Origin of the sequence: Streptomyces sp. NPDC058758, from assembly GCF_042746075.1 — a bacterium.
Taxonomy (GTDB): domain Bacteria; phylum Actinomycetota; class Actinomycetes; order Streptomycetales; family Streptomycetaceae; genus Streptomyces.
Genome location: NZ_JBHYPS010000001.1, coordinates 485,536 through 594,592, shown reverse-complemented (window position 1 = coordinate 594,592; position 109,057 = coordinate 485,536). Strand labels below are relative to the sequence as shown.

The 109,057-nt window shown below is 74.5% G+C and carries 112 protein-coding genes, 1 other RNA gene and 1 riboswitch (2 of these 114 running past the window's edge); of the genes, 54 read left to right on the top strand and 59 right to left on the bottom strand.

Going from position 1 to position 109,057, the window contains the following annotated elements; genetic code table 11:
* The 5 genes from ACFW6A_RS02710 to ACFW6A_RS02690 form a co-directional block, all read right to left on the bottom strand.
* A protein-coding gene (locus ACFW6A_RS02710; RefSeq protein WP_386638296.1) for an ATP-binding cassette domain-containing protein crosses the window boundary here: on the bottom strand, positions 1-1,580 show its 5' portion. It extends 277 nt beyond the left edge of the window; only the first 1,580 of its 1,857 coding nucleotides appear in the window; it begins with the start codon at positions 1,578-1,580; its stop codon lies beyond the left edge, outside the window.
* Entirely contained in the window at positions 1,577-2,875 is a 1,299-nt protein-coding gene (locus tag ACFW6A_RS02705) for an energy-coupling factor transporter transmembrane protein EcfT (protein ID WP_386638293.1), read from the bottom strand. Before ACFW6A_RS02705 ends, ACFW6A_RS02710 begins: the two co-directional genes overlap by 4 nt.
* A complete protein-coding gene (locus tag ACFW6A_RS02700; protein ID WP_386481170.1) occupies positions 2,872-3,534 on the bottom strand; it encodes an SCO2322 family protein in 663 nt (220 codons plus the stop codon). Before ACFW6A_RS02700 ends, ACFW6A_RS02705 begins: the two co-directional genes overlap by 4 nt.
* A complete protein-coding gene (locus ACFW6A_RS02695; RefSeq protein ID WP_351853287.1) occupies positions 3,531-4,790 on the bottom strand; it encodes a prenyltransferase/squalene oxidase repeat-containing protein in 1,260 nt (419 codons plus the stop codon). The genes ACFW6A_RS02700 and ACFW6A_RS02695 overlap by 4 nt, the downstream gene beginning before the upstream one ends.
* A gap of 98 nt (positions 4,791-4,888) precedes the next feature.
* A riboswitch (cobalamin riboswitch) is annotated at positions 4,889-4,959 on the bottom strand.
* A 140-nt stretch (positions 4,960-5,099) separates the two neighbouring features.
* The gene (locus ACFW6A_RS02690; RefSeq protein WP_351853284.1) at positions 5,100-6,137 is read right to left on the bottom strand and encodes an MBL fold metallo-hydrolase; all 1,038 of its coding nucleotides are present in this window, start codon (positions 6,135-6,137) and stop codon (positions 5,100-5,102) included.
* A 101-nt stretch (positions 6,138-6,238) separates the two neighbouring features.
* Here ACFW6A_RS02690 and ACFW6A_RS02685 point away from each other — a divergent pair, with 101 nt between their 5' ends.
* The 4 genes from ACFW6A_RS02685 (at position 6,239) to ACFW6A_RS02670 (ending at position 9,134) form a co-directional block, all read left to right on the top strand.
* Positions 6,239-7,699 carry an aldehyde dehydrogenase gene (locus ACFW6A_RS02685; protein WP_351853281.1) on the top strand — a complete coding sequence of 487 codons (1,461 nt, stop codon included), beginning with the start codon at positions 6,239-6,241 and terminating at the stop codon, positions 7,697-7,699.
* The gene (locus tag ACFW6A_RS02680) at positions 7,699-7,932 is read left to right on the top strand and encodes a ferredoxin (RefSeq protein WP_351853279.1); all 234 of its coding nucleotides are present in this window, start codon (positions 7,699-7,701) and stop codon (positions 7,930-7,932) included. The genes ACFW6A_RS02685 and ACFW6A_RS02680 overlap by 1 nt, the downstream gene beginning before the upstream one ends.
* A 72-nt stretch (positions 7,933-8,004) precedes the next feature.
* Positions 8,005-8,556 (top strand): hypothetical protein, encoded by a 552-nt coding sequence (locus ACFW6A_RS02675; protein ID WP_351853277.1) that lies wholly within the window; start codon positions 8,005-8,007, stop codon positions 8,554-8,556.
* A gap of 2 nt (positions 8,557-8,558) precedes the next feature.
* The gene (locus ACFW6A_RS02670) at positions 8,559-9,134 is read left to right on the top strand and encodes a hypothetical protein (RefSeq protein WP_351853275.1); all 576 of its coding nucleotides are present in this window, start codon (positions 8,559-8,561) and stop codon (positions 9,132-9,134) included.
* Here ACFW6A_RS02670 and ACFW6A_RS02665 read toward each other — a convergent pair.
* A complete protein-coding gene (locus tag ACFW6A_RS02665) occupies positions 9,128-9,763 on the bottom strand; it encodes a TetR family transcriptional regulator (RefSeq protein WP_351853273.1) in 636 nt (211 codons plus the stop codon). The two genes, ACFW6A_RS02670 and ACFW6A_RS02665, sit on opposite strands and share 7 nt — an antisense overlap.
* Positions 9,764-10,014: 251 nt before the next feature.
* Between ACFW6A_RS02665 and ACFW6A_RS02660 the strand changes: the two genes are divergently transcribed.
* The 4 genes from ACFW6A_RS02660 to ACFW6A_RS02645 all read left to right on the top strand — a co-directional run bounded on the left by ACFW6A_RS02660 (position 10,015) and on the right by ACFW6A_RS02645 (position 13,919).
* Complete coding sequence (locus ACFW6A_RS02660; RefSeq protein WP_386638288.1) at positions 10,015-11,331, top strand: glycosyltransferase family 4 protein; 1,317 nt, start codon at positions 10,015-10,017, stop codon at positions 11,329-11,331.
* A 67-nt stretch (positions 11,332-11,398) separates the two neighbouring features.
* Positions 11,399-12,190 (top strand): class I SAM-dependent methyltransferase, encoded by a 792-nt coding sequence (locus ACFW6A_RS02655; RefSeq protein WP_386638285.1) that lies wholly within the window; start codon positions 11,399-11,401, stop codon positions 12,188-12,190.
* Positions 12,187-13,278 carry a prenyltransferase gene (locus ACFW6A_RS02650; protein WP_386638282.1) on the top strand — a complete coding sequence of 364 codons (1,092 nt, stop codon included), beginning with the start codon at positions 12,187-12,189 and terminating at the stop codon, positions 13,276-13,278. The genes ACFW6A_RS02655 and ACFW6A_RS02650 overlap by 4 nt, the downstream gene beginning before the upstream one ends.
* Before the next feature lie 89 nt (positions 13,279-13,367).
* Positions 13,368-13,919, top strand: coding sequence for a hypothetical protein (locus tag ACFW6A_RS02645; RefSeq protein ID WP_351853263.1), 552 nt, complete (start codon positions 13,368-13,370; stop codon positions 13,917-13,919).
* A gap of 51 nt (positions 13,920-13,970) precedes the next feature.
* Here ACFW6A_RS02645 and ACFW6A_RS02640 read toward each other — a convergent pair whose 3' ends face one another.
* Complete coding sequence (locus ACFW6A_RS02640; RefSeq protein WP_386638279.1) at positions 13,971-15,095, bottom strand: alkene reductase; 1,125 nt, start codon at positions 15,093-15,095, stop codon at positions 13,971-13,973.
* Between the two features lie 66 nt (positions 15,096-15,161).
* Here ACFW6A_RS02640 and ACFW6A_RS02635 point away from each other — a divergent pair, with 66 nt between their 5' ends.
* Positions 15,162-15,545: a MerR family transcriptional regulator gene (locus ACFW6A_RS02635; RefSeq protein WP_351853258.1), complete on the top strand. Its 384-nt coding sequence runs from the start codon at positions 15,162-15,164 to the stop codon at positions 15,543-15,545.
* Here the strand turns inward: ACFW6A_RS02635 and ACFW6A_RS02630 are convergent.
* The 3 genes from ACFW6A_RS02630 to ACFW6A_RS02620 form a co-directional block, all read right to left on the bottom strand.
* Complete coding sequence (locus ACFW6A_RS02630) at positions 15,542-16,552, bottom strand: LLM class F420-dependent oxidoreductase (protein WP_351853255.1); 1,011 nt, start codon at positions 16,550-16,552, stop codon at positions 15,542-15,544. The genes ACFW6A_RS02635 and ACFW6A_RS02630 overlap by 4 nt on opposite strands.
* Positions 16,553-16,663: 111 nt before the next feature.
* Positions 16,664-17,494 (bottom strand): hypothetical protein, encoded by an 831-nt coding sequence (locus ACFW6A_RS02625; RefSeq protein ID WP_351853252.1) that lies wholly within the window; start codon positions 17,492-17,494, stop codon positions 16,664-16,666.
* 100 nt (positions 17,495-17,594) lie between these two features.
* Complete coding sequence (locus tag ACFW6A_RS02620) at positions 17,595-18,494, bottom strand: N-acetylmuramoyl-L-alanine amidase (protein ID WP_351853250.1); 900 nt, start codon at positions 18,492-18,494, stop codon at positions 17,595-17,597.
* Positions 18,495-18,655: 161 nt separating this feature from the next.
* On the opposite strand from ACFW6A_RS02620, the gene ACFW6A_RS02615 reads away from it, so the two are divergent.
* The gene (locus ACFW6A_RS02615; protein WP_386638274.1) at positions 18,656-20,866 is read left to right on the top strand and encodes a hypothetical protein; all 2,211 of its coding nucleotides are present in this window, start codon (positions 18,656-18,658) and stop codon (positions 20,864-20,866) included.
* Positions 20,867-20,875: 9 nt separating this feature from the next.
* Here the strand turns inward: ACFW6A_RS02615 and ACFW6A_RS02610 are convergent, their stop codons facing one another.
* Positions 20,876-21,454 (bottom strand): TetR family transcriptional regulator, encoded by a 579-nt coding sequence (locus ACFW6A_RS02610; RefSeq protein WP_351853244.1) that lies wholly within the window; start codon positions 21,452-21,454, stop codon positions 20,876-20,878.
* A gap of 139 nt (positions 21,455-21,593) precedes the next feature.
* Between ACFW6A_RS02610 and ACFW6A_RS02605 the strand changes: the two genes are divergently transcribed.
* On the top strand, positions 21,594-22,259 hold the full coding sequence (locus tag ACFW6A_RS02605) for a dihydrofolate reductase family protein (RefSeq protein WP_386638271.1): 666 nt from the start codon (positions 21,594-21,596) through the stop codon (positions 22,257-22,259).
* Positions 22,260-22,274: 15 nt separating this feature from the next.
* On the opposite strand, the gene ACFW6A_RS02600 is transcribed toward ACFW6A_RS02605, so the two are convergent.
* Positions 22,275-22,907 carry a class I SAM-dependent methyltransferase gene (locus ACFW6A_RS02600; RefSeq protein ID WP_351853238.1) on the bottom strand — a complete coding sequence of 211 codons (633 nt, stop codon included), beginning with the start codon at positions 22,905-22,907 and terminating at the stop codon, positions 22,275-22,277.
* Positions 22,908-22,957: 50 nt separating this feature from the next.
* On the bottom strand, positions 22,958-23,365 hold the full coding sequence (locus ACFW6A_RS02595; protein WP_351853236.1) for an ATP-binding protein: 408 nt from the start codon (positions 23,363-23,365) through the stop codon (positions 22,958-22,960).
* 86 nt (positions 23,366-23,451) lie between these two features.
* On the opposite strand from ACFW6A_RS02595, the gene ACFW6A_RS02590 reads away from it, so the two are divergent.
* The 3 genes from ACFW6A_RS02590 to ACFW6A_RS02580 are packed head-to-tail and all read left to right on the top strand — an operon-like array spanning position 23,452 to position 24,973.
* Positions 23,452-24,300 carry a helix-turn-helix transcriptional regulator gene (locus ACFW6A_RS02590; RefSeq protein WP_351853234.1) on the top strand — a complete coding sequence of 283 codons (849 nt, stop codon included), beginning with the start codon at positions 23,452-23,454 and terminating at the stop codon, positions 24,298-24,300.
* A complete protein-coding gene (locus ACFW6A_RS02585) occupies positions 24,260-24,541 on the top strand; it encodes a DUF397 domain-containing protein (protein WP_351853232.1) in 282 nt (93 codons plus the stop codon). Before ACFW6A_RS02590 ends, ACFW6A_RS02585 begins: the two co-directional genes overlap by 41 nt.
* Before the next feature lie 21 nt (positions 24,542-24,562).
* Positions 24,563-24,973 (top strand): hypothetical protein, encoded by a 411-nt coding sequence (locus ACFW6A_RS02580; protein ID WP_351853229.1) that lies wholly within the window; start codon positions 24,563-24,565, stop codon positions 24,971-24,973.
* On the opposite strand, the gene ACFW6A_RS02575 is transcribed toward ACFW6A_RS02580, so the two are convergent.
* From ACFW6A_RS02575 to ACFW6A_RS02565, 3 genes are all read right to left on the bottom strand, one after another.
* Positions 24,948-25,784, bottom strand: coding sequence for a hypothetical protein (locus tag ACFW6A_RS02575; RefSeq protein WP_351853227.1), 837 nt, complete (start codon positions 25,782-25,784; stop codon positions 24,948-24,950). The two genes, ACFW6A_RS02580 and ACFW6A_RS02575, sit on opposite strands and share 26 nt — an antisense overlap.
* Before the next feature lie 26 nt (positions 25,785-25,810).
* Entirely contained in the window at positions 25,811-26,422 is a 612-nt protein-coding gene (locus tag ACFW6A_RS02570) for a DUF1349 domain-containing protein (protein ID WP_351853225.1), read from the bottom strand.
* A 203-nt stretch (positions 26,423-26,625) separates the two neighbouring features.
* On the bottom strand, positions 26,626-27,030 hold the full coding sequence (locus ACFW6A_RS02565) for a DUF4259 domain-containing protein (RefSeq protein ID WP_351853222.1): 405 nt from the start codon (positions 27,028-27,030) through the stop codon (positions 26,626-26,628).
* Positions 27,031-27,109: 79 nt separating this feature from the next.
* Here ACFW6A_RS02565 and ACFW6A_RS02560 point away from each other — a divergent pair, with 79 nt between their 5' ends.
* A complete protein-coding gene (locus tag ACFW6A_RS02560) occupies positions 27,110-27,301 on the top strand; it encodes a hypothetical protein (RefSeq protein ID WP_351853221.1) in 192 nt (63 codons plus the stop codon).
* Between the two features lie 35 nt (positions 27,302-27,336).
* On the opposite strand, the gene ACFW6A_RS02555 is transcribed toward ACFW6A_RS02560, so the two are convergent.
* On the bottom strand, positions 27,337-27,753 hold the full coding sequence (locus ACFW6A_RS02555; protein WP_386485064.1) for a cupin domain-containing protein: 417 nt from the start codon (positions 27,751-27,753) through the stop codon (positions 27,337-27,339).
* A gap of 52 nt (positions 27,754-27,805) precedes the next feature.
* Between ACFW6A_RS02555 and ACFW6A_RS02550 the strand changes: the two genes are divergently transcribed.
* Entirely contained in the window at positions 27,806-28,810 is a 1,005-nt protein-coding gene (locus ACFW6A_RS02550; RefSeq protein WP_351853219.1) for a helix-turn-helix domain-containing protein, read from the top strand.
* Positions 28,811-28,873: 63 nt separating this feature from the next.
* On the opposite strand, the gene ACFW6A_RS02545 is transcribed toward ACFW6A_RS02550, so the two are convergent.
* Positions 28,874-29,545 (bottom strand): DUF4097 family beta strand repeat-containing protein, encoded by a 672-nt coding sequence (locus ACFW6A_RS02545; RefSeq protein WP_386485160.1) that lies wholly within the window; start codon positions 29,543-29,545, stop codon positions 28,874-28,876.
* 244 nt (positions 29,546-29,789) lie between these two features.
* Here ACFW6A_RS02545 and ACFW6A_RS02540 point away from each other — a divergent pair, with 244 nt between their 5' ends.
* From ACFW6A_RS02540 to ACFW6A_RS02525, 4 genes are all read left to right on the top strand, one after another.
* Entirely contained in the window at positions 29,790-30,533 is a 744-nt protein-coding gene (locus tag ACFW6A_RS02540) for a MarR family transcriptional regulator (RefSeq protein WP_351856431.1), read from the top strand.
* A gap of 106 nt (positions 30,534-30,639) precedes the next feature.
* Positions 30,640-32,826, top strand: a complete 2,187-nt coding sequence (locus tag ACFW6A_RS02535; protein ID WP_386485158.1) for an acyl-CoA dehydrogenase — start codon at positions 30,640-30,642, stop codon at positions 32,824-32,826.
* 11 nt (positions 32,827-32,837) lie between these two features.
* Positions 32,838-34,031 carry a lipid-transfer protein gene (locus ACFW6A_RS02530; RefSeq protein WP_351856435.1) on the top strand — a complete coding sequence of 398 codons (1,194 nt, stop codon included), beginning with the start codon at positions 32,838-32,840 and terminating at the stop codon, positions 34,029-34,031.
* Positions 34,032-34,091: 60 nt separating this feature from the next.
* Entirely contained in the window at positions 34,092-35,573 is a 1,482-nt protein-coding gene (locus ACFW6A_RS02525; RefSeq protein ID WP_351856436.1) for an MFS transporter, read from the top strand.
* Between the two features lie 22 nt (positions 35,574-35,595).
* On the opposite strand, the gene ACFW6A_RS02520 is transcribed toward ACFW6A_RS02525, so the two are convergent.
* From ACFW6A_RS02520 to ACFW6A_RS02505, 4 genes are read right to left on the bottom strand one after another with little or no spacing between them, the layout of a single operon-like run.
* Positions 35,596-36,228, bottom strand: coding sequence for a response regulator transcription factor (locus ACFW6A_RS02520; RefSeq protein ID WP_351856458.1), 633 nt, complete (start codon positions 36,226-36,228; stop codon positions 35,596-35,598).
* A gap of 18 nt (positions 36,229-36,246) precedes the next feature.
* The gene (locus ACFW6A_RS02515; RefSeq protein WP_351856437.1) at positions 36,247-37,455 is read right to left on the bottom strand and encodes a histidine kinase; all 1,209 of its coding nucleotides are present in this window, start codon (positions 37,453-37,455) and stop codon (positions 36,247-36,249) included.
* A 13-nt stretch (positions 37,456-37,468) separates the two neighbouring features.
* The gene (locus tag ACFW6A_RS02510) at positions 37,469-38,254 is read right to left on the bottom strand and encodes an ABC transporter permease (protein ID WP_386638266.1); all 786 of its coding nucleotides are present in this window, start codon (positions 38,252-38,254) and stop codon (positions 37,469-37,471) included.
* A complete protein-coding gene (locus tag ACFW6A_RS02505) occupies positions 38,251-39,171 on the bottom strand; it encodes an ATP-binding cassette domain-containing protein (RefSeq protein ID WP_386638263.1) in 921 nt (306 codons plus the stop codon). The genes ACFW6A_RS02510 and ACFW6A_RS02505 overlap by 4 nt, the downstream gene beginning before the upstream one ends.
* Before the next feature lie 292 nt (positions 39,172-39,463).
* Here ACFW6A_RS02505 and ACFW6A_RS02500 point away from each other — a divergent pair, with 292 nt between their 5' ends.
* The 3 genes from ACFW6A_RS02500 to ACFW6A_RS02490 are packed head-to-tail and all read left to right on the top strand — an operon-like array spanning position 39,464 to position 42,379.
* Positions 39,464-40,318, top strand: coding sequence for a MaoC/PaaZ C-terminal domain-containing protein (locus ACFW6A_RS02500; RefSeq protein ID WP_351856441.1), 855 nt, complete (start codon positions 39,464-39,466; stop codon positions 40,316-40,318).
* A 25-nt stretch (positions 40,319-40,343) separates the two neighbouring features.
* Positions 40,344-41,420, top strand: a complete 1,077-nt coding sequence (locus ACFW6A_RS02495; protein WP_351856443.1) for a Zn-dependent alcohol dehydrogenase — start codon at positions 40,344-40,346, stop codon at positions 41,418-41,420.
* A gap of 14 nt (positions 41,421-41,434) precedes the next feature.
* On the top strand, positions 41,435-42,379 hold the full coding sequence (locus tag ACFW6A_RS02490) for a 3-oxoacyl-ACP reductase (protein ID WP_351856446.1): 945 nt from the start codon (positions 41,435-41,437) through the stop codon (positions 42,377-42,379).
* 90 nt (positions 42,380-42,469) lie between these two features.
* Here the strand turns inward: ACFW6A_RS02490 and ACFW6A_RS02485 are convergent, their stop codons facing one another.
* Together ACFW6A_RS02485 and ACFW6A_RS02480 are read right to left on the bottom strand one after the other, a co-directional pair.
* Positions 42,470-42,604, bottom strand: coding sequence for a hypothetical protein (locus ACFW6A_RS02485; RefSeq protein WP_351856448.1), 135 nt, complete (start codon positions 42,602-42,604; stop codon positions 42,470-42,472).
* A 55-nt stretch (positions 42,605-42,659) separates the two neighbouring features.
* Positions 42,660-43,832 carry a hypothetical protein gene (locus ACFW6A_RS02480; protein ID WP_351856450.1) on the bottom strand — a complete coding sequence of 391 codons (1,173 nt, stop codon included), beginning with the start codon at positions 43,830-43,832 and terminating at the stop codon, positions 42,660-42,662.
* 240 nt (positions 43,833-44,072) lie between these two features.
* On the opposite strand from ACFW6A_RS02480, the gene ACFW6A_RS02475 reads away from it, so the two are divergent.
* The 5 genes from ACFW6A_RS02475 to ACFW6A_RS02455 all read left to right on the top strand — a co-directional run bounded on the left by ACFW6A_RS02475 (position 44,073) and on the right by ACFW6A_RS02455 (position 48,999).
* Positions 44,073-45,110 (top strand): ABC transporter substrate-binding protein, encoded by a 1,038-nt coding sequence (locus ACFW6A_RS02475; RefSeq protein ID WP_386638257.1) that lies wholly within the window; start codon positions 44,073-44,075, stop codon positions 45,108-45,110.
* Positions 45,111-45,177: 67 nt separating this feature from the next.
* Positions 45,178-45,996, top strand: coding sequence for a Nif3-like dinuclear metal center hexameric protein (locus ACFW6A_RS02470; protein ID WP_351856454.1), 819 nt, complete (start codon positions 45,178-45,180; stop codon positions 45,994-45,996).
* The gene (locus ACFW6A_RS02465; protein ID WP_386483622.1) at positions 45,993-46,736 is read left to right on the top strand and encodes a zinc ribbon domain-containing protein; all 744 of its coding nucleotides are present in this window, start codon (positions 45,993-45,995) and stop codon (positions 46,734-46,736) included. Before ACFW6A_RS02470 ends, ACFW6A_RS02465 begins: the two co-directional genes overlap by 4 nt.
* Positions 46,736-48,142, top strand: a complete 1,407-nt coding sequence (locus ACFW6A_RS02460) for a bifunctional RNase H/acid phosphatase (RefSeq protein WP_386638254.1) — start codon at positions 46,736-46,738, stop codon at positions 48,140-48,142. Before ACFW6A_RS02465 ends, ACFW6A_RS02460 begins: the two co-directional genes overlap by 1 nt.
* 53 nt (positions 48,143-48,195) lie before the next feature.
* Positions 48,196-48,999, top strand: coding sequence for a GNAT family N-acetyltransferase (locus ACFW6A_RS02455; RefSeq protein WP_351852122.1), 804 nt, complete (start codon positions 48,196-48,198; stop codon positions 48,997-48,999).
* Here the strand turns inward: ACFW6A_RS02455 and eda are convergent.
* Both eda and yaaA read right to left on the bottom strand, forming a co-directional pair.
* Positions 48,983-49,633 (bottom strand): bifunctional 4-hydroxy-2-oxoglutarate aldolase/2-dehydro-3-deoxy-phosphogluconate aldolase, encoded by a 651-nt coding sequence (gene eda, locus ACFW6A_RS02450; protein ID WP_351852119.1) that lies wholly within the window; start codon positions 49,631-49,633, stop codon positions 48,983-48,985. The genes ACFW6A_RS02455 and eda overlap by 17 nt on opposite strands.
* Positions 49,634-49,707: 74 nt before the next feature.
* Positions 49,708-50,475, bottom strand: coding sequence for a peroxide stress protein YaaA (yaaA, locus tag ACFW6A_RS02445; protein WP_351852116.1), 768 nt, complete (start codon positions 50,473-50,475; stop codon positions 49,708-49,710).
* 347 nt (positions 50,476-50,822) lie between these two features.
* On the opposite strand from yaaA, the gene ACFW6A_RS02440 reads away from it, so the two are divergent.
* On the top strand, positions 50,823-52,271 hold the full coding sequence (locus ACFW6A_RS02440) for an RNB domain-containing ribonuclease (protein ID WP_386638250.1): 1,449 nt from the start codon (positions 50,823-50,825) through the stop codon (positions 52,269-52,271).
* On the opposite strand, the gene ACFW6A_RS02435 is transcribed toward ACFW6A_RS02440, so the two are convergent.
* Both ACFW6A_RS02435 and ACFW6A_RS02430 read right to left on the bottom strand, forming a co-directional pair.
* Positions 52,216-53,079 carry a hypothetical protein gene (locus tag ACFW6A_RS02435; RefSeq protein WP_386638247.1) on the bottom strand — a complete coding sequence of 288 codons (864 nt, stop codon included), beginning with the start codon at positions 53,077-53,079 and terminating at the stop codon, positions 52,216-52,218. The two genes, ACFW6A_RS02440 and ACFW6A_RS02435, sit on opposite strands and share 56 nt — an antisense overlap.
* Positions 53,066-53,866 carry a MerR family transcriptional regulator gene (locus ACFW6A_RS02430; protein WP_351852107.1) on the bottom strand — a complete coding sequence of 267 codons (801 nt, stop codon included), beginning with the start codon at positions 53,864-53,866 and terminating at the stop codon, positions 53,066-53,068. The genes ACFW6A_RS02435 and ACFW6A_RS02430 overlap by 14 nt, the downstream gene beginning before the upstream one ends.
* An 87-nt stretch (positions 53,867-53,953) precedes the next feature.
* On the opposite strand from ACFW6A_RS02430, the gene rnpB reads away from it, so the two are divergent.
* An RNA gene (rnpB, locus tag ACFW6A_RS02425) (RNase P RNA component class A) lies at positions 53,954-54,352 on the top strand.
* A 188-nt stretch (positions 54,353-54,540) separates the two neighbouring features.
* Here the strand turns inward: rnpB and ACFW6A_RS02420 are convergent.
* The 7 genes from ACFW6A_RS02420 to ACFW6A_RS02390 all read right to left on the bottom strand — a co-directional run bounded on the left by ACFW6A_RS02420 (position 54,541) and on the right by ACFW6A_RS02390 (position 58,485).
* A complete protein-coding gene (locus ACFW6A_RS02420; RefSeq protein WP_351852104.1) occupies positions 54,541-54,975 on the bottom strand; it encodes a hypothetical protein in 435 nt (144 codons plus the stop codon).
* Between the two features lie 363 nt (positions 54,976-55,338).
* Entirely contained in the window at positions 55,339-55,632 is a 294-nt protein-coding gene (locus tag ACFW6A_RS02415) for a DUF6087 family protein (RefSeq protein ID WP_015033191.1), read from the bottom strand.
* 17 nt (positions 55,633-55,649) lie between these two features.
* Positions 55,650-56,813, bottom strand: a complete 1,164-nt coding sequence (tgmC, locus tag ACFW6A_RS02410) for an ATP-grasp peptide maturase system methyltransferase (protein WP_351852101.1) — start codon at positions 56,811-56,813, stop codon at positions 55,650-55,652.
* Positions 56,810-57,769: an ATP-grasp ribosomal peptide maturase gene (gene tgmB / locus ACFW6A_RS02405; RefSeq protein ID WP_351852131.1), complete on the bottom strand. Its 960-nt coding sequence runs from the start codon at positions 57,767-57,769 to the stop codon at positions 56,810-56,812. The genes tgmC and tgmB overlap by 4 nt, the downstream gene beginning before the upstream one ends.
* Positions 57,770-57,774: 5 nt before the next feature.
* Entirely contained in the window at positions 57,775-58,035 is a 261-nt protein-coding gene (gene tgmA, locus ACFW6A_RS02400) for a putative ATP-grasp-modified RiPP (protein ID WP_351852098.1), read from the bottom strand.
* 79 nt (positions 58,036-58,114) lie between these two features.
* Positions 58,115-58,321 carry a hypothetical protein gene (locus ACFW6A_RS02395; RefSeq protein WP_386638243.1) on the bottom strand — a complete coding sequence of 69 codons (207 nt, stop codon included), beginning with the start codon at positions 58,319-58,321 and terminating at the stop codon, positions 58,115-58,117.
* The gene (locus ACFW6A_RS02390) at positions 58,318-58,485 is read right to left on the bottom strand and encodes a hypothetical protein (RefSeq protein WP_351852092.1); all 168 of its coding nucleotides are present in this window, start codon (positions 58,483-58,485) and stop codon (positions 58,318-58,320) included. The genes ACFW6A_RS02395 and ACFW6A_RS02390 overlap by 4 nt, the downstream gene beginning before the upstream one ends.
* Positions 58,486-58,668: 183 nt before the next feature.
* Here ACFW6A_RS02390 and ACFW6A_RS02385 point away from each other — a divergent pair, with 183 nt between their 5' ends.
* The 3 genes from ACFW6A_RS02385 to ACFW6A_RS02375 all read left to right on the top strand — a co-directional run bounded on the left by ACFW6A_RS02385 (position 58,669) and on the right by ACFW6A_RS02375 (position 62,132).
* Positions 58,669-59,925: a helix-turn-helix transcriptional regulator gene (locus tag ACFW6A_RS02385; RefSeq protein WP_351852089.1), complete on the top strand. Its 1,257-nt coding sequence runs from the start codon at positions 58,669-58,671 to the stop codon at positions 59,923-59,925.
* 16 nt (positions 59,926-59,941) lie between these two features.
* Positions 59,942-60,295 carry a hypothetical protein gene (locus tag ACFW6A_RS02380; protein ID WP_351852087.1) on the top strand — a complete coding sequence of 118 codons (354 nt, stop codon included), beginning with the start codon at positions 59,942-59,944 and terminating at the stop codon, positions 60,293-60,295.
* A gap of 289 nt (positions 60,296-60,584) precedes the next feature.
* Complete coding sequence (locus ACFW6A_RS02375; protein ID WP_386638240.1) at positions 60,585-62,132, top strand: serine/threonine-protein kinase; 1,548 nt, start codon at positions 60,585-60,587, stop codon at positions 62,130-62,132.
* A gap of 12 nt (positions 62,133-62,144) precedes the next feature.
* On the opposite strand, the gene ACFW6A_RS02370 is transcribed toward ACFW6A_RS02375, so the two are convergent.
* On the bottom strand, positions 62,145-62,579 hold the full coding sequence (locus ACFW6A_RS02370) for a hypothetical protein (protein ID WP_351852083.1): 435 nt from the start codon (positions 62,577-62,579) through the stop codon (positions 62,145-62,147).
* A 161-nt stretch (positions 62,580-62,740) separates the two neighbouring features.
* Between ACFW6A_RS02370 and ACFW6A_RS02365 the strand changes: the two genes are divergently transcribed.
* On the top strand, positions 62,741-63,073 hold the full coding sequence (locus ACFW6A_RS02365) for a nuclear transport factor 2 family protein (RefSeq protein ID WP_351852080.1): 333 nt from the start codon (positions 62,741-62,743) through the stop codon (positions 63,071-63,073).
* Between the two features lie 86 nt (positions 63,074-63,159).
* On the opposite strand, the gene ACFW6A_RS02360 is transcribed toward ACFW6A_RS02365, so the two are convergent.
* Entirely contained in the window at positions 63,160-63,903 is a 744-nt protein-coding gene (locus ACFW6A_RS02360; protein ID WP_351852078.1) for an SDR family oxidoreductase, read from the bottom strand.
* Positions 63,904-64,070: 167 nt separating this feature from the next.
* Here ACFW6A_RS02360 and ACFW6A_RS02355 point away from each other — a divergent pair, with 167 nt between their 5' ends.
* Positions 64,071-65,702 carry an alkaline phosphatase D family protein gene (locus ACFW6A_RS02355; protein ID WP_386638237.1) on the top strand — a complete coding sequence of 544 codons (1,632 nt, stop codon included), beginning with the start codon at positions 64,071-64,073 and terminating at the stop codon, positions 65,700-65,702.
* Here ACFW6A_RS02355 and ACFW6A_RS02350 read toward each other — a convergent pair.
* Entirely contained in the window at positions 65,689-66,726 is a 1,038-nt protein-coding gene (locus ACFW6A_RS02350; protein ID WP_351852073.1) for a Gfo/Idh/MocA family oxidoreductase, read from the bottom strand. The two genes, ACFW6A_RS02355 and ACFW6A_RS02350, sit on opposite strands and share 14 nt — an antisense overlap.
* Positions 66,727-66,804: 78 nt before the next feature.
* Here ACFW6A_RS02350 and ACFW6A_RS02345 point away from each other — a divergent pair, with 78 nt between their 5' ends.
* Both ACFW6A_RS02345 and ACFW6A_RS02340 read left to right on the top strand, forming a co-directional pair.
* A complete protein-coding gene (locus ACFW6A_RS02345) occupies positions 66,805-68,130 on the top strand; it encodes a Bcr/CflA family multidrug efflux MFS transporter (RefSeq protein ID WP_351852071.1) in 1,326 nt (441 codons plus the stop codon).
* 9 nt (positions 68,131-68,139) lie between these two features.
* Positions 68,140-69,126: a small ribosomal subunit Rsm22 family protein gene (locus ACFW6A_RS02340; protein ID WP_351852070.1), complete on the top strand. Its 987-nt coding sequence runs from the start codon at positions 68,140-68,142 to the stop codon at positions 69,124-69,126.
* Here ACFW6A_RS02340 and ddaH read toward each other — a convergent pair.
* Positions 69,123-69,956, bottom strand: a complete 834-nt coding sequence (gene ddaH, locus ACFW6A_RS02335) for a dimethylargininase (protein WP_351852068.1) — start codon at positions 69,954-69,956, stop codon at positions 69,123-69,125. The genes ACFW6A_RS02340 and ddaH overlap by 4 nt on opposite strands.
* Before the next feature lie 181 nt (positions 69,957-70,137).
* On the opposite strand from ddaH, the gene ACFW6A_RS02330 reads away from it, so the two are divergent.
* Positions 70,138-70,761, top strand: coding sequence for a TetR/AcrR family transcriptional regulator (locus ACFW6A_RS02330; RefSeq protein WP_351852067.1), 624 nt, complete (start codon positions 70,138-70,140; stop codon positions 70,759-70,761).
* A gap of 111 nt (positions 70,762-70,872) precedes the next feature.
* Complete coding sequence (locus tag ACFW6A_RS02325; RefSeq protein WP_351852065.1) at positions 70,873-71,649, top strand: bifunctional DNA primase/polymerase; 777 nt, start codon at positions 70,873-70,875, stop codon at positions 71,647-71,649.
* A 48-nt stretch (positions 71,650-71,697) separates the two neighbouring features.
* Here ACFW6A_RS02325 and ACFW6A_RS02320 read toward each other — a convergent pair whose 3' ends face one another.
* The 7 genes from ACFW6A_RS02320 to ACFW6A_RS02290 form a co-directional block, all read right to left on the bottom strand.
* On the bottom strand, positions 71,698-72,726 hold the full coding sequence (locus ACFW6A_RS02320; RefSeq protein WP_351852063.1) for a hypothetical protein: 1,029 nt from the start codon (positions 72,724-72,726) through the stop codon (positions 71,698-71,700).
* On the bottom strand, positions 72,686-73,564 hold the full coding sequence (gene efeU, locus ACFW6A_RS02315; protein WP_351852062.1) for an iron uptake transporter permease EfeU: 879 nt from the start codon (positions 73,562-73,564) through the stop codon (positions 72,686-72,688). The genes ACFW6A_RS02320 and efeU overlap by 41 nt, the downstream gene beginning before the upstream one ends.
* A gap of 27 nt (positions 73,565-73,591) precedes the next feature.
* Positions 73,592-74,848: an iron uptake transporter deferrochelatase/peroxidase subunit gene (gene efeB, locus ACFW6A_RS02310; RefSeq protein WP_386638234.1), complete on the bottom strand. Its 1,257-nt coding sequence runs from the start codon at positions 74,846-74,848 to the stop codon at positions 73,592-73,594.
* Positions 74,845-75,999, bottom strand: a complete 1,155-nt coding sequence (efeO, locus tag ACFW6A_RS02305) for an iron uptake system protein EfeO (protein ID WP_351852058.1) — start codon at positions 75,997-75,999, stop codon at positions 74,845-74,847. The genes efeB and efeO overlap by 4 nt, the downstream gene beginning before the upstream one ends.
* 175 nt (positions 76,000-76,174) lie before the next feature.
* The gene (locus ACFW6A_RS02300) at positions 76,175-77,038 is read right to left on the bottom strand and encodes a heme ABC transporter ATP-binding protein (protein WP_386485540.1); all 864 of its coding nucleotides are present in this window, start codon (positions 77,036-77,038) and stop codon (positions 76,175-76,177) included.
* Positions 77,035-78,123 carry an iron ABC transporter permease gene (locus tag ACFW6A_RS02295; protein ID WP_351852056.1) on the bottom strand — a complete coding sequence of 363 codons (1,089 nt, stop codon included), beginning with the start codon at positions 78,121-78,123 and terminating at the stop codon, positions 77,035-77,037. Before ACFW6A_RS02295 ends, ACFW6A_RS02300 begins: the two co-directional genes overlap by 4 nt.
* Positions 78,120-79,133, bottom strand: a complete 1,014-nt coding sequence (locus ACFW6A_RS02290) for a hemin ABC transporter substrate-binding protein (protein ID WP_386638231.1) — start codon at positions 79,131-79,133, stop codon at positions 78,120-78,122. The genes ACFW6A_RS02295 and ACFW6A_RS02290 overlap by 4 nt, the downstream gene beginning before the upstream one ends.
* Before the next feature lie 136 nt (positions 79,134-79,269).
* Here ACFW6A_RS02290 and ACFW6A_RS02285 point away from each other — a divergent pair, with 136 nt between their 5' ends.
* From ACFW6A_RS02285 to ACFW6A_RS02275, 3 genes are all read left to right on the top strand, one after another.
* Entirely contained in the window at positions 79,270-80,688 is a 1,419-nt protein-coding gene (locus ACFW6A_RS02285; protein ID WP_386638228.1) for an HtaA domain-containing protein, read from the top strand.
* A 105-nt stretch (positions 80,689-80,793) separates the two neighbouring features.
* A complete protein-coding gene (locus ACFW6A_RS02280) occupies positions 80,794-82,428 on the top strand; it encodes an HtaA domain-containing protein (protein WP_351852049.1) in 1,635 nt (544 codons plus the stop codon).
* A gap of 88 nt (positions 82,429-82,516) precedes the next feature.
* Positions 82,517-83,194, top strand: a complete 678-nt coding sequence (locus tag ACFW6A_RS02275; protein WP_351852047.1) for a PhzF family phenazine biosynthesis protein — start codon at positions 82,517-82,519, stop codon at positions 83,192-83,194.
* 9 nt (positions 83,195-83,203) lie between these two features.
* Here the strand turns inward: ACFW6A_RS02275 and ACFW6A_RS02270 are convergent, their stop codons facing one another.
* Positions 83,204-83,854 (bottom strand): heme oxygenase (biliverdin-producing), encoded by a 651-nt coding sequence (locus ACFW6A_RS02270; protein ID WP_386486066.1) that lies wholly within the window; start codon positions 83,852-83,854, stop codon positions 83,204-83,206.
* Positions 83,855-83,969: 115 nt separating this feature from the next.
* Positions 83,970-84,827, bottom strand: coding sequence for a type I methionyl aminopeptidase (gene map, locus ACFW6A_RS02265; protein ID WP_351852042.1), 858 nt, complete (start codon positions 84,825-84,827; stop codon positions 83,970-83,972).
* A 61-nt stretch (positions 84,828-84,888) separates the two neighbouring features.
* Here map and ACFW6A_RS02260 point away from each other — a divergent pair, with 61 nt between their 5' ends.
* Positions 84,889-85,119, top strand: coding sequence for a hypothetical protein (locus ACFW6A_RS02260; RefSeq protein ID WP_351852039.1), 231 nt, complete (start codon positions 84,889-84,891; stop codon positions 85,117-85,119).
* Positions 85,120-85,141: 22 nt separating this feature from the next.
* Here the strand turns inward: ACFW6A_RS02260 and ACFW6A_RS02255 are convergent, their stop codons facing one another.
* Positions 85,142-86,449: an MFS transporter gene (locus tag ACFW6A_RS02255; protein ID WP_386638223.1), complete on the bottom strand. Its 1,308-nt coding sequence runs from the start codon at positions 86,447-86,449 to the stop codon at positions 85,142-85,144.
* A gap of 209 nt (positions 86,450-86,658) precedes the next feature.
* Positions 86,659-87,258: a hypothetical protein gene (locus ACFW6A_RS02250; protein ID WP_351852034.1), complete on the bottom strand. Its 600-nt coding sequence runs from the start codon at positions 87,256-87,258 to the stop codon at positions 86,659-86,661.
* A 93-nt stretch (positions 87,259-87,351) separates the two neighbouring features.
* Between ACFW6A_RS02250 and npdG the strand changes: the two genes are divergently transcribed.
* Both npdG and ACFW6A_RS02240 read left to right on the top strand, forming a co-directional pair.
* Positions 87,352-88,080 carry an NADPH-dependent F420 reductase gene (npdG, locus tag ACFW6A_RS02245; RefSeq protein WP_351852032.1) on the top strand — a complete coding sequence of 243 codons (729 nt, stop codon included), beginning with the start codon at positions 87,352-87,354 and terminating at the stop codon, positions 88,078-88,080.
* 101 nt (positions 88,081-88,181) lie between these two features.
* Positions 88,182-88,361 carry a hypothetical protein gene (locus ACFW6A_RS02240; protein WP_386638220.1) on the top strand — a complete coding sequence of 60 codons (180 nt, stop codon included), beginning with the start codon at positions 88,182-88,184 and terminating at the stop codon, positions 88,359-88,361.
* Here the strand turns inward: ACFW6A_RS02240 and ACFW6A_RS02235 are convergent.
* A complete protein-coding gene (locus tag ACFW6A_RS02235; RefSeq protein ID WP_386638217.1) occupies positions 88,358-89,152 on the bottom strand; it encodes a site-2 protease family protein in 795 nt (264 codons plus the stop codon). The two genes, ACFW6A_RS02240 and ACFW6A_RS02235, sit on opposite strands and share 4 nt — an antisense overlap.
* 146 nt (positions 89,153-89,298) lie before the next feature.
* Here ACFW6A_RS02235 and ACFW6A_RS02230 point away from each other — a divergent pair, with 146 nt between their 5' ends.
* Positions 89,299-92,628 carry a BTAD domain-containing putative transcriptional regulator gene (locus tag ACFW6A_RS02230; RefSeq protein WP_386638214.1) on the top strand — a complete coding sequence of 1,110 codons (3,330 nt, stop codon included), beginning with the start codon at positions 89,299-89,301 and terminating at the stop codon, positions 92,626-92,628.
* A 22-nt stretch (positions 92,629-92,650) separates the two neighbouring features.
* Here the strand turns inward: ACFW6A_RS02230 and ACFW6A_RS02225 are convergent, their stop codons facing one another.
* From ACFW6A_RS02225 to panB, 3 genes are all read right to left on the bottom strand, one after another.
* Complete coding sequence (locus ACFW6A_RS02225) at positions 92,651-93,505, bottom strand: ABC transporter permease (protein WP_351848077.1); 855 nt, start codon at positions 93,503-93,505, stop codon at positions 92,651-92,653.
* Positions 93,502-94,503, bottom strand: coding sequence for an ATP-binding cassette domain-containing protein (locus ACFW6A_RS02220; protein ID WP_351848079.1), 1,002 nt, complete (start codon positions 94,501-94,503; stop codon positions 93,502-93,504). The genes ACFW6A_RS02225 and ACFW6A_RS02220 overlap by 4 nt, the downstream gene beginning before the upstream one ends.
* A gap of 100 nt (positions 94,504-94,603) precedes the next feature.
* Positions 94,604-95,467 (bottom strand): 3-methyl-2-oxobutanoate hydroxymethyltransferase, encoded by an 864-nt coding sequence (gene panB / locus ACFW6A_RS02215; RefSeq protein ID WP_351848081.1) that lies wholly within the window; start codon positions 95,465-95,467, stop codon positions 94,604-94,606.
* Positions 95,468-95,638: 171 nt separating this feature from the next.
* On the opposite strand from panB, the gene ACFW6A_RS02210 reads away from it, so the two are divergent.
* The 4 genes from ACFW6A_RS02210 (at position 95,639) to ACFW6A_RS02195 (ending at position 100,856) form a co-directional block, all read left to right on the top strand.
* Positions 95,639-97,261: an MFS transporter gene (locus ACFW6A_RS02210; protein ID WP_386638211.1), complete on the top strand. Its 1,623-nt coding sequence runs from the start codon at positions 95,639-95,641 to the stop codon at positions 97,259-97,261.
* A 129-nt stretch (positions 97,262-97,390) separates the two neighbouring features.
* Complete coding sequence (locus tag ACFW6A_RS02205) at positions 97,391-98,131, top strand: TetR/AcrR family transcriptional regulator C-terminal ligand-binding domain-containing protein (protein WP_351848087.1); 741 nt, start codon at positions 97,391-97,393, stop codon at positions 98,129-98,131.
* 304 nt (positions 98,132-98,435) lie between these two features.
* Complete coding sequence (locus ACFW6A_RS02200) at positions 98,436-99,449, top strand: endonuclease/exonuclease/phosphatase family protein (RefSeq protein WP_386638318.1); 1,014 nt, start codon at positions 98,436-98,438, stop codon at positions 99,447-99,449.
* Positions 99,450-99,569: 120 nt separating this feature from the next.
* Positions 99,570-100,856, top strand: coding sequence for an MFS transporter (locus ACFW6A_RS02195; protein WP_386486491.1), 1,287 nt, complete (start codon positions 99,570-99,572; stop codon positions 100,854-100,856).
* On the opposite strand, the gene ACFW6A_RS02190 is transcribed toward ACFW6A_RS02195, so the two are convergent.
* Complete coding sequence (locus ACFW6A_RS02190) at positions 100,822-102,597, bottom strand: NAD+ synthase (RefSeq protein ID WP_351848095.1); 1,776 nt, start codon at positions 102,595-102,597, stop codon at positions 100,822-100,824. The genes ACFW6A_RS02195 and ACFW6A_RS02190 overlap by 35 nt on opposite strands.
* Before the next feature lie 117 nt (positions 102,598-102,714).
* On the opposite strand from ACFW6A_RS02190, the gene ACFW6A_RS02185 reads away from it, so the two are divergent.
* The 3 genes from ACFW6A_RS02185 to ACFW6A_RS02175 are packed head-to-tail and all read left to right on the top strand — an operon-like array spanning position 102,715 to position 105,789.
* Positions 102,715-104,196, top strand: a complete 1,482-nt coding sequence (locus ACFW6A_RS02185) for an APC family permease (protein ID WP_386638208.1) — start codon at positions 102,715-102,717, stop codon at positions 104,194-104,196.
* A gap of 13 nt (positions 104,197-104,209) precedes the next feature.
* Positions 104,210-104,989 (top strand): DUF998 domain-containing protein, encoded by a 780-nt coding sequence (locus ACFW6A_RS02180; RefSeq protein WP_386638205.1) that lies wholly within the window; start codon positions 104,210-104,212, stop codon positions 104,987-104,989.
* A complete protein-coding gene (locus tag ACFW6A_RS02175; RefSeq protein ID WP_351848102.1) occupies positions 104,986-105,789 on the top strand; it encodes an alpha/beta fold hydrolase in 804 nt (267 codons plus the stop codon). The genes ACFW6A_RS02180 and ACFW6A_RS02175 overlap by 4 nt, the downstream gene beginning before the upstream one ends.
* On the opposite strand, the gene ACFW6A_RS02170 is transcribed toward ACFW6A_RS02175, so the two are convergent.
* The 4 genes from ACFW6A_RS02170 to ACFW6A_RS02155 form a co-directional block, all read right to left on the bottom strand.
* On the bottom strand, positions 105,774-106,193 hold the full coding sequence (locus ACFW6A_RS02170; protein ID WP_351848104.1) for a CBS domain-containing protein: 420 nt from the start codon (positions 106,191-106,193) through the stop codon (positions 105,774-105,776). The genes ACFW6A_RS02175 and ACFW6A_RS02170 overlap by 16 nt on opposite strands.
* A gap of 127 nt (positions 106,194-106,320) precedes the next feature.
* Positions 106,321-106,956 (bottom strand): DUF305 domain-containing protein, encoded by a 636-nt coding sequence (locus tag ACFW6A_RS02165; RefSeq protein WP_351848107.1) that lies wholly within the window; start codon positions 106,954-106,956, stop codon positions 106,321-106,323.
* Positions 106,953-107,630 (bottom strand): DUF3105 domain-containing protein, encoded by a 678-nt coding sequence (locus ACFW6A_RS02160; protein WP_351848109.1) that lies wholly within the window; start codon positions 107,628-107,630, stop codon positions 106,953-106,955. Before ACFW6A_RS02160 ends, ACFW6A_RS02165 begins: the two co-directional genes overlap by 4 nt.
* Before the next feature lie 94 nt (positions 107,631-107,724).
* The gene (locus tag ACFW6A_RS02155) at positions 107,725-108,150 is read right to left on the bottom strand and encodes a hypothetical protein (protein WP_386638202.1); all 426 of its coding nucleotides are present in this window, start codon (positions 108,148-108,150) and stop codon (positions 107,725-107,727) included.
* 203 nt (positions 108,151-108,353) lie between these two features.
* Here ACFW6A_RS02155 and ACFW6A_RS02150 point away from each other — a divergent pair, with 203 nt between their 5' ends.
* Positions 108,354-109,057, top strand: the 5' portion of a protein-coding gene (locus ACFW6A_RS02150; protein WP_030755173.1) for a glutamine synthetase family protein. The gene runs 658 nt beyond the window's last position; 704 of the gene's 1,362 nt are visible here — the first part of the coding sequence; it begins with the start codon at positions 108,354-108,356; the stop codon falls past the right edge of the window.

Genomic DNA, 109,057 nt, shown 5'->3' with positions numbered 1-109,057 from the left:
GTCGGCTCGTCGAGGAGGACCAGCGGCGGCGCGGCCGTCAGCACCACGGCGAGCGCGAGCGCCAGCCGCTGCCCCTCGGACAGGTCCCGGGGGTGGGTCGTGCCGGCCACCCCCGGCACCAGCTCCGCCACCAGCGCTCGGCAGGTCCCCGGGGCGGCGCCCGCGTCCGCGTCGGCGGCGGCGCACTCCCCGGCGACGGTCTCCGCGTACAGCAGGTCCCTCGGCTCCTGCGGGACCAGGCCCACCCGGCGGATCAGGTCGCGGGGGGCGGTGGTGTGCGGGACCAGTCCCGAGACGCGGACGGACCCGGAGGTGGGGGCGATCATGCCGACGAGCGTGGAGAGCAGCGTGGACTTGCCCGCGCCGTTGCGGCCCATGAGGGCGATGACCTCGCCCGGGCCGACCCGGAGGTCGATCCCGCGCAGCGCCTCGACGCGGCCGCGGCGGACGGCGAGCCGGTCGACGGCGACGAGGGGGGCGTCCGTGGGGGGTGCGGAGGTGAGGGCGGGTGCGGGTGCGGAGGTGGGTGCGGGTGCGCGGCGCCTGCGGAAGAGGGATCTTCCCCCACCCCGCCCCTTCCCGGAACCAGGGGCTCCGCCCCCGGACCCCCGCGCCTCAAACGCCGGCGGGGCTGAGATGCGGGGCTCGGCTTCGGGCCCCTGCGCCTCGGATGTCGGCGGGGCCGGGATGTGGGGCTCGGTCCCGGGCTTCCGCGCCTCGGATGTCGGCGGGGTCGGGTCCGGTTCGTGCGGCGTTCGGGGTCCCGCAGGGTGTTGTCCGGCGAGCCGGGCCTTCAGGGCGGGGGCGCGCCGTCGGGCGTCCCGCACCGTCAGGGGCAGCGGGGCCCAGTCGGCCAGCCGGCCGAGCGCGACCACCGGCGGATGGACGGGGGAGACGGCCATGATCTCCGCCGGGGTGCCGAGGACGGCCTCGGGCAGCAGCAGGACCCGGTCCGCGTACTGCACGACCCGCTCCAGGCGGTGCTCGGCCATGAGGACCGTCGTGCCCAGGTCGTGGACGAGCCGCTGGAGCACCGCGAGGACGTCCTCGGCGGCCGACGGGTCGAGCGCGGAGGTCGGCTCGTCGAGGACGAGGACCTTGGGGTGGGTGGTCAGCACGGAGCCGATCGCCACCCGCTGCTGCTGCCCGCCGGAGAGCGTCGCGATGGGCCGGTCGCGCAGCTCGGCGAGGCCCAGCAGGTCGAGGGTCTCCTCGACGCGGCGGCGCATCACCGCCGGGGCGAGGCCCAGGGACTCCATGCCGTAGGCGAGCTCGTCCTCGACGGTGTCGGTGACGAAGTGGGCGAGCGGGTCCTGCCCGACCGTGCCGACCAGGTCGGCCAGCTCGCGCGGGTGGTGCGTGCGGGTGTCCCGTCCGTCGACGGTGACCCGGCCCCGCAGCGTCCCGCCGGTGAAGTGCGGCACCAGCCCGGAGACCGCCCCGAGCAGGGTCGACTTGCCGACCCCGGAGGGGCCGACCAGCAGCACCAGCTCCCCCTCCGGCACCGTGAGGTCCACGTCCCGCAGGGTGGGCCCGGCGGCGTCCTCGTACGTCACCGAGACGTTCTCGAAGCGGATCACGCGGACGGCTCCTCACGGGCGGGCGGGGCGGGCGGTACGGGGGCGACGACGGCGGGCAGCAGGCCGGGGAGGACCGACAGGGCCGGCCACAGCGGCAGCTCGGGGGCGGTGAGGGGGACGACCCCGGGGTGCAGGGCGTCCGGGGCGTGGGCGTTGGCCCGGATCATGAGGACGGCCACCGCGATGCCGGAGGCGGCGACCAGCCAGGAGCGGGGGCCGAAGCGGTCGGGACGGTAGCGGGTGCGGACGCTGCGCCGGCCGCCGAGGCGGAGCCCGGCGACGGCCGCGAGGAGTCCGGCGGCGAGCAGCGGCAGCCCGTACCCGGCGCCCTGGGCGGCGAGCAGCCCGTACGAGCCGGCGCAGACCCCGAGCAGGCCGCCGAGGGTCAGGACGTTCGTGGTGCGGCGGACGGCCGGCGGGACGTGGGCGGTGCGGCCGTAGCCCCGCGCGTCCATCGACGCGGCGACGGCGACCGAGCGCTCCAGCGCCCCCTCCAGGACCGGCAGCCCGATCCGGAGGACCGCCCGCACCCCGCCCGTGGGCCGGCCGCGCAGCCGCCGGGCGGTGCGGAGCCGGGCCACGTCCGCGACCAGGTGCGGCGCGAAGGTCATCGCCACGACGACGGCGACCCCGGCCTCGTACAGCGCCCCGGGCAGCGATTTCAGCAGCCGCGCCGGGTTGGCGAGCGCGTTCGCCGCGCCCACGCAGATCAGCAGGGCGGCCAGTTTGAGGCCGTCGTAGAGCGCGAAGACCAGTTGCTCCGCGGTGACCCGGCCGCCGATCCGGATGCCCTGCGCCCAGTCCGGCAGCGGCAGCTCGGGCAGCGTGAAGAGCTCGTGGGCGCCGGGGACGGGGGAGCCGAGGACCACCGAGAAGACGATCCGCAGGCCGACGACGAACAGTCCGAGCTTGACGAAGGCGCCGTACGAGCGGGCCCAGGGCGCGTCGGTGCGGCGCGCCGCGACCACGTATCCGGCGACGCCGACGACCAGGCCGAGCAGCAGCGGGTTGGTGGTACGGGAGGCGGCGACGGCGAGCCCGAGGGCCCACAGCCACCAGGCGCCCGGGTGCAGCGCGTTCCCCCGGTCGGCCACGGGCGCCAGGAGCCGCGCCCGCCACCCGCCCCGGAGCGCCGCACCGGAACCGGAACCGGAGCCGGCATGGGAACCGAAGTCCGCGCCGGGGCCGGAGCCGGGGCCGGAGCCGGGGTCGGCGGCGGGCCGGAGCGCTCGTGCGCGCCGGGGTCCGGTCGGGGCGGCGGTGGCGTCCGCCGGGGTCTCGCTCGCCCGGGTCATGCGCGGCGGCGGGACTTCCAGACGGCCGCGGCGCCGAGGGCGAGGACGGCGCCGCCGCCGACGAGGAGGCCGAGCGACGGGCCGCCGCCGTCCCCCTCGGCCGCCTTCGGGGCAGCGGAGGCGGCGAAGTCGGGCCCGTCCGCGACCGCCTCGCCGCAGCCCCGCGCCGGGTAGCCGGCGATGCCGCAGAGCATGGCGGAGCTGTCGTAGCGGAGCGGCTTCACGACGGCCGCGAGGGCGTCCGCGCCGGTGCCGTTCTCGGCGACGCGGGCGCAGCCCGTCGTCGGGACGCCCTTCGGCGGGGCCTCGCCCTCGGGGGCGTCCTTCCGGGTGCCGAAGTCGACGACGACCGCGATCCGCTTGGTCCCGGCCGTCTTCCCGACGCCCGCGCAGACCGCCGCGAAGTCGGGCGCCGCGGTCGGCCTCGTCGCGTCGGCGGAGTCCTCGCTCAGCGCGAAGCGGAAGCCGATGGCGTCGCCGTCGGCGGGCCGGGCGGTGGCCGGGCCCTGGGTGGCGTACGTCCACTTCCCGGCGTCGGACTCCCAGAACGACCAGTAGCGGTAGCCCGCCGCGTGGGCGGGGGCCGCCGCGCCGAGGGCGAGCAGCAGCCCGGCCGTGCCGGCGGCGAGCGCCCCGGCGGCGGGACGGCGGCGCGTCACTTCTTGCGGCCGCTCAGGAGGAAGCCGATGCCGACGCCGACGACCATGCCGATGCCGATGATCCACCAGACGTCGAAGCCGAGGAGGGAGTCCTCGTCCTCGTCCTCGGTGGAGGCGGCGGAGGTGTCGGGGGTCTTCGGGGCGGGACCGGTCGCGTTCAGCGCCTCGACCAGGTCGACCTTGCCGAACTCGCGCGGGTCGGCCTCCATCGCGCGGGCGGCGAGGATCAGCTGGGCGTAGGCGGCGGGACCGGACTCCTTCGCCCAGGGGGCGGCGTTCTGCTCCAGCCACTGGAGCGCGGGCTCCGCGAGGCGGGCGGTGCCGGCGGCGGCGAGGGCGACGACGGCGTCGGCGGTGTTGCCGAAGTCCGGCTTCGGCTCGGTCTCGGTGGCGCCCGGCAGCGGCGGGGTGGTCAGGTGGCCGGTCTGCACGAGCGCCTTGGCCAGGTAGGAGGCGCCGTTGAGGGCGGCCCGCTCGACGGTCGGCTCGGACAGGTCGACGCAGGTCGGGGCCTGCGGCGGGGTGGCCTTCACGGCCGTGATGCCCTTGCCGAGCCCGGCGAGGGTGGCGGCGGCGGTCGCGTCGGCGTTGGCGAGCAGCTTGCCCGCCTTGTCGGGCTGGTAGGCGAAGGCGCCCGGCCCCTCGTCGTCGGCGCAGGGCAGCGCGAGCGCGAGCAGCGCGTCGTACGGGGTGCGGCCCTCGGCCGAGGTGTACGAGCCGGGCTTGACGCCCGAGGCGGCGAGCGCGCTGACGACGAGGGAGGTGGAGTTGGCGTCGCTGGGGCCGCCGGGGGTGTAGCTCCAGCCGCCGTCCTTGTTCTGCACGCCGCGCAGCCAGCCGTAGCCGGACTTCACCGCGGTGTCGATCTTCGTCGGGTCGGCGGCCTCGCGGCGGACCGCGCCGAGCGCCTGGAGGGCGACGGCGGTGGCGTTGGAGTCCCGCGTCGTCGTGGCGTCGCAGGGCTTCGCGGTGTCCGGGCGGTAGGAGGCGAAGGAGCCGTCGGCGCACTGCTGGCCGAGCAGCCAGTCCACGGCCTGGTCGGCCGGCTGGTAGCCGGTGGCGCGCTGGGCGAGGAAGGCGAGGGACTGGCGCCAGACGCCGTCGTACGTCGGGTCGCTCGTGCCGTACAGACCGGGCGGGAGCGCGGCGGCGGAGGCGCTCGGAGAGGGCGCGGCGGAGGCCGTGCCGGTCGCGGCGGTGCTGAGCACGGCCGCCGCCGCGGTGAGCGCGGCGGCGGCGCGACGGACGCTGATCATGGTTGCCTCTCGTGCGGGCACCGGACTCCGGTTCCCCGCGCGGGGCCCGCGTCCGGCGCCGTATTCCTCGACGGTGCCGGCGCTCACGTCCCGGGGCAGGGCGTTCCGGCTCCGTGCCTCGGGGCACGTCACGGTTGCGGGTCAGCGCCGGAGTCGCACCGGCTTTCCCCCGCTCGGGCATGAAGACGACCGGGCCACTGTACCGGCCCGCGCAGGCCGCGCCCCGGGGGTGCGAGCCGCGTCACACCGCCGCGCACGTCGCGGGCCGGGGCCCCTCACACCGCCACGTACGCCGCGGGCCGGGGCCCCTCACACCGCCACGTACGCCACCGGCTCCGTCCCCGTCACGGCCTCCGCGCGGCCCAGCTTCACCAGGCGGCGGAGGTGGGCCTCGGCCTCGCTGACGGCGATGTTGCGGGAGCCGTAGGGGATCCGGTCCCAGGGCCGGTTCCACTCCATCCGCTCCGCGAGCTGCCACGGGGTGAGCGGGGTGGCGAGGAGGGCGAGGAGCCCGGTGAGCCGGTCCTCGTGGTGGTCGAGGAGTTCGCGGACCCGGCCGGCGGCGTCGGGGAAGGCGTGCTGGTGGGCGGGGAGCACCTCGGCGACGCCGATCCGGCCGATCCGCTCCAGGGAGTCGAGGTAGTCGCCGAGGGGGTCCGTCACCGTCGCGTCGTCGGGGTCCTCGTAGAGGCCGATGTGCGGGGAGATGCCGGGGAGGAGGTGGTCGCCGGAGAAGAGCCGGCCGTGGCCGGGGAGTCCCGCCGGGTGCTCCTCCTCCAGGTGGAGGCAGACGTGGCCGGGGGTGTGGCCGGGGGTCCACACGGCGCGGAGCCGGCGGCCCGCGAGGTCGAGGAGTTCGCCGGGGACGATCTCCCGGTCGGGGAGGGCGGCGCCGAGGCCGGGCAGGGTGCGCATCCGGCCGCCGGAGCGGGCGGCGCGCAGCGGGGCGAGGTGGTCCTCGGGGGCGCCGGCGGCGGCGAGCTTGCGGGCGAGGTAGTCGAGCCAGGTGCCGGGGTCGGACTCGCGGGTGCGGCGGACGACGGCGGTGTCGGCGGCGTGCATGGCGATCCAGGCCCCGGACTCCTCCCTGACCCGGCCGGACAGGCCGTGGTGGTCGGGGTGGTGGTGGGTGATGACGACGCCGTGGACGTCCCGCACCCCGATCCCCAGCGCGCCGAGCCCGTCGGTCAGTTCGCTCCAGGAGGCGGGGTCGTCCCAGCCGGTGTCGACGAGGACGGGGCCGCGGCCGGTGTCGAGGACGTGGACCAGGGTGTGGCCCAGCGGGTTGTCAGGGATGGGCACCCGCAGCGACCAGACGCCGCCGCCGTGTTCGGTCACCTGCGTCATGAGCGTCCTCGTCTCTGCGTACCGGTACGACCATTGCCCACTATAACTAGAACTGATATCAGTTCTGAGACACCGTCAGATAGCCCCGGGAGGCGACCGGCATGAGCGAGCTCGTGGAGCACGGACAGCTGTTCATCGGCGGGGAGTTGACCGATCCTCTCGGCGACGACTCCATCGAGGTGATCTCCCCGCACACCGAGGAGGTCATCGGCCGCGTCCCGCACGCCTCCCGCGCCGACGTCGACCGGGCCGTCGAGGCCGCCCGCCGGGCCTTCGACGAGGGGCCCTGGCCGCGGATGGCCCTGGAGGAGCGGATCGAGGTCGTCTCCCGGATCAAGGACGCCATCGCCGTCCGGCACGAGGAGCTGGCCCGCTCGATCAGCTCCCAGAACGGCTCCCCGTACTCCTGGTCCGTCCTCGCGCAGGCGCTCGGCGCGATGATGGTGTGGGACTCGGCGATCGCCGTCGCCCGCGGCTTCGTCTTCGAGGAGCGGCGCGGCGGAGTCCTCGGCCCGCTGCTCGTGCGGCGCGAGCCGGTCGGCGTGGTCGCCGCGGTGGTGCCGTGGAACGTGCCGCAGTTCACCGCCGCCGCCAAGCTGGGCCCTGCCCTGCTGGCCGGCTGCACGGCGATCCTCAAGCCCTCGCCGGAGTCACCGCTCGACTCGTACCTCCTCGGCGAGATCGCCGCCGAGGCCGGGCTGCCGGAGGGCGTGCTGTCGATCCTGCCCGCCGACCGCGAGGTCAGCGAGTACCTGGTCGGGCACCCCGGCGTCGACAAGGTCTCCTTCACCGGCTCGGTCGCGGCGGGCAAGCGCGTGATGGAGGTCGCCTCCCGCAACCTCACCCGCGTCACCCTCGAACTCGGCGGCAAGTCGGCGGCGGTGATCCTCCCGGACGCCGACGTGGCCGGCGCCGTCGCCGGGATCGTCCCGGCCGCCTGGATGAACAACGGGCAGGCGTGCGTGGCCCAGACCCGGATCCTCGCCCCCCGCTCCCGCTACGAGGAGATCGCCGAGGCGCTGGCCGCCGCGGCCTCCGCGCTGGTCGTCGGCGACCCGCTCGACCCCGCCACCCAGGTCGGCCCGCTCGTCGCCCGACGCCAGCAGCGGCGCTCCCTCGACTACATCGGCATCGGGCAGCAGGAGGGGGCCAAGGTCCTCGCGGGCGGCGGCCGTCCGGACGGCCTGGACCGGGGCTGGTACGTCGAGCCGACCCTCTTCGGCGACGTCGACAACTCCATGCGGATCGCCCGCGAGGAGATCTTCGGCCCGGTCGTCTGCCTCCTGCCGTACGGGGACGAGGCCGAGGCCCTGCGGATCGCCAACGACTCCGAGTACGGCCTCAGCGGCAGCGTCTGGACCGGCGACGTCGAGCACGGCCTCGACTTCGCCCGGCAGGTCCGCACCGGCACCTTCAACGTCAACACCTTCAGCCTCGACATGCTCGGCCCCTTCGGCGGCTACAAGAACTCCGGCCTGGGCCGCGAGTTCGGCCCCGAGGGCCTCTCCGAATACCTGGAGCACAAGATGATCCACCTCCCGGCCGGCTACGGGGACCACTGATGGGCGACCGCTGGCACGTGGAGGTCGACCGGAGCGTCTGCATCGGCTCGGGCATGTGCGTGAACCACGCCCCGGACGGCTTCCGCCTCGACACCGCCCGCCAGTCCCATCCCACGGCCCCCGAGGCCGACGCGGGCGAGCGGATCCTCGCGGCGGCGGAGGGCTGCCCGGTGGAGGCCATCCTGATCACGCTCGCGGACGGCGGGGAGCCGGTGTACCCGCCGGAGGAGTAGGCCCCCGGGCCCCGTGGCACACTCCTCCCCTGATCACGGTGCGAACGGCCCGTGACCTGGGAGGGGACGCGCGTGCAGGGGAAGGGACGGGCCGCTTCGGCGGCCCTGGCGGTGCTGGTGGTGGCCGGGCTCGCGGGCTGTGGGGCGGGGGACGGGGCGGAGGGGACCCCGCCGCCCGTCCCGCCCCGCCCGGCGGGCACGGGACCGCTCACGAAGGACGCGGTGCGGGCGGACGTCGAGGGGGTGCTGGCGGCTGCGGACGCGCCGCCGGACGCCCGGGACTTCTCCCGGGGGATGGAGGAGGACCGGCTCCGCGGGTGCGCGGTGTTCTACAAGGGTTTCGGCGACCGGGAGCACCCCGCCGACCTCGCCCGGTACGAGGCGGTGACGGACGGGCTGCGCGGGCGCGCCTGGCGGTTCGCCGGGAAGGGGAACGGGCACGAGGAGCGGGGCGGGAAGGTCCACCGCCCCCAGGAGATCTTCGAGCAGCGCGGCTGGACCCTGGTGACCGAGTTCGGGCCGGGGGCCGACGAGGGCGTGGGGACGCTCGGCGTCGTGGCCTACGACGAGGCGTGCATGGAGCGGACCGGCCTCATGGACACGTTCCGGAAGGCGGGGTCCTGACCGTGCGCACGAGGAACGGAGCGGCCGCGGTGGCCGCGGTCCTGCTCGCCGGCGGATGCGCCGGGCCCTCCACGATCGAGGAGCCGGCCGCCCGGGGCCGGGAGGCCGTCCAGGCCGAGATCCGGGGCGTCGTCGCCGGCGCGGGGATGCCGGAGTCGAAGCTGCCCGGAGCGGGGGAGGCGACCGGCACGGCGGCCCCGGCGACGGAGCGGGAGCGGGTCGCGCGGCGCGCCGCCGCCTGCGCCGCCGGCTGGCAGTACGTCGGGCCCGTCGTGGACGGCTCGCGCGGGAAGTACGAGAAGGCCCTGACGGGGCTGACGGGGGCGGGCTGGAAGGAGCACGGGAAACGGTTCGAGGAGCCGATCGGCGAGAACGACGGCACCATGGTGCAGGTCGCACTGAAGAAGGAGGGGTGGACCCTCTACGCCCGCCACACCCCCTCCCGCGCGCTGGGAGTGGACATGATCTCCTTCACCGCCACGGAGGACGCGTGCATGGAGCAGTTCACCGAGCAGGAGATCGACCTCCTGTCCGGCGAGGACCCGAGCGAGGGTTCGGGCGAGGACCCGGCTCAGTGACGGGCGGCGGTCCGCTCCGGTGCCGTCAGGTCGATCAGCCGGCAGACCGTCTCGATGTCGATCTTCACCTGGGCGATCGAGGCGCGCCCCGACAGCCAGGTGATGAGGGCCGAGTGCCAGGTGTGCTCGATGACGCGGACCGCCGACAGCTGCTCCGGCGTCGGCTGCTCGGTGCCCATCGCGTCCAGGATGATCGCCGTCGTCAGCCGCGAGACCGTGTCGACCTCGGGGCTGACGCTGCGGTCGGCGAAGGTCAGCGCCCGGACCATCGCGTCGGCGAGCTGCGGCTCGCGCTGGAGCGCGCGGAAGGCCCGCATCAGGGTCTCCGCCACCCGCGCGGCCGGGGCGGCGCCGCCGGGGGGCCGCTTCCGGAGCGTGGTGTGCATGTGCTGGAGCTGGTCCTGCATGGTCGCGACGAGCAGGTGGATCTTGGAGGGGAAGTAGCGGTAGAGCGTGCCGAGGGCGACTCCGGCCGCCTCCGCGACCTCCCGCATCTGCACCGCGTCGAAGCCGCCGCGGGCGGCGAGCCGGGCGCTGGCGTCGAGGATGCGGCGGCGGCGCGCCTCCTGTCGCTCCGTCAGGGGCGGCGTGGCGGAGGGGCGGTGGTCCGCTCTGCTCTCTGCGGTCATCGGGGTCCCGTTCCGTGCGGTGGGGAGCGCCAGTATGGCGGAGGACGGCCGTGGCGCGAACCTCCGCGGCCGGGTGGCGCGAATCACCTGTTCCGGTGCTCACAGCGAAGCTACCTGCCGGTAGATTCGGTGCCTCTCGACGGATCGGCGGATGCCGCGCGAGGCGTGGAGAACGATCAAGTCTGTAACTTGTTCTACATTAGCGCGAGCGGTTACGCTCGCGCGAAACGCACGTTCGAAGGGGGTCGCGCATGACCGCTGAGGCCATAGAGGCAAGCCCCCGACAGGGTGCCGCCCCGTCCGGTGACCGTCCGTTGCGGATCGCTCTCCTCACGTACAAGGGGAACCCCTTCTGCGGGGGCCAGGGCGTCTACGTCCGCCACCTCTCCCGCGAACTGGCCCGCCTGGGCCACACCGTCGAGGTCTTCGGCTCGCAGCCGTACCCCACGCTCGACGAGGGCGTCACGCTCAGCGAGATCGCCAGCCTCGACCTCTACCGCCAGCCCGACCCCTTCCGGACGCCGAAGCGCGAGGAGTACCGGGACTGGATCGACGCGCTGGAGGTCGGCACCATGTGGACCGGCGGCTTCCCCGAGCCGCTGACCTTCTCGCTGCGCGCCCGCCGCACGCTCGCCGCCCGCCGCGGCGACTTCGACGTGGTCCACGACAACCAGACCCTCGGGTACGGCCTCCTCGGCGGCCCCCGCGCGCTCGGCGCCCCGCTGGTCACCACGATCCACCACCCCATCACCGTCGACCGGCGGCTCGACCTCGACGCCGCCGCCGACTGGAAGCGCCGCGCCTCCGTCCGCCGCTGGTACGGCTTCACCCGCATGCAGAAGCGGGTCGCCCGCCGGCTGCCGTCCGTCCTCACCGTCTCCGGCACCTCCCGGGACGAGATCGTCGAGCACCTCGGCGTCCGCGAGGACCGCATCAGGGTCGTGCACATCGGCGCCGACACCGAGCTGTGGTCCCCGGACGCCTCGGTCGCCGAGGTCCCCGGCCGGATCGTCACCACCTCCAGCGCCGACGTCCCCCTCAAGGGCCTGGTCTTCCTCGTCGAGGCGCTCGCCAAGCTCCGCACCGAGCGGCCCGACGCGCACCTCGTCGTCGTCGGCAAGCGCGCCGAGGACGGCCCGGTCGCCCAGGCCATCGAGCGGTACGGCCTGGACGGCGCCGTCCGCTTCGTGAAGGGCATCAGCGACGCCGAGCTGGTGGACCTCTACCGCTCCGCCGAGGTCGCCTGCGTGCCCTCCCTGTACGAGGGCTTCTCGCTGCCGGCCGCGGAGGGGATGGCCACCGGGACGCCGCTGGTCGCCACCACCGGCGGGGCGATCCCCGAGGTCGCCGGTCCCGACGGCGAGACCTGCCTCGCGGTGCCCACCGGCGACGCGGGCGCGCTGGCCGCGGCGCTGGGACGGGTGCTGGGGGACGCGGAGCTGCGGGCCCGGCTCGGCGCCGCCGGGCGCGAGCGGGTGCTGGCCAACTTCACCTGGGCCAGGGCCGCGCAGGGCACCGCCGAGCTGTACCGCGAGGCGGTGGCCCGACGGGCCGCCGCCCGCCGCTGAAACGGGCCCCGGCCCCCGTACCACCTCCGCACCACCCGAACTCCCGCCACTCGGAAGGGCAGACCCCGTGCTGACCGTCGACTTCACCCGCTTCCCGCTCGCCCCCGGCGACCGCGTGCTCGACCTGGGCTGCGGTGCGGGCCGGCACGCCTTCGAGTGTTACCGGCGCGGCGCCCGGGTCGTCGCCCTCGACCAGAACGGCGAGGAGATCCGCGAGGTCGCCAAGTGGTTCGCCGCCATGAAGGAGGCGGGCGAGGCCCCGGCGGGCGCCACCGCCACCGCGATGGAGGGCGACGCGCTCAACCTGCCCTTCCCCGACGAGTCCTTCGACGTCGTCATCATCTCCGAGGTCATGGAGCACATCCCGGACGACAAGGGCGTCCTCGCCGAGATGGTCCGCGTCCTCAAGCCGGGCGGCCGGATCGCGATCACCGTGCCCCGCTACGGCCCCGAGAAGGTCTGCTGGGCGCTCTCCGACGAGTACCACGAGGTCGAGGGCGGCCACATCCGCATCTACAAGGCGGACGAGCTGCTCGCGAAGATCCGCCAGGCCGGGCTCAAGCCGTACGGCACCCACCACGCGCACGCCCTGCACTCGCCGTACTGGTGGCTGAAGTGCGCCTTCGGCGTCGACAACGACAAGGCGCTGCCGGTCCGGGCGTACCACAAGCTCCTGGTCTGGGACATCATGAAGAAGCCCGCCCTGACCCGGGTCGCCGAGCAGCTGCTCAACCCGGTCGTCGGCAAGAGCTTCGTCGCCTACGCCACCAAGCCCCACCTCCCGAAGGCCGCCACCGAGGCCGGGACCGCCACCGCCACCGATGCCGCCGGCACCGACACCGCGGACGCGGCCAAGTGACTTCTCCCGAGCGGATCGCGGAACACCTGGTCCTGCCCGGCGTCCTCACCGCCGAGCAGGCCGCCGCCACCGTCGCCGGCATCCTCGCCGCCCAGCGCGAGGACGGCGCCATCCCGTGGTTCCGGGGCCACCACCTCGACCCGTGGGACCACACCGAGGCCGCGATGGCCCTGGACGCGGCGGGCGAGCACGAGGCCGCCGCCCGCGCCTACGCCTGGCTCGCCCGGCACCAGAACGGCGACGGCTCCTGGTACGCGGCCTACCGGGACGGCGACCCGGAGGATGTCACCGACCGCGGCGAGGAGTCCAACTTCACCGCGTACGTGGCCGTCGGCGTCTGGCACCACTACCTGTCGACGGGCGACGACGCCTTCCTCGACCGGATGTGGCCGGTCGTCTACGCGGCGGTCGAGTTCGTCCTCGGGCTCCAGCAGCCCGGCGGGCAGATCGGCTGGAAGCGCGAGCCCGACGGCACTCCCGTCGCGGACGCCCTGCTCACCGGCTCCTCCTCGATCCACCACGCCCTGCGCTGCGCCCTGGCGATCGCCGAGGCCCGCGAGGAGCCGCAGCCGGACTGGGAGCTGGCGGCCGGGGCCCTGGCGCACGCGATCCGCCGCCACCCGGAGCGCTTCCTCGACAAGTCCCGCTACTCGATGGACTGGTACTACCCGGTCCTCGGCGGCGCGGTCACCGGCGCCGACGCGAAGGCCCGCCTCGACGACCGCTGGGACGACTTCGTCGTCCCCGGCCTCGGCGTCCGCTGCGTCGTCCCCAACCCGTGGGTCACCGGCGGCGAGAGCTGCGAACTCGCCCTCGCCCTCTGGGCGACGGGGGAGTCCGACCGGGCCCTGGCGATCCTCCAGGACATCGGCCACCTGCGGGCCGCGAACGGCCTGTACTGGACGGGGTACGTGTACGAGGGCGCGGACGGCGGCGCGCCCGCGGTCTGGCCCGAGGAGCAGACCACCTGGACGGCGGGCTCCCTCCTCCTGGCCGTCGCGGCCCTCGGCGGCGAACAGGCCACCGTCGCCGTCTTCGGCGGCGAGGCCCTGCCGACGGGCCTGCCCCCGGAGTGCTGCGGGGAGTGACGGGTCGGACACCCGTTCGGGGCCGTCGGGATGGCGGGGGGACGGGGGCCGGGTGAGGCTGGCGGGACCACTCCCAGGGAGGTTCCGCTGTGTCCGGAAGTCTGAACCGCGGCGCCGCCGCGCTGCTCCTGTCCAGCACGCTGCTGCTCTCGACCGCCGCGTGCGGGGCCGACACCAGCCAGAGCGTGAGCGCGGCCGCCGCCACCCCGTCGGCGTCGGGCACCTTCGAGCGGCAGAAGCTCGCGAAGACCCGCTTCGTCGCGAACGCCGGGCTCGCGGCGGGGGCCGCGTACCAGTGGATCGTGAAGCCGTACCGGGCGGGCAAGTTCAAGAAGGGCGCGGACGGCCGCACCTTCGCCCTGATCAAGGCGGGGGCGGCGGGCGCGTTCACCTACAACCGGCTCAAGGCGGCGGTGAACAACGCCAAGGGCGATCCGCTGCTCTCCAAGGCGGTGGCCCCGCTCTCGTCCGGCATCGACTCGCTCAAGGACCTCGGCACGAAGCTCCGCAAGGGCGAGCTCGACGCGGCGGACGTCGGGGGCCTGGAGGGCGTCATCAACGGCATCAAGGACGCCGGCAAGTCCGCCGGGGCCGAGGTCGTCGACAAGGTCCCCTCGGCCTCCCAGCTCAGCGGCGGCTGACGGGCCGGCCCGCCGGCCCGCCGGCCCCCGGCCCGCCGGCCGGTGCGCCGGTCAGACGAGGGCGGCGGACCCGGCCAGCGTCGGGTAGTCGTTGTAGCCGGCCTCCTCGCCCGAGTACATCCAGTTCGCCTCCCGGAGCGGGTTGAGCGGCGCGCCGGTGCGGAGCCGTTCGACCAGGTCGGGGTTGGCCATGAAGGCGCGGCCCAGCGAGATCAGGTCGGCCCCGGCCGCGAGCAGCCGCTCGCCCGCCTCCTTCCCGCCGTCGGCGGGAAGGGGCCCGCCGAAGCCCAGCACCGGGTTGGCGATGAGGGCGTTCGGCCAGGCCGCGCGGATCCACCGGAAGAGCGGCTGCCCGGGGTCGGCGAAGATCACGTGCAGATAGACCGGGTCGAGCGCGGCGAGCGCGGGGACGAGCGCCCGGTACAGCGCGGCGGTCTCCTCCTCGCCGCCCTCGTCGACGCCGTTCACCGTGACCCCGGGGGAGATGCGCACCCCGACCCGTTCGGGGCCGATCGCGTCGGCCACGGCCCGGACGACCTCGACCGCGAACCGGACCCGGTTCTCCACGGACCCGCCGTACGCGTCCGTGCGCCGGTTGGTGTTCTTCGCCAGGAACTGGTGGAGCAGGTGGCCGTTGGCGGCGTGTACCTCGACCCCCTCGAAGCCCGCGTCGACGGCCCGGCGCGCGGCGGCGGCGAAGTCCGCGACGGTCTCCCGGATCCCCTCGGCGTCCAGCTCGCGGGGCACGACGGACGGCTGCCGGCCGGAGGGCGTGTGGATCTCCTCCGGCAGCGCGACCGGGGAGGGCGCGACCGGCAGGAGCCCGCTGTTGTCGGGGTGGCCGACCCGGCCGCCGTGCTGGAGCTGGAGGAACATCCGCCCGCCCCCGGCCCGCACCGCGTCGGTGACCCTGCGCCAGCCGGCCACGTGGGCGTCGTCGTGGATCCCCGGGATGTTCGGGTACGTCTGGCCGACGGCGTTCGGGGTGGTCCCCTCGGCGATGATCAGGCCCGCGGTGGCCCGCTGGGCGTAGTGGGTGACCATGAGGGGCCGGGGGACGCCGTCGGCGTCCGCGCGGTTGCGGGTCAGCGGCGGCATCACCAGCCGGTTGGGCAGGGTGAGGGGGCCGAGGGGGACGGATTCGAAGAGGCGGGAGGACTCCGGTGCGTTCGTCATGCGGGTACCGTAGGAGTTGACACCAGTGTCAGGTTCAAGTCCCTTCTCCCGGAGGAGAGTCGGCGGATGCGCATCGGTGAACTAGCCCGGCGCAGCGGCGTCAGCGAGCGGTCGCTGCGCTACTACGAGACCCAGGACCTGCTGCGGTCCGAGCGCACCCCGGGCGGTCAGCGGCAGTACGGCGAGTGGGCGGTGGACCGGGTCGTCCGCATCCAGGCCCTGTACGCGGCGGGCCTGAACAGCCGCAAGATCGCCCACCTGCTGCCCTGCATGCGCGACGCGGACGGCGCGCCCAGCGAGATCGCCACCTCCCAGCTGGTCGACGAGCTGGCCGCCGAGCGGACCCGCATCGACGCGATGATCGCCGACCTGGTCCGCTCCCGCGACATCCTGGACGAGGTCATCGAGACGGCCTCCGCGCCCCGGCCCGGTCCGGAGGAGACGGCCTAGCCGGCCAGCTCCGCCAGCGTCCGCAGCGTCTCCGGGTCCGGGGCCGTGACCAGCAGCTCCGTCACCGGGCCCGACCGCCACTCGGCCAGCCGCTCCGCGATCCGCTCCCTCGGGCCCACCAGCGAGATCTCGTCGGCGAAGGCGTCCGGGACGGCCAGGACGGCCTCCTCCCGGCGGCCTTCGGAGAAGAGGGCCTGGATGTGGCGGGCCTCCGCCTCGTAGCCCATGCGGGCCATCAGGTCGGCGTGGAAGTTGCGGGTCGCGTGGCCCATGCCGCCGATGTAGAAGCCCAGCATCGCCTTGACCGGCAGCAGGCCCTTCGCCACGTCGTCGCAGACCCGGGCGCGGACCATCGGGGCGACCCGGAAGCCGTCGGGGAGCCGGTCCGGCAGGGCGTACACCTCGCGCCAGCGGGTGGGGGACCAGTAGAGCGGCAGCCAGCCGTCGGCGATCTCCAGGGTCTGCGCGATGTTCTTCGGGCCCTCGGCGCCGAGGAGGACGGGCAGGTCCGCGCGGAGCGGGTGGGTGATCGGCCGGAGGGGCCTGCCGAGGCCGGTGCCGTCCTCGCCCGCGTACGGGAGGGAGTGGTGCCGTCCGGCGAGGGTGACGGGCGCCTCCCGCCGCAGCACCTGCCGGATCACGTCCACGTACTCGCGGGTGGCGGTGAGCGGGGAGCGGGGGAAGGGGCGGCCGTACCAGCCCTCCACGACCTGCGGGCCGGAGAGCCCGAGGCCGAGCCGCATCCGGCCGCCGGACAGGTGGTCCAGGGTCAGCGCGTGCATGGCGGTCGCGGTCGGGGTGCGGGCGGCCATCTGGGCCACCGCCGTGCCGAGTCCGATGCGGCTGGTGTGGGCGGCGATCCAGGTGAGGGCGGTGAAGGCGTCCGAGCCCCAGGCCTCCGCCGTCCACACCGAGTCGTAGCCCAGCCGCTCCGCCTCGCGCGCGAGTTCCAGGTGGGCGGGGGAGGGGCCGCGGCCCCAGTAGCCGAGCGCGAGTCCCAGGCGCATGACCGGGCTCCTTTCTGACGGTACGTCAGTTCGGTCCCGGGGACTGTACGGCAGCGGCCCCCCGACCGGAAGGACTTCCGGTCGGGGGGCCGCCGTGCGGAGCGGGTGCGGTCAGCCGCGCTGGATGCCGGTCGCGTCCTGGAGGACGCCGCGGCGCCCGTCCTGCGTCTGCGCGATCAGCGCCTGGCCGCGCTGCTCCACGGCCAGGTACCAGGTGCCGGGGGCCAGTTCGGCGATCTGCGAGCCGGAGCCGTCCTCCGCGTACAGCGGACGGGCGACCGGCACGGCGAACCAGAACGGCGTGAAGTCCGAGCCGCCCTGGGCCTGCGGCTCGGGCTGCGGGGCCGGCTGGGGCTGCGGCTGGCCGCCGAAGTGCTGGCCGCCCTGCGAGGCGTCCTGCGGGGCCGGGTAGGGCTGGTGGGCCTGCTGGGCACCCGGGTAGCCGTAGCCGCCGCCGGGAACGCCCGGCTGGCCGGGCTGCGCGCCGTACGGCTGCGCGACCGCCGGCCGCGGGGCGCCGACGAGCGGGGCCTTGAGGGCGGGGACCATCGGGGCGGCCAGGGCGGCGGCGGCCAGGACGAGGGCGGCGATCAGGCCGAGGATCAGGCCGGCGCCGGCGTTCTCCGACTCGAAGACCCACATGAGCAGGTTCCACGCCGAGGCGACCGTGAAGGCGGCGCCGATCTGGCCGAGCTCCAGGCCCAGGACCTTGCGCGGCTGGGGCAGGCCGTGCGAGACGACGACGAGCGCCGCGCCGGCGAGGCCGAGGAAGAAGGCGCCCCAGCCGAGCGGCGACGCCTCCCAGGAGTTGCCGAAGTCGATCTGGTCGCAGATCGCGGCCGGACCGTCGCAGCCGGCGGTGTCGAGGAACGAGGCGATGAACAGCACCACCGCAGCACCGATCAGCACGCCATCGCCTCGGGTGAGGGAGCGGATATTCACGTAAGAAGTCCTTCGTCGGGTCGTCGTCGCGTCGGGCAGGCGCCGGTTCTTGGCACGGGGGCGGCCCCATCGTACGGAGCGAATCTATCGCTCGCGGGTTCTACCCCTGGAGGTAGGTCACGATGCCGTCGGCGATGCCCTGGGCCGCCTTCTGTCGCCACGCCCCGGACGTCAGCAGTGCGGCGTCCTTCGGATCACGCATATTGCCGCATTCGACGAAGACCTTGGGCACCGTTGACAGATTGAGACCTCCGAGATCGGAGCGGACGTCCAATCCGGTGCCGCCGCCGAGGTAGTTGGCCGGGGATGTGCCGGTCGTCCGGCGGAATTCCGCGGCGATCCGCTCGCCGAGCGCGCGCGAGGGGGCCACGATCGGACCGGTGTCCGCGGAGCCCTCCTTCACCTTCGCGGGCACGATCACGTGGAAGCCGCGGTTCCCCTCCGCCGAACCGTCGGCGTGCACGGAGACGACGGCGTCGGCCTTCGCCCCGTTCCCGATGCGGGCCCGTTCGTCGATGCAGGGTCCGTACGGCCGGTCCGCGTCGTGCGTCAGGACGACCTTCGCGCCGCGCGCCTCCAGGAGCCCTCGCAGCCGGTGCGAGACGTCGAGGGTGAAGGCCGCCTCCGTGTACGCGGGCCGGTCCCCGGACGCGTTCGTCGAGGTCCCGGTGGTGTCGCACTCCTTGCGGGCCGTCCCGATGTCGACCTTGGCGTTGATCTCCCGCCCGTGGCGGAAGTTCCCCGGGTTGTGCCCCGGGTCGACGACGACCGTGCGGCCGGCGAGGGGGCGGGCGGCGGAGGGGGCCGGGGCGGGGGACTCCGCCCGGGCCTGGGCCCGGGTGCGGTCCGGGCCGGGCGTCGTGGCCATCGCGGCCGGGCCCTCGGTGCCCTGCGCGGCCTCGGAGGCGGCGCCGCAGCCCGCGAGGGCGGCGGAGCAGACGAGGGCCGCCAGGGCGGCGGGCAGGGAGCGGGTCACGGGGTTCCTGTGGTCGTACGGCACCCAGCGACTCTAGGCCCTTCCCCGGCCGAAACCGCGGACCGGATGTACCGGCTGGGTCACCGCATCCGCAAACCGGTGGACGCGTGTCCTGCGCGGGTGAAGGGTAGGTCCCCGGAGCGGCGTGGGGGTGTCACCGCGCCTGGACCCACGAGGGGGAGCCGGTGGGGGAAGAACCGAACGACGCACGTCCCCGGGACGAGCAGCCGAAGCTCGACCTGAGCAAGCCGGGCCCCGGCGGCGAACCGCCCGCCGCCTCCGGCGAGACGGTCAGGATCAGACCCGGCGGCGGGGCCACGGGCCCCGCCGCCGGCACGCCCGCGACGCCGAGGGACGCCGTACCGGCGGACGCGGTGCCCCGGGACGCCGTACCGGCGGACGCGCCGCCGAGGGACGCCGTGCCCGCCGACCCGAGGTCCGGCGAAGCGGCGCCTCCGGCGGCCGTGCCGCCGCAGACCGCGCCGCAGCCCACGCCCACGGGGTCCTTCCGGCTGCCCGCTCCGGCGCCCTGGGAGGCTCCGGGGCAGAACGGGGGGTCGGCCGGCGCGGCCGCGTCCTCCGGCGCCGAGGGGGCCTCGGGCGCGGGCGCTTCCGGTTTCGGGCCGCCTTCCGGGGCCGAGGGGTCCCCGGGCGCGGGCGGTCCTGGTTTCGGGCCGTCCTCGGGCGCCGGCGGGGCCCCGGATGCGGGCGGTTCCGGGTTCGGGCCGTCCGCCGGTGGCTTCGGGGCCGGCTTCGGCGGGGGCGGGACGTACGGGCAGGGGTACGGGCAGGCGCCCGGGACCGCGCCCGGATGGGCGGGGGCGGGGACGCTTCCGCCGCCGCCCTCCGCCCCGCCGGCCTTCGCCCCCGGCGGCGGGGGCGGGCAGGGCGAGAGCCGGCCGCTCCAGGCCGTGGCCGTCGGGCTGCTGAACCTCTCCTGCCTCGGGCTCGGCTACGTCCTGCTGCGCCAGTGGATCTGGGCGGCGGTCTGCTGGGCCGCCACCGCGGCGCTGCTGCTGCTCGCGCTTCCGGCGGACGCGGACGGGGTGCCGGCCGGCGTGCTCGCCGGGTACGGGGCCGTGCTGCTCGCCGCCGCCGCCGACGGGGCCCGCCGGGGCCTGCGGGCGCGGCTCTCGGTGGGGGACGCGGCCCGCCGCCTGGTGCTGCCGCTCGCCGTCGTGCTGCTCGCCGTGCCGGCCGGCGGCGCCGTCGCGTACGGGGCAGCCCGCGACGAGGCCCGCGAGGAGGCGTTCCAGCAGTCCCTGCTGGCCCGGCTCGGCACGGCCGACGCGCTGGTGAAGGCCAAGGAGGGCACCCGCTTCGACCTCGCCGAGAGCGACTACGCCACGGCGCTGGACACGTACGAGAAGCTGGCGCTCGACCACCCGGACTCCCGGGCCGGGAAGCTGGTGCCGGAGCGCCTGGACGCGTACGTCACGTCCGTGTCGAAGCCGTACGCGGACAAGAAGTACTGCGAGGCGGTCGATCCGCTCAAGCACCTGCGCTCGCTCCCGGACACCGTGGACGCGAAGGTGCTGGGGGACCGCGCGGACGGCTTCGACGAGCCGCTGGCGCAGTCGCTGTACGAGTGCGGCGCGGGCGAGCTGGGCCGCGAGGCGACCAAGCCCGCCCACGAGGCCTTCACCGAGCTGGCCTCGACCTTCCCCGATTCGCCGTACGTCGGCAAGGCCGGGAAGCTGGTCGGCGACGGCCTGCGGAAGGCGGCGGCCCCGCTCTCCGACGGCAGCGCGTCCGACCCGTGCGCCACCACCGAGGAGGTGCGGACCCGGCGGTCCGACGTCGCCGCGCTCCAGGGCTACGAGCTGGGCGGGCCGGTCGCGGACGCGGCCCGGGCGATCCAGAAGGGCGTCTTCTCCTGCGGCACCAAGCAGTTCCGCGACGAGGAGTACTCCGACGCCGTGAAGACGATGGACCGGTACGCCAAGGACTATCCGGACAGCCCGCAGACCGCGCACGCCCGGACGATCTCGATCGCCGCGCAGATCGCGGACCACGAGCCGGCCGCGGGGAAGAAGCTGCCGCCGGCGACGGTGCCGGGCGGCTCCCGCATGCCGATGGTGGTCAGCAACGACGGCAAGGACTCCGTCGAACTGCTCTACACCGGCCCGGTCACCGGCAAGATCACCCTCAGGGGGTGCGGCACCTGCACCAACTACGGCGGCATCCGCGAAGCCGTCGACCCGGACGCCAAGCCCTGCGGCGGCCCGTCCTCGAAGTACCCGAAGGCGACGCTCCAGCTGCCGGCGGGCACGTACTACTTCCTCCAGCGGCGGTCCGGCGGCCTGTCGTCGGCGGGCGAGACCAAGGACAGCAAGGCGGTCATCGAGCCGGGGTACACCTACACCAACTGCCTCTACGTGACGTCGAACTTCTGACGGGGGCGGTCAGTACCCGTCCACGATCCGGTCCACCGCCGCCGCCACCAGCGCGTCCCGCTCCTCCTCCGAGAAGACGTCGGGGAGGGTCAGCTGCTCCACGACCAGCCAGTTCAGGGTGAGGATCAGCAGCTTGACGGAGGTGGCGTCGCCGGGGAGGCCGGAGGACTCGTGGAAGGCCACGTTGGCCTCGACGTCGGCCCGCACCCGCTCGGTCAGGACCGAGCGGAGCGCGGGCCGGCGGGTGGCCTCCAGGCGCAGTTCCAGCAGGGCGAGGTAGCCGGTGCGGAAGGCGGAGATCCGCCCGACCAGCTCGCGCATGATCCGGGTGTACGTCTCCTTGTCCCGGGGCGCCGTCCGGGTCTCCTCCATGGCCGCGTCGTCGGGCCGGAGCCGTTCGTAGACCCGGGCGCCGGCCTGGGTGAGGAGTTCGTCGCGGCTCGCGAAGTAGTTGGAGGCGGTGCCGGTGGGCACCCCCGCCGCGGCGTCCACCGCGCGGAAGGTCAGCCCGCGGGCGCCCTCCGCGGCCAGCACCTCGATCGCGGCGTCCACGAGCGCGGCGCGCCGCTCGTCGTTCCGTCTCGCCATGACACCACTCCGTCCGTAGTACTACACCTCGACCCCTTTGAGTAGCGTACGCGTCCGCGCGACGAGTGCGCGTCCCCGCGATGAGTTCGGGCCGTCCGGGCAGTCATGACTGCGGAACACCCGAGCGAGGAGGAATCCCATGACCGCCGGCCCCCGGCCCAGGACCCAGCTGCTGAAGGTCCAGAACTTCAACGTCTCCGCCGACGGCATCGCCGCCGGCGAGGACCAGACGCTGGAACGCCCCTTCGGCCACGTCGACCCGGGCCGGCTCTTCGCCTGGGCGGGAGCCACCGCCAGCTGGCCCAACCGCACCGACCCCGGCGGCAGCCGCGGCCTCGACGACCACCTGGTCCGCGACTTCCACCACAACATCGGCGCGGAGATCATGGGCCGCAACAAGTTCGGCCCCGTGCGCGGCCCCTGGCAGGACGAGGAGTGGAAGGGCTGGTGGGGCGAGGAGCCGCCGTTCCACACCCCGGTCTTCGTCCTCACCCACCACCCGCGCCCGTCCCTCACCCTCTCCGACACCACCTTCCACTTCCTCGACGCCGACCCGGCGACGGCCCTGGAGCGGGCGAAGGGGGCGGCCGACGGCAAGGACGTCCGCCTCGGCGGCGGGGTGACGACGATCCGCTCGTTCCTGGACGCCGGCCTCGTCGACACCCTCCACGTGGTCGTCTCCCCGGTGAAGCTCGGCACCGGCCTCAAGCTCTGGGACGCGCCCGAGGACCTCACCGACCGCTACCACCTGGACGTCGTCCCGAGCCCGAGCGGGGTCACCCGCCACCTCTTCTGGCGGAAGTGACCCGCTCGGCGGAATTCAGGAGACCCGGCGCAGCACCCGCAGCGAGTCCGTGACCGAGACCTCCTCGAACTCCCCGGACTCCAGGGCCCGCAGATAGATCCGGTACGGCGCCTGCCCGCCGTCCGCCGGGTCCGGGAAGACGTCGTGGATCACCAGCAGGCCCCCGGGGGCGACCCGGGGGGCCCAGCCCTCGTAGTCGTTCGTCGCGTGCTCGTCGGTGTGCCCGCCGTCGATGAAGACGAGCCCCAGCTCCCCGCCCCACACCTTCGCCACCTGCGGGCTGCGCCCCACCACCGCGATCACGTGGTCCTCCAGGCCCGCCTTCCGCAGCGTCCGCCGGAAGGTCGGCAGCGTGTCCATCGCGCCGACCTCCGGGTCCACCACCGTCGGGTCGTGGTACTCCCACCCCGGCTGCTGCTCCTCGCTGCCCCGGTGGTGGTCCACCGTCACCGCGACCGTCCCCGCCTCCCGCGCCGCGTCCGCCAGCAGGATCGTGGAGCGCCCGCAGTACGTCCCCACCTCCAGGAGCGGCAGCCCGAGCTTCCCGGCCTCGGCCGCCGCCGCGTACAGCGCCAGGCCCTCGCCGACGGGCATGAACCCCTTCGCCGCCTCGAACGCGGCAAGGATCTCGGGACGGGGCTCGGACATGGCGGTCTCCTACTGGCGAGTAGTACGTCGGTACGGGCGCCCATCGTGCCCTACCCGTCGCACTCGAACCACACCGTCTTCCCGTCCCTCCGCTCCTCCACCCCCCACCGGTCCGTCACGCCCTCCACCACCACGAGCCCCCGCCCGCCCTCCGCCGCCCCGTCCGGCACCTTCGCGTGCAGCGCGCCCGCCACCCCGTCCGCGACCTCCACCCGCAGCCCGTACGGCTCCCGCAGGAACAGCACTGAGCAGCGGCGCCCGGGGACGTGCCGCACGACGTTCGCGACCAGCTCGGTCAGCGCCAGCTCGGCGGAATCGGACACCCGGTCGAGTGCCCACCGTGTGAGGAACATGCGCAGGATGCGGCGCATGTGGCGCGCCGAGTGCTCACCCACGGTGAAGCCCATCCGGTAGCTGGCCTCAAGTGCCGCAGGATGCAAGTCTGTTGGTTCGTTCATGCCCCCAGCGTGGAGCAGCTTCGTTACGCTCGGCTACGGACTGAACGCAACGCCACGGTGCGTACGCAAGGGGGGGTGACCTCGTCTTGGTCAACATCCGCAGCCTCGATCCCAGCGCCTCGCCGCTGGACTACTACGGCTACGAACTCCGCCGGCTGAGAGAGGAAGCGGGACTCAGCCAGTCCCAGCTCGGCGAGATCCTCTACTGCACCGGCTCGCTGATCGGCCAGATCGAAACCGCGAGAAAGGTCCCGACCAGGGAGTTCTCGGAGCGGCTGGACGCGGCGCTGATGACGGGCGGGTTCTTCACCAGGCTGGTGGGGCTGGTCTTGAAGAGCCAACTGCCGTCGTGGTTCAGACCGTACGCGGAGATGGAGGCGAAGGCGACGTACCTGTGCTCTTTCCAGGCGCAGTTGGTGCATGGGCTGCTTCAGACGGAAGGGTATGCCCGGGCCCTCATGGGGGCCCGGTTCGAGCGCGACCTCGACGGACTGGTCGCCGCCCGCATCGAGCGCCAGCGGATCATGGACCGCGAAAACCCGCCACTGCTCTGGGTCGTCATGAGCGAGGCGGCCCTGCGCCAGGAAGTCGGCGGACGGGAGGTGATGCGGGAGCAACTGAGCCATCTGTTGGACGTGCAGGAACGAGAGTGGGTGAAGATCCAGATCCTTACGTTCGAGGTGGGTGCGCACGCAGGGTCGCACGGCTCCTTCAATCTCCTTCGCTTCGCGGACGATCCCGACCTCGTCTACACCGAGGACTTCGTGCAGGGGCATATGACCGTGGATTCAGCTGCGTTCAAGGAGGGGGCGCTCCGTTACGATCACCTCCGAGCGGCGGCTTTGTCCGTGGAGGATTCGTCCGCGCTGATCACCCGCGTCATGGAGGAGCACTATGGAGACCAACCAGAGTCTGGCGGGAGCGCGCTGGCGTAAGTCTTCGTACAGCGGCGACAACGGTGGAGACTGCATCGAATGCGCTCCCCTCGGCACCGCCGCCTGGCGTAAATCCTCGTACAGCGGTGACAACGGCGGCCAGTGCATCGAGGTCGCCGATCTCGCCGCCCACGTCGCCGTCCGCGACTCCAAGAACCCCGAAGGGCCCGCCTTCCTCGCGTCGCCCGCCGCCTTCACGGCGTTCGTGAGCGCCGCCGCCGAGGGGCGCCTCGGGCGCTGACCCGTGGCGACCCTCGTGGGGATGGTGATCCTCGCCCTCGTCCTGCCGACGTGGGCGGGGATCACGTACGTGGGGCTGGTCCGGGCCCGGCGGGAGAACGCCGGACTGCCGGGGCCGCCCCGCCCCCGGCGTACACCCGCCAGGAAGGCCGCCTGGACCGCCGTCCTCGCCTACCTCCTCGGCGGGGCGCTGCACGTGTACGGGCTGTCGTACCTGCCGTTCCTCCAGCCCGAGGACGCCTGCTGGTTCAACGCCGGGCACATGGCGGTGCCCGACTCCAGCGGTGCGCTGCCGGTGAGTCTGGTCTGCGCGGGGGAGGAGATCGTGCCGGTGTGGGTGAACCCGGGGCTGCTCCTGCTCGCGGTCACCGCCGTCGGCGCGACCGTCGCGTCGGTCGTGCTCGCGGTCAGGGACCGGCGCCGGCGGGCGTGAGGCGGAAGGTCCAGGTGTCGACGGTGTAGCGGGCCGGGTCGTCGGCGCGGGGTTCCGCGACGGTCGCGACCAGCCGCTTCCCGTCCCACCGGAGGGACCGGATCGTCCGGCCGCCGGTGAGGGGCGTCAGCTCCGCCAGGGTGGTGGGAACGAGGTCCCGGTCCACCGCGCGGAGCACGTGGCCGTCCAGGACGAGGATCGTGCCGTCCGGGAGGACGACCGGCTCCGGCGGCTGGGAGTCGGCCAGCGCGGGGCCGGGGGAGACCGTGCCGCCGGGCAGGAGCCGCACGACCCGGTTGCGGGTCGGGTGCCGCCGGTCCGCCTCGACCACGCGGACGCCCGTACCGACGACGTAGTGCCCGTACGAGGCCCAGCGGTCCGTCTCGACGCCGTCCCGGTCGTACGCGACGGTCTCGAAGACGCCGTAGCCCTCCAGGCCCAGCAGGAAACGGCCGCCGCCGCGCGCGGCCCCGCGCTCGCCGCGCAGCTCGGCGACGAGCCGGCCGTCGGCCAGGTCGAGGAGGTACGCCGGGCCGAGGAAGCCCCACGGGGTGTACTCCAGCGAGTCGGTGGTGACCAGGACCCGGCCGCCGGATACGTGCGCGGCGTTGGGGCGGCCGGCGAAGGCGTGGGTCCAGAGGGTGCGGCCGTCGGGGCCGGTCGCCCGGACCGCGCCCCGCTCGCCGTGGACGGCGAACCCGTCGCGCCGGGCGAGCGGTTCGCCCCGGCGGCGGTCCCGGTCGTACGGGGGCGGGCCCTCCGCCCGCCGATGGCCGACGACCTCCGCGCGCCACGCTCCGATGCCCGTCACGCGGGGGAGCGTAACGCGCGGAGGGCTCACCGTCCGTCGAACAGGTGGGCCAGGGCGGTCGGGGCGAGGCGGAGGGAGTCGAAGTCGGCCCGGCAGCCCCCTCCGACAGGCGACTGCGCGCCGATGCCGACCCGTACGGGGCCCGGGGCGCCGAGCGTGAACTGCCGCACCAGGCTCCACTTCTCCCCGTCCTCGGAGGAGTGGAAGGCGAAGCGGTCGCCGGTCCGGCTGATCCGCAGCCACAGCGCGTCCACGGCGACCGGGGCGGCGATCGCGTCGTCCGAGCGGCCGCGGGTCACGACGGAGAAGACGCCCGGAGTCCCGTCCGGCGCCTGCTCGAACGTCAGCTTCGCCCAATGGTCGTCGTCGGCGTGGACGAGGAGCGCGCCGGCGTCCCACGCGTCCCGCAGGCCGACCCGGAGCCGGGCCGACCACTGCCAGTCGCCCTCCGGAGGCACGGTCAGGGCGAGCGCGGCGTCCTGGCGCCGGGTGCCGTCCAGGGGGTCGGTGAACAGGTCGGTGCGGGGCGCGGCGGTGACGGTCAGGACGCCGCCGTCGCCGTCGAAGGACCAGGTGGAGGGCGGCACCACCCACTCCAGGGAGAGGGGCAGGGCACCGGCTTCGGCTGCGGAGGTCATGGCCCCATGATCGGGTTTCGCGGCCGTCGGAGCAGTACCGGAGGCCGAGGATCCAACAACCCGCACGGAAGTCCAAGCGGCTTCCGGACCGCTCCGGCACGTTCCCGGGCACGGCCCCCGGCCCCCGGGCGTCGGCCCTCGCCCCGCCCGTGTCGTCCCCCCGGGTCGCCCCGCCCGTGTCGCCCCGCCCCGAGGGGGAAAGGTCAGGCCCCCGCCAGCACGCCCCGCAGCTTCCGCACCCCCGCCTTCCACTCCTCGCCGTCCGACTCCTCCCACAGCTCCAGGAGCTCGGACGGCTCGGCCAGCACCCGGTCAAGCGCGGCGACGGCCTCCGCCCGCAGCTCCTCGGGCAGCGCCCCCAGCGGCTTCTTCGGGCCGTACGAGGTCGTGACCGGCTCCCCGCCCGGGCACTGCGCCGCCACCAGCGCCGCCGAGGCGATCGCCTCCATCGACAGGTCCGCGTCCAGGTACTCCTCCCCGGTCCCGGTCACCTCCCGGAACGCCGCCCGCAGCACCTCCGCCCTCGTCCCCTCGGCCGCCTCGTCCACGCGGTACGAGAAGTCCGCCGCGGTGTCGTTGTCGAACGGACCGATGTCCCAAGTCCCCATGGCGCGCACGCCCTCTCTCGGTAGTGATGTCCAGCCGCCGTTATCGTGACAGCGGCCACTGACAACGCGGGGGAGCGGCGTGAGCGCGGAGGAGAACGCGGGGCGGCGGAGGTTCCCGGCGGCGCGCCTCCCGCGCGGCCGGGGCGCGCGGACCGCCGTCGTCGCCGGACTGATCGGCGCTCTGCTCGGCGCGGGTGGCGCCGCCTGGGCCTCGGCGGAGGGCCGGCCCGGGTGTGCCCGGCGGGCCGCTCCGAGGACGAACCCCGGCTGAAACCGCCGACCGGGTGCGGGTCATGCGCGACGTGATCACCGTTCGAGGGTGTGGCCCGTCGTCGCGTCCACGTGGGCCGGGACCGGGTCGTGGCGGTCGCCGACCGTGGAGGTGCCGGTGGGCTCGAAGAGGAGGATCGACGCGCCGCCGGGGGCGGACGGCTTGTGCTCGACGCCCCGGGGGACGGTGAAGACCGAGCCCTTCGGGAGGTGGACCGTGCGCTCGCCGGCCGGTTCGCGGAGCGCGATCGACAGTTCGCCGTCGAGGACGAGGAAGAACTCGTCGGTGTCGTCGTGCGCGTGCCACAGGTGCTCGCCCTCGACCTTGGCCACGCGCACGTCGTAGTCGTTGACGCGGGTGACGATCCGGGGGCTCCACAGGGCGTCGAAGGAGGCGAGGGCGGCGGCGAGGGCGACGGGCCCGTTGCCGGTCATGGGTTCGTTGCTGGTCATGGGGTGATCCTCGTCGTGGCGGCGGCCCCGGCGGGAGTGCTAGGAATCGCACATGTCGCAAGGATCCTCGCAGCCGGCCACGCACCCGCCCGCCCTCCACCGGGTCGTCGTGATCGTCGACGCCAACTCCAACCCCTTCGAGCTGGGCTGCGCCAGCGAGGTCTTCGGGCTGCGCAGGCCGGAGCTGGGCGAGGGGCGGGAGCTGCTCTACGACTTCCGGCTCTGCTCGCCGGAGCCGGAGACCCTCATGCGGGACGGGTTCTTCACGCTGACCGGGGTGCGGGGCCTGGAGGCGGCCGACACCGCCGACACGGTCATCGTGCCCAACCGGCCCGACGTGGCCGTGCCGCGCCGCCCCGCCGTGCTCGACGCGATCCGGCGGGCGCACGCGCGGGGGGCGCGGCTGGTCGGCTTCTGCAGCGGGGCCTTCACGCTCGCGGAGGCCGGTGTCCTGGACGGGCGGCGGGCGACCGCGCACTGGCAGTGGGCGGACGCCTTCCGGGCACGGTTCCCGGCCGTGCGCCTGGAGGAGGACGTGCTGTTCGTCGACGACGGCGACATCCTCACGGCGGCGGGCAGCGCGGCCGCCCTCGACCTGGGGCTGCACGTGGTGCGGCGCGACCACGGGGCGGAGGTGGCGAGCGCGGTGAGCCGACGGCTCGTCTTCGCCGCCCACCGGGACGGCGGGCAGCGGCAGTTCATCGAGCGGCCGGTGCCGGAGGTCCCCGAGGAGTCGCTGGCGCCGGTGCTCGCCTGGGCGCAGGAGCGTCTCGACCGGCCGCTGACCGTGGCCGACCTCGCCGCGCGGGCGGCCGTCAGCCCGGCGACCCTGCACCGGCGCTTCCGGGCGGAGCTGGGCACGACGCCGCTGGCCTGGCTGACGGGGGAGCGGGTGACGCTGGCCCGTCGGCTCCTGGAGCGGGGGGAGGCCCGGCTCGACGTGGTGGCGCGGGCGAGCGGGCTCGGCACGGCGGCCCATCTGCGGACCCTGGTGCGCCGCGAGACGGGGCTGTCCCCGTCGGCGTACCGGAACCGCTTCGGCCCGGGCGGGACGTGAGTCCCGGCCCGGGCCGCGGGGGTCGTGCGGGTCGTGCGGGGCGCCATGCGGGCGGCGGCGGTCTCAGTTGCTGTGGGCGGTGATGTCGCCGTGCGAGGTGGTGGCGCGGATGGCGAGGCCGGCGCCCTTGCCCTCGGCGTTCCGCAGGCCGTTGCTGACGCGGCCGTAGGAGGTGCCGGCGTCGAGGGTCGCGGCGACACCGCGGGCGGCGCCGACCGAGATCGAGCCGGACAGGGTGCTCAGCGCCACCGAACCGGCCGTGGCCTCGGCGATCCGCAGGTCGCCGCGGGCGGTGGTGAGTTCGGCGGAGCCGGTCAGGCGGCCGATGGCGAGGGGGCCGTCCTGGAGGGCGAGGCGGGCGCTCGCGGCCTCGTCGAGCTTGACCGAGCCCTGGGCGGCCTCGAAGACGACGTCCCCGAGCCGGCCGACGCCCCGCAGCTCCCCGGCGGCGGCCCGGCCCTCGACGGAGGAGCCGGCCGGGAGCCGCACGGTGATCTCGACGGAACCGGAGGCGCCGAAGAGCTGGTTCTTCGCCTCGGGGGCGGTGATCCGCAGCACCCCGTCGGCGAACGAGACGTCGACCGCCTCGGCGGCCTTCACGTCACGGGACTTCGCGGGGCTGGAGGGACGGACCTCCACGGTCGCGTCGGCGCGGTCGGCGGCGATGAAGCGGAGGCTGCCGGCCGGGACGGCGACGACGGCGGCGATCGGGGCGGTGGCGGCGAAGGTCTGCATGATGTCTGCTCCTCTGAAGCGGCGTCGGCGTTTCCGACATGGAAAAAGCTACGTTGCTTTCCACTTCTCGACAACAGCTTCGTTGCACTGGAATGGCGTGCGTGCAGCTCAGAGCGGCAATTTCATTGCAATGAAGTGTAAATTGACGCAACGGCATATGCCTGTGCGTTGCAATGGCTGAGCGGTGAACGCTATGCTGGGCCCGTCGCGCACGAACGCGGCGCACGGACGAAGGGAATCCGCGATGCCGGGAGGCAGACTCACCCAGCAGGAACGCCAGCAGATCGCGCTGGGGCTGGCCGACGGGCTCGCCTACGCGGAGATCGCCCGGCGGCTCGAACGGCCCACCTCCACCGTCACGCGCGAGGTGATGCGCAACGGCGGCCCCACCGCCTACCGCCCCGACCTGGCCCACCGCGCCACAGAGGGCCGCGCCCGGCGACGCCGGCCCGGCAGCGGCGACGCCGCGCCGGCCGTGCGGGCCGACGGGCGCGACGCGGCGGCCGTGCGCGACTACGAGGAGGCGTTCGCCACCGTCTTCATGCAGGGTGGCCTGCCCCGCATGACGGCCCGCGTCCTCGCCGCCCTCTACGCCACCGACGCGGGCAGCCTCACCGCCGGCGAACTCGGCGAGCGGCTCCAGGTCAGCGCGGGCTCCGTCTCCAAGGCCATCGCCTTCCTGGAGGGGCAGAGCCTCATCCGCCGCGAGCGCGACGACCGGCGCCGCGAGCGCTACATCGTCGACGACGAGCTCTGGTACCAGTCGATGATCGCCGCCGCCAAGGCCAACGAGCAGATGGTCGAGATCGCCCGCCAGGGCGTCGCCGTCCTCGGCCCCGGCACCCCGGCCGCCGCCCGCCTGGAGAACGTCGCCCGCTTCATGGACTTCGTCAGCGAGGGGATCGTGCGCGCGGCCGAGCAGGCCCGGGAGATCCTGCTGACGAAGCCGGCGGACGCGGCCCCGGAGGGTGCGCCGGACGGCGACTGACGGCGGCCGGTGGCGACCGGCGAGGCGCGCGGAGCCCGCGATCCACCCCGCGTCCGACCCGTATCTGACCTTCCGTCAGAATGGAACGTGTTCTAGTCTGCGCGCCATGGGCATCGCCATCACGCACGAACAGCGGGACCTCGCCCGGTCCGTCCGCGCCTGGCTCACCCGCGCCGCGCCCCCCGAGGAGCTCCGCCGGTGGCTCGACGCGCCCGAGCCGCCGGCCGGCCGGCCCGGCCACTGGGACGCCGCCGCCGCGCAGGGGCTCCTCGGGATCCACGTCCCCGAGGAGCACGGCGGCGGGGGCGGCGGCCTCGACGACCTCGCCGTGGTCGTCGAGGAGACCGCCCGGGCCCTCCTCCCCGGCCCCTACCTCCCCTCCGTCCTCGCCGCCGAACTCCTCCACCGCGCGGGCCCCGCCGCCCACGGCACGCTCCTCGCCGACCTCGCCGAAGGCCGCAGGACCGGCGCCGTCGCCCTCGGCGGCACCGGCACCCTCACCGCCGTGCGCACCGACGACGGCCACCTCCTCGACGGCACCGCGCCGCCCGTCCTCGGCGCCGCCCAGGCCGACCTGCTCCTCCTCCAGGCCGCCACCGCCGACGGCACCGTCTGGCTCGCCGTCGACGCGAACGGCCCCGAAGGCACCGGCCCCGCCGTCCGCGCCCACGCCTCCGCCGACCCCACCCGGCCCACCGCCGAGGTCACCGCCGCCGCCCTCCCCGTGCCCGCCTGCCGGACCCTCGCCCTCGACACCGGGCTCGTCCACGACCTCGCCGCCGTCCTCTTCGCCGCCGACGCCTGCGGCACCGCCGCCCGCGCCGTCGAGACCGCCGCCGAACACGCCCGCACCCGCGAGCAGTTCGGCCGGCCCATCGGACAGTTCCAGGGCGTCAAACACCTCTGCGCCGACATGCTCGTCCGGCTCGAACAGGCCCGCGCCCTCACCTGGGACGCCGCTCGCGCCACCCACGACCCCGCCCGGCCCCTCGTCGCCGCCCTCGCCGCCGCCACCGCCCTCGACGCCGCGTACGGCTGCGCCAAGGACTGCATCCAGGTCCTCGGCGGCATCGGCTTCACCTGGGAGCACGACGCCCACCTCCTGCTCCGCCGCGCCCTCGTCGCCCGCCAGCTCCTCGGCACCGGCGACCGCTTCCGCCTCGACGCCCTCCGGCACGCCGCCACCGGCCTGCGCCGCGCGCTGCGCCTCGACCTGCCGCCCGCCGCGGAGCCGTACCGCGCCGCCGCCCGCGAAGCCGTCGCCGTCGCCGCCGGACTCGACCCCGCCGCCGCCCGCCGCGCCCTCGCCCCCACCGGTCACGCCGCCCCGCACCTCCCGGAGCCCTACGGCCTCGGCGCCGGACCGCTCCAGCAGCTCGCCGTCCAGCGCGAACTCGACGACGCCGGGATCACCGTCGCCGGACTCGGCATCGCCACCTGGGTCGTCCCCTCCCTCCTCGCCCACGGCAGCCCCGCACAGCAGGAACGCCACCTCGGGCCCACCCTCCGCGGCGAGCGGCGCTGGTGCCAGCTCTTCTCCGAGCCCGGCGCCGGCTCCGACCTCGCCTCCCTGCGCACCCGCGCCGAACGCACCGGGGACGGCAGCTGGCGGATCACCGGCCAGAAGGTGTGGACGAGCGCCGCCCAGTGGGCCGACTTCGGCATCCTCCTCGCCCGCACCGACCCGGACGCCCCCAAGCACCGGGGGCTCACGTACTTCCTCGTCGACATGAAGAACACCCCCGGCATCGACATCCGGCCCCTCAAGGAGATCACCGGGGACTCCCTCTTCAACGAGGTCTGGTTCGACGGCGCCGTCCTCCCCGCCGACGCCGTCGTCGGCGAGGTGAACGACGGCTGGCGGGTCGCCCGCAACACCCTCGGCAACGAACGCGTCCACATGGCCGACCAGGTCGTTTTCGACACCGGCCTCGAAGCGCTCATCAAGGCGTCCGCCGAGGCCGACGGCTCCGTCCGCGCCCGCACCGGCGCCCTCCTCGCCGAGGCCCACGCGCTGGCCTGCATCGGCCTGCGCACCACCCTCCTCCAGGTGTCCGGCCTCGAACCCGGCGCGGGCGCCAGCGTCCGCAAGCTCGTCCAGACGCTCCACCAGCAGAAGACCGCCGAACTCGCCCTCGAACTCCTCGGCCCCGCCGGAGCGGTCCGCGAGGGAGCCGGCACGGCCGCCGTCCACGGGGTGCTCATGTCCCGCTGCCTCACCATCGCCGGCGGCACCACACAGGTACAGCTCAACGTCGTCGCCGAGCGGCTGCTCGGCCTCCCCAGGGACTGAGAGGGCACGCCATGAAGTCGTACGTCGCCGGCGTCGGCATGACGAAGTTCGAGAAGCCCGAGACCCGCGACTGGCAGTACTGGGACATGGCCCGCGAGGCCGGCACCGCCGCCCTCGCCGACGCCGGCATCCCGTACGAGAAGGTCGAACAGGCCGCCGTCGGCTACTGCTTCCAGGCCTCCACCGCCGGCCAGCGCGCCGTCTACGAACTCGGCCTCACCGGCCTGCCCGTCTACAACCTCAACAACAACTGCGCCACCGGCTCCACCGCCCTCATGACCGCCCGGCAGCTCGTCGAGGGCGGCATCGCCGACTGCGTCCTCGCCCTCGGCTTCGAGAAGATGAGCAGGGGCTCCCTCGGCGGCGGGGCGGGCGGGGCCGGCGACTTCGCGACCTCCCCCGTCGCCCGCCACTACGGCATCATGGCCGCCGCCCACGGCTTCGAGGCCTCCCCGCCCACCGCCCAGATCTTCGGCAACGCCGCCCGCGAGCACATGGAGCGGTACGGCACCACCGAGGCGCAGCTCGCCGCCGTCGCCGCCAAGAACCACCTCCACTCCTCCCGCAACCCGAACGCCCAGTTCCAGGACGTCCACTCGGTCGACGAGATCCTCGCCGCCAGGACCGTCCACCGCCCCCTCACCAAGCTCCAGTGCTCGCCCACCTCCGACGGCGCCGCCGCCGCCCTCGTCGTCTCCGAACGCTTCGCCGCCGCCCACGGCCTGGAGGCGCGGGCCGTGGAGATCGCCGGACAGGCCATGACCACCGACACCGGCGAGTCCTTCGCCTCCGGCTCCTGCATCGACGCCGTCGGCCGCCCCATGTCGCGGGCGGCCGCCTGGCAGGCCTACGAGACCTCCGGACTCGGCATCGAGGACGTCGACGTCATCGAGCTCCACGACTGCTTCTCCGTCAACGAACTCCTCACCTACGAAGCCCTCGGCATGTGCGAGGACGGCGCCTCCGGCAAGCTCGTCGAATCCGGCGCCACCACCTACGGCGGCCGATGGGTGGTCAACCCCTCCGGCGGCCTCATCTCCAAGGGCCACCCCCTCGGCGCCACCGGCCTCGCCCAGGCCGCCGAACTGGTCTGGCAGCTCCGCGGCGAGGCCGGCGGCCGCCAGGTCACCGGGGCCCGCGTCGGCCTCGCCCACAACATCGGCCTCGGCGGCGCGGCGGTGGTCACCCTCCTCCGCAAGGCGTAGAGGTCCGGCGCGGGTCGTAGGACCCTTGCCGCATGTACGGGGCGGAGCCGGTCTGCGACCATGACGGCCATGCCGCAGACCGACTCCGCCACCGGATCCACCCCGACCCGCTCCTCCATACGCACCCCCCGCCCCTGGCTCGTCGTCCTCGTCGCCTGCGCCGGGCAGTTCCTCGTCGTCCTCGACGTGTCGGTCATGAACGTGGCACTGCCGTCGATCAGGGCCGACCTCGACCTCTCCTCCCTCGGCCTCCAGTGGGTGATCAACGCCTACTCGATCGCCTTCGCCGGCTTCATGCTGCTCGGCGGCCGGGCGGCCGACCTGTACGGGCGCAAGACCATGTTCCTGGCGGGCCTCGGCCTCTTCACCGCCGCCTCGGTCGTCGGCGGCATCGCCCCGGAGGGCGTCTGGCTCATCGGCGCCCGCGCCGCCCAGGGACTCGGCGCGGCGGCCCTCTCCCCGGCCACCCTCACCCTCGTCACCTCCGCCGTCCCCGCCGGCGCCGCCCGCACCCGGGCCATCGCCACCTGGACGGCGGTCGGCGCGGCCGGCGGCGCCGCGGGCGGCTTCGTCGGCGGCCTCCTCGTCGACCTGCTGAACTGGCGCTGGGTCCTCCTCGTCAACGCCCCCCTCGGCCTCGCCTTGCTGGCCGCCGCCGCGCTCGGGATCCGCGAGGGCCGCGCCACCGCCGGCCGCCGCCTGGACCTGCCCGGCGCGGTCCTCGTCACCGCCGGCCTCGCCACCCTCGCCTACGGCATCGTGCAGACAGAGATGGCCGGCTGGACCTCCGCCGCGACCCTCCTGCCGCTCCTCGGCGGCCTCGCGCTCCTCGCCGTCTTCGCCGCCGTCGAGAAGCGGACGAAGGAACCCCTCGTCCCGCTCGGCATCTTCCGCAACCGGGCCGTGTCCGCCGCCAACGCCGGGATCATGCTGTGCGGCGCGAGCTCCTTCGCCATGTGGTTCTTCATGACGGTCTACGCCCAGAACGTCCTCGGCTACACCCCGCTCCAGGCCGGACTCGCGCTCGTCCCCAGCTCGCTGGCCGTCCTCGTCGGCTCCAAGGCCGCGCCCCGCCTGATGGCCGTCACCGGCGCCCGGGCCCTCGCCGTCACCGGCGTCCTCGTCGCCGCCGCGGGCTTCGCCTGGCAGTCCACGATGACCGCCGACGGGACCTTCCTCACCACCATCCTCGGCCCCGGCCTCCTCATGATGGGCGGCATCGGCCTCGCCACCACGCCCCTCGCGACCCTCGCCACCTCCGGGGCCGCCCCCGGCGACGCGGGCCTCGTCTCCGGCCTGGTCAACACCTCCCGCACCATGGGCGGAGCCCTCGGCCTCGCCACCCTGACGACGGTGGCGGCCGCGACCCACGTCCCCCCGGGCCCCGGCTCCGGTGCCATCGGCTCCTACGACCCGGACGCCCTGGACGCCCTCTCCCTGGTCCCCGGCTACGCCATGGCCTTCCGCGTCTCGACCGGCGTCCTCCTCTTCGCCGCCGTCCTGATGGCCCTCTGGCTGCCGCGCCCGGCGCGGAAGGGCTAGGGCCGGGACCGGAGCGGGGGCGTCAGAGCCAGCCCTGCTGCCGGGCGGCCCGGGCCGCCTCCATCCGGTTGCGGGTGCCGGTCTTCCCGATCGCGGACGACAGGTAGTTCCGCACCGTCGACTCCGACAGCCGCAGCCGGCCCGCGATGTCGGCGATCGTCGCGCCGTCCACCGCCGCCGACAGGGCCTCCCGCTCACGGGCCGTCAGCGGGTTCGGGCCCGCGCCGAGCGCGGCGGCGGCGAGCGCCGGATCGATCACGGTCTCGCCGCGCAGCACCTTCCGGACCGCCTCCGCCAGCTCCTCCACCGGCCCGTCCTTCACCAGGAACCCGGCCGCCCCCGCCTCCATCGCCCGCCGCAGGTACCCCGGCCGCCCGAAGGTCGTCAGGATCAGCACCCGGCAGTCCGGCACCTCGTCCCGCAGCTCCGCCGCCGCGTCCAGGCCCGACCGCCCCGGCAGCTCGATGTCGAGCAGCGCCACGTCGGGCCGCGCCAGCAGCGCCCGCTCCACGATCTCGTCCCCCCGCCCGACCTGGGCGACGACCTCGATGTCCGGCTCCATCCCCAGCAGCAGCGCGAGCGCGCCGCGCATCATCCCCTGGTCCTCGGCGAGGAGCACCCGGACGGACTTGGCGGGCCGGTGGTCCCGCGGCATCTCGTTCACGGGGGAAGCCTAGGCGGTGCCCGCGCCCGGGACCCCGTCCGCGACCGTGTCCGGGCTCGCGGCCGTGTCCGGGTCCCCGGGCTCCGGGGATCCCGCCGTCACCGGGAGTTCCGCCGTCAGGCGGAAGCCGCCGTTCGGGGCCGGGCCCGCGGCGAGGGCGCCGCCGGCGGCGGAGAGGCGCTCGCGCAGGCCGCGCAGGCCACTGCCCGGCGTGCCGGCGGCCGGGCCGCGGCCGTTGTCGGTGACGGTGAGCCGGACCCGCTCCGGGCCGCTCGCCACCACGATCTCGCAGCGGGTGGCGCCCGCGTGCCGGACCACGTTCGTCGCCGCCTCCCGCACCACCCAGCCCAGCAGCGCCTCGGCGGCCGGTTCCAGCGGCGGGCCCGAACGCCGCACCACCGGCTCCACGTCCGCCGAGGAGAGCGCGTCGCGCGCCCGGTCCAGCTCCGTGCCCAGGCTGCCCTCCCGGTAGCCCGTGACGGCCTCCCGGATCTCGGTGAGCGCCTGCCGGCCCACCGACTCGATGTCCGCGAGCTGCCCGAGCGCCGCGTCCAGGTCGCGCGGGGCCAGCCGCCGGGCCGCCTCCGACTTCACCACGATCACGGACAGGGTGTGGCCGAGCAGGTCGTGCAGGTCGCGGGAGAAGCGCAGCCGCTCCTTCTCGACCGCCGACCGGGCCAGCTCCTCGCGGGTGGCCCGCAGTTCGCCGACCGTCTCGTTCAGCGCGAGGATCGCCGCCGTCACCATGGTCGAGATGAAGGTCCCGTACACGATCCCGACGGAGTTCCAGCCGTCCCGCCAGAAGGTGACGACGCCGACCGCCGCGACCAGGGGGAAGGTGAGGAGCCGCAGTTCCCGGCCGCCCCGCGCCACCGCGCCGAGCGCCAGGCCGAGCAGCGGGAAGAGTAGCAGCCACTCGCGGCCGTAGCCGGCCGCGAGGGCGAAGGTGACGGCGGCGAGGGCGCCCAGCAGGGCCCAGGTGGCGGTGGTCTCGCGCCGGGACCGGTCGAAGGCGCGGAAGACGATCGCGATGTACAGCGTGTTGAAGGCCAGCAGGCCGGCCATGCCCAGCCAGGGGTTGGCGGCCTCGCCGCTGACGAGGTGGGAGAGCGAGCCCATCCCCATCAGCAGCCACGGCAGGAGGCTGAGCCCGCTGGGGCCCCGCTCCTGTCGGGTCCCGCACCTCTCCCGCCGTCGCTTCCGCCACCGGTTCCGCATGCCGGGCCCCCCGTCAGACCGTCCGTGCGGAACGACGGTACGAGACCGCCGCGTAGCCGCCGAAGAGCACCGTCCAGCCGGCGATCACCGCGAGGCACGACGCTGCCGGCGCGTGTCCCCCGGACAGGGCCGCCCCCAGCTCCGCGAAGCGGTTCGTGGGCGTCCAGGCGGAGAGCGCGGCCAGCCGGCCGGGGAAGAGCGAGACGGGGAACCACAGGCCGCCGACGACCGCCAGGCCGAGGTTGCAGGCCACGTTCACCACGCCGGCGGTCTGCGCCGAAAGCCGGTAGCCGTTGCCGAGGCCGAGCAGGGTGAAGGGCAGCGAGCCGAGCCACAGCGCGACGGCCACCGCCGCCCAGTGCGCGGGGGGCATCCGCACGCCGTTGAGCAGCCCGCCCGCCAGCAGGATGGCGGCGATCGCCGGCAGCACCACGACGGTGCCGGTCAGGGCCCGCCCGGTGACGACCCGGCGCGGGGTCATCGGCGTGATCCGCAGCTGCCGCAGCCAGCCGGTGGACTTGTCCTCGGCGACGCCGGTGCCGAGCGAGAGGGCCGCGCCCATCGCCCCGTACGCGGCCATGCCCACCATCGCGACCGTCCTGTAGGCGGGGTCGCCCTGCCCGCCGAGGTTGGTGAAGAGCAGGTACATCATGACCGGGACGCCGATGGTGGAGATGACGAAGCCGGGGTCCCGCAGGGCACGGCGGGTCTCCAGTCCGATGTAGGCGGCGGTGGTCGACAGGACCGGCGGGGCCGCGGCGGCGGGGGTGCGGGCGGGGACGGGTGCGGGGATGCTCATCGGCTCGGCTCCGGTTCCGGGGCGGCGCCCGCGCGGGGGCGGGTGAGGGCGAGGAAGGCGTCGTTCAGGGTGAGCGGGGCGACTTCGAGGCCCCGGACGGCGTCCCGTGCGGCCAGCGCCCGCACGGTCGCGTCGGAGTCGTCGGTGCGGAGCCGGGCGCGGTCGCCCCGGATCTCCACCTCGGTCACCCCGGGCAGCTCGGAGAGGTACGCGGAGGGGGCGCCGCCCAGGTCGAGGGAGACGAGCGCCCCGCCGGCCGCCCGCTTCAGGTCCTCGGGCGTGCCGTCGGCGACGACCCGGCCGGCGTCGAGGACGACGATCCGGTCGGCGAAGGAGTCCGCCTCCTCCAGGTGGTGGGTGGAGAACAGGACGGTGTTGCCCCGCCGGGCATAGCCGTGCATGGCCTCCCAGAACTCGCCGCGGGCCTCCACGTCGAGCGCGGAGGTCGGCTCGTCGAGGACGATCAGCTCCGGCTTGCCGGCCAGCGCGACGGCGAACCGGACCCGCTGGGCCTGGCCGCCGGAGAGGCGGTCCACCCGGCGGTCGGCGAGGGCGGTGAGCCCGGCGAGGGCGAGGGCGTCGGCGACGGGCATCGGCCGGGGGTAGGTCCGGGCGACGAAGCCGACGAGCTCGCGGACGGTGACGCGGGAGACGGCGCGGCCCTCCTGGAGCATCGCCCCGACCCCGCCCGCGAGGACGGCCCGCTCGGGGGTGGTGCCGAGCAGGGAGATCCGGCCGCCGTCGGGGACGTCGAGGCCGAGCAGCAGGCTGATGACGGTGGACTTCCCGGCGCCGTTGCGCCCCAGCAGGGCGAGGGTCTCGCCGCGCCGGACGGTGAGGTCCACGCCGTCGGCGGCCCGGACGGAGCCGTAGGTCTTGGTGACCGCCTCGAAGACGGCCGCGGGTTGCTTCGTCATGCTCCGAAGGTACGGAGCGGGGGGCCGGGTCCGGCAGGTCCCGGCGTACGGACCCGGCCGTGACAAATGTCCCGGGAGGCCCCGTCCACAGGTAACTGACGTACCGTCAGACCGCTGGCGTACGAGGGTTCCCAACGCCCGGCCCCTCCGCTATACATGGGGGACACCGAACTGGAACGCGTTCTACATCGGCGCGTACGGAACGGTTCCCGCACGGCCTCGGCGTGACCGACGGTGCGGACGGTCGCGCCGAGGTCTTCCACTCCAAGGACCTCCAAGGAGCAGCAAGTCGATGCCCATTGACCCCGCCAAGGCCCTCGCCGCCGAACCCCGCAGCGCCGAGATCGCCTGGGACCACAAGGACGTCCAGCTCTACCACCTCGGCCTCGGGGCCGGCAGCCCCGCCACCGACCCGGCCGAGCTGCGCTACACCCTCGAATCCCGGCTCCACGTGCTGCCCAGCTTCGCCACCGTCGCCGGCGCCGGCATGGGCGTCGTCGGCGGACTGTCCGCCCCCGGCATCGATGTCGACCTCGCCGCCGTCCTCCACGGCGGCCAGTCGATCACCCTCCACCGCCCGCTGCCCACCGGCGGCCGGGCCGTCTCCACCTCCCGCGTCGCCGCCGTGTACGACAAGGGCAAGGCCGCGATCCTCGTGCTGCGCTCCGAGGCCGCCGACGACGAGGGCCCGCTGTGGACCTCCGACGCCCAGATCTTCGTCCGCGGCGAGGGCGGCTGGGGCGGCGACCGCGGCCCCTCCGAGCGCCTGGAACTCCCCGGCCGCGAGCCCGACAAGACCGTCGAGCGCCCGATCCGCGAGGAGCAGGCCCTGCTCTACCGCCTCTCCGGCGACTGGAACCCGCTCCACGCCGACCCCGAGTTCGCCGCGCTGGCCGGCTTCGACCGCCCGATCCTGCACGGCCTCTGCTCGTACGGCATGACGCTCAAGGCGGTGGTGGACACGGTGCTCGACGGCGACGTCACCCGGGTCCGCGCCTACCGCACCCGCTTCGCCGGGATCGTCTTCCCCGGCGAGACCCTGCGCATCCGGATGTGGGCCGGGGACGGCCGCGTCCAGGTGACCGTGACGGCCGTGGAGCGCGACGACGCCCCGGTCCTCGCCGACACCGTCGTCGAACACTCGTAGAACCGCCCCCGGAGGGAGCCGCACCATGCGCGCAGCCGTACTGCACGAGATCGGCCAGGACAAACTGGAGGTCCTCGACGACGTCGAGGCGGTGGGCTTCGGCCCGGGCAGGGTGCGGATCCGGGTGCGGGCCACCGGCCTGTGCCACTCCGACGTCTCCGCCATGAGCGGCGTCCTGCCCCAGCCCGCGCCCTTCGTCCCCGGCCACGAGGGCGCCGGCGAGATCCTCGACGTCGGCGACGGCGTCACCGGACTCGCCCCCGGCCAGCGGGTCCTGCTCTGCTGGCTGCCCGCCTGCGGCAGCTGCGCCGCCTGCCGGCGCGGCCAGACCCAGCTCTGCCTCGCCGGCTTCATGAACGCCGGCACCCCCAACTTCAAGCGCCCCGGCGGCGACGTCTTCGGCTTCGCCGGCACCGGCACCTTCACCGAGGAGGTCGTCGTCGACGCCGGCTGCGCCGTCCCCATCCCGGACGACGTGCCCTTCGACGTCGCCGCCCTCATCGGCTGCGGCGTGACCACGGGACTCGGCGCCGCCATCAACACCGCCAAGGTGGAGGCCGGTTCCTCGGTCGCCGTCATCGGCTGCGGCGGCGTCGGCATCTCTGCCGTCCAGGGCGCCCGGCTCCAGGGCGCCGCCCAGATCGTCGCCGTCGACCCCGTCGAGTCCCGCCGCGAGGCCGCCCTCCGCTTCGGCGCCACCGAGGCCGTCGCCCCCGAGGACCTGTCCGACGCCAAGCAGCGGATCACCGCGGGCGAGGGCTTCGACTACGTCTTCGAGGTCGTCGGCAGGTCCGCCACCGCGCGGACGGCGTACGAGACCACCCGGCGCGGCGGCACGCTGTGCGTGGTCGGTGCCGGCGCCATGGACGACAACCTCCAGCTCAACATGTTCGAGCTGTTCTTCGACGAGAAGCGGATCCTGCCCTCGATGTACGGCGGCGGGGACGTCCTGCGGTCGTACGAGCGGGCCATCGCCCTCTGGCGGGCCGGCCGCATCGACCTGGAGTCGCTCATCACCCACCGGGTCCCGCTGGCGAACGTCAACGAGGCCCTGGAGCAGATGCGGACCGGCGCGGCCCTCCGCACCTGCATCGAGATCTGAGAGGAACCCGACCGATGTCACTGCCGCTTGAGGGGCTGAGCGCGATCGTCACCGGCGCCGGACGCGGGCTCGGCCGCGCCGAGGCGCTCGAACTGGCCCGGCTCGGGGCGTCCGTGGTCGTCAACGACTACGGGCAGCCCGGCCGGGACGGCTCCGGGGAGGCGTCGGCCGCCCCCGCCGAGGAGGTGGCCGCCGAGATCACCGCGGCCGGCGGCCGGGCCGTCGCCCACCTCGGGGACGTCTCCGACTTCGAGACCGCGCGCGGCCTGGTCGACCTGGCCGTCGCCGAGTTCGGCAAGCTCGACGTCCTGGTCAACAACGCGGGCATCCTGCGTGACCGGATGGTCTTCTCGATGAGCGAGGACGAGTGGGACTCGGTCGTCCGCGTCCACCTCAAGGGCCACTTCAACACCACCCGCTTCGCGGCCGTGCACTGGCGCGGGCGCGCCAAGGCGGGGGAGGCCGGCGTCTACGGCCGGATCGTCAACACCTCCTCCGAGGCGTTCCTCGCCGGTTCGGCCGGACAGCCCAACTACGCGGCGGCCAAGGGCGGCATCGTCGGCCTGACCACCTCCACCGCGCTCGCCCTCGCCCGGTACGGGGTCACCGCCAACGCGATCTGTCCCCGCGCCCGCACCCGCATGACGGAGGACGTCTTCGCCGGCTTCGCCGAGCCGGCCGCCGAGGACGAGCTCGACCCGCTGTCGCCCGAGCACGTGGCCCCGCTGGTCGGCTACCTCGCCTCCCCGGCCGCCGCCCGGGTCAACGGACAGCTGCTCGTCGTCCACGGCGGGATGGTCGCGGTCGTCGAACGGCCCCGGGTGGCGGCCAAGTTCGACACCGCCAAGGAAGCCTTCGGCTTCGAGGAACTCGACGGGCTGCTCACCCCGTACTTCGCCGAGCGCCCGCCGAACGAGACCTTCGCGGCCGCCGAGGTGCTGGGCCTGAAGAAGGGCTGAGCCCCGGCCGCAGGGGATGGTGGGGACGGCGAAGGGCCCCGGGGGAGTCGCCCCCCGGGGCCCTTCGCCGTGCGCGCGAGGGGGTCCGGTCTAGCCGTCGCCCTCGCGCCGGTGCCGGCCGTGCGGGGCGGAGGAGGACTCCTCCGCCGGCGCGGCCGGGCCGCGGTGCCGTCCGGCACCCGTGTCCTGCGACTCCTGCGCCGCCTCCGTGCTGTTCTCCGACATGGTCGTACTCACCCCGTCGACTTGCTCGTACCCGTGCGGTGTTGCGGCGGTGAGTCTAACCAGCGGGCTTGCGGTCGGTCAGGGGCGCCTGCTGGAGCGGCACAGGCCGGCACGCGCGCGGCGGCGCGTCCCCGGCGGGCCCTCCGGGTCCGTGCTCCGGCTGAGGCTCGGGCTCCGGCTCCTCCGGCTCCTCCGGCACCGAGAGGCCGGCCAGCGCGCACGGCAGCTCCTCCGTCGAGCACGGCAGCCGCAGCACGCCCTCCGGCGACCACGCCCCGGCCCCCGCCAGCCACCCGGGCGGCGCCGCCACCTGGTGCATCCGCCGCCCCGAGGGCCGCCACAGCCCCACCCAGCTGCCGGCCGCCGCGTCGATCCGCAGGGCGACCCCGCAGCTCTCCGGCATCAGCACCTGCCCCGGCTGGACCGCGAAGGGCGTCACCGCCGCGTCGTCCAGCCGCAGGCACTCCGGGAACCGCACCGGCAGCAGGCTCCCCAGCACCCCCCACCCCAGCCGCTCGTGCCCCGGCGACGGCGCGTCCGAACGGATCAGCAGCAGCCCGCTGTCCGGGTCCGCGAGCAGCAGCCGGTCGTCGCTCGCCTCGGTGATCTGGAGCAGCGGCGACACCTCGCCGCCCCGCTCCAGATCGACCGCGACCGTCTTCACCGGCCCGTCGCCGAGCCGCCGGTCCAGGGCCAGCATCCGTCCCGTCCGGTCCAGCCAGACCCCGCCCGCGCAGTGGCCGGGGAGCTCCGCGACCCGCTCAGGGCCGAAGGCCCCGCCGGCCACCAGCCAGAGCGTGGTGGAATCCGGGCCGATGTGACGCGCGTAGGCGCAGATGCCGTCCGGGGACGGCGGCAGCAGCTCCACCGGCCCGGGGCCGGGGGCCTCCACCGAGCCGAGCCGCAGCTCGCCGGTGCCGGGGCCGGTCGGGTAGAGCAGCGAGAAGGTGTGGCGCCGCCCGTCCACCCGGCGGCACACCAGGACCCGCCCGTCGGCGAGCGGCAGCAGCTGCGCGTCCGGCTCCTCCGGCTGGTCCAGGGGGAGCGGCACGGCGTACGGCTCCGGGCCGTCGAGGGTCCAGCGCTCCGCGTACAGGGCGTCCCCGGAACCCGCGAGCCTGGCCGCGTACGCGCCGTTCGCCGTGATCGCGAAGCCCGTCGGGGGACGGACGGCCGTCCCCTCGTGGTCGCCGTCCTCGGCCGCGGTCTCGATGGCACACGCTGTCATCGACTCGTCACCTCCGGCCACGAAGCTAGTTTTCGCACTTCCAGCCGAACAACACGACCCCGCGCACTTCACACATAAGGGTGGCGGTGCGGGGGTTCGATTGAGCGGAGGGGGCCGGTTGTGCTGACGGGGCCAGGGGTACGTAAGGTAAGGCGAACCTAAGCGGATCCTGTGGCTCCGCCGTGGAACCCCGTACCGCCGTCCCACCTCGACGTCCGCCATCGAAGAGGAGCCCTCCCGATGTCCCTCCGCCGCCGCGGCACCGCCGCCGCCCTCGCCCTCGCCGCCGCCCTCTCCCTCGCGGCCTGCGGAGGCGGCGACGACCCGTCCGACGCCTCCAAGAAGGAGGAGACGGCGAAGAAGAAGGACGTCGCCACCGGCGGCAAGGACTTCGGCGACGCCGCCGCCAAGACCGCCGCCCTGGGCACCGACGCCAAGCCGGGCCAGTTCCCCCGCACCCTCACCCACGCCATGGGCAAGAGCGAGCTCAAGGCCGCCCCCAAGCGCGTCGTCGTCCTCGACGTCGGCGAGCTCGACAACGTCGTCTCCCTCGGCGTCCAGCCCGTCGGCTACGCCCCCTCCGAGGGCGACGACGGCATCCCGGGCTACCTCGCCAAGGACGCCGGCAGCCCCAAGTCGGTCGGCACCATCAACAACCTCAACCTGGAGGCCATCGCCAACCTCCAGCCCGACCTCATCCTCGGCAGCCAGCTCCGCGCCGCCGACAAGTACGACGAGCTGTCGAAGATCGCGCCCACCGTCTTCTCCATCCGCCCGGGCTTCACCTGGAAGGAGAACTACCTCCTCAACGCCGCCGCCCTCGACAAGACCGCCGAGGCGAAGGCGAAGCTCGCCGCCTACGAGACCAAGGCGAAGAAGCTGGGCGAGGACGTCGGCCCGAACAAGCCGGTCGTCTCGATGGTCCGCTACCTCCCGGGCAAGATCCGCCTCTACGCGAAGGCGTCGTTCATCGGCACCATCCTGGAGGACGCCGGCCTGCCCCGGCCGAAGAACCAGCAGATCGACGAGCTGGCCGCCGAGATCAGCCCCGAGAAGATCGACCAGGCCGACGGCGACTGGATCTTCACCGGCGTCTACGGCGACGCCAAGGCGACCAAGAAGGACGCCGCCCAGGGCAACCCCCTCTGGAAGAACCTCAAGGCCGTCAAGGCCGGCCAGGCCAAGGACGTCCCGGACGAGACCTGGTACCTCGGCCTCGGCGTCACCGCGGCGAACAGCGTCCTCGACGACCTGCGCGCCGACCTGGTCAAGAAGTAGCGGCCCCGGCCCGGGGTCGTCCACGGGCCAGGGCGGCGGGGCACGGAGGACAGGTAGCCTTTCCTCCGTGCCCCGTCTGTCTGAAGTCATCGCCGAGCTCGACGCCCTCTGGCCGCCCGAGCGGGCCGAGTCGTGGGACGCCGTCGGCACCGTCTGCGGCGACCCCGACGCGGAGGTCCGCCGCGTCCTCTTCGCCGTCGACCCCGTCCAGGAGATCGCGGACGAGGCCGTCGCCCTCGGCGCCGACCTGATCGTCACCCACCACCCGCTCTACCTGCGGGGGACGACGACGGTCGCGGCCGGCCACTTCAAGGGCCGCGTCGTGCACACCCTGATCAAGCACGACGTCGCCCTGCACGTCGCCCACACCAACGCCGACACCGCCGACCCCGGCGTCTCCGACGCCCTGGCCGGCGCCCTCGGCCTGCGCGTCACCGGACCGCTCGTCCCCGAGAACAACCTCGGCCGGATCTGCGAGCTCGACCACCCCGAGACCCTCGCCGAGTTCGCCGCCCGCGCCGCGGAGCGGCTGCCCGCGACCGCGCAGGGCATCCGGGTCGCCGGCGACCCGGACACGACCGTCCGCCGCGTCGCCGTCAGCGGCGGCTCCGGCGACGGCCTCTTCGCCGCCGTGCGCGCCGCCGGGGCGGACGCCTTCCTCACCGCGGACCTGCGCCACCACCCCGTCTCCGAGGCCACCCAGCACTCCGCGCTGGGCCTCGTCGACGCCGCCCACTGGGCCACCGAATGGCCCTGGTGCGAGCTGGCCGCCGCCCAGCTCGACACGATCTCCGACCGCCACGGCTGGGACCTCCGCGTCCACGTCTCGAAGACGGTCACCGACCCCTGGTCCTCCCACCACACTTCCTCTGGAGCCCCCAACTGAACGCCGCGCCCGCCGACCAGATCCGCCTCCTCGACGTCCAGGCCCTGGACGTCCGCCTCCAGCAGCTCGCCCACAAGCGCAAGGCGCTGCCGGAGCACGCGGAGATCGAGGCGCTGACCAAGGACCTCACCCAGCTGCGCGCCCTGCTCGTCGCCGCGCAGACCGAGGAGAGCGACTGCGCCCGCGAGCAGACCAAGGCCGAGCAGGACGTCGACCAGGTCCGCCAGCGCGCCGCCCGCGACCAGCAGCGGCTCGACTCCGGTGCCGTCTCCTCCCCGAAGGACCTGGAGAACCTCCAGCGCGAGATCACCTCGCTCGCCAAGCGCCAGGGCGACCTGGAGGAGATCGTCCTGGAGGTCATGGAGCGCCGCGAGTCCGCCCAGGAGCGCGTCGCCGAACTGACCGAGCGCACCGGGGCCGTCCAGGCCAAGGTCGACGACGCCACCGGCCGCCGGGACGCGGCCCAGGCCGGTCTCGACGAGGAGGCCGCCACCGTCGCCAAGGAGCGCGAGGTCGTCGCCGGCACCGTCCCGGCGGACCTCCTCAAGCTGTACGACAAGCTCCGCGAGCAGCAGGGCGGCGTCGGCGCGGCCCGCCTCTACCAGCGCAAGTGCGAGGGCTGCCACATCGAGCTCAACATCACCGAGCTGAACGAGGTCCGGGCCGCCGCGAAGGACGCGGTCGTGCGCTGCGAGAACTGCCGCCGGATCCTGGTCCGCACGGCGGAGTCCGGCCTGTAATGCGCGAGCTCGTGGTCGAGGCGGACGGCGGCTCCCGGGGCAACCCCGGGCCCGCCGGCTACGGCGCCGTCGTCCTCGACCCGGCCACGGGCGAGACCCTCGCGGAGGCCGCCGGGTACATCGGCGTCGCGACGAACAACGTCGCCGAGTACAAGGGCCTCATCGCGGGCCTCCGCGCCGCCCTGGAACTGGCGCCCGACGCCACGGTCCGGGTCAGGATGGACTCCAAGCTCGTCGTGGAGCAGATGTCCGGCCGCTGGAAGATCAAGCACCCGGACATGAAGCCCCTGGCGGCGGAGGCGGCCCTCGCCTTCCCCCGGGACCGCGTCCGCTACGAGTGGATCCCCCGCGAGCGCAACAAACACGCCGACCGCCTGGCCAACGAGGCGATGGACGCGGGCAGACGCGGCGAACAGTGGTCCCCCCGCGACACCTCCGCCGCCCGGGCCGCGGCGACCCTGCCCGCCGCCCCGGCGGGCCCGCCCGGCGACGCGGCGGCGGGCGCGGCCCGCGCCCGCGAGGCCCTGGCGGCCGCCGCCGCCGAACCGGCCGTGGGCGATCGCTCCGCGGCGCGTGGGGGTGCCCCCTCCGGGGGAGGGCGGGCACAGCCCCCGGTGCCGGGCACCGGCCTCCAGGACCCATCCGCCGCCGAGCCCGCCCCCGCGGGCTCCGCCCCCGCGGGCTCCGCCCCCGCGGGCTCCGTACCGGCGGGCTCCGCGCCCGCGGGCCCCGCCCCCGCCCGCCCCGCGGAACGCCCGCCCACGGCCGCACCCGACCTCTCCGCGCCCGCCACCTTCGTCCTCCTCCGGCACGGAGAGACCGCGCTCACGCCCGAGAAGCGGTTCTCCGGGTCCGGCGGGAGCGACCCCGAGCTGTCCGAGGCCGGGCGACGCCAGGCCGCCGCCGTCGCCGAGGCGCTCGCCGCGCGCGGCACGATCCAGCACGTCGTCAGCTCGCCGCTCGCCCGCTGCCGCCAGACCGCCGAGACCGTCGCCGCCCGGCTCGGACTCGACGTCGTCGTCGACCAGGCGCTGCGCGAGACCGACTTCGGCGCCTGGGAGGGCCTGACCTTCGGCGAGGTCCGCGAGCGGTACCCGGAGGACATGGACGCCTGGCTCGCCTCCCCGAAGGCCGCCCCGACCGGCGGCGGCGAGAGCTTCACCGCCGTCGCCCGCCGGGTCGCCGCCGCCCGCGACCGGCTGGCCGCCGCCCACGCGGGCCGCACGGTCCTCCTCGTCAGCCACGTCACGCCCATCAAGACCCTGGTCAGACTGGCGCTCGGCGCCCCGCCGGAGTCGCTGTTCAAGATGGAGCTGTCGGCCGCCTCGCTCTCCGCCGTCGCCTACTACGCCGACGGCAACGCCTCCGTGCGCCTCCTCAACGACACCTCGCACCTCAGGCGCTGAAGGCCCCGCCAAACCGGTGGCGGCGACGGGGGGTCCCGTACCACCATCCCCGTATGACCTGGCACTTCACCACCGACCCGGCCGTCTTCCGGGCCGCCGCCCGCGCGCACCTCGCCGCCGAACCGGTCCGCAACACCGCCGTGCTGACCATGATGGACGGCGCGGAGCTCCTCGGCTGGTGGACCGGCCCGGACGGGACCGTGTCCGGCGTCCTCGCCGGGTCCCCGGCCCCCGTCCTCACCTTCGGCGCGGTGCCCGTGGAGGCGGCCGCCGCGCTGGTCCTGCCGGACGGGGTGGAGCCCGCCACGCTGCGCGGGGAGACGGCGGCGGTGGAGGCGTACGCCGGTGCCACCGGCCTCCCCTGGGAACCCGTCATGGGCATCCGGCTCTTCCGGCTCGGCGAACTCGCCCCCCGGGACCCGGCCCCGCCCGGGCGCTCCCGGCCCGGCGGCACGGCGGACCTCCCGCTGCTGTGCGACTGGACCGCCGACTTCGCCGCCGTCCACCGCTACGCACCGCAGGACGACTACACGGACTTCCTCACCGAGCGGATCGCCGAGGGCCGCCTCCACGTCTGGGAGGCCCCCGACGGCCGCCCCGCGGCGATGGCCGCCGTCTCCCGCACCATCGAGGGGCAGGCCCGCGTCCACCTCGTCTACACCGCGCCCGCCGAGCGCGGCCGGGGCTACGCCGCCGGCGTCACCACCGCCGCCACCCGCGCCGCCCTCGCCTCCGGCGCCGCGCAGGTCCTGCTCTTCACCGACCTCGCCAACCCCACCAGCAACGCCCTCTACCGGCGCCTCGGCTACCGCCCGGTGGCCGACCACCTCGGGGTGCGCTTCACGCCCCGGCCGTAGGCGCCCGCAGCGCCGCCGCCTCCCGCGCCAGGGCCTCCACCCGGCCCCAGTCGCGGGCGGCGAGCGCGTCCGGCGGCAGCATCCAGGTGCCGCCGACGCACGCCACGTTCGGCAGGGCGAGGTAGGAGGGGGCGGAGGCGGCCGAGACGCCGCCCGTCGGACAGAACCGCGCCCGCGGCAGCGGGCCCGCCAGCGACTTCAGGTACGGCACGCCGCCCGCCGCCTCCGCCGGGAAGAACTTCAGCTCCGTGACGCCCTCCTCCAGGAGGGCCAGCACCTCGGAGGCGGTCGAGGCGCCCGGCAGGAACGGCACGCCCGACTCCCGCAGCGCCCCGAGCAGCCGCCCCGAACACCCCGGGCTCACCAGGAACCGCGCCCCGGCCCGTACCGCGTCCGCGGCGCCGGCCGCCGAGACCACCGTCCCCGCGCCGACCACCGCCCCCGGCACCTCGGCCGCGACCGCCCGCACCGCGTCGAGCGCGGCGGGGGTGCGCAGGGTGATCTCGATCAGCGGCAGCCCGCCGGCCACCAGGGCCCGGGCCAGCGGCACGGCGTCGGCGGCGTCCTCGACCACCACGACGGGGACGACGGGGGCGTGCGGGGCGAGCGCGAAGAGACCGGGGGTGCGGAGCATGCCCTCATCCTGACCGGCGCCACCAGTCCACGCAACGGCCGTTGCGCACCGTGCAACGGACTTCCGGGCGTGCCTCAGTGGATCTCGTCCACCAGCACGTCCAGCGCCCCCGCCTTCGCACCCGTCTCCACGACGTACCCGAGGTCCCGCAGCACCTCCACCAGCTCCGCCGGCGTGCCCGGTGCCGCGTCCGCCTCCAGCAGGCTGCGGACGATCCGGCCCTTGGTCGCCTTGTTGAAGTGGCTGACCACCTTCCGGGTCGGCGCGTGCAGCACCCGTACCGTCGCCGTCCGCGCCGCCGTGTCGCCCTTGGGCTTCCACGCCGTCGCGTACGCCGCCGAGCGCAGGTCCAGCACCAGGCCGTCGCCGGCCGCCTCCGGCAGCACCGAGGCCATCGCGCCCCGCCAGTGCGTGCCCAGCGCGCCGAGCCCCGGCAGCTTCACCCCCATCGAGCAGCGGTACGACGGGATCCGGTCCGTCACCCGCACCGCGCCCCACAGCCCGGAGAAGACCAGCAGCGAGGCCGCCGCGCGCTCCCGGGCCGCCGCGTCCAGCGTGGCCAGGCCCAGCGCGTCGTACAGGACGCCGGTGTAGATCTCCCCGGCCGGCCGGGCGCCCGCCGTGCGCAGCCCGACGTTCTTGGCGACCTCGCCGCGCAGCCCCTCGCTCAGGCCCAGCACCTCGCGCGCCTTCTCCTCGTCGGCCGCGCACAGCTCGACCAGCTCGTCCAGGACGGCCGCCCGCGCCTCCGCGAGCCCGGGCAGCGACAGCGACTCCGGCTTGAGCGGCGCCCCGGTCCCGGAGGACGCCTTGCCTTCGGAGGGCGGCAGCAGCACGAGCACGGTGGTTCTCCTTCGTACGGACGGGAACGGGGATGCGGCCCCGGCATGCCAGCGTACGAGGTACCACCCGCCCTCCCCGCCGCCCGCCTTCCCCGCCGCCCGCCCTGCCCGGGGGTGAGCCTGCCCCGGCGTCCGCCCTGTCCGCCGCCCGCCTTCCCCGCCGCCCGCCCTGCCCGGGGGTGAGCCTGCCCCGGCGTCCGCCCTGTCCGCCGGCGGTCTTCCCCGCCGCCCGCCCTGCCCGGCCGTCCGTCCTTCCCCGCCGCCCGCTCTCGCCCGCCCTCCCCGCCGCACGCCCCCTCCCGCCCCACGACGTGCCGCCGCCCGCCCCCCGCCCTACGCTCGGTTCCATGCCCCGCCGCCACATCCACGTGACCGGCGCAGCCGAGGCTCCGCTGCGGGCCGCCCTGCGCGCACTCCGTACCGAGCTAGCGGTCCCCGCGGCCTTCCCGCCCGCCGTGCTCGCCGAGGCCGAGGCGGCCGCGAAGAACCCCCGCCTCCCCGCGCACGACGCCACCGACCTGCCCTTCCTCACCATCGACCCGCCCGCCTCCACCGACCTCGACCAGGCCATGCACCTGGCCCGGCGGGCCGACGGCGGCTACCGCGTCCACTACGCCATCGCCGACGTCGCCGCCTTCGTCGCGCCCGGCGGGGCGCTCGACGCCGAGGCCCACCGGCGGGTCCTCACCCTCTACTTCCCCGACGGCAAGGTCCCCCTCCACCCGCCGGTCCTCTCCGAGGGCGCCGCCAGCCTGCTGCCCGGCGAGCCCCGCCCCGCCCTGCTGTGGCGGATCGACCTCGACGCCGAGGGCCGCAGGGTCGCCACCGACCTGCGCCGCGCCCTCGTCCGCAGCCGCGCCAAGCTCGACTACGCCACCGTGCAGCGGCAGATCGACTCCGGCACCGCAGAGGAACCCCTCGCCCTGCTCCGCGACATCGGCCGGCTCCGCGAGGAGCGGGAGATCGAACGCGGCGGGATCTCCCTCGACGTCCCCGAACAGGAGATCGTCGAGGTCCCCGGCGACCACACCTACACCCTCGCCTACCGGGCGCCCGTCCCCGCCGAGAGCTGGAACGCGCAGATCTCCCTGCTCACCGGCATGGCCGCCGCCGACCTGATGACCGCCGCCGGCACCGGCATCCTGCGCACCCTGCCGACCGCCCCCGACGGGGCCGTCGCCCGGCTGCGCCGCTCCGCCGAGGCCCTCGGCGTCGCCTGGCCGCACCACGTGCCGTACGCGGAGGTGGTCAGGAACGCCGACCCCGCCGACCCGCGCCAGGCCGCCTTCCTCCAGGAGTGCACCACCCTGCTGCGCGGCGCCGGCTACACCGTCTTCACCGACGGCCGGCTGCCCGACCCGGCCGTCCACGCGGCCGTCGCCGACGAGTACACCCACTGCACCGCCCCGCTGCGCCGGCTCGTCGACCGGTACGCCTCCGAGCTGTGCGTGGCGGCGGTCGCCGGGACCGAGCCGCCCGAGTGGGTGCGGGCCGCCCTGCCCGGCCTGCCCGACACCATGGCGGCCGGGTCGCGCCGGGCCGGCACGGTGGAGCGGGAGTCCGTCGACATCGTGGAGGCGGCCCTGCTCTCCGGCCGGGTCGGGGAGCTCTTCGACGCGTACGTGATCGACGTCAAGGAGCGCGAGCCGTCCGTCGGCACCGTCCACCTCGACGACCCGGCCGTCGTGGCCCGGGTCGAGGGCGGCACGGCCCCGCTGCCCCTGGGGCAGTGGCTGCGGGTCAGGCTGTCGGAAGCGGATCCGGGCCGGGCGAAGGTGCTGTTCGAGCCCGCGTGACGGCGACGGCGTCGCGGACCGCCTCGTACAGCGCCTTCGGGTCGTCCGCGTGCAGCCGGACGGTCGTCACCCGGCGCACCGCGCCGAGCAGCCCGACGACGTCGACGGGCTCGTCCAGTTCCAGCGTGACGGAGGTCTGCGACCCGACGGGGAGGTTCAGCTCGCCGTCCCGCTTCTCGTGGGTGAAGCGGTTCTCGCGGCGGACGGCCGCGATCCGGTCCAACGGGACGGGCACGTCCACGTGGGCGGCCTGCCGGGCCCTCAGCCGCCCCCCGCCCAGGACGTGCGGCCGGGTCACGGAAGCGGCGTGCAGCGCGAGGACGAACAGGACCGTGTACACGTCCAGGACGAGGACGACCGCGTGCACCACCGGCCAGTCGGCCAGCAGCCACGACATGCCGGCGGTCTCGACCAGGCAGACGAAGGCGAAGCCGTACATGAGGGCGGCCTGGTCCCGCGCGTGCGGGAAGACGCCCGCCGCCCCCTCGGTCCCGTGCGGCCGCCGCGCGACCCACCGCCCGAGGCCCGCCATCAGCCGCAGCTCGTGCCCGATCAGCCGCAGCACCCGCTCCGGTACGAGCTCCGCCAGCGCCTCCCGCCGCGAGAGCCCCCGCCGCCGCAGCCGCACCCACACCACCGCCTCGGCGGCGAGCAGCCCGGCCATGACCAGCTCCGCGCCGGCCACCACCGCCCCCGGCACCCGCACCCCGCCGAGCAGCAGCGCGAACAGCACCACCTCGGCGGGCAGCGCCGCGTACGCCACCCCGCGCAGCACCCGCAGCAGCGGCCCCTGCTCACGCCCCGTCATCCCCGACCCCTTCCCCTTCCCCTTCCCGTCCCCGTTCCCCTTCCCGCGCCCGTCGCGCCGGCACCAGCGCCAGCGCCCGCCGCACGGCCGCCGCCTGGGCCGGGGCGAGGTCGGCGAAGAAGACGTCGGCGAGCCCGCCCGACCCCGCCGCCGGCAGCTCGAAGCCGCCGATCCCGTCCGGCAGCACGGCGGCGAGCGCCCGCGCGGCCTCCTCGACCCGGGGGTCGTCCACCGGAACGCCGACGAGCGCGTCGAGCAGCCCGTACACGTGCCCGGCGCTGCCCGCGACCTCGCGCATGAGCCCCATCAGCCGGATGCGCTCCGCCTCGGGCACGACGGTGTCGAGCAGGGCGAGGATCTCCCGGTCCTTCACCGCCATCGGCGAGTCCGGCAGCTCGCCGACCCCCGCGAGCAGCGCGGCCAGCTCCGGCGACACGGGCCCCTCGGCGGGGAGCCGCCCGGCCCGCGCCGCGCCGAGCAGCCCGGCCAGCCGCGCCCGCCGCTCCTGGACCACGGCCTCCTGCCGCGCCAGGTCGGCGTCCAGCTCCTCCAGCACCTCCACGAGCTCCCGCCCCGCGTCGTCGGCCAGCACGTCCCGCACCTCGTCGAGGCCGAGCCCCAGCTCGGTCAGCCGCCGCACCCGGGCGAGCAGCACCGCGTCCCGGATGCCGTACTCCCGGTAGCCGTTGGCCAGCCGGGCGGGCTCGGGCAGCAGCCCCAGATGGTGGTAGTGCCGCACCGCCCGGGGAGTGACCCCGACGAGCGCGGCGATCTCGCCGATGCGCATGCCCCCCAGTAGAAACCCTGACGTCGCGGCAAGGTCAAGCGGTCGAGGGCCGTCCCTCCCGCCAGGTAGCATGGTCGGCACGGCAGACGAGCCGGGCGGGCGGCCGCGTGGGGATCCCCGGATCCCCCCGAGGAACGTCCGGGCTCCACAGAGCAGGGTGGTGGCTAACGGCCACCCGGGGTGACCCGCGGGACAGTGCCACAGAAAACAGACCGCCGGGGGCCTCGGCCCGCGGTAAGGGTGAAACGGTGGTGTAAGAGACCACCAGCGCCTGAGGCGACTCAGGCGGCTAGGTAAACCCCACCCGGAGCAAGGTCAAGAGGGGACACCCCGGTGTCCCTGCGCGAACGACCGAGGGCTGCTCGCCCGAGTTCGCGGGTAGACCGCACGAGGCCGGCGGCAACGCCGGCCCTAGATGGATGGCCGTCACCCCGACGACCGCGAGGTCCCGGGGCACAGAACCCGGCGTACAGCCCGACTCGTCTGCCCCTCAGGCTTCTGACCTGCAATATCGCAGGTCAGTGGCCTTTTCTCGGAGAATCGTGGGCGTCGCCCCACCCCGTTCCACACCGGTCCAAACTGGACCTCGCGGCTACGAAAGTAGCCATGAAGGTAGCCACGCTGGGTGGCTTGGTGCGGGTGTTGGCCGAGTCGGAGCCCTCCGCCTTACACGTCTACGCCTCGGTGTCCTCTGTTGCGGTCCCGGGGTCGGCGGAATTCTGCTCGTCAAGCCAAGCTTGAATGCCACCAGGGTTCTGCGCGGGCGCGTCGAAGGGGATGATCGGAACAGGGGGCAAGGTGGCCAGCAGCGCCGTCATGTCCGCGGGGAGTGCGGCCACCCAGGGCTCAAGCTCCTCGATCTGGGTCAGGAGTCGCTGAAGTTCCTCAGTCATGCAACGCAGGTCCAGGTCCGCGCCGGCGACTTGGATCGTTCCGGACTCTATGTCTATGAGGCGCATGGGAGGAGCCGGGAATGTGGGCTTGGTGCCCGCCTGCCACTCTTCGACGGTGGGGCGAGGCCGGCTGACGACCCACTCGTCAAGACGCTCGTCGAAGTGCTCACTTCCGTTACGGACTTCGCGGGCCTTCAGCGGGGACGAGTCCTCCACCTCAAGAATCTTTCGTAGAAACGGACCTCGCTGCGTCCGCCACTCCAAGCCCTTGTCGGTTCCGTTCGGACCCTTCCCAGGGGGGCCACAGAGTCCGGGAGACCTTTCCGAGGAAGGAAAGGAAGTCCTCGAAGCAGACCCAGGCGGCTGGCGGGACCGGAGTGCTCTGCGCATAGGCGATCAGGGCGGTCAGGGAGGTCAGAGCGTAGCGAGTGTCACGGGCCAGCCACGTCAGATACACCCGCCGGGCCCACGGGGCATCGGATATGTCGTTGCTCACGGGCGTCATTGTGCCGCCGGTGGTCTACCGGGTGGGAGCAGATTTCAGAGGTATGGCATGGCCGCTAATCTCCCGCCGAGTTATCAGGGCGTCGGAGGCTTCCGATGTCTGCCGGTCCCGGGGCCGAGCTTCGGTGACGCCTCAGGAGTGGCGGTGGCCTCGGCGTGGGGAAACAGGATGCGCCGTGCTTCCGCGAGGTTCGCCGCGAAGCCGTGCGCCTCCCACAGATGGCCGTTCCACCGCTGGATCGCCCGGGGCGCATCGGGGTTCAGATGCGATGCCCTCGGGCCGTCGCCGGTCACGAGGGGTACGGCGCGGAGCTGCCCGATCCTCGCGTCGCGACGCTCGGCCCACTGGGAGAGCGGTTCGTCGTCCATGTTCGGAGCGTAGTGGGTCAGGCGAGCCGGTGCTCCCAGCGTAGAGAGGGGACCTGGTCGATCCAGTACTGGTGGGACGCGGGCGTCACACGGAGCCGTACGGAGTCGATCTCCGGCGCCCCGGCGTCCTGCCAAGCTACGAGGGAACGTTCCACGTCGTCCCACAGGGCCACGGGCCCGCCTTGGCGGACGGTCCAGCCTTCGCCGTCGACGACGAACTCGGCGAACGACTCCTTCTCCGGATCGAACAGGTACTGCAAGAGCAACCCGTCACCATCCGTCGCGCGGACGAACTGAACGCCTGGCGCGGCCAACTGTGCCAGGAAGGCGGGCATCCATTCCTCAAGGACCAGAGGGGACAGCAGAGTGGGCCGCTCACTGTCCGCGTACGCGGTCCGGGCGGAGAGATCGCCGGCCACGGGGGTCACTGCCTGGGCCCGCGCCTGCATGAAGGAGGAACGCCCGACGATCGAGCCCTCGGCGGTGCCGTCATCGCCGACGGTCAGTTTCGCGAGGCCTGTTCCCCACGGCCACGAGCCGACCGTGCTGAGGACAACGCCTCCGGGTCTCGTCTGTCTGATCCACGCGTACGGGATGCGGCGGACCGCGCAGGTGGCGATGACCCGGTCGTACGGTGCCCGGTACGGGTGGCCGAGGAGTCCGTCGCCCGTCACCGCCCACGTCGAGAAGCCGACGGCTTCGAGAGCGGCATCGGCGCGTGCGGCCACCTGTGCGTCGACCTCGACCGTGGTGACGTTGTCCTCGCCGAGGTAGTGGCACATCAGGGCGGTGGAGTAGCCGGTGCCCGTGCCGATCTCCAGGACTCGGTGGCCCCTCGCGAGATCCAGGGTCTCGATCATGCCGACGACGGTGGCCGGGTCGGTCGAGGAGGACGTGGGCACACCCACGACGGGTCCGCCGGCCTGGTCGGCGGTGAGGTGGCCGTCGAGCTGGGTGGTGAGGGTGTCGACGCTGTATGCGATCTTCAGCCACTCGGCCGGGTCCGTGTCGGCGGCGGTGACGGGCCGCCAGGTCCGCCCCTCGTCCAGGAAGACTCCCGGGTGGAGAAACCGCTCGCGGGAGACGGTCTCGACGGCTGCACGCAGCCAGGGGGATTTCAGGACCCCTTCGACCATGAGCACGGTCGCCATGCGGCGTCGTTCGGATGCCGGGTCGGTCATCGGCGGTCTCCTTGTGTGAGTAGGTCGGCGAAGGCGGCGGACATCGGGAGGCCGGTCTCGGTCTCCAGCCACCCCCACTGTCCGTTGGGGTTCAGTTCCAGCCACCAGTAGTCCCCGGCCCGGTCGACCGCGAGGTCGAAGCTTCCCGATACCAGATCCAGTCGGTCCAGGTAGGCGTGCAGTGCCTGAGCTAGCCGGTCGGGTAGGTGCTCCACGGTGTAGGTCAGGACGCTGTAGTCCTTGCGCCAGTCCAGGAGGTCGGAGTCGATGCGTACGGCGAACGTATGCCGACCTACGAGCAGTACGCGAACGTCGGCGACCTTGTCCACGCGGGCCTGGAACAGGTGGGGCGCGACCCGAACGCTGTCGTCGATCTCGTCGGGGGTGACGGGGGCAGTCCATCCCGTCACAGGCATGCCGTCACGCGTGTAAGGGGTCCATCGCAGCGTCTTGAAGATCGCCCGCCCCTGAGCGTGGACGAACTCGCGAGCTTCGTCCGGGTCGTTGGTGACAAGGGTGGGCGGGATGGTGAAGCCGAGCTGCTGGGCGAGGACGAGTTGTGCGGGTTTGTAGTCGGCTGCGGCAACGCGCAGGGGGTGGTTGACCCAGAGGGGGCCGTCCAGAGCGTAGAGGGTGCCACCGAGTCCGTAGCGGACCTGCGCCGCCGCGAACCGGGAGTCGTCAGCGGACAGGTGGGGAAATGTGGGCCACTCCGGGCGGCGCCAGTACACCGACCGCACCCGGGTCACATCAGCGGTTCTCGACGGGGTACGCACCTGCCCGACCACCGGGGCCGGGCAGGTGCCGAACCGAGCCGAGACCGTGAGGTCCTCGCCGATGTCGGCAGGGTTGAACCGGACCACAGGCACAGCGCGCCGGTTGAGTTCGGTGATCACCATGTCGGCGGTGATGTCGTCCGCCTCGGTGGCCACCAGAACCGACCTCTCCTCGGTCATGGTCATCAGTCCTGCGTGCTGTCCTGATCGTGACCCTGGTCGTTCCGGGAGTCCGAGTTCGTCGTCGTGGAGGTCTCGGTACCGGAGCTGGTGCCGTGCTTGCCCATCTCGACCACCTGCCCGACGCGGTCGCGGAACACCCCGAGCTGCGTCGTGGGGTCGACGGTGACCGTGGCGTGGGGTCGACGGATGACCGTCGGGTAGGGCGCGAGTCGGCCCGCACCCCACGGCCGCGTGGGGGAGGGGAGTGCGACAGAGGCGGTCATGAGACTCCTTGGGTTGAAGGGTGTGGTGCGGGAATCCGTCTGCGCCAGGGGGCGCGGACGGTGATCTGCGGGCCGCGGTTCAGGGGCGAGAGGCCTGGATGTTGTCGGCCGCGGTCGTCCATTCGACTCCGGACGCGGGCCGGATGTGCGCGATGCGGACCATCCCGTGGCTGTGGAGCTCGTGTGTGACGGCGACGAGCACACCCTCCCCACGCGAGGCGATGTCACGGACATACGTGTCCAGGAGCGGGTGGTGCTCGTAGCCGTCGGAGCCGACCGGGTTCACTCCTCCGGCTCCTGCTTGGCCTCGACGCGGCGCATGAACTTCTCCCAGCCGCAGGCCGCCCGTAGCCGCAGAGCCCGGCTCGGCGCACCCGGCCGAGGCTCCGGCGGCGTGTACATACGGCCACTGGCACCAGGGGTCCTGCGGGGCAGTCCGGAGGTTGTCATGCGGTCGCTCCTCGCCGTGGGGAGCCGCCCGGAGGGTCCTTCGGCCTCCGAGCGGTGTGTGACCAGTGAACGACGATCCGTTACCTTCTCCCAGAGCGCACCTCGCGCAATACCCGGGCGTTTTCCAGGCGTTGGCGCGTGGCGGGTATGAGTGCGTGAAAGGGTTCTCGTGAGGGGAGACCTATGACGTCGAGGCGTAAGCACTTTGCGGAACGGCGCGCGGCCCGGGGTTACTCTCAGGAGGAATTCGCAGAAGCGCTCTCAGTGGCCGCGTCCACCGTGGTCCGTTGGGAAAGCGGTCGCGCCACCCCGCGTCCCCACCAACGGCCGAAGATCGCAGAGCTGTTGGGAGTGACCCTCCCCGAGCTGGCAGATCTGCTCTCCGACGAACAGCCGGCCGAGACAGCCGGGCTCTCCGCTGCTCCACCCCTCCTCCATGGTGATGATGACGACATGAAGCGCCGCGAAGTCCTGGGCCTGCTCGCCGTTACGGGTGCGCTGGTCACTCTTCCCGATTCCGGTGAGGCCGCCCGAGGGCGGGCAGTATCGACGCTCCTGGAGTCGGGGGACGCCTTGCACCGCAGCCTCTGGCAGGTCTACGCGCTGTCGGACTCCAAGCAGGTCGTCTTCCCTGCGGTGCGCGCGCAGCTCGATGTGATGGCGAAGGGGCTGACCGAGACCCGTACTGCTGCGGATCGGTCCCGACTGTGCCGGATGACGGCCGACGTCTACCAGCTCGTCGGTGAGCTGTTCTTCGATGCCAACCGGTACACCGACGCCGCGCAGTGCTACACACTGGCCGCCAACGCGGCCTACGCCGGTGGCGACCACGATTTGTGGGCCTGTGCCATGACCCGCCACGCGTACGTCGAGCTGTACGCGCGCCGCGGGCACGCTGCCCAGCCCCTGCTCGCGGCAGCTTTCCGCATCGCCCGGAGGGGCGACGACACTCTCTCCACACGTCACTGGGTCGCGGCCGTCCAGGCGCAGGCGTACGCGGCCGTGGGCGATCTCGATGCGTGCAACCGGGCTCTTGACGAAGCCGAGAAAGTGCACGCCCTCGACGGCGCTCACTCCCACAACGGCGGCTGGCTCCGCTTCGACGGCTCCCGCCTGGCAGAGGAGCGAGGAGCCTGCTACCTCCAACTGGGCCGCCCTGATCTCGCCGAGGAAGCGTTGACCGCGGCCCTTGCCCAGACTCTGTCCCTGCGTCGCCGCGCCGCTGTTCTGAGCGACCTCGCCGTGCTCGGGGCGCACAGGCGGGACATCGACCAGGTCGTGCACTACGCGGAGCAAGCACTCGGACTGGCCGACCGGTCGAATTCGGGATTCATCGGCAAGAAGCTGGACGGGCTTCGGGGGCGTCTTGCCCCGCTCATGTCTGATGACCGAGTCTCGACTCTTGATCACCGAATCGCGGCGCTTCCGCGCACCGCATGACGAGAGGGACACGCGCATGAATGACGGCCGGATCTTCCGCGAAGCGTGGATCGACGGAGTGAACAAGCACTACCCCGGCGAGCCCAAGCCCGGCTACGTCACGCCGTGGGACGAGACGCCCGAGTGGGAGCGCGATGCCGCCGCCGCCGTGTGCGGGCAGGTGCGCGACTTCATCGCGGTCAGCGGCGGGCATGCGGCCCGGCTCACCCGCGAGCAGAAGGGGCGATTCGTCGCGATCTGCTGGACTGCCCAGATGTTCAAGCACTTCGAGGACCCCAAGCCCGGATATGTCGCCGACTGGGCCGACCTGCCGAGCTGGCAGCAGGAGACGGACGCGGACATCTTCGAACGCATCGAGCGGACCGTCTGACCCCGGGAGTGACGACGTCCCCGTCCGGGGCCGATCCGGGCGGGGATGGCTTGTTGCGCAGCCATCAAAGTAGCCACGGAAGCGCCATCCCTGCACGTTTGTGCAGGTCATAGCGTTGCGCCGACAGTCCCCGGCGTACAGCCCGACTCGTCTGCCCTCAGGGCCCCCACGGGGGCCCTTTCGTGTGTCCTGGCCCGCGTGCTCTCCGCCCTCTCGGCAACTCGACTGTTCCGCAACGGGGTTGGCCGGGGGCGCTATCGTCTGCGTGCGTCGGAGGAGGGTGGGGGACGTGTGGGATCTGGGGGACGGGGACCCGACGGAGATCGGGTCGTTCCGGCTGGTCGCGCGGCTGGGCAGCGGGGGGATGGGGACCGTCTACCTCGCCACGCAGGAGGGGCGGGACGGGCACGTCGCCGTCAAGACGATCAGGAGCGAGTACGCGCAGGAGGAGGGCTTCCGGCGGCGGTTCACCCGGGAGGCCGCCGCGGCAGGCTCGGTGCGGAGCCCGTACACCGTGCGGGTGGTCGGGTTCGACACGCGGGCGCGCGAACCCTGGCTCGCCACGGAGTACGTGGAGGGGCTCTCGCTCCGCGACCACGTGCGGCGGCACGGGCCCCTGGCTTCGGCCGAGGCGGTCGAGCTGGGGCTGGGGCTCTCCTTCGGGCTGGCCTCCATCCACCGGGCCGGCCTCGTCCACCGGGACCTCAAGCCGGCGAACGTGCTGCTCACCGACGGCGGGCCCAAGATCATCGACTTCGGGCTCGCCTACGCCGCGGACTTCAGCCACGCCACCCAGTCCGGCGCGGTGCTCGGCACGCCCGGCTACTTCTCCCCGGAGCAGGTGCAGGGGCGGCCTGTCAGCGCCGCCTCCGACGTCTTCGCCCTCGGCGCCGTCCTGACCTTCGCCGCCTCGGGCGACCACGCCTTCCGGGGCGTCACGCCCGTCACCGCCCAGTACCACGTGGTCCACGAGGAGCCGCGGCTCACGGAGGTCCCCGAGGAGCTGCGGGACCTCATCGCCGCGTGCATGCGCAAGGACCCGCTGGAGCGGCCCGCCCTCAGCGACGTCCTCGCCCACCTGACCACGCTGCGTTCCTACGGGCACAAGGAGACCGCCGCCGCCTTCCGGCGGTCGCCCCGGACGCGGCTGAGGAGGACGAAGGCCGGCGAGGCCACCGAGACCGCTCCCGCGCGTCCCGGCCGCGCGGGGCGCCGGGCCGCGCTCGCCGCCTCGGCCGTCCTCCTGCTGGCCGCCGGAGCCGCCGCGGGGGCGTGGCTCCCGACCGGGCTGTTCGGCCCGGCCCCGGAAGCGTCCGGTTCGCCCGGGTCGGCGGGCTCCCCGGCGCCGGCCGAAACCCCGTCGGAGCCCCCGGGGGGCGTCGACGCGCGCACCTGGCCCCTGGTCGAGTCGCTCCATTACAACCCCGACACCCGGCGCTGTGCGCTGGACGAGGGGCTGGGCGTGGACGCCACGACCCCGGGCTTCGGCTTCGCAGTGTCCGCCGGGGGGTACCGGTTCGGCTCTCCCACCTGGATGGACGTCACGGTCACCGTCGACCTCAAGCAGATGGACGATTTCCAGCGGCCCGTCGTCCTCCTGAAGCTGCCCGCCGGAGAGACGGTCGTCCCGCTCGAGGTCCCCGCGGGCAGGAGCAGTTGGTCCTTCCGCTGGCCCGACGTCCTGAAGACGGAGTCGGCCGGGCTGCCGGAGCCGTACGAGGAGATGCCCCCCGAGCGGCTCCAGGGCGCCTACACGCTGGTGCTCGTCCACTACTCCGTCATGGCCTGCAACGGCTTCCTGAACGATCCCGGGGACGAGGGGCCCGGCTGGCCCTGACCCGGTTCCCCCTCAGATCAGCACCTCCACCGTCCAGTGCGGTTCGCGGTCGTCGGTGCGGATGACGACCGGTTTCGGGGTGGGGGAGCGGTCCTCGAAGAGGTCGCGGCCGAGGGCGAGGCCGTTCTGGGTGATGACGTACGTGCCGGTGGTGAGGGTGGCGAGGGAGCGCACGGGGGTGATGCCGTCGGGGGTGACGCGTTGGAGGTGCCACACCGAGGCGGGGGAGGCGTCGGGGCGGACCAGGGCCTGGGCGCGGTCGGTGCCGGGGGCCGTGACGGTGTCCTCGGTGCCCTTGACGGTGAGGCGGTAGCCGCCGTCCACCGCGCCGAGCGCCCACTCGGCGGCGCGGTGCTCCTCGTCCGGGAAGCCGGCCAGCCTCCCCTCGTGGACCCCGACCGGGGCCCCCTTCGCGTACAGCCTGACGATCCGGTCGTGCTCCGACATCGCTCCTCCAGCGGGGAAGGGGGGTCTGGTGCCCCCGATACTGCCCGGGGCGGCCGCCCGGCCGCCGGAGGCTGCCGCGGGGGCGCCCCGGGGCTCGCCCGACTGGCCCATCCCCGGTGCCGGAGCGGGGTGCGGGGGCGCCCGGCGGGTACGGCTGGGGCATGACCCTTCCCGAGGACCGGCTCAGCGAGCCCGCCGTGCGCGCTTTCGTCACCGCGCTGAACGCCAACGACCGCGACGCCTTCTTCGGCGTCCTCGCCCCCGGGGCGACCATGTCCGACGACGGCTCCGAACGGGACCTCCGGGAGTGGACCGAGCGCGAGGTCTTCTCGTCCCACGGGCGGATGGTGGTGGAGAGCGAGGACGACGACGGGCTCGTCCTCGTCGCCACCTACAGCAACGACACGTGGGGGGCCATGCGGACGGACTGGCGGTTCACCGTGGAGGGCGGGAAGGTCGTCCGGTTCGAGACCGGGCAGGCCGCCGCGGAGTGACCCCGCCGGGCGTCGGGTGACGCCGGCGGGTGACCCCGCCGGTCCCGTCGGCCGGTCCCGTCGGCCGGCCCCGCCTGGCGTCCCCGTCAGCCGCGGCCGACGTACGGCATCGTCGTCGCCATCACCGTCGCGAACTGCACGTTCGCCTCCAGCGGCAGGGCCGCCATGTGGACGACCGTCGCCGCCACGTCCGCCGCGGCCATCACCGGTTCCACCGCCAGCTCGCCGTTGGCCTGGAGGATGCCGGACCGCATGCGGGCCGTCATGTCCGTGGCCGCGTTGCCGATGTCGATCTGGCCGCAGGCGATCCGGTACGGGCGGCCGTCCAGCGACAGGGACTTCGTCAGGCCCGTCATCGCGTGCTTCGTCGCCGTGTACGCGATCGAGTGCGGGCGCGGCACGTGGGCCGAGATCGAGCCGTTGTTGATGATGCGGCCGCCCTGGGGGTCCTGCTCCTTCATGGCCCGGAAGGCGGCCTGGGCGCAGAGGAACGCGCCGGTGAGGTTGACGTCGACGACCGCGCGCCAGGTGTCGTAGGACAGCTCCTCGACCGGGGTGCCGCCGCCCGCGAACGTACCGGCGTTGTTGAAGAGCAGGTCGACGCGGCCGAAGCGCTCGCGGACCGCGTCGAAGAGGGCCGCCACCTCCGCCGGTGACGTCACGTCCGTCGGGACGCACAGCGTCCGCTCCGGGGCCGGGCCCTGCGCCGTCTCCTCCAGGGGCGCGAGCCGCCGGCCCGCCAGGGCCACCGACCAGCCCGCCTCCGCGAGGGCCCGCGCCACGCTCCGCCCGATGCCCGAACCCGCTCCCGTCACCACAGCGACGCCCATGCCGAACCCACCTTCCAGCTTCGTGTCGCCCCCGGCCGGGCAGCGTACGCCAGACGCGTGCCCCATGAACTCATCCGTCCGACACGTGGATGACCTGTCCCCGACAATGCGATGTCGCCCCCGCCCCCTCGAATACCGACGGACACCAACCGTCAGGGGAGGGGCACATGACACCCGCACCGCAGCACAGCGAGGAACTCCGCGCCGCCGCGCGCCACTTCGGCCGCCGCCGGTTCCTCACCGCGGCCGGCGCCGCCGCCGCGCTCGCCTTCGCCACCCAGCTGCCCGCCGCCGGCACGGCCGCCGCCGCCGAGCTGGACGGCCGCCGCATCACCGAGGACCCGTTCACCCTGGGCGTCGCCTCCGGCGACCCGCTGCCCGGATCCGTCCTGCTGTGGACCCGGCTCGCGCCCCGCCCCTTCGAGCCCGGCGGCGGCCTGCCCGCCGAGCGCGTCTCCGTCCACTGGGAGCTGGCCCGCGACGAGCGCTTCGCCCGGACCGTGCGGCGCGGACGGGCCACCGCGCACCCGGAGTTCAGCCACACCGTGCACGTCGACGTCGAACACCTGGAGCCGGGCCGGGAGTTCTACTACCGGTTCCGCGCGGGGGAGTGGGTCAGCCCCGTCGGCCGCACCCGCACCGCGCCCGCCCCCTGGGCCCGCCCGGCGGAGCTGCGGCTCGGCGCCGTCTCCTGCCAGGCGTACCACGACGGGTACTTCACGGCCTACCGGCACCTCGCCGACGAGGACCTCGACGTCGTGTTCCACCTCGGCGACTACCTCTACGAGTACGCCGTGAACGCCACCGGCGGCGCCCGCGCCTACACCGACCGCACCCTCCCGGCCGTCTTCGACCGCGAGACGGTCACCCTGGAGGACTACCGGCTCCGCTACGGCCTCTACAAGTCGGACCCCGACCTGCGGGCCGCGCACGCCGCCCACCCCTTCGTCGTCACCTGGGACGACCACGAGACCGAGAACAACTACGCGGGCGGCGTCCCCGAGAACTCCGTCCCGCCCGAGGAGTTCCTGCTCCGCCGCGCCGCCGCCTACCGCGCCTACTGGGAGCACCAGCCGCTGCGCGCGCCCCAGCTCCCCGAGGGCCCGGACATGCGGCTGTACCGGCGGCTGCGCTTCGGCCGGCTCGCCCAGTTCGACATCCTCGACACCCGCCAGTACCGCTCCGACCAGGCCTACGGCGACGGCTGGCAGGTGCCGGGCCCGCTCTCCGAGGACCCGGCCCGCACGATGACCGGCGCCGCCCAGGAGCGCTGGCTCCTCGACGGCTGGCGGAACTCCGGCGCCCGCTGGAACGTCCTGCCGCAGCAGGTCGTCCTCGCCGAGCGCCGGGACCGCCCCACCGCCGACTTCAAGCTCTCCATGGACTCCTGGGACGGCTACCCGGCCTCGCGCGCGCGGATCCTCGCGGGCGCCGAGTCCGCCGGGGTGGAGAACCTGATGGTGCTCACCGGCGACGTGCACGTCGGCTACGGCTTCGACCTCAAGGCCGACTTCCGCGACCCGGCCTCCCGCACCCTCGGCACTGAGATCGTCGCCACCTCGATCGCCAGCGGCAAGGACGGCGCCGACCGCCCGTCGAACTACGACAGGCTGACGCAGGCCAACCCGCACCTGCGGTTCTTCAACGGCCGGCGCGGCTACGTCACCGTGGCCCTCGGCGAGGAGAGCGCCCGCGCCGACTTCCGCACGGTCCCGTACGTGACGAGGCCGGGCGCCCCGGTCACCACCGCCGGCTCCTTCGTCACGGAGGCCGGCAACCCGGGTCTCACCCCCGCGTGACCAGCGCCTCCTGGGGGTAGCGGACGCCGACGCGGTCGCGCACCGCGTCGAGCGTCCGCATCACGGCGAGCGTGCCGTCCAGCGGGACGAGCGGCGACTCCCGCTCCCCTGCCCGCAGGCACCGCATCACCTCGGCGGCCTCGTGCCGCAGCGAGTGCGGGTCGTCGGTGTGGGTGAACTCCTCGGGCTCGGCGCCCTCCCGGTACAGCGTGAACCGCTCCGGGAAGAAGAAGCCGCGCGGCACCTCGATCCGGCCCTTCGTGCCGGACACCGAGGCGGTCAGCGGGGTGTCCGCCTCCAGCGAGCAGGACAGCAGCGCCGAGGCGCCGGAGTCCCAGCCCAGCAGCATGCCCGTGTTCAGGTCGACGCCCTCGGGGGAGATCCGGGCGTGCGCCTGCACCGAGTCCGGCTCGCCGAGCAGCAGCTGGGCGAAGGAGACCGGGTAGACGCCGAGGTCGAGCAGCGCCCCGCCGCCGACCGCCGGGTCCCGCAGCCGGTGGCCGGGGTCGGACGGTCCGGCCAGACCGAAGTCCGCCTGCACGGTCCGCACCTCGCCGATCGCGCCGCCCCGGACCAGCTCCGCGAGCCGGCGGACCAGCGGGTTGCAGTACATCCACATGGCCTCCATGAGGAAGAGGCCGCGGTCCCGGGCGAGCGCGACCAGCTCCTCCGCCTCCCGGGCGTTCAGCGTGAAGGCCTTCTCGCAGAGGACCGGCTTGCCCGCCTCCAGGGCGCGGCCGGCCGCCTCCCGGTGGGCGTGGTGCGGGGTCGCCACGTACACCACGTCCACGTCCGGGTCGGCGAAGAGGCCGTCCCAGCCGCCGTACGCCCGCGCGATCCCGAACCGGTCGGCGAAGGCCCGCGCCGACGCCTCCGTGCGGGAGGCCACCGCCACCACCTCGGCGCCGTCCAGCTCCGCCAGGTCCGTCGCGAACCGCTCGGCTATGCCGCCGGTCGCGAGGATCCCCCACCGTACGGCGCCGTTCCCCCGGACGTCCGTGCCGTCGTTCACACCGTCGTTCATGCCGTGCCACCCCACAGGTATCGACCAGTCCGATCGAGCTGAGAGCATAGGCAAGGTTTCAACGAAACGGAGCAGTCGATGCCGGAAAGCGGCCAGAAGACAACACAAGGACACATAGCCGAACCCGCGCCGGCCGGCCCCGGCGCCGCCTCCGCCCCGGCCGCCCCCGGCGCCGCCCCGGCCGCCCGGCGGGCCGGACTGCTCGTCACCCTCGTCCTCGGCGGACTCACGGCCCTCCCGCCGCTGTCCATGGACATGTACCTGCCGGCGCTGCCGGACGTCACCCGCTCGCTCACCGCCCCCGCGGCCACCGTCCAGCTCACCCTCACCGCCTGCCTCGCCGGCATGGCCCTCGGCCAGCTCGTCGTCGGCCCCATGAGCGACAAGTGGGGCCGCCGCCGGCCCCTGCTCGCCGGCATGGTCGTCTACGTCCTCGCCACCGCCGTCTGCGCCTTCGCCCCCAGCGCCGAACTCCTCATCGCCTTCCGGCTCCTCCAGGGCCTCGCCGGCGCCGCCGGCATCGTCATCGCCCGCGCCGTCGTCCGCGACCTCTACGACGGCGTCGAGATGGCCCGCTTCTTCTCCACCCTCATGCTGATCTCCGGCGTGGCGCCGGTCATCGCGCCGCTCATCGGCGGACAGATCCTGCGGATCACCGACTGGCGGGGCGTCTTCCACGTCCTCGCCGTCATCGGCGTCCTCCTCACCCTCGTCGTGTGGCGCTTCCTCCACGAGACGCTGCCCCCCGGGCGGCGCCAGGAGGGCGGCGTCGGCCAGGCCCTGCGGACCATGCGGGGACTGCTCGCCGACCGCGTCTTCACCGGCTACATGCTGTCCGGCGGCCTCGCCTTCGCGGCCCTCTTCGCCTACATCTCCGCCTCCCCGTTCGTGGTGCAGGAGATCTACGGCGCCTCCCCGCAGACCTTCAGCCTCCTCTTCGGGCTCAACTCCGTCGGGCTCGTCGCCGTCGGCCAGGTCAACGGCAAGCTGCTCGTCGGCCGGGTCAGCCTCGACAAGGCGCTCGGGGCCGGCCTCTGCGTCATCCTGCTCGCCTCCACGGCGCTGCTCCTGATGACCACCGGGGTCTTCGGCGAGGTCGGGCTGGTGCCGATCGCCGCCGGACTCTTCGTCCTGATGTCGGCGATGGGCCTGGCGATGCCGAACACCAACGCGCAGGCGCTGATGCGGACGCCGCACGCGGCGGGCTCCGCCTCCGCGCTGCTCGGCACCTCCTCGTTCCTCATCGGCGCGGTCGCCTCGCCGCTCGTCGGCGTCGCGGGCGAGCACACCGCCGTCCCCATGGCCGTCGTCCAGCTCTCCTGCGCGGTCGCCGCCCTGGCCTGCTTCCTCCTGATGTGCCGCCCCTGGCGCAGCCCGCTCCGGGGCCCCGGCGACGACGCCTAGACTGGGTCGGTGAACGTCTCCCCCGCCTCCGCCGAGTCCCTGCGCGCCGCCCTCGCCGGGCTGCTGGACGGCCTGCCGCCCTCGCAGACCGCGAAGGCCGTGGACCGGCTGATCGCCCACTACCGGGGGACGACCCCGACCGACGCGCCCGTGCTGCGGGACCGGTCGGACGTGGCCGCGTACGCCGCCTACCGGATGCCCGCCACCTTCGAGGCCGCCCGGGGCGCCCTGGACGCGCTGCGGGCGGCCGCCCCGGAGTGGACGCCCGCCACCCACACGGACGTCGGCGGCGGGACGGGCGCCGCCGGCTGGGCCGCCGCCGACGTGTGGGACGGGCGGCCGCCGCGCACCACCGTCCTCGACTGGGCCGAGCCTGCCCTCGCCCTCGGCCGGGAGCTGGCCGGCGGGGTCCTGGACGCCGAGTGGCGGCGCGAGCGGATCGGCACCGCGCTGCGCCTCGCCGAGACCGACCTGGTCACCGTCTCGTACGTGCTCAAGGAGCTGACCGAGGGCGACCGGACCGCGCTCGTCACCGAGGCGGCCCGCGCCGCGCGCGGCGCCGTCGTGATCGTCGAACCGGGCACGCCGGACGGCTACGAGCGGATCATCGCCGCCCGCTCCGTCCTGATCGGCGCCGGCTTCACCGTCGCCGCGCCCTGCCCGCACAGCGGCGCCTGCCCGATCGCGCCCGGCACCGACTGGTGCCACTTCTCGGCGCGGGTCAGCCGCTCCTCGCTGCACCGGCAGGTGAAGGGCGGCTCGCTGCCGTACGAGGACGAGAAGTACGCGTACGTGGCCGCCGCCCGGTTCCCCGTGGCCCCCGCGCCCGGCCGCGTCGTCCGCAGGCCGCAGATCCGCAAGGGCCTCGTCCTGCTCGACCTCTGCGAGCCGGAGGGGCTCGGCCGCGCCACCGTCACCAAGCGCCACGGGCCCCTGTACAAGCAGGCCCGCGACGCCGAGTGGGGCGACTCCTGGCCCCTGGCCGAGGAGGGCTAGGCCGGCCGCAGCTCCTGGGTGCAGCACTTCACGCTGCCGCCGCCCTTGAGGAGTTCGCCGAGGTCCATGCCGATCGGCTCGAAGCCCCGGGCCCGCAGCGGGCCGAAGAGGCCGGTCGCGGTCTGCGGGAGCAGGACGTGGCGGCCGTCGCTGACCGCGTTGAGCCCGAGGGCCGCCGCGTCCTCCTCGGTCGCCAGGAGGGCGTCGGGGAAGAGGCGGGCGAGGACGGCCCGGCTGCCGGGGGAGAAGGCGCCGGGGAAGTACATGACTTCGTCGCCCGCCTCGTCGAGGACGCACAGCGCGGTGTCCAGGTGGTAGTAGCGCGGGTCCACCAGCTCCAGGCCGATCACCGGCCGGCCGAAGAACTCCTGGGCCTCGCCGTGGGACAGCGGACTGGAGCGGAAGCCGGTGCCGGCCAGGATCCAGGAGGCGGTCACGGCGAAGTCGCCCTCGCCCTCGTTGACGTGCTCCGGGACCCGCAGGTCCTCCTCGGCCCAGCCGTTGCGGCGGAACCAGGCGAGGTGCGCGTAGGCCTCGGCGGTGCGCTCGGGGTGGGCGAAGCGGGCGCCGAGGACCCGCCCGCCGACGACCGTCGCGCCGTTCGCCGCGAAGACCATGTCCGGCAGCGCCGGGTCGGGGTCGAGGAGTTCGACGGTGTGCCCGAGGGCCCGGTAGCGGTCGCGGAGGTCCTCCCACTGGGCCAGGGCGAGCGGCAGGTCGACGGGTTTCGTCGGGTCCATCCACGGGTTGATGGAGTACGTCACCGTGAAGTGCGCGGGTGGGCACATCAGGTAGCGGCGGGGCGAGGACTCGCGCGGAGTGGAGCGCAATCGGGCCTCCTCACGGACGGGCGGCCCGCGGGGCGGGCCGTTGGATCGGTGGAGCCATGGTCCGCTCTCGGGGCCCCGCGCGCAGTGGACCGTTCGGGTGGTTCGTCCCGCGCACACCCGATCGACATCCCGCCGCCCCCTGGCGAGACGCTTCGTCTCGTACGGTGGTAGGTTCGGCGCCATGTCCGAGCCCAAGGCACCCGACGCCTCCCGCCGCAGCGAGCGCTCCCGCCGCGCCATCTTCGACGCCGCCCTCGCCCTCGTCTCCGAGACCGGCTACGCGAAGACCACCGTCGAGGGCATCGCCGCCCGCGCCGGCGTCGGCAAGCAGACCATCTACCGCTGGTGGCCCTCCAAGGCGGCCGTCCTCCTCGACGCCTTCCTCGACCTCGCCGCCCGCGCCGCCCGGGAGGCCGGCGCGGCCGAGGGGCAGACCGAGCTGCCCGACACCGGCGACCTCGCCGCCGACCTCCGCCTCGTCCTGCGCGCCACCGTCGACGAACTCAACAACCCGCTCTACGACGCCCCCACCCGCGCGCTCGCCGCCGAGGGCTCCACCGATCCCGAGCTCGGCGCCCGCTTCACCGCCGCCCTCCTCGAACCCCAGCTCCAGCTCTTCGGCCGCCGCATCGAGGCCGCCCAGGCCGCCGGCCAGGCCGACCCGGCCGTCGACCCCCGGCTCGCCACCGAACTCCTCGTCGGCCCGCTCCACCACCGCTGGCTCCACCGCACCGGCCCCCTCGACCACGCCTACGCCGACGCCCTCGTCGACCACGCCCTGCGCGGCCTCACACCCCGTCCGTGACGAGCGTGAGCGTCGTCACCGGCCCCGGTTCCCCACTCCGGTCACCCGGGGAGCAGGATGGTGGGACCATGGGCGGAGCCGAACGGGCGAGCATGAGGTGTGAGGGGATAGATGGGCGACGGCATCGGCCGCTACCGCGGCACGGAGAGCAAACTCGCACAGTGGCTGCGCAGGCGCCCCAAACGCGCCGCGGCCGACGACGGGAACACCCGCGAGACGCTGCTCCTGGCCGTCGCCGCCGCAGGGCTGCCCCTGGCCCCCGCCGCCTACCCCGTCGGCTACAGCTGCTCCTGTGAGCGGATCGGCTGTCCGACCCCCGCCCGGCACCCGGTCTCCTTCGCCTGGCAGACCCAGTCGACCACCGACCGCGCCCAGATCGAGCGCTGGGCGCGGAACGAGCCCGAGGCGAACTTCGTCACCGCCACCGGCATGGTCCACGACGTCCTCGACGTGCCGCTGGCCGCCGGCCGCGCCGCGCTCGAACGGCTCCTCGCCGGGGGCGTCGAGGTCGGACCGGTCGCCGAGTCCCCGGACAGCACCGGCGACGGCGGCCGGATGCTCTTCTTCACCGCCACCCGGGGCACCCCCGAGGACGAGGACGAGTGGTGGCCCTGCGAGCTCGACTGCCACCCCGAGACCATGGACGAGCACCCCGGCCTGCGCTGGCACTGCCGCGGCAGCTACGTCCTCGTGCCGCCCGCCCGGCTCCCCGGTGACGAGGCCGGCCACCCCGTCGTCGGCTGGGTCCGCGGCCCCGAGCACCCGCTGCCCGACCCGCTGAACCTCCTGGAGGCCCTCACCGACGCCTGCGCCCGGCACGCCGCCGAGCGCGAGGCCGAGGGCGACGACCACGCCGCCCACGGCGTCGCCTGGCCGCTCACCCGCTGAGCCCCGCCCCGGCCGGGGGAGGAGCGCAGGGAAGGGGCCGGGAAGGGGTCAGGAGCCCTCGACGGAGACGACGCCCTGGAGGCGTCCCGCGAAGGTGACCGCGTCCTTCTCCGTGCCGGCGGGCTTCACCAGGACGACCTGGCTCGACACCCACTCCTTGGTCACGGTGTTCACGACCTCGCCCTTCATCAGGGCCTTCAGCTCCGGGCCCACCTTGGGGCGGTAGCCCTTCGCGGTCGTCTGGCGCTCGAAGTGGCGGCTCGCGAAGAAGACCAGCGCCCCGCCGTCCGCCGTCGCCAGCGCCAGCGGCGCGAAGTCGCCCGCGTCGGCCACGCGGTCGATCCACTGCGTCGCCAGGCCGGGCCGGGAGGCCGTACGGGCCCGCTTCTCGCGCCACTGGCTGGTGTGCGCGCCCGCCGCGAAGGGGCTCGCGCCGCCGCGCTGGAGGTACTCGGCGTACGTCTCGCTCAGCACCTCGGGGGCGACCGCCGGCGCGTCCGAGTCGGCCGCGACCGGCACCACGCCGCCCTGCTCCTCGGCGAACGCGGGCAGCTCGTCCGGGGCGACGATCGCCAGGTGCGCGGCCTTCCACGGCTGGTCGGGGCCGTTTTTGACGAAGGCGACCAGCCAGCGGTCGTCCGCCCGGGGCGTGCCGTCGTCACGGCTGGCGTCGGTGTCCGCGACGAACCAGCGCGGCCAGCCCGCCTTCCTGGGGACCAGGAAGCGGGCGTCGCGCAGCTCCAGCGGCCGGTGGTCCGGATTGCCCTCCGGCCGGGTTACCGACTTCGCCTTCAGGCCGGCCTGGTTGATCGCCCCGAACGGCCCGGTCACCCGGTCGGCGTCGAGCTTCGGGTCGTTGGCCTCGTCGGCCCGGTTGAACGCGGTGACGAAGGCGGCCAGCGCCGCCGTCGCCTCGTCGGGCGTCGCCCCCGCCACGACCGCGGTCTCGCCGTGGACGGTCACGCAGCCGCTCGCCGTCAGCGCCACGACGGTCGCCGCGGCGACGGCCGCCAGGGACCCGCCCCGGCGCCGTCCCTCAGACCGCCGGGTCTGCCGCTCCAGCCTCAGCCTTCTCATCGGTCGCCTTCTGCTTCTCCACGCGCACGGACGGACCCGACCCTATCGGGGCGAGGAAGAGCGCGAGCGTCGGGACCAGATACAGCGCCCACACCGTGACCTGAAGGACCGTCGGGTCGGGCTGGAAGTTGAACACGCCCTTGAGGAGCGTGCCGTACCAGCTGTCCGGCGGGATCGTCGCCGAGACGTCGAAGGCCTTGTCGGCGAGCCCGCCGAGGAAGCGCGCCTCCTGGAGGTCGTGCACGCCGTACGCGAGGACGCCCGCCGCGACCACGACCAGCATCCCGCCGGTCCAGGTGAAGAACTTCGCCAGGTCGATCCTCAGCGCGCCGCGGTAGAACAGCCAGCCGAGGAAGACCGCCGTCAGCAGGCCGAGCATCACGCCGGCCAGCGGGGCGTGGCTGCCGTCGGAGGAGGCCCGTACCGACGCCCACACGAACAGCGCGGTCTCCAGGCCCTCCCGGCCCACGGCCAGGAACGCGGTGGCGACCAGCGCGCCGGTGCCCATCGCCAGGGCCGCGTCCAGCTTGCCGTGCAGCTCCGCCCTCAGGTGCCGGGCGGTCTTCTTCATCCAGAAGACCATCCACGTCACCAGGACCACGGCGAGGATCGACAGGGAGCCGCCGAGCAGCTCCTGCGCCTCGAAGGTCAGCTCCTGGGAGCCGAACTCCAGGCCGGCGCCGAAGGCCAGCGCGAGGGCGACGGCCACGCCGATGCCGGTCCAGATCGGCTTCAGGGCGTCCCTGCGGCCGGTCTTCACCAGGTAGGCGATGAGGATGCAGACGACGAGGCTGGCCTCCAGGCCCTCGCGGAGGCCGATCAGGTAGTTGCCGAACACGGCGGACTCCTTCTGGGGTGGTGACGGCTAGGAGAAGAGGCCGCGGCCCCACCAGTCGTCCGCGTCGCGGACGCCCGGCGGGACGGCGAAGACCGCCGAACCGACGTGCTGGATGTACTCGTTGAGGGCGTCGGCCTTGGCCAGCGCGGTCTGCACCGGGACGAAGCCGGACCGGACGTCCCGCTGGTAGGCGAGGAAGAACAGGCCCGCGTCGAGCCGGCCGAGGCCGTCCGTGCCGTCGGTGAAGGAGTAGCCGCGGCGCAGCAGGGCCGCCCCGCCGTTGGAGTCCGGGTGGGCGAGCCGGACGTGCGAGTCCGGCTTCATCGCCTTCAGGAACGGCTCGTCGTGCTCCTTCGCCTTGCCGACGGGCGCGCCCTCCTTCTTGTCGCGGCCGAAGACGTCCTCCTGCTCGGCGAGCGGGGTGCGGTCCCAGGTCTCGACGTTCATCCGGATCCGGCGGGCGACCAGGTACGAGCCGCCGGCCATCCAGGCGCCGCCGCCGGTGGCGTCCTTCGGGCCGACCCACACGTGCCGGTCGAGGGCGGCGGCGTCGGTGCCGGAGACGTTCCGGGTGCCGTCCTTGAAGCCGAAGAGGTTGCGCGGGGTCTGCGCGTCCGGGGTGGTCGAGGACGTCTTGCCGAAGCCCAGCTGGGACCACCGGACGGCGACCGTGCCGAAGCCGATCCGGGCGAGGTTGCGGACGGCGTGCACGGCGACCTGCGGGTCGTCGGCGCACGCCTGCACGCACAGGTCGCCGCCGCTGCGCGCCGGATCGAGGTTGTCGCCCGGGAACCTGGGCAGCTCCACCAGGGCCCCGGGCCGCTTGTCCTTCAGCCCGAAGCGCCCGTCGAAGAGCGAGGGGCCGAAGCCGATGGTGAGGGTGAGGCGGGACGGCTTGAGGCCGAGCGCCTCGCCGGTGTCGTCCGGCGGGGCCTCCGGGAGGCCGCCGTGGGCGCCCTCGCCGACCTCGCGGCCCGCGGTCATCCGCTCGGCGGCCCGGGTCCACTCCTTCAGGAGCGCCACCAGCTTCTCGCGGTCGTCGGTGGTGACGTCGAAGGCGGCGAAGTGCAGCCGGTCCTGGACGGCGGTGGCGATGCCGGCCTGGTGCGGGCCGTGGAAGGGCACGGCGGCACCGCCGTCCGCGACGGGCGCGGTGGCGTCCCCGTCGCGGGTCAGCGCCGCGGCGCCGCCGGCGACGGCGGCACCGAGGGCGAGGCCGCCGCCGGCGGCGAGGACGGTGCGCCGGGCGGGTCCGCCCCCCGCGCCGGTGGGGCCGGGGGTCACTTGACGACCGCCGCGGCGAGCTTGGAGAGCGGCTCGGCCAGCGCGTTGACGCCGTCCGACAGCTCCTTGCGCTCGGCCTTGCCGACCTTGTCGTAGGAGGTGAAGTCGTAACCGGTCTTGTCGGCGCGGTACTTGTCGAGCAGCGCGTTCAGCGCGCCGAACTGCTCGTCGAGTTCGGCGACGAGCGCGGCGTCGTTCTTGGCGGCGACCGGCTTGAGCAGGTCGTAGGACTTCTGCGCGCCCTCGACGTTGGCCTTGAAGTCGACCAGGTCGGTGTGGGAGTAGCGCTCCTCCTCGCCGGTGACCTTGCCGGTGGCGACCTCGTCGAGGAGCTCCTTGGCGCCGTTGGCCATGGAGGTGGGGGTGATCTCGGCGGTGCCGACGCGCTTCACCCAGTCCGCGAGGTCCTTGTCGAGGAGGTCGGCGAGCTGCTTCTCGCGGGCGGTGATCTTCCCGTCCTGCCAGAGCGCCTTCTCCAGGCGGTGCCAGCCGGTCCAGTCCTTCGCCGGGTCCTGGCCCTCCTCCAGGCCGTCCTCGCGGACGTCGACCTTGGGGTCGATGTCGCCGAAGGACTCGGCGACCGGCTCGGTGCGCTCCCAGCCGATGCGGGAGGGGGCGTAGGCCTTCTTGGCGGCCTCCAGATCGCCGGCGCGGACGGCGTCGGTGAAGACCTTCACCCTCGGCAGCGTCTCCTCGGCCTGGGCCTGGACGTACTGGCGGTACGCGGCGACGGCGGCGTCCATCTCGGCGGAGCGCTTCGGGGCGGCGGCGCCGCCGGTGAGGGTGACGGCCTGGCGGATGCCGGCGCCGGTCATGCCGGGCTTGCAGACGATCGCGTACGAGCCGGCCTTGATCTCGGCGGTGAGCGTGGCCTTGGTGCCGGGGCCGATGTTCTCGCGCTCGGTGACGATCCGGTCGTCCGGGTAGAGGACGTAGACCTCGGTGACCTTGGAGCCGCGGTTCTCCACGTTCAGGGTGACGTGGCCGGCCGGGAACTCCTTCTCCGAGACCTCGCAGGAGTCGTCCTTGGCGGTGACGGTGACGCCGTCGCCCTCGGCCTTGGCGTCGCTCTTCGCGGTGCACCCGGTGACGGCGGCCAGGACGGCGGCGCCCGCCAGGGCGGTGACGGCGGTGGTGCGGACGGCTCGCATGAGGGCTCCAGGACGGGGGGACGGGACGGGAATGCCACTGAGGCGGACCTAACTTAACCGAGGCTTACCTCAGTCAAACCCGCCCGTCCAGTGATGTGACTCTCACGTCTGGCGGAACGGACACGGCGCGGTCACGGGCAGGCCATAGCCGTCCCAATCCCGGGTCAAGGAGCGGTCAAGCGGGGTGGTTTGCCCCGCTTCGGGGTGCGGGCGCGTCCCGCCGGGGGACCACCTGCGGGACCCCCGTCCGCGGGTGCGGGAAGACCTCCACCGGCTGCCGGTAGACCCGGCTCAGCAGCTCCTCGCCGAACACCCCGGCGGGCGGCCCGTCGGCGGCCACCCCGCCCCCGTGCACGACCCCCACCCGGTCCGCGTGCGCCGCCGCCAGCCCCAGGTCGTGCAGCACGACCACCACCGCGTCCCCCGCCGCCGCCCGCTCCCGGCAGACCCGCAGCACCAGTTCCTGGTGGCGCAGGTCGAGCGCGGCCGTCGGCTCGTCGAGCAGCAGCAGCCCGGTCCGCTGGGCCAGCACCCGGGCCAGCGCCACCCGGGCCCGCTCCCCGCCGGAGAGCGCGGAGAAGGGCCGCGCGGCGAACTCCGCCACCTCGGTCGCGGCCATCGCCTCCGCCACGGCCGCCCCGTCCTGGGCCGCCCGCTCGGTCCCCGCCCACGGCGCCCGGCCCATCCGGACCACCTCCGCGACCGGGAAGGGGAAGGACAGCTCGGCGCTCTGCGGCAGCACCGCCCGCCGCAGCGCCAGCTCCGGCGCGCTCCAGTCGCCGGCCGCCCGGCCCCCGATCCGTACCGTCCCCGCCCCGGGCGCCAGGTCCCCGGCGAGCACGGACAGCAGCGTCGACTTCCCGGCGCCGTTCGGCCCCACCAGGGCCAGCACCTCCCCGGCGCGCACCTCGATCCGGGCCCCGTCGAGGACGGTCCGCCGCCCCCGCACCACCCGCACCGCGTCCGCCGCCGCCACGACGCCGCCGCGCTCCACGGCCGCCGGCAGCTCCCGCGTACGCCTTCCGAACCGGCCGATCACGCCCAACCACCCTGCTTCCGACGGGTCCTGCGGAGCAGCCAGAAGAAGAACGGGCTGCCGATGAGGGCGGTGAGGACGCCCAGGGGGAGTTCGGCGGGGGCCGCGACGGTGCGGGCCGCCAGGTCGCCGGCGGTCAGCGCGACCGCGCCGCCGAGCGCGCTGCCGGGGATCAGGAAGCGGTGGCCGGGGCCGTGCGCCATCCGCAGCACGTGCGGGACGACCAGGCCGACGAAGCCGACGATGCCGGAGACCGCGACCGCCGCCGCCGTCAGCAGCGCCACCACCAGGATCAGCGCGATCCGCAGCCGTTCCACCTCCACGCCCAGGTGCCGGGCGGGCCGCTCGCCCAGCGCGAGCAGGTCGAGCCGGCGGGCGTGGAGCGGGGCGGCGGCCAGGCCGAGCAGCGCGCACGGCAGCACCGCGAGCACCTTGGGCCAGGTCGCCTGCGCCAGCGAGCCCAGCTGCCAGAAGGTGATCTGGCTGATCTGCGCGTTGTCCGCGAAGAAGACGAAGAGCCCGATGAGCGCGCCCGCGAAGGCGTTCACCGCGATGCCGGTGAGGATGAGCGTGACGACCTCCGTCCGGCCGCCCGAGCGGGACATCGCGTACACCGCCGCCACCGTGACCAGCCCGCCCGCGAAGGCGAAGACGGTCACCGTCCACGTGCCGAGGAAGCCCGCGCCGAGCACGATCGCGCCGACCGCGCCCACGGCGGCGCCGGAGGAGACGCCGATGACGCCGGGCTCGGCGAGCGGGTTGCCGAAGACGCCCTGCATCAGCGCGCCGGCGCAGCCGAGGGAGGCTCCCACCAGGAGGGCGAGCACCACACGGGGCAGCCGGATGTTCCACAGCACGCTCTCGGCGGTCCGGTCGAGGGCGTGCCCGCCGAGGCCGGTCCGGTGCTGGACGGAGGCGAGCACGTCGCCGAGCGGGATGCGGTACGCGCCGATCCCGGCGGAGAGCAGGGCGAGCAGCAGCAGCGCGGCGAGCAGTCCGCCGGTGAGCAGCGCGGTCCTGCCGCGCCGGGACGGCGGCGGGCCGGCCTCGGCGGCGGGGAGCGCCGGCCGTTCCCGGACGGCCGTCACCTCGTCTCCCCGTAGAGCTGGTCCACGAGCGAGGCGAGCACCCGGTCGGTGCGCGGACCGTAGGTGAGCAGGACGCCGTCGTCGACGGAGACGACCCGGCGGGCGGCGCCGGCCGGGGTCTCGGCGACGCCGGGGACCCGCACCAGGCCGTCGATTCCGCCGACGGACTCCAGGCCCTTGGTCATCACGAGGATCGCGTCCGGCGCCGCCGCGGCGAGGGCCTCGCTGGTGATCGGCGTGAAGTCCTCGGTCAGCCCGGACTCCTTGCCCGCGTCGACCGCGCCGGCCGCCTCCAGGAGGGAGCTCGCCCCGGACCCGGCGCCGCCGAGGAGGTAGACGGCGGCCGAGCCGCGCACGTAGAGGAAGGCGACGCGCGGCCGGTCGGCGTGGGCGGGGATCTTCCGCCGCACGGCGTCGAGCCGTTCGGCGGTCCGCTCGCGCAGGGCCGTGCCGGCGGCGGGGACGCCGAGGGCGGCGGCCACGTCGTCGATGCGGGTGCCGACGTCGTCGAGGTCCTTGGCGGCCGCGACGACGACGAGCGGGACGCCCGCGTCGCGGATCTGGGCGATCGCCTCGGCCGGTCCGGTGGTCGGCTCGGCGAGGACGAGGGTGGGGCGGAGGGAGAGCACGCTCTCGGCGGAGACGTCGTGGGCGCGGGTCACCACCGGCAGTTCCGCGGCCTGTTCGAAGGTGGCGGTGACGTCCCGGGCCACCACCCGGTCGCCGAGGCCGAGGGTGAAGACGATCTCGCTGAGCGAGCCGCTGAGCGGCACGATCCGCTCGGCCGAGCCGACGGTCACCTTCCGGCCGTCGGCGGAGGCGACGGTGACGGGCAGTCGGGGCGAGGCGGGGGAGGGGAGCGGTTCGACCCGGTCGGGGGCGGCCGCCGTGCGTGCCGCCGAGGGGGCCGAGGGGGCGGCCGAGGGGGCGGCCCCGCCACCGCATCCGGTCGCCGTGAGGGCGAGGGCGATCACTGCTGTCAGCGCTCCCGCGAGGCGAGTTCTGCGCACCGGGCACCGTCCTGTCGTTCCGCTGGGGGGAGTTCGTCGCCCGGCCTCCGGTCCGCTCCGAGGAGCGGGGCCGGCCGGGATGGGATGTAGCTTAGGTTAGCCTTACCTCACCTGCTAGCCCTCGGAGGGGTGCTCCATGCTGCCGTCCAGACCCTGCCGCGCCCTCGCCGTGACCCTGTTCGCGGCCCTCCTCGCCGCCCTCGTCCCGGCCGCCGGCGCCCGTGCGGAGAGCCGCCCGGTGCAGGGCGGACGGCTGGACTGGGGCATCAAGTCCTCCTTCCAGAGCTACGTCACCGGGCCCGTCGCGCAAGGGAACTGGAGCCTCACCGGCGGCGCCGCCACGGTCGGCGCCCGGTACCGCTTCCACTCCGCGCGGGGCACGTACGACCCCGCCACCGGCGCCTTCGAAGCCGCCTTCTCCGGCGGCGTCCACTTCACCGGACACCGCGGGGCCGACGGCGCGAACGCACTCGACCTCGCCATCGGCAACCCCCGGATCCGGATCCAGGGCGGAACCGGCACCCTCTACGCCGACATGGCGAGCAAGGCCAAGGGCACCGGCCGGACGACCGTCCGTTCCGGGGTCCCGCTCGCCACCCTCGGCCTCGGCGGCGTCGACATGCGCGGCGCCACCGGCCCGGTCTCGCTCGTGAACGTGCCCGCCACCCTCACCGCCCAGGGCGCCACCGCCTTCGCCGGCTACTACCCGGCCGGCACCGCGCTCGACCCGGTCAGCCTCACGGTCGACGTCCGGACGACGGCCCCCGCCGCCTCCCCGACGACCGCACCGGCGGCGACCCCGGGCACCACCCCGACGACGCCCCCGAGCGCGAAGCCGAAGCCGAAGGAGACCGCCGGAGCCCTCCGCGCCGCCGCCGTCGACTGGGGCGTCCGCCGCACCTTCCGCGAGTACGTCACCGGCACCACGGCCCGGGGGAAGTGGACCCTCGCCGACGGAGCCCAGGACGGCGGAGCCCTCTTCCGCTTCCCCTCCGGCACCGGCCGCTACGACCCCGCCGCGGGCACCCTCGACGCCTCCTTCGCCGGCAGCGTCCGCTTCACCGGCACCCACCTCGACCTCACCCTCGCCCGGGTCGCCGTCACGGTGACCGGCGGCACCGGCACCCTCACCGCCGACGTCACCAGCGCCGGGAAGACCGAACGGGCCGTCCCCCTCGTCACCTTCGCCGCCGGCCCCCTCGCCCCGGAGAACGGCCTCGCCGTGGTCACCGAGGCACCCGCCACCCTCACCGAGGACGGCGCCCGGGCCTTCGGCGGGATGTACAGGGCGGGCACCGCGATGGACCCGGTCTCCCTCGCCGTCTCCGTCGACGAGGCCGCCGCGCTCCCCGCCCTGCCCGACCTCGGCAGCGCCCCCACGGACGCGCCCACCGCCACGCCGTCGGCCTCCGCCGCGCCCGTGACCGCCGCCTCGCCGGACTCCGGCGCCCCCGCCGCCGTCTACGCGGGGACCGCCGCGGCCGTCCTGGCCGTCGCCGCCGCGTACGCCCTCCTGCGCCGCCGCCGCACCGGAGCGACGCCGCCCACCGACTGACCCTTCCCCCTCTGCCTCCCGTACGGGCCGTGCCTGACGCCCGCGCGGTGGCCCGCCACACCTCCGTACCCCCCGACCCCCCTACCCGCCGAGGAGACACCCGACATGCCCACCCGTACGCGCCGCCCCGTCACCCTGGCCGCCGCCGTCGCCACGGCCGCCGCCCTGGGCGCCGGCGCCCTCGCCCTCGCGCTCCCCGCGGCCGCCGCCGACACCCCGCCGCCGGTGCCCCTCGTGGACGGCACCCTGGACTGGGGCATCAAGCAGTCCTTCCGCTCCTACCTCGCCCAGCCCTTCGCCAAGGGGCGGACCACCCTGGAGGACGGCGCGACGCAGGCCGCCGGCAACGGCGTCTTCACCTTCGTCGACGGCACCGGCACCTACGACACGAGCGGCCACGGCACCGCCACCGCCTTCCAGGGCGGCGTCCACTTCGAGGCCCACGAGGGAGCCCTCGACATCCGGATCTCCGACGTCCGCCTGAAGACCGCCGGTTCGGCCGCGCCCACCGGAGAGATCACCGCCGACGTCGTCACCAAGGAGAAGGACGGCACCTTCACCACCCGCGACGACGTCTCCTTCGCCGCGCTCGACATGAGCGGCGTCCGCCCCGGCCGTGGCGCCGGCGGCGCGATGGTCTTCAAGGACATCCCCGCGAAGCTCACCGGGGACGGCGCCGCCGCCTTCGCCGGCTTCTACAAGGAGGGCGACGCCCTCGACGCCGCCACCCTCACCGTGAAGCAGGGTGCCGCCCCGACCACCCCGCCCACCACACCCCCGACGACCCCGCCCCCCACCACCCCGCCGACCACGCCCCCGTCGACCCCGCCGACGACGGCCCCGACCACTACCACTCCCACCACGCCGGCCCCGACCACCACCGCCCCGAGCCCGACTGTGACCGCGACCGCCCCGAGCCCGACGGCGACCGCCGAGGACCCGGCCGGGGTCGTCGCCGGCCGGCTCACCTGGGGCGTCCTGGAGCGCTGGCGGGTGTACGTCGCCGAGCGCTGCGGCGGCACCGTCACCCCGGCCGCCGGGGCGGTGAAGTCCGGCTCCGGGTACGCCTTCCGGGCCGACGAGGCCGCCCTCGACGCGGACGCCCGCACCCTCACCGCCTCCTTCACCGGCCGGATCGACTTCGTCTGCGCCGCGCACGGCATCGACTGGCGGATCGGCGGCGTGAAGCTCACCGCGAGCGGCACCGCCGGCACCCTCACCGCCGACGTCACCACCGCCTCCGGCACCAGGAAGGGCGTGCGCTTCGCCGAGCTCGACCTCGCGGAGGCCGACTGGACCCCCGAGAAGGACGTCGTCACCCTCGCCGCCCTGCCCGCGAAGCTGACCGCCGACGGCGCCGCCCTGTTCGCCGCCCCCGGCGGTGCCTCGTACTACGACGCGGGCCAGGCCCTCGACCCGGTGACCGTCTCCCTCGCCCTCGACGAGGACGCCACCCTCCCGACCGCCACCACCGGCCCGACGGGCACCACCGGCCCGACGGGCACCACCGGTTCCACCGGTTCCGTCACCACCGGCGGCGGAACCGTCGGAGGCGGCACCGCCGGCGGCGCGGGCACGGTCGGCGGCGCCGTCACCACCGGCGGCTCCGGCGCCCTCGCCGCCACCGGCTCCGCCGCCCCCACCGGGCTCCTGGCCGGCGCCGCCGCGCTCGTCGTCGCCGCGGGCGGGGCCGTGGTCGTCGCCGCCCGCCGCCGCACCGCCGGCGGCACCGAAGCCTGACCGGCCGCCACCCCCCGAAGCGGCGGGGCCGCACCCCGGAAAACGAGGTGCGGCCCTGCCGCCTGCCCGTGGATGGTTCAATTCCGCCATGAACACGACTGGGGTGACCGGCACCGAGATCGACGTCCTGCGGGTCTTCTGCGCGGGCGACGGCCGCCACGGCAACGCCCTCGGCGTCGTCCGGGACGGACGCACCCGCCCCGACGAGTCGTCCCGGCAGGCGCTCGCCAAGGAACTCGGCTTCAGCGAGACCGTGTTCGTCGACGACCCCGAGCGCGGGATCGTCGACATCTACACCCCCGGCCTGCGGCTCCCCTTCGCCGGACACCCCCTCGTCGGCACCGCCTGGCTGCTCGACCTGGAAGTGGTCCGCCCGCCCGCCGGAGAGGTGTGGGTGCGCGGCGACGGCGAGTTCACCTGGATCGAGGCGCGCGCCGAGTGGGCGCCGCCGCGCACCCTGCGCCAGTACGGCTCCGCCGCCGAGGTGGAGGCCCTGGAGGTGCCCGAGCCGGGGGAGTGGATCTACGCCTGGGCGTGGGAGGAGGAGGCCGCCGGACGGATCCGGGCGCGCGCCTTCCCCGGCCGCGGCGACGGCGTCGACGAGGACGAGGCCACCGGCGCGGCCGCCCTGCTCCTCACCGACCTGCTCGGCCGGGCCCTGAACATCACGCAGGGCCGGGGGTCGCAGCTGCTGACCGCCCCCGGCCCCGACGGCATCGTGGAGTTGGGCGGACGGGTCCGCCTGGAGGGCACCCTCACCCGGTGAGGGGGCCGCTCACGCGCTGAGCGGGAACTCGCCGCCCAGCTCGCGGAAGACGCCCGTGTTGAAGGCGAAGGCCCGCTTGCACTCGTCGACGATCCGCTGCTTCTCCAGGTCGTCCGCGTTCACCCCGTCGAGCAGCTCGCGGTAGGCCCGCTTGAAGGCCGCCGGGTTGCCGATCGCGTCGAAGACGTAGAACCGCACGCCGTCGCCCTTGCGGTCGAAGCCCCACGTCCGCTCGGCCTTGTCGCGGATGATCTGACCGCCCGACAGATCGCCCAGGTAGCGGGTGTAGTGGTGGGCGACGTAGCCGGCCGGCCAGCTGCGGGCGCACTCGGCGACCCGCGCCGCGTACGCCTCCGTGGCGGGCAGCGCCGAGACCCCGGCGCGCCAGTCGGGCCCGCGCAGATGGGCCAGGTCCGCCTCCAGGGCGGCCGTGCGGAAGAGCTCGGGCTGTATGAACGGCCCGGCGACCGGGTCCTCCCGCAGCCCCTCCGCGCCCTCCTCCAGGGCCCGGTACACGAACCAGAGCTGCTCCGTGTAGCGGGCGTAGGCGTCCACGCCCAGGCGTCCGCCGAGGAGGTCGCCCATGAAGGACGAGGTCTCCGCCTCGGTGTGCTGCTCGTGCGAGGCCGTGCGGATCAGGGTGGAGAAGGGCGTGTCCAAGGCGTGCCTCCGGGACCGATGGGGCGGGAACCAGTGACGATGGTGCCAAGTTAGGCTTACCTAAGTCAACTGGTTCCCGACGACCTGTCGGTAAAGGCTGTACCCCGTCCGGGGCTCACGGCAACGTCAGGATCTCCGCCCCCGTCTCGGTCACCACCAGGGTGTGCTCGAACTGCGCGGTCCGCTTGCGGTCCTTGGTCACCACGGTCCAGCCGTCGTCCCACATGTCGTACTCGTGGGTGCCGAGCGTCAGCATCGGCTCGATCGTGAAGGTCATGCCGGGCTGGATGACGGTGGTGTGGTGGGGCGAGTCGTAGTGCGGCACGATCAGGCCGGAGTGGAAGGACGTGTTGATGCCGTGCCCGGTGAAGTCCCGCACCACCCCGTAGCCGAAGCGCTTGGCGTACGACTCGATGACCCGGCCGATGACGTTGATCTGCCGGCCCGGCTTCACGGCCTTGATGGCGCGGTTCAGCGACTCACGCGTCCGCTCCACGAGCAGCCGCGACTCCTCGTCGACGTCGCCGCACAGGTAGGTGGCGTTGTTGTCGCCGTGGACGCCGTCGACGTACGCCGTGACGTCCAGGTTCACGATGTCGCCGTCGCGCAGCACCGTGGAGTCCGGGATGCCGTGGCAGATGACCTCGTTGACCGAGGCACACAGCGACTTGGGGAAGCCCCGGTAGCCGAGGGTCGACGGGTAGGCGCCGTGGTCGCACATGTACTCGTGGGCGACCCGGTCGAGCTCGTCGGTGGTGACGCCCGGGGCGATGTGCTTGGCGGCCTCCTCCATCGCCCGGGCGGCGATGCGGCCGGCGACCCGCATCCGTTCGATGGTGTCGGAGTCCTGCACCTCGGGCCCCGTGTACGGGGTGGGAGCGGGCTTTCCGACGTACTCGGGGCGGCGGATCGAGCCCGGGACGGAGCGGGCGGGGGAGAGCTCCCCCGGTACGAGAAGCGACTGGCCAGACATGCCAGCGAGTCTAACGACCGCGCGTGGGGCAGCATGGTCCCGAGGGAAGGAGCCGACGACCATGGCCCTGTTCAAGAAGCGCACGGCCGGAAAGCCGGGCGAGTGGTACTACTGCCTGGAGCACAAGAAGGTCGAGGAAGGGCCCGAATGCCCGGCGAAGAACCGATTCGGCCCCTACGCCACCCGTGAGGAGGCCTCCCACGCCATGGAGACCGCCCGCGAGCGCAACCTGGAGTGGGAGACCGACCCCCGCTGGCACGACCGGCCGGGGCCGGAGGAGGACCGGACCTGACGGCGGGCGGCCGGGAGCCGGATCACCCGGCCCCGGCCGCCGCCTCCTGCTGGGCCTTGCGGCGCAGCGCGTCCTCGTCGGTGGCGGCGTCGTACCGCAGCAGCTTCGGCAGCGCCAGGCACAGCAGGCCCACCGAGGCCACGCAGGCCACCCCGCCCGCCCACACGGCGGTACGGGTCCCGGTCCAGCCCGCCATCACGCCCGCCCGCACCTGGCCGAGCTGCGGGCCCACGCTGTACGACAGCACCTCGATGCCCGCGAGCCGGCCCCGCAGCTCCTCCGGGATCGTCTGGTTCCAGATCGTCGAGCGGCCCAGCCCGCTCAGCATGTCGCCGGCGCCCGCGACCACCAGGCACAGCAGCACCGCCCACACGTTCCCGAACCAGCCCGCGCCCGCGATCGCCAGCCCCCAGCCCGCCGCGCCGCCCGCCACCAGCAGCCCGTGCCGCCGCACCCGCGAGGTCCAGCCGCTGGTCAGCCCCAGCACCAGGGAGCCGACCGAACCGGCCGCGTACATCAGGCCCAGCGACCACGGGGCGTCCAGCTCGTCCGCGAGGAACGGGAAGACCGCGTTCGGGAAGGCGAAGACCATCGCCGCCAGGTCGATCGCGTACGTGCCCAGCAGCACCGGCCGCGACCAGGCGTAGCGCGCGCCCTCCGCGATCGACCGCAGCGACGGCTTCTCCGCGTCGTGCGCGGGCGGCGCGGGCGAGAGCCTGCGGCACATCAGGACCGACACCGCGAACCCGGCCAGCGTCACCGCGTACGCCGGGGCGTGGCCCGCGTAGGCCACCACCACGCCCGCCAGCGAGGGCCCCGCGATCGCCCCCAGCTGCCACCGCAGCGAGTTCAGTGCGGCCGCCGCCGTCTGCTGCCCGTGCGGCACGATCCGGGCCAGCAGCGAGTCCAGCGCCGGCCGCTGGAGCCCGGCCAGCGCCGACACCCCCGCCGCGACCACGTACAGCGGCCACAGCAGCGGCTCGGCGAGCAGCGCGTTCAGCAGCAACAGCAGCGCGAGCAGCCCGAGCCCCGCCTCCGTCGCGACGATCACCCGCCGCCGGTCCACCGCGTCCGCCAGCGCCCCGCCGTACAGCCCGAACACCACCAGCGGCACCAGTTCCACGGCGCCCATCGCGCCGACAGCGAGCGGCGAGTCCGTCAGCTCCTTGATCTGGAGCGGCAGCGCCACCATCGCCATGGCGCTCGCGAAGTACGTGACGAGCCCCTGGCCCCACAGCAGGCGGAAGTCGCGGGAGGACCGCCACGGGGCGGTGTCGGGGAGCACGGCGGCGAGCCGGGCGCGGAGCGTGGAGGGCGCGGGAGAGGACACGAGCAGCCATGCTCCGACCGCCGCAGCCCCCGGGCAACCGAATTCCGCGCCCCCGCCCGCTCGGCCGGACGTCCGGACCCCGCGCCCCCGCCCACCCGGCCGCCCGGCCGGACTCCGTGCCCCGTCCGCCCTCCCGGACGCCCGGACTCCGTGCGGCGGCCGGGCGGCCGGGCGGGGCGGTCGTGTCAGGGGGGGGCGGGGGCGCCGGGCTACCAGCGGGTCGGGGGCGGTGCCGTGAGGCGGTCGGCCAGGAGGGAGAGGCGGTGGCGCAGACCGCGGCCCCGGGGGGCGGGCAGGCTGTTCTCGCCCGCCGCCGCGCCCACCAGGTGCTGGACCGTGTCCAGGTCCACCTCCGCCCCCTCCGCGACGCTCAGCGCCTCGTGCGCGAGTCCCCGCACCTCCGGGTCGCCGCCGTCCAGGGAGAGGACCGTCGCGCCCGCCCGCCGCGCGTCGTGCACCCGCTGGAGCAGCCCCTCCTCCGGCCGCTCCGGCGCCACGACGAGGAGCGTCGCCCCCCGGCCCGCCGCCTCCAGCCGGCCCAGGCCCACCGCCAGGTGCGGCGGGTCGCCGGGCCGCGCCCGGTGCCGCACCAGCGTCGGCGCCAGCTCCGGCAGCCCCGACCAGGCCGCCTCGTCCACCAGGTGCGCCGCCAGGTGCCAGGGCTCGTACGCCTCCGTGCCCACCAGCAGCAGCCCACCCCGCTGCGGCACCACCGAGGCCCGCAGCGTCCCGGCGAAGCGGCGGGTGGCCGCCGGCCACTCCGTCCCGGCGAGCACTTCCCGCAGCAAGGCGACCCGTACGGCATCCATGGCGCCGCATCCTGCCCCAGGAGCCGCCCGCGCGCCGCCGGTTGTCCCCCGATCCACCCGAACGGGGACCGGACCGCTCGGTAGGGTCGCCCCATGACTTCCTCGACTCCCGCCCCCGAAGCCCCCGAAGCCCCGGAGCCCAAGAAGGCCCCCAAGGACCCCTGGGACCTGCCCGACGTCTCCGGGCTCGTCGTCGGCGTCCTCGGCGGCACCGGCGACCAGGGCCGCGGCCTCGCCTACCGCCTCGCCGCCGCAGGCCAGCAGGTGATCATCGGCTCCCGCGCCGCCGACCGCGCCGAGGCCGTCGCCGCCGAGATCGGCCACGGCGTCGAGGGCGCCGACAACGCCGACTGCGCCCGCCGCAGCGACGTCGTCATCGTGGCCGTCCCCTGGGACGGCCACGCCAAGACCCTCGAATCGCTGCGCGCGGAACTCGCCGGCAAGCTCGTCGTGGACTGCGTCAACCCGCTCGGCTTCGACAAGAAGGGCGCCTACGCCCTCAAGCCCGAGGAGGGCTCCGCCGCCGAGCAGGCCGCCGCGCTGCTCCCGGACTCCCGGGTCGCCGCCGCCTTCCACCACCTCTCCGCCGTCCTCCTCAAGGACACCTCGATCGCCGAGATCGACACCGACGTCATGGTCCTCGGCGAGGAGCGCGCCGACGTCGAGATCGTGCAGGCGCTGGCCGGCCGCATCCCCGGCATGCGCGGCGTCTTCGCCGGCCGGCTGCGCAACGCCCACCAGGTCGAGTCCCTGGTCGCCAACCTGATCTCGGTGAACCGCCGCTACAAGGCCCACGCGGGCCTGCGCGTCACCGACGTCTGACCGGCCCTCCCGCGCCGGGGCGGAGCCGGAGAACGGACGCTTCGGGGCATGGGGGACACTGGTCGGGCACCGTCAGCCGTACCCGACAGGAGCCGACCCCCATGCCCCGTCTCGCCCTCTACGCCCTCGTGGTCTGCGCCCTGGCCGTCGCCGCGGCCGTGATCTCCTTCGTCAACGGCAGCTTCATCGGCGTCGTCTGGGTGCTCCTCGCGGGCCTCTCCTCCAACATGGCCTGGTACTACGTCCGCCGCGCCAGGGCCGAGCGGGCCGAGACGGCCTAGAGCGGGCAGTATTCCGGCGTCCCCTCCCAGAAGCGGAAGAGCGCGGAGCCGCAGGAGCGGGCCGCGTCTCCGACCCCGAGCGACCGCAGCAGGGCGTCGACCGCGTCGAAGAAGGCGCCGTTCACGGCCGGCACGAAGAGCAGCGCGATCACGGCGAAGAAGCCGTACGGCGCGTACGGCTCGATCCGCCGCTTCACCCGGTACGACAGCCAGGGCTCCACGATGCCGTAGCCGTCGAGCCCCGGCACCGGCAGCAGGTTCAGCAGCGCGGCCGTCACCTGGAGGAACGCCAGGAAGGCCAGCGCGTACCGGAACGCCGGCGGCACCCCGTCGAGCGCGCCCAGCCAGAACGGGGCCGTGCACACCACCGCGAACAGCGCGTTCGCCAGCGGGCCCGCCGCCGAGACCAGGCTGTGCCTCCACCGGCCCCTGATCCGGCCCCGCTCGATGAAGACGGCCCCGCCCGGCAGGCCGATCCCGCCCATGATCACGAAGAGCACCGGCAGGACCACGCTCAGGACGGCGTGGGTGTACGCGAACGGGTTCAGGGTCAGATAGCCCTTGGCGCCCACCGTGACGTCCCCGCCGTGCAGGGCCGTGCGGGCGTGCGCGTACTCGTGCAGACAGAGCGAGACGATCCACGCCGAGGTGACGAAGAGGAAGACCGCCACCCCCGGCAGCGCGGCGAAGTCCGTCCACACCGCCCACCCGGTGACCGCCGTGACGGCGAGCACCGCCAGGAAGACGGGACTGATCCGGCGCTCCTGGCGGCGGACTGCGGCCGAACTCATCACGGGCTCCCGGGGCGAGGGGGGACGGGGCGGGACGAAGCGGGGCGGGCGGACACGGTGCGGACCGTGTGCGGGAGAACGTACCGCCGCGCCCCCGGGTTCCCCCGGCGCGCGGCGGACGGCGGGCCCCCACGGAGAATGGGGGAGTGCGTTACTGCCTCCTGGGACCGACCCGAGTGCTGACCGCCGACGGCAGCGAGCTGCCCGTCGGCGGTCCCCGCGTCCGCGCCCTGCTCACCGCCCTCGCCCTCCGGCCCGGCCGCGCGGTGCCCGTGGCCGCGCTCGTCGACGAGGTCTGGCACGGCGACGAGCCGCCCGCCGACGCCGTCGCCGCGCTCCAGGCCCTGGTCGGACGGCTCCGGAAGGCGCTCGGGCGGGACCGGGTCCACTCCGCCGAGGGCGGCGGCTACCGCCTCGGCGCGGCCCGTGAGGACGTGGACCTGTTCCGTTTCGAGCGGCTCGCCGCCGAGGGGTCGGCCGCGCTGGCGGCGGGGGAGGCGGGTCGTGCGGTGGCGCTCCTCGACGAGGCGCTGGGGCTCTGGTCGGGGCCTGCCCTCGCCGACCTGCCCGACCGGCACGCCGAGGCCGCCCGCTGGGAGGCCCGCCGCCTGGACGCCCGCCGTGCCCGGCTCGCCGCCGGTCTCGCCCTCGGCCGGGCCGCCGAGGTCCTGCCCGAGCTGACCGCGCTCTGCGCGGACCGGCCGCTCGACGAGTCCGTGCAGGTGCTGCGGTTGCGTGCGCTGCGGGAGGCGGGGCGGGCGGCGGAGGCGCTGGCGGGGTACGAGGAGGTGCGCCGGGTCCTGGCCGACCGGCTCGGTGCCGACCCCGGGCCCGAGCTGCGCGCCCTCCACGAGGAGCTGCTGTCGGCGCGGGCCCCCGCCCGTACCGCCCCCGCCCCCGAACGCACCGCCCCCGCGCGTACCCCCACCGCCCCCGCCGCTCCCGCCGCCGGGAACCTGCGGGCCCGGCTCACCTCCTTCGTCGGGCGCGACGAGGAGATCGCCGCCCTGCGCCAGGACCTGGCCGGCGCCCGGCTGGTGACCCTGCTCGGGCCCGGCGGCGCCGGCAAGACCCGGCTCTCCCAGGAGGCGGCCGAACGGGCCGCCGAGGCCTGGCCCGACGGCGTCTGGGTCGCCGAACTCGCCCCCGTCCGCGACCCGGAGGCCGTCCCCGAGGCCGTCCTCGCCGCCCTCGGCGCCCGCGAGACCGTGCTGCGAGGCGCCGGCGCCGAGGAACTGCGCACCGCCGGCGATCCGCTGTCGCGTCTGGTGGAGCACTGTGCGGGGCGGCGGATGCTGCTGCTCCTGGACAACTGCGAGCACGTGGTGGGGGCGGCGGCCCGGCTTGCGGAGGCGGTGCTGGCCCGGTGTCCGGGGGTGCGGGTGCTGGCGACGAGCCGGGAGCCGCTGGGGGTGCCGGGGGAGCGGCTGCGGCCGCTGGGTCCGCTGCCGGAGGCGACGGCGCTGCGGTTGCTCGGTGAGCGGGGTGCGGCGGCGCGGCCGGGTTTCGACGTGGAGCGGGACGTGGCGGCGGGGCGGGAGGTCGTGCGGCGGCTGGACGGGCTGCCGCTGGCGATCGAGCTGGCGGCGGCGCGGTTGCGGGTGTTGTCGGTGCGGCAGATCGCGGAGCGGCTGGACGACCGGTTCCGGTTGCTGACGTCGGGGGCGCGGACGGTGCTGCCGCGGCAGCAGACGTTGCGGGCGGTGGTGGACTGGTCGTGGGACCTGCTGGAGGGGCCGGAGCGGGCGGTGCTGCGGCGGTTGGCGGTGTTCGCGGGCGGGTGTGATCTGGAGGCGGCGGAGGCGGTGTGTGCCGGGCCGGAGGGCGCGGAGGTGCTGGACGTGCTGGGTGCGCTGGTGGACAAGTCGCTGGTGGTGGCGGCGCCGGGGGAGCGCGGGATGCGGTTCCGGCTGTTGGAGACGGTGGCCGAGTACGCGGGGGAGCGGCTGGACGAGGCGGGGGAGTGGGCGGCGGTCGAGCGGGCCCACCTCACGTACTACCGCGAACTCGCCCGCCGCACCGACCCGGAGCTGCGCGGAGCGGGACAGATCGCCGCGATGGCCCGGCTCGACGCCGAGTACGGCAACCTCAGGACCGCGCTCGGCCGGGCCGTCGACGCCCGCGAGGAGGACGAGGCCCTCGTCCTCGTCCACGCCCTGCTCTGGTACTGGCAGCTGCGCGACCACCGCTCCGACGCGCTGCACGCCGTCCGCGCCGTGGCCGCCCTCGGCCCCGACCCCTTCGCCCCGCCCGCCGCGCCCCTCGTCCCGCTCGCCGAGCCCTGCACGGCCGCACCGCCGCCGCTCTCCGAGGAGCAGCGCTGGGAGGCCCGGCGCGGGGTGCGGCTGGTCGAGCTGATCAACATGGACCACGAGACCGCCCGCTGGATGAGCCCCGAGGGCCAGGACCGGCTCCGCGAGATCACCGCCGTCTACCGGCCGGGACTGCCCCAGACCTGCCGGCTCCCGGGCTCCTTCGCCGTCTTCGCGGTCCTCATCATGGGGGAGCCCGAGCGGCTGTACGAACTGCTCGACGTCACCGTGGACGCCTGCCGCGCCAACGGCTACACGTGGGAACTCGCCCACATCCTGCACCTGCGCGCCAACATGCGGGCCAACCGGGGGCAGTGGGCCGAGCGGGCCATCGCGGACGCCGACGAGAGCCTGGACCTCTTCGAGCGGCTCGGGGACGCCTGGGGGGCCGCCGAGGCGCTCTCCGCCCGCGCCGAGGCCCACGAGCGGCAGCTCGCCTACGACCTGGCCGCCCGGGACTTCTCCGCCGCCATCGACTACGCGCAGAAGATCGGGGCGCCCTCGCAGCGGGCCCTGCTGCGCGCCCGGTACGCCGACACCCTCGTCGAGTCCGGCCGGATCGAGGAGGGGGAGGCGGTCCTGCGGGAGATCATCGGCGACCACTCCACCGGGCACGAAGCGCAGCTCGGCGCACGGCTCTTCCTCGCCGTGGCGCTGGGGCGGACGGGCCGGACGGCGGAGGCCCGGGAGCACCTCGCGACCCTCCTGGAGGAGTTCGGCAGCGAGACCCTCTCCGTCTTCGAGGGGTTCACGCTCGGCGTCCTGGCCTGGCTCGACGTCACGGAGAAGGAGTACGCCTCGGCGCTGGGGCGCGCCGCCGAGGCGTACGGGCGCTCCCTCGGCCCGCTGTCGATGATGGTGATGCCGCAGATGCCCGGGATCCACCTGGTGGTGGCGGCCTGGGCGCTCGCCGGGCTCGGGGGCGAGTCCGCGCGGACGGCGGCCGTGCTCCTCGGCGCGCGGGACGCCCTCGTGCCGGAGGGGCACCTGGAGCCGGCGATGGAGCGGGAGAACCTGGCGCGGGCCACGGAGCTGGCCCGCGCGGCGCTCGGCGACGCCGCCTTCGAGGCGGCGCACGCCGAGGGCGGCGGCCTCTCCGCTGAGGAGGCCGCCGCCCTGCTCGGTCGCGCCGCCGACGCGATCACCGGACGCGCCGAGTCCTGAGCCCCCGTCACGGGGGCGCCGCTCAGGTCTTCTTGCGGAACTTCGAGACCGCCAGCGGCGCCGTCACGATCGTGATGGCCAGCGCCCAGCCCAGCGTCATCCCCACCGAGTGGGCGACCGGGCCGCCGTTGATCAGGTTCCGCGCGGCGTCGGCGAGGTTCGACAGCGGGTTGTAGTCCGTGAAGGTCTCCAGCCAGCCGGGCATCGTCGTCGTCGGGGCGAAGATCGAGGAGCCGAACTGGAGCGGCATCAGGACCAGCATCGCCATGCCCTGGACCGCCTGCGCGGACTTCAGGCTCAGGCCGAGCAGGATGAAGATCCACATCAGGGAGGCGCCGAAGACCGCCGACAGGCCGATGGCGGCCAGCAGGTGGAGCACCGAGGTGTGGATCGTCAGGCCCAGCAGGAAGCCCATGCCGAGGAGGATCGCGGTGGCGATCATCATCCGGCCGAGCTCGACGACGATCTTGGCGATGAGGACCGAGGAGCGGGCGATCGGCATCGTCCGGAAGCGGTCCATCACCCCCTTCTTGAAGTCGTCGTTGATGCCCACGCCGACGCCCATGGCGATGTTCATGCCCATCATCGCCATCAGGCCGGGCGTCACGTAGTTCACGTAGACGTCGTTGTTGCCCTTGCCGGAGATGGCGCCGCCGAAGACGTACACGAAGAGCAGGATGAAGATGATCGGCATGAACACGGCGTCGAACATCGACTCCGGGTCCTGCTTGATCTGGAGGGCGTTGCGCCGGGCCAGGGCGCCGATGTGGCGCAGGTTGGCCCGCAGGCCGATGCGGGTGTCGGCGTCCGCCGCCGGCCGCGCCGGGGCCGGGGCCGGGGCGCCGACGGGGGACTTGGTGACCGTGGTCGTGCTCACGCGGCGACCTCCTCGTGGGTCTCGTCGGAGTCGGCGGTCCTCTGGCCGGTGATGGCCAGGAACACCTCGTCCAGGCTGGGCAGGTGGGTGCCGATGTGGGCGATGCCGAAACCGCGCGCGCCGAGCAGCGAGACGACGGCCGTCAGCTGCTGGTCGGTGAGGATCGGGACGTACAGCGCGCCCTCGTCGGGCACCACGGTCGCGCCGGCGACGCCGTCGAGACCGGTCTCGCGGAGCGCGGCGGCCATCGCGGGCAGCTGCTCCGGGTCGACCGGACGGACCTTCAGGGTGCGTCCGCCGACCTTCGCCTTGAGCTCGTCCACCTCGCCCCGGGCGATGACCTTGCCCCGGTCGATGACGGTCAGCTCGCTCGCCAGCTGCTCCGCCTCCTCCATGTACTGGGTGGTGAGGAGGACGGTGACGCCCTCGGAGACCATCCGCTTCACCTCGTCCCACACCTCGTTGCGGGTGCGGGGGTCGAGGCCGGTGGTCGGCTCGTCCAGGTAGAGCACGGCCGGCTGCCCGATCATCGAGGCGGCGAGGTCGAGCCGCCGCCGCATGCCGCCGGAGTAGTTCATCGCCGGGCGCCTGGCGGCCTCGGTGAGGGAGAACCGCTCCAGCATCTCGTCGGCGCGGCGCCGGGCGTCCGCGCGGGACAGGTCGAGCAGCCGCCCGATCATGTACAGGTTCTCGAAGCCCGAGAGCTTCTCGTCGACCGAGGCGTACTGGCCGGTGAGCCCGATGGTGCGGCGCAGCTGGCGGGGCTGGCGCACCACGTCGTAGCCGGCGACGGTGGCGGTCCCGGCGTCCGGGACGAGGAGGGTGGAGAGGCAGCGGACGAGGGTGGTCTTCCCGGCGCCGTTGGGCCCGAGGACGCCGAGGACGGTGCCCTCGCGGACGTCCAGGTCGACCCCGTCGAGGGCCCTGGTGTCGCCGAAGTGCTTCACGAGGCCCCGGACCTCGACGGCGTTGGTCTGTGATCGCGTCATGTCCCCCATGGAACACGGCGCCGCCGACAGGCTTCCGACAAACGGCCTACAGGGCGCCGACAGCCCGCCGACGGGCTGTCGGCGGGCTGTCGGTGACGTGCGGGACCGGCTAGTGGAAGGTGTGCTCCTCGGCGGGGAAGGCCCCGCCGGCCACGTCCTCGGCGAAGGCACGGGCGGCGTCGCCGAGCGTCTCGCGGAGGTTGGCGTACTGCTTGCTGAAGCGCGGCACCTTGCCGCCGGTCAGGCCGGCCATGTCGGTCCAGACGAGGACCTGGGCGTCGGTGTCGGGGCCCGCGCCGATGCCGATGACCGGGATGTGCAGCGAGCGGGTGACCTCGGCGGCCAGCTCGGCCGGGACCAGCTCCAGGACGAGCGAGAAGGCGCCCGCGTCCTGGGCGGCCTTGGCGTCGCGCAGCAGCTTGTGCGCGGCCTCGTCGGAGCGGCCCTGCACCCGGTAGCCCATGGTGTTGACGGACTGCGGGGTGAGGCCCAGGTGGGACATGACGGGGATGCCGGCCTGGACCAGCATCTCGGTCTGCGGCAGCGAGCGCTCGCCGCCCTCCAGCTTGACCGCCTGGACGCCCGCGTCCTTGACCAGCCGGGTCGCGCTGCGCAGGGCCTGGACGGGCCCTTCCTGGTACGAGCCGAAGGGGAGGTCGCCGACGACGAGGGCGCGCCGGGTGCCCCGGACGACGGCGGCGGAGAGGAGGGCCATCTCGTCCATCGTGACGGGCACGGTGGTGTCGTAGCCGAGGTGGCAGTTGCCCATGGAGTCGCCGACGAGGATCACCGGGATCCCGGCCTCGTCGAAGACGGAGGCGGTCATGGCGTCGTAGGCGGTGAGCATGGGCCACTTCTCGCCGCGGGTCTTGGCGGCGGCGATGTCGTGGACGGTGAGACGGCGCGTGCCCTTGCCCCCGTACAGCGTCTTCGTGCTGTCGGCGGGCTGTTTCGAGGCAGCCTGAAGCGTCATGGTGAACGGCTCCTTGTGTCATCTCGAGGCGCCCTGACGGCGTCCCCGGACCACGTCCATGGTGGCACTTCGCCGGGTGGGCGGGGAAGTGGGCCGGAGTGGCGCTGTTCACACGGGCCCTCATTGCGATACGAGACGGGCCCGTTTCGAAATGGGTCTACAGTGGTGCCCATGCCAGAGCCGTCCCCCTCCGCGTCACCGTCCCCCGCTCCCGCCCCGGCGCGCGTCCCCGAGGCCGTCCACCGCCGCCGCTGGGCCGTCCTCGGCGTGCTGATGCTCAGCCTGCTGATCGTCGTCCTCGACAACTCGATCCTGAACGTGGCGGTCAAGACGATCGCCTCCCCGGCCCCCACCGGCCTCGGCGCCACCCAGAGCGAGCTGGAGTGGGCCATCAACTCCTACACGCTCGTCTTCGCCGGCCTGCTCTTCGCCTCCGGCCTCCTCGGCGACCGGCTCGGCCGCAAGCGGTCCCTCCTCTTCGGCCTCGCCGTCTTCGGCCTCGGCTCCGCCCTCGCCGCCCTCTCCGGCTCCCCGGGCGAACTGATCGCCTACCGGGCCGTGATGGGCCTCGGCGCCGCCTTCGTCATGCCCGCCACCCTCGCCGTCCTCATGAACGTCTTCGAGCGCGACGAGCAGCCCAAGGCCATCGGCATCTGGGCCGGCAGCGTCGGCCTCGCCATCGCGATCGGCCCGATCACCGGCGGCGTCCTCCTGGAGCACTTCTGGTGGGGCTCGATCTTCCTCGTCAACGTGCCCGTGGTGCTCCTCGGCCTCGGCCTGATGATCTGGCTCGTCCCCGAGTCCCGCGACCCCGCGCCCGGCCGGATCGACCTGGTCGGCGTGCTCCTCTCCGTCCTCGGCCTGGTCCTCCTCGTGTACGGCATCATCCGCGGCGGCGAGCGGGCCTCCTTCACCGAGCCCGGGGTCCTCCTGCCGGTCCTCGGCGGCCTCGCCGTCCTCGCCGCCTTCGTCCTGTACGAGAAGCGCAGCGACCACCCGGCCCTGGACGTCTCGTACTTCCGCAAGCCGGTCTTCTCCGCCGCCGTCGCCGCGATCGCCCTGGTCTTCTTCGCCCTCATGGGCGTGACCTTCTTCTCCGCCTTCTACCTCCAGAGCGTCCGCGGCTACAGCGCGCTCGACTCCGGCCTGCTCCTGCTGCCGCTCGCCCTCGCCCAGATGGTCTTCGCGCCCCGGGCCCGGCTCGCCGTCGCCCGCTTCGGCACGCGGGCGGTCTGCGCCACCGGCATGGCCGCCGTCGCCCTCGGTCTCGGTGCCTTCGCCCTCTTCGACGCTGACACCCCCGTCTGGGTGATGGCCCTGGTCTTCCTGGTGCAGGGCGCGGGCATGGCCCACGTCATGCCGCCGGTCACCGTCGCGATCATGCAGACGCTGCCGCGGGAGAAGGCGGGCTCCGGCTCCGCCGTCAACAACACCTTCCGCCAGGTCGGCGGCGCCCTCGGAGTGGCCGTCCTCGGCTCCGTCCTCTCCTCGGTCTACCGGGGCGAGATCGAGTCCCACCTCGACGTCCTCCCGCCCGCCGTGCGCGGCACCGCGGGCGAGTCCCTGGAGGCCACTCTCGCGGTGGCGGAGAAGCTCCACGTCGAGGCCCTCGTCGCCCCCGCCCACCAGGCGTTCCTCGACGCGATGCACGTCACCGCCTACGCCTCCGCGGCGATCGCCGCCGTCGGCGCGGTCGTCGTCGCCGTCTTCCTCCCCGGCCGCGCCCCGGCCCCCGGCATCCCGGCCCAGGCCACCCCGGACGCCGCGGACGCGACCGAACCGGCCCACCGCTGACCGGCCGACCGGCCCGCCTTCCCGGGGCGGGCCGGTTCGCGTCCCCCCTGGCCCGCGCCGGGCCGCGGGGCGCCGTGGGGCGAGAATGAAGGGGACGCAGCATTCCCGCGACGACGAGAGGCGACACGCGTGTCCTTGGCGGACGGCCAGATTCCCGGCGAGCCGGCCGAGCCCGGCCCGGCCCCCGGCCCGCGGCCCCCGGCGGCCTCCGGCGCTCCGGCGGCGGCCGGCACGCCGGCGCCCGGGCCGGACGAGGCCGCGCCGCCGGAGGCGTGCGCCGAGGGCGCGGCCCGGCGGGGCCGGCCCCGGAGCGAGGGGGTCGAGCGGGCGGTCTTCGACGCGGTCATCGGGTTGCTGGAGGGCGGCGTGGCCCTCGGGGACGTGTCCATCGAGCGGATCGCCCGCACCGCGGGGGTCGGCAAGGCCACGATCTACCGCCGCTGGGCCGGCAAGGAGGACCTGCTCGTCGAGCTGATCCGGTCCGTCGAGCCGCCCGACCCGGCGCTGCCCGGCACTTCGGTCCGCGACGACCTCGTGATGCTCCTGGAGTTCATGCGGCGGCGCGGGCTCGCCAAGCGGACCTCCGCGCTGCTGCGGAACATGTTCGCCCAGATGCAGACCCACCCCCGGCTCTGGGACCAGTACCACCGCACCGCCATCGAGCCCCGCCGCCGCCTCGGCATCGAGGTCCTGGAGCGGGGCGTCGCCGCCGGCGAGATCCGGGCCGACCTCGACCTGGAGCTGGTCAACGACCTCTTCGTCGGCCCGCTCCTGCTCCGTACCGTCCTCCACCCCGACGCCGACCTGTCACCCGACCTCCCGGCCCGGGTCGCCGACACCATCCTCGAAGGGGTCCGCCCGAGGGGTTGAGCCCCCGCCTTCCCCGGCGGGGGGGGCAGAGCCCCCTTCACCGGCGGAGGTCCGCCCGAGGGGCCGAGCCCCCTTCGCCGACGGAGGTCCGCCCGAGGGGCAGCCCCCCTTCCGACCCGCACGAATGTGCGCGTTCTGTCACAGCCCACCCGAACCGGCGCCCCGCCGGAACCCCGTCACACGCCGCGTCCGTCCTTGGGGGAGTGCGCCGGGCCCGGCATCGCCTAGGGTCGGACCGGGTCCCGGGCACGGACGGCACGACGGCACGGCAAGGCGAGTGAGGGCAGCGATGGCGCGGGTGGACATGACGGGGACGGAGCACGGCGGAACGGGAGGTGCCCCTTCCGGGGCCCGCGACCGGTTCCGCTCCGCCCTCGGCCGCCTGCGGCGGGACCCCGGCGTCTGGCGGCGCGGCATCGTCCTCGCCGTCTGCGCCGTCGTCCTGACCCTGCTGATGGCCTTGCACGCGGAGATCCCCAACCGGGTCGGCAACCTCGGCAGCCTCACCGAGACCTTCCTGCCCTGGCTCGGCCTCTTCGTCCCGGTCCTGCTCCTCCTCGCGCTGCTGCGCCGCTCCGCCACCGCGCTGATCGCGCTGCTGCTCCCGGTGGTCGTCTGGCTCAACCTCTTCGGCGGCCTCGTCGCCGACAAGTCGGCCTCCGGCGGCGACCTCACCGTCGCCACCCACAACGTCAACGCCGACAACCCCGACCCGGAGGGCACCGCCCGCGGCCTCGCCGCCTCCGGCGCCGACGTGCTGGCCCTGGAGGAGCTGAAGGCCGACATGGTGCCGGTCTACGAGCGGGAGCTGGCGGAGAAGTACCCGTACCACTCCGTCCAGGGCACCGTCGGCCTGTGGAGCCGGCTGCCGCTGCGGGACCCGCGGCCGGTCGACCTCCACATGGGCTGGACCCGCGCCATGCGCGCCACGGTCGTCGCCCCCCAGGGCGAGCTGCGGGTCTACGTCGCCCACCTCCCCTCCGTACGGGTCAGGCTGGACGCCGGCTTCACCGCCAACCAGCGCGACAACAGCGCCGACGCCCTCGGCGAGGCCATCGCGAACGACCGGGCCGGGCGGATCGTCCTCCTCGGCGACCTCAACGGCACCATGAACGACCGCGCCCTCAACGCCGTCACCGCCCAGCTGCGCTCCACCCAGGGAGCCGCGGGCGACGGCTTCGGCTTCTCCTGGCCCGCCTCCTTCCCGATGGCCCGGATCGACCAGATCCTGGTCCGGGGCGTCGAGCCGGTCGCCTCCTGGGCGCTGCCGGAGACCAGGAGCGATCACCTGCCGCTCGCCGCCCGCATCGCCTTCTGACCCTGCGAAACGCAGGAGAAACCTTCTCTTCATCCCCCGGATTCGGGGAATGCCCCGGCGTCTGCGAGAATTTGTTTCGTAAAAAAACAAACCCTCGTACCCGGAAAGGGTCTCCCACCCATGCCTGTGGCCCTGCTCGCCCTGGCCATCTCCGCTTTCGGCATCGGCACCACCGAGTTCGTGATGATGGGCCTGCTGCCCAACGTCGCCGCCGACCTCGGCACCACCGTCCCCACCGCGGGCCACCTCGTCTCCGCCTACGCGCTCGGCGTCGTCGTCGGCGCCCCGCTGCTCACCGCCCTCGGCTCCCGCCTTCCCCGCAAGCGGATGCTGCTCCTGCTGATGGCCCTCTTCACCGTCGGCAACCTCGCCTCCGCCCTCGCGCCCGGCTACGGCTGGCTGCTCGCCGGCCGGGTCCTCGCCGGCCTCCCGCACGGCGCCTTCTTCGGCGTCGGCGCCGTCGTCGCCGCCCGGCTGGTCCGCCCCGACCGGCAGGCCCGCGCGGTCGCCACCATGTTCCTGGGCCTCACCGTCGCCAACATCCTCGGCGTCCCCGCCGCCACCCTGCTCGGACAGCACCTCGGCTGGCGCGCCACCTTCCTCGTCGTCGCCGCCATCGGCCTGGGCGCCCTCGCCGCCCTCGCCCGGCTGGTCCCCGAGCTGCCCCTCGACGGGCGCCAGGGCCTCGGCCGCGAGCTGCGCGCGCTCGGCCGCCCGCAGGTGCTGCTCGGCCTGCTCACCGCCGTCTTCGGCTTCGCCGGCGTCTTCGCCGTCTACTCCTACCTGGCCTCCATGACCACCGAGGTGATGGGCCTCGGCGAGTCCACCGTCACGGTCGTCCTCGCCCTCTTCGGCCTCGGCATGACCGGCGGCGCGCTCGCCGCGGGCCCGCTCACCGACCGCGCCCCGCGCCCCACCCTCTACGGCTCGCTGGCCGCCCTCGCCGTGACCCTGGTCGCCTTCCGCTTCACCGTCCACGTGCCCTGGCTCGCCCTGGTCACCGTGGTGGTCATCGGCGCCGTCGGCTTCATGACCACCACCCCGCTCCAGATGCTCGTCATGGAGAAGGCGAAGGACGCCCCCACGCTCGCCTCCGCCTCCAACCACTCCGCCTTCAACCTCGCCAACGCGGGCGGCGCCTGGGCGGGCGGCGCCGCCGTCGCGGCCGGCTGGGGCTGGACCTCCCCGGCCCTGGTCGGCGCGGGCCTCGCCGCCGCCGGCCTCGCGATCGCCGTCGCCGCCGGGCTCCTCGACCGCCGGGAGGTCCGTACGGACACGGCGAAGGGGGCCTCGCACGTCGTCGCGCGAAGCCCCCTCGCGGGCCCGGCGGCCGGGACCGGGCCGACGGCCGGGACCGGACCGGAGGCCGGGGTCAGGGCGCCGGTGTCTCCCGCCAGCGGTTCGTGATCGGCAGCCGCCGGTCCTTGCCGAAGCCCTTCGCCGAGATCTTGGTGCCCGGCGGGTACTGGCGCCGCTTGTACTCCGCCGCGTCCACCATCCGCAGCGTCCGCGCCACCAGCTCCGGGTCGAAGCCGGCCGCCACGATCGCGTCCGTGCCCTCGTCCCGGTCCACGTACCGGGCGAGGATCCGGTCGAGCACGTCGTAGTCCGGCAGCGAGTCCGTGTCCACCTGGCCCGGGCGCAGCTCGGCGCTGGGAGGCTTCACGATCGAGTTCTCCGGGATCGGCGGGGTCTGCCCGCGCTCCTCCGCGGCCCGGTTCCGCCAGCGGGCCAGCCGGAAGACGTCCGACTTGTAGACGTCCTTGATCGGCCCGTAGGCGCCGACGGAGTCGCCGTACAGCGTCGAGTAGCCCACCGCCAGCTCGGACTTGTTGCCCGGGGCGAGGACCAGGTGGCCCTCCTGGTTGGAGATCGCCATCAGGGTGGTGCCCCGCAGCCGGGACTGGAGGTTCTCCTCGGCGAGCCCGGTGAGCTCCAGGGCCGCCATGTACGCGTCGAACATCGGCCCGATGGGCACGGTGCGGAAGTGCAGCCCGGTCCTGCGGGCCAGCTCGGCCGCGTCGCCCTTCGAGTGGTCCGAGGAGTACTTCGACGGCATCGACACCCCGTGCACCCGGTCGGCGCCCAGCGCGTCGCAGGCGATCGCGGCGACCAGCGCCGAGTCGATCCCGCCCGAGAGGCCGATCACCACCGAGCCGAAACCGTTCTTCGCGACGTACGCGCGCAGCCCGATGACCAGCGCCGAGTAGACCTCCTCGTCGTCGTCGAGCCGCTGCGCGTAACCGCCCGTCAGCTCCGGCTCGGTCACCGGCAGGGGCTCGCCGGCCTCCCCGGCGAGCACCGCCCGGTCGATCCGCAGCCCGTCGTCCACCACCGTGCCCGGCGCCGGGGCGTCCGGGTCGGCGGCCGGCAGGTCCAGGTCGAGGATCACGCTGCCCTCGGTGAACTGCGGGGCCCGCGCGATCACCTCGCCCGCCGCGTCCACCACGATCGAGTCCCCGTCGAAGACCAGCTCGTCCTGCCCGCCGGTCGACGCCAGGTAGGCGGTGGTGCAGCCGGCCTCCCGGGCCCGCTTGCGGACCAGTTCGAGCCGGGTGTCGTCCTTGTCCCGCTCGTACGGCGAGGCATTCACCGACAGGAGCAGCCCGGCCCGGGCGCTGCGCGCCGCCGGCACCCGGCCGCCCTCCTGCCACAGGTCCTCGCAGATCGCGAGCGCCACGTCGATCCCGCGCACCCGCAGCACCGGCAGGGTGTCGCCCTGCACGAAGTAGCGGAACTCGTCGAAGACGCCGTAGTTCGGCAGGTGGTGCTTGGCGAGGCGGAGCACCGCCCGGCCCCGGTGCAGCACCGCCGCCGCGTTCTCCGGCGAGCCGGCCGGGCGGCCGAGGCGGGGCACCGCCCGCTCCGTGCGGTCGAGGTAGCCGACGACCACCGGCACCTCGCCGAGGCCCTCGCCGGAGAGCCGCTCCGCGAGCGCGTCCAGCGCCGCCCGGGAGGCTTCGACGAAGGACGGCCGCAGGGCCAGGTCCTCGACGGGATAGCCGGTCAGGGCCATCTCGGGGAAGGCGACGAGGTGCGCGCCCTGCCCGACGGCGTGCCGGGTCCAGTGGACGATCGCCTCGGAGTTCCCGGCGATGTCCCCGACGGTCGAGTCGATCTGATTCAGCGCGAGGCGTAGTCGTTGCACGCCCCCCAGTGTAATCGTCAAATCGACGCTATGTCCTGGGAACCGGGCCCCGCCCCCGCGGATCCGGCCGTTCGCTCCCGACATGCGAAGTAAGTCCACCCCCGTGATCATGGGCCCATGACGACCACTGACGACCCGGCGGAGTCGGCCCGGCCCGCCACCGGCGAGGACGCGGCGGTCCTCCAGGACGACGGCACCAAGCGCCAGTTCATCTCCTGGCTGACGCTCGCCTTCATGACCACGGCCTCCGTCGCCTCCCTGCGGCCGGCGCCGACCATGGCCATCTACGGACTGGCCGCGGTCTTCCTCTACCTCCTCCCCGCCATCGTCTTCCTGCTCCCCACCGCCCTCGTCGGTGCCGAACTCGCCTCCGGCTGGTCCGGCGGCATCTACCGCTGGGTCAGCGAGGCCCTCGGCAAGCCCCTCGGCTTCCTCGCCGTCTGGTGCCAGTTCGCCATGACGATCGCGTACTACCCGAGCCTGCTCGCCTACGTCGCCTCGACCTTCGCGTACGTCATCGACCCCTCGCTCGCCGAGAACGGCCTCTACGTCGCGATCGTCATCGTCACCGTCTACTGGGCCGGCGTCTGGGTCTCCTCGCGCGGCACCCGGGCCATCGCCGGACTCTCCTCCTTCGGCCTGATCGTCGGCACCCTGGTCCCCGGCGTGCTCCTCGTCGTCCTCGGCATGGTCTTCCTCGGCCAGGGCAACCCCTCCGCCCAGCCGATGACCGCCGACCACTGGCTGCCGCCGTGGACCGGCCTCGCCAGCCTCGTCCTCATCGTCAACAACTTCCTGTCCTACGCGGGCATGGAGATGAACGGCGTGCACGTCTCCTCGCTGCGCGAACCCAAGCGCGAGTACCCCAAGGCGATGTTCCTGGCCACCGGCCTGGTCCTGCTGATCTTCATCCTTCCGGCCCTCGCCATCGCCTGGGTCATGCCGTCCGACCAGCTCAGCCTCACCGCCGGCCTCATGCAGGCCTTCGGCGCCTTCTTCGACCACTTCTCCATCGGCTGGATGACCCGGGTCGTCGGCGTCATGCTGGTCTGCGCCGCCCTCGGCGGCATGCTCACCTGGCTCTCCGGACCCGCCAAGGGCCTCGTCCTGCTCTCCCGCCAGGAGGGCTACCTCCCGCCCGCCTTCCAGAAGTTCAACAAGGCCGGCTCCCCGACCGCCATCATGGTCGCCCAGGGCGTGATCACCACCCTGATCGGCATCCTGTACGCCTTCAGCGACTCGGTCTCCAGCTCGTACTGGATGTTCTCCGTCATCACCGTGCAGATCTACCTGATCGCCTACCTGCTGATGTTCGTCGCCGTCGTCAGGCTCCGCCGCACCCAGCCCCACGTGGAGCGCGGCTTCCGCGTCCCCGCCGTCACCTGGGTCGCCGCCGTCGGCTTCGTCGCCTCCGTCCTCGCCCTCGTCATCGGCTTCGTCCCGCCCGACCAGTTCGACGGCGAGCCGCTCTGGCGCTACCTGCTGATCGTCGGCGGCGGCCTCTTCGTCCTCGGCCTCCTCATCCCCGCCCTCCTGCTCAGGTACCGCAAGCCCGAGTGGGTCCACCCCGACCACCGGGAACCTTCCGCCACCCCCTGACGTCTGACCCCATATGCCCAAAAAGGCCACGCGCGCGTCCGCCGTCCTGCTGTTCCTGGGGGCGCTCGCGTACACCGCCTGGGTCCTCGAAGCCGTCGTGCGGACCGGTCTCGACCCGGTCCGCGCGTACGTCTCCGAGCTCGCCGCCGCCGACCAGCCCCTCGGCGGCCTCTTCCGCGCCACCGACCTCACCGCCGGCCTCCTCGTCCTCGCCGGCGCCGCCCTCGGCCTCCTCGCCACCCGCGCCCCCGCCGGGCCCGCCCCCGAACCCGGCGCGCCCCGCCGGGCCCGCCCCGGCGCCGGGCCCGCCGCCCGCCGCCCCTGGCTCCTCGCCGGCTGGGCCGCCCTCGCCCTCTTCGGCGCCGCCACCGCCCTCGACTCCCGCCTCCCGCTCAGCTGCGCCCCCACCGCCGACCCCGAGTGCGCCGCCCGGGAGACCGCCGGACTCGTCCCCGCCACCCACACGGCCCACGCCGTCAGTTCGAGCCTCGCCGTGACCGGCGCCCTCGTCGCCATGGCCGCCCTCACCCTCGCCGCCCGCCGGTACGGCCTCTGGCGCCCGCTGGCCCGCACCGGACCGGCCCTCCTCGCCCTCGAAGCCGCCGCCACCGCCTGGACCCTCGCCGCCGTCGCCGCCTCCGAGGCCGGCCGGGGTCCGTGGGCCCTGGGCGCGGGCCAGCGCCTCCAGGTCCTCCTCGTCGCGGTGTGGACCGGCGTCCTCGCCGTCTCGGTCGCCCGGGAGCGCGCCGGGGCGGGGGAGCGGACCCCGCGGCGGGAACGGGCCCGCGGATGACCTTCGTACGCCTCGGGGGCCTCGCCCACCACGTGGCCGTCGACGGCCACGGCCCGGTCTGCGTGCTCTCCGCCGGACTCGGCCTCTGCTGGTTCGACTGGGACCCGGTGGTCCCCCTCCTCGCCCCGCACCGCACCGTCGTCCGCTTCGACCGCCCCGGCCACGGCCTCTCCCAGGGCACCCCCGCGCCCCCCACCCTGGCCGGCGAGGCGCACCGGATCGCCGCCCTCCTCGACGCCCTCGGCCTGCCCGGGCCCGCCACCGTCGTCGGCCACTCCATCGCCGGCCTCCACGCCGAGGGCTTCGCCCGCCTCCACCCCGGCCGCACGGCCGCCCTGGTCCTCCTCGACTCCTCCACCGAGGAGCACCCCCGGCCCGGCCGGCTCGGCTGGACCGTCGCCGCCGGGACCGCCCTCACCGCCCTCGGCCTGCCCGCCGCCCTCGGCCCCGCGCTGCGCCGCCTCGCCCTCCACCCCGACACCGCCCCGCCCGCCGAGGTCCGCCGCGTCTACCGCGGCTCACGCGTCTGGCGCGGCGCCCTGCGCGAGAACGCCCGCTACGGCGCCGTCGCCGCCGAGCTCCACGCCCTCAGGGACCGCCGCCCCCTCCCGCCCGGCGCCCCCGTCACCGTCCTCGCCGCCCCCGACGGCTCCGCCCGCTGGGAGGACCGCCAGCGCACGCTGGCCCGGCGGCTCGGCGCCCGCTACGAGGCGGCCGTGCCGTCGGGCCATCTGGTCATGCGGGACGCCCCGGACACGGTGGCCCGGGCCGTCCTCCGGGCCCCTCAGGACGCGGCGTAGACGCTCGCGCAGAAGGCCTTCAGCTGCTCGTCCGACAGCTGCTGGGCCAGGTCGGCCTCGCTGATCATGCCGACGAGCCGCTTGTTCTCGATCACCGGCAGCCGCCGGATCTGGTGGCTCTGCATCTCCTCCAGGACCGCGCCGACGTCCGCGCCCGCGTCGATCCAGCGCGGGGTGCCCTGGACGATCGCGCCGCAGGTCACCTTGGCCGGGTCGTGGCCCATGGCCACACAGCGGACCACGATGTCGCGGTCGGTCACGATGCCGCAGAGCCGTTCGTTCTCGTCCGCGACGGGCAGCGCCCCCACGTTCAGGTCGCGCATCAGCTGGGCCGCGCGGTCGAGCGTCTCGTGTTCCGGGATCCAGCGGGCTCCCGGGTGCATGATGTCCTTCGCCGTGGTCATGGGACGCGTACCTTTCGTCGAACGTCGTGGTGCGTACGTCTCCCCGAGCGCCTTCATTCTGCGGGCACGCGTCGGCCCCCGCGACCGCAGCGGGTCACGGGGGCCGGGGGCCCGCCGGGCGGCCGGCTCAGGCGGTGGCGCCGCGCTTGCGGAGCATGTCCGCCATCAGCGCGATCTCCGACTCCTGGGCGTCGACCATGCCCTGCGCGAGGTCCCGCTCCACGTCCACCGAGCACTTCTGCACGCAGCCCTGGGCCATGTGCACCCCGCCCCTGTGGTGGGCGGTCATCAGCCGCAGGTACAGGATCTCGGCCTCCTTGCCGGAGGCCTTCCGCAGCGCGTCCAGCTGCGTCCTCGTCGCCATGCCGGGCATCAGCGCGCCGTCCTTGCCGGCGGCGTCGCCGGTCACGGGCATGCCCATCCAGGTCATCGGCGCGGTGCCCGACTCGACCTTCGGCAGGCCCCACACGTCGAGCCAGCCGAGCATCATCCCGCGCTGGTTGGCCTGGGTGTTGGCGATGTCGTACGCGAGCCGGCGCACCGACTCGTCCTCCGTCCGGTCACGGACGATGAAGGACATCTCGACGGCCTGCTGGTGGTGGACCGCCATGTCGCGGGCGAAGCCGGCGTCCGCCGAGGCGGAGTCCGGGGTCCGGGGCGCCTCCTCGCGCTCGGCCGAGGCGACCGTGACCGCGCCCGCGGCGAACAGCACCGAGAGGGCGACCGCGGTGACCGCCGCGTACCGGGTGCGGCGGGGGGTCACTGGCCCATCCCCGCGCCGCCCACGCCGTCGGCGCCGACGCCGCCGGTGCAGGCCGCGCCCGGCTCGGGGGTCTGCGCGCCCTGCACGTACTTGGTGAAGAAGGCGTCGACGCGCGGGTCGCTCGCGCCGTCCACGGTGACCTGCTTGCCCCAGGCGGAGAGCATGATCGCGCCGGACTGGTCGTCGACCGGGCTCATCAGCGTGTAGGGGGTGTCGGAGACCTTGTCCTTCAGCTTCTTCACGTCGGCCTCGGCGGCCTTCTTGGTGTACGTCACCCACACGGCGCCGTGCTCCAGCGAGTGGACGGCGTTCACCTCGGGGACGGCCTTGTCGTAGACGTCGCCGTCGCAGTTCAGCCACACCGGGTGGTGGTCGCCGCCGACCGGCGGCTTCATGTCGTACTTCACGGCGGTCTCGACGTGGTTGCGGCCCAGCTTCGCCGCGTCCCAGGACTTCTCGCCGGCGATGGGGGCCTTGGCGGCGGCCTCCTTGGCGTCCTCCTCGTCGGCCTTCTTCATCAGCACGAAGGTGCCGAAGCCGACGAGGCTCAGCACGACGACGGCGGAGACGCCGATGGTGAGGAAGCGGTTGCGGCGCTCCCGGGCCTGCTCGGCCCGGCGCATCTCCTCTATTCGGGCGCGGCGGTCGGCGGTGGAGGAACGGTTGGCGGCCATGGTGATGTCGTCCTTCTGGGAAAGAAAAAAGGGGGGAGGTCGTCGTTCGGGGAGGGCGGGGCCCACCGGGGTCCGCGGGGACCCGGCGGCCGCCCTAGGTCCGGAGAACTTGAAGGACGTGCAGGTCCGGGGCGCGCGGCCGGACCCCCGAATCCCGCCCCGCCCCGTCGCCGGCGCGCGCGTCGAAGCGCGGCGCCCGGCCCTCGGTGTGCAGCGGCGGGTCGAGGGGCGGGGCGCTCAGCACCGCGGGGGAGAGGGACGGGAAGAGGGAGCAGTCGCCCCGGTCGTAGGGGCACACGTACGCGGCCCGCCCGGGCGCGGGCACGGGGGTGGCGGCGGGGCCCGAGGGCGCCGCCGTGGTGCGGGCGGCCGCGGCCGGCCCGTGCCCCGGATGGCCGCCCGGCCCCCCGGGTCCGCTCCCCAGGCAGACGAAGAGCGCGGCGAGGAGCGTCGCCATGGCACTCACCAGTGCCATGGGACGCGCGTGCCGGTACGGGCATTCGAGCCGCAGGGCTCCCATGGGCGCAGATCGTAGTGGGCGAGGGGGCCGCGTGGGCCGAACGGGGTACGACTTCCGGAGGTCCTCGGTTACCTGTGTCACAACCGAACAGGCAGTATGGGTGTGCAACGTGCACGAAACCATGTGGTGGGATGCTCAGGTGCCCCCCGATGTGCCCGAGGCGGTGGGAGCAGGCGGCCTGACCAGCGAGGATGGGTGTGGAAATGGACAAGCAGCAGGAATTTGTGCTCCGTACGCTCGAAGAGCGCGACATCCGCTTCGTGCGCCTGTGGTTCACCGACGTGCTCGGATTCCTGAAGTCGGTCGCCGTCGCCCCCGCCGAGCTGGAGCAGGCCTTCGACGAGGGCATCGGCTTCGACGGCTCGGCGATCGAGGGCTTCGCCCGCGTCTACGAGTCCGACATGATCGCCAAGCCGGACCCGGGCACCTTCCAGATCCTGCCCTGGCGGGCCGAGGCCCCCGGTACGGCCCGGATGTTCTGCGACATCCTCATGCCGGACGGCTCGCCGTCCTTCGCCGACCCGCGCTTCGTCCTCAAGCGGGCCCTCGCCAAGGCGTCCGACCTCGGCTTCACCTTCTACACCCACCCCGAGATCGAGTTCTTCCTGCTGAAGGACAAGCCGCTCGACGGCTCGCGCCCCACCCCCGCCGACAACTCCGGCTACTTCGACCACACCCCGCAGAACGTCGGCATGGACTTCCGCCGCCAGGCCATCACCATGCTCGAATCGATGGGCATCTCGGTCGAGTTCAGCCACCACGAGGGCGCCCCCGGCCAGCAGGAGATCGACCTCCGCTACGCCGACGCGCTCTCCACCGCCGACAACATCATGACCTTCCGCCTGGTCATGAAGCAGGTGGCCCTCGAACAGGGCGTCCAGGCCACCTTCATGCCGAAGCCGTTCTC

Coding starts and splice junctions, on each gene's coding strand:
- ACFW6A_RS02705 (WP_386638293.1), bottom strand. CDS start 2,875: ATGACCCGGGCGAGCGAGACCCCGGCGGACGCCACCGCCGCCCCGACC.
- ACFW6A_RS02695 (WP_351853287.1), bottom strand. CDS start 4,790: ATGATCAGCGTCCGTCGCGCCGCCGCCGCGCTCACCGCGGCGGCGGCC.
- ACFW6A_RS02690 (WP_351853284.1), bottom strand. CDS start 6,137: ATGACGCAGGTGACCGAACACGGCGGCGGCGTCTGGTCGCTGCGGGTG.
- ACFW6A_RS02685 (WP_351853281.1), top strand. CDS start 6,239: ATGAGCGAGCTCGTGGAGCACGGACAGCTGTTCATCGGCGGGGAGTTG.
- ACFW6A_RS02680 (WP_351853279.1), top strand. CDS start 7,699: ATGGGCGACCGCTGGCACGTGGAGGTCGACCGGAGCGTCTGCATCGGC.
- ACFW6A_RS02665 (WP_351853273.1), bottom strand. CDS start 9,763: ATGACCGCAGAGAGCAGAGCGGACCACCGCCCCTCCGCCACGCCGCCC.
- ACFW6A_RS02660 (WP_386638288.1), top strand. CDS start 10,015: ATGACCGCTGAGGCCATAGAGGCAAGCCCCCGACAGGGTGCCGCCCCG.
- ACFW6A_RS02640 (WP_386638279.1), bottom strand. CDS start 15,095: ATGACGAACGCACCGGAGTCCTCCCGCCTCTTCGAATCCGTCCCCCTC.
- ACFW6A_RS02635 (WP_351853258.1), top strand. CDS start 15,162: ATGCGCATCGGTGAACTAGCCCGGCGCAGCGGCGTCAGCGAGCGGTCG.
- ACFW6A_RS02630 (WP_351853255.1), bottom strand. CDS start 16,552: ATGCGCCTGGGACTCGCGCTCGGCTACTGGGGCCGCGGCCCCTCCCCC.
- ACFW6A_RS02610 (WP_351853244.1), bottom strand. CDS start 21,454: ATGGCGAGACGGAACGACGAGCGGCGCGCCGCGCTCGTGGACGCCGCG.
- ACFW6A_RS02605 (WP_386638271.1), top strand. CDS start 21,594: ATGACCGCCGGCCCCCGGCCCAGGACCCAGCTGCTGAAGGTCCAGAAC.
- ACFW6A_RS02600 (WP_351853238.1), bottom strand. CDS start 22,907: ATGTCCGAGCCCCGTCCCGAGATCCTTGCCGCGTTCGAGGCGGCGAAG.
- ACFW6A_RS02595 (WP_351853236.1), bottom strand. CDS start 23,365: ATGAACGAACCAACAGACTTGCATCCTGCGGCACTTGAGGCCAGCTAC.
- ACFW6A_RS02585 (WP_351853232.1), top strand. CDS start 24,260: ATGGAGACCAACCAGAGTCTGGCGGGAGCGCGCTGGCGTAAGTCTTCG.
- ACFW6A_RS02580 (WP_351853229.1), top strand. CDS start 24,563: ATGGTGATCCTCGCCCTCGTCCTGCCGACGTGGGCGGGGATCACGTAC.
- ACFW6A_RS02570 (WP_351853225.1), bottom strand. CDS start 26,422: ATGACCTCCGCAGCCGAAGCCGGTGCCCTGCCCCTCTCCCTGGAGTGG.
- ACFW6A_RS02565 (WP_351853222.1), bottom strand. CDS start 27,030: ATGGGGACTTGGGACATCGGTCCGTTCGACAACGACACCGCGGCGGAC.
- ACFW6A_RS02555 (WP_386485064.1), bottom strand. CDS start 27,753: ATGACCAGCAACGAACCCATGACCGGCAACGGGCCCGTCGCCCTCGCC.
- ACFW6A_RS02550 (WP_351853219.1), top strand. CDS start 27,806: ATGTCGCAAGGATCCTCGCAGCCGGCCACGCACCCGCCCGCCCTCCAC.
- ACFW6A_RS02545 (WP_386485160.1), bottom strand. CDS start 29,545: ATGCAGACCTTCGCCGCCACCGCCCCGATCGCCGCCGTCGTCGCCGTC.
- ACFW6A_RS02540 (WP_351856431.1), top strand. CDS start 29,790: ATGCCGGGAGGCAGACTCACCCAGCAGGAACGCCAGCAGATCGCGCTG.
- ACFW6A_RS02535 (WP_386485158.1), top strand. CDS start 30,640: ATGGGCATCGCCATCACGCACGAACAGCGGGACCTCGCCCGGTCCGTC.
- ACFW6A_RS02530 (WP_351856435.1), top strand. CDS start 32,838: ATGAAGTCGTACGTCGCCGGCGTCGGCATGACGAAGTTCGAGAAGCCC.
- ACFW6A_RS02525 (WP_351856436.1), top strand. CDS start 34,092: ATGACGGCCATGCCGCAGACCGACTCCGCCACCGGATCCACCCCGACC.
- ACFW6A_RS02520 (WP_351856458.1), bottom strand. CDS start 36,228: ATGCCGCGGGACCACCGGCCCGCCAAGTCCGTCCGGGTGCTCCTCGCC.
- ACFW6A_RS02515 (WP_351856437.1), bottom strand. CDS start 37,455: ATGCGGAACCGGTGGCGGAAGCGACGGCGGGAGAGGTGCGGGACCCGA.
- ACFW6A_RS02510 (WP_386638266.1), bottom strand. CDS start 38,254: ATGAGCATCCCCGCACCCGTCCCCGCCCGCACCCCCGCCGCCGCGGCC.
- ACFW6A_RS02505 (WP_386638263.1), bottom strand. CDS start 39,171: ATGACGAAGCAACCCGCGGCCGTCTTCGAGGCGGTCACCAAGACCTAC.
- ACFW6A_RS02500 (WP_351856441.1), top strand. CDS start 39,464: ATGCCCATTGACCCCGCCAAGGCCCTCGCCGCCGAACCCCGCAGCGCC.
- ACFW6A_RS02495 (WP_351856443.1), top strand. CDS start 40,344: ATGCGCGCAGCCGTACTGCACGAGATCGGCCAGGACAAACTGGAGGTC.
- ACFW6A_RS02490 (WP_351856446.1), top strand. CDS start 41,435: ATGTCACTGCCGCTTGAGGGGCTGAGCGCGATCGTCACCGGCGCCGGA.
- ACFW6A_RS02485 (WP_351856448.1), bottom strand. CDS start 42,604: ATGTCGGAGAACAGCACGGAGGCGGCGCAGGAGTCGCAGGACACGGGT.
- ACFW6A_RS02480 (WP_351856450.1), bottom strand. CDS start 43,832: ATGACAGCGTGTGCCATCGAGACCGCGGCCGAGGACGGCGACCACGAG.
- ACFW6A_RS02475 (WP_386638257.1), top strand. CDS start 44,073: ATGTCCCTCCGCCGCCGCGGCACCGCCGCCGCCCTCGCCCTCGCCGCC.
- ACFW6A_RS02460 (WP_386638254.1), top strand. CDS start 46,736: ATGCGCGAGCTCGTGGTCGAGGCGGACGGCGGCTCCCGGGGCAACCCC.
- ACFW6A_RS02455 (WP_351852122.1), top strand. CDS start 48,196: ATGACCTGGCACTTCACCACCGACCCGGCCGTCTTCCGGGCCGCCGCC.
- eda (WP_351852119.1), bottom strand. CDS start 49,633: ATGCTCCGCACCCCCGGTCTCTTCGCGCTCGCCCCGCACGCCCCCGTC.
- ACFW6A_RS02440 (WP_386638250.1), top strand. CDS start 50,823: ATGCCCCGCCGCCACATCCACGTGACCGGCGCAGCCGAGGCTCCGCTG.
- ACFW6A_RS02435 (WP_386638247.1), bottom strand. CDS start 53,079: ATGACGGGGCGTGAGCAGGGGCCGCTGCTGCGGGTGCTGCGCGGGGTG.
- ACFW6A_RS02430 (WP_351852107.1), bottom strand. CDS start 53,866: ATGCGCATCGGCGAGATCGCCGCGCTCGTCGGGGTCACTCCCCGGGCG.
- ACFW6A_RS02415 (WP_015033191.1), bottom strand. CDS start 55,632: ATGGACGACGAACCGCTCTCCCAGTGGGCCGAGCGTCGCGACGCGAGG.
- tgmC (WP_351852101.1), bottom strand. CDS start 56,813: ATGACCGACCCGGCATCCGAACGACGCCGCATGGCGACCGTGCTCATG.
- tgmB (WP_351852131.1), bottom strand. CDS start 57,769: ATGACCGAGGAGAGGTCGGTTCTGGTGGCCACCGAGGCGGACGACATC.
- tgmA (WP_351852098.1), bottom strand. CDS start 58,035: ATGACCGCCTCTGTCGCACTCCCCTCCCCCACGCGGCCGTGGGGTGCG.
- ACFW6A_RS02390 (WP_351852092.1), bottom strand. CDS start 58,485: ATGACAACCTCCGGACTGCCCCGCAGGACCCCTGGTGCCAGTGGCCGT.
- ACFW6A_RS02385 (WP_351852089.1), top strand. CDS start 58,669: ATGACGTCGAGGCGTAAGCACTTTGCGGAACGGCGCGCGGCCCGGGGT.
- ACFW6A_RS02380 (WP_351852087.1), top strand. CDS start 59,942: ATGAATGACGGCCGGATCTTCCGCGAAGCGTGGATCGACGGAGTGAAC.
- ACFW6A_RS02370 (WP_351852083.1), bottom strand. CDS start 62,579: ATGTCGGAGCACGACCGGATCGTCAGGCTGTACGCGAAGGGGGCCCCG.
- ACFW6A_RS02365 (WP_351852080.1), top strand. CDS start 62,741: ATGACCCTTCCCGAGGACCGGCTCAGCGAGCCCGCCGTGCGCGCTTTC.
- ACFW6A_RS02360 (WP_351852078.1), bottom strand. CDS start 63,903: ATGGGCGTCGCTGTGGTGACGGGAGCGGGTTCGGGCATCGGGCGGAGC.
- ACFW6A_RS02355 (WP_386638237.1), top strand. CDS start 64,071: ATGACACCCGCACCGCAGCACAGCGAGGAACTCCGCGCCGCCGCGCGC.
- ACFW6A_RS02350 (WP_351852073.1), bottom strand. CDS start 66,726: ATGAACGACGGTGTGAACGACGGCACGGACGTCCGGGGGAACGGCGCC.
- ACFW6A_RS02345 (WP_351852071.1), top strand. CDS start 66,805: ATGCCGGAAAGCGGCCAGAAGACAACACAAGGACACATAGCCGAACCC.
- ACFW6A_RS02330 (WP_351852067.1), top strand. CDS start 70,138: ATGTCCGAGCCCAAGGCACCCGACGCCTCCCGCCGCAGCGAGCGCTCC.
- ACFW6A_RS02325 (WP_351852065.1), top strand. CDS start 70,873: ATGGGCGACGGCATCGGCCGCTACCGCGGCACGGAGAGCAAACTCGCA.
- ACFW6A_RS02320 (WP_351852063.1), bottom strand. CDS start 72,726: ATGAGAAGGCTGAGGCTGGAGCGGCAGACCCGGCGGTCTGAGGGACGG.
- efeO (WP_351852058.1), bottom strand. CDS start 75,999: ATGCGAGCCGTCCGCACCACCGCCGTCACCGCCCTGGCGGGCGCCGCC.
- ACFW6A_RS02285 (WP_386638228.1), top strand. CDS start 79,270: ATGCTGCCGTCCAGACCCTGCCGCGCCCTCGCCGTGACCCTGTTCGCG.
- ACFW6A_RS02280 (WP_351852049.1), top strand. CDS start 80,794: ATGCCCACCCGTACGCGCCGCCCCGTCACCCTGGCCGCCGCCGTCGCC.
- ACFW6A_RS02275 (WP_351852047.1), top strand. CDS start 82,517: ATGAACACGACTGGGGTGACCGGCACCGAGATCGACGTCCTGCGGGTC.
- map (WP_351852042.1), bottom strand. CDS start 84,827: ATGTCTGGCCAGTCGCTTCTCGTACCGGGGGAGCTCTCCCCCGCCCGC.
- ACFW6A_RS02260 (WP_351852039.1), top strand. CDS start 84,889: ATGGCCCTGTTCAAGAAGCGCACGGCCGGAAAGCCGGGCGAGTGGTAC.
- ACFW6A_RS02250 (WP_351852034.1), bottom strand. CDS start 87,258: ATGGATGCCGTACGGGTCGCCTTGCTGCGGGAAGTGCTCGCCGGGACG.
- npdG (WP_351852032.1), top strand. CDS start 87,352: ATGACTTCCTCGACTCCCGCCCCCGAAGCCCCCGAAGCCCCGGAGCCC.
- ACFW6A_RS02240 (WP_386638220.1), top strand. CDS start 88,182: ATGCCCCGTCTCGCCCTCTACGCCCTCGTGGTCTGCGCCCTGGCCGTC.
- ACFW6A_RS02235 (WP_386638217.1), bottom strand. CDS start 89,152: ATGAGTTCGGCCGCAGTCCGCCGCCAGGAGCGCCGGATCAGTCCCGTC.
- ACFW6A_RS02220 (WP_351848079.1), bottom strand. CDS start 94,503: ATGGGGGACATGACGCGATCACAGACCAACGCCGTCGAGGTCCGGGGC.
- panB (WP_351848081.1), bottom strand. CDS start 95,467: ATGACGCTTCAGGCTGCCTCGAAACAGCCCGCCGACAGCACGAAGACG.
- ACFW6A_RS02210 (WP_386638211.1), top strand. CDS start 95,639: ATGCCAGAGCCGTCCCCCTCCGCGTCACCGTCCCCCGCTCCCGCCCCG.
- ACFW6A_RS02200 (WP_386638318.1), top strand. CDS start 98,436: ATGACGGGGACGGAGCACGGCGGAACGGGAGGTGCCCCTTCCGGGGCC.
- ACFW6A_RS02195 (WP_386486491.1), top strand. CDS start 99,570: ATGCCTGTGGCCCTGCTCGCCCTGGCCATCTCCGCTTTCGGCATCGGC.
- ACFW6A_RS02185 (WP_386638208.1), top strand. CDS start 102,715: ATGACGACCACTGACGACCCGGCGGAGTCGGCCCGGCCCGCCACCGGC.
- ACFW6A_RS02180 (WP_386638205.1), top strand. CDS start 104,210: ATGCCCAAAAAGGCCACGCGCGCGTCCGCCGTCCTGCTGTTCCTGGGG.
- ACFW6A_RS02175 (WP_351848102.1), top strand. CDS start 104,986: ATGACCTTCGTACGCCTCGGGGGCCTCGCCCACCACGTGGCCGTCGAC.
- ACFW6A_RS02170 (WP_351848104.1), bottom strand. CDS start 106,193: ATGACCACGGCGAAGGACATCATGCACCCGGGAGCCCGCTGGATCCCG.
- ACFW6A_RS02160 (WP_351848109.1), bottom strand. CDS start 107,630: ATGGCCGCCAACCGTTCCTCCACCGCCGACCGCCGCGCCCGAATAGAG.
- ACFW6A_RS02155 (WP_386638202.1), bottom strand. CDS start 108,150: ATGGGAGCCCTGCGGCTCGAATGCCCGTACCGGCACGCGCGTCCCATG.